The sequence below is a fragment of the Psychrobacillus sp. FSL H8-0510 genome, assembly GCF_038008345.1.
Classification (GTDB): domain Bacteria; phylum Bacillota; class Bacilli; order Bacillales_A; family Planococcaceae; genus Psychrobacillus; species Psychrobacillus psychrotolerans.
Map to the genome: position 1 here is coordinate 3,575,631 of NZ_JBBOYZ010000001.1, position 115,343 is coordinate 3,690,973.

At 38.8% G+C, this 115,343-nt stretch carries 124 protein-coding genes, 6 tRNA genes, 3 rRNA genes, 1 riboswitch and 3 other annotated features (2 of these 137 cut by a window edge); of the genes, 11 read left to right on the top strand and 122 right to left on the bottom strand.

Going from position 1 to position 115,343, the window contains the following annotated elements; translation table 11 throughout:
- Window positions 1-446: the 3' portion of a transcriptional regulator YeiL gene (yeiL, locus tag MHI40_RS18170; protein ID WP_340763965.1), read on the top strand. 220 nt of this gene lie to the left of the window's left edge; only the last 446 of its 666 coding nucleotides appear in the window; its start codon lies off the left edge, out of view; the stop codon is at window positions 444-446.
- 152 nt (window positions 447-598) lie between these two features.
- On the opposite strand, the gene MHI40_RS18175 is transcribed toward yeiL, so the two are convergent.
- Window positions 599-1,654 carry an LLM class flavin-dependent oxidoreductase gene (locus MHI40_RS18175; RefSeq protein ID WP_340763967.1) on the bottom strand — a complete coding sequence of 352 codons (1,056 nt, stop codon included), beginning with the start codon at window positions 1,652-1,654 and terminating at the stop codon, window positions 599-601.
- Window positions 1,655-1,814: 160 nt separating this feature from the next.
- Between MHI40_RS18175 and MHI40_RS18180 the strand changes: the two genes are divergently transcribed.
- Window positions 1,815-2,162, top strand: coding sequence for a winged helix-turn-helix transcriptional regulator (locus MHI40_RS18180; RefSeq protein ID WP_093537588.1), 348 nt, complete (start codon window positions 1,815-1,817; stop codon window positions 2,160-2,162).
- Window positions 2,163-2,245: 83 nt separating this feature from the next.
- Here MHI40_RS18180 and MHI40_RS18185 read toward each other — a convergent pair whose 3' ends face one another.
- From MHI40_RS18185 to MHI40_RS18205, 5 genes are all read right to left on the bottom strand, one after another.
- Window positions 2,246-2,689: a GNAT family N-acetyltransferase gene (locus MHI40_RS18185; RefSeq protein ID WP_340763969.1), complete on the bottom strand. Its 444-nt coding sequence runs from the start codon at window positions 2,687-2,689 to the stop codon at window positions 2,246-2,248.
- A 27-nt stretch (window positions 2,690-2,716) separates the two neighbouring features.
- A complete protein-coding gene (locus tag MHI40_RS18190; protein WP_340763971.1) occupies window positions 2,717-2,911 on the bottom strand; it encodes a hypothetical protein in 195 nt (64 codons plus the stop codon).
- 32 nt (window positions 2,912-2,943) lie between these two features.
- Window positions 2,944-3,399 carry a GNAT family N-acetyltransferase gene (locus MHI40_RS18195; protein ID WP_340763973.1) on the bottom strand — a complete coding sequence of 152 codons (456 nt, stop codon included), beginning with the start codon at window positions 3,397-3,399 and terminating at the stop codon, window positions 2,944-2,946.
- Between the two features lie 113 nt (window positions 3,400-3,512).
- Window positions 3,513-4,100 (bottom strand): lipoprotein BA_5634 family protein, encoded by a 588-nt coding sequence (locus MHI40_RS18200; RefSeq protein ID WP_340763976.1) that lies wholly within the window; start codon window positions 4,098-4,100, stop codon window positions 3,513-3,515.
- Window positions 4,101-4,280: 180 nt separating this feature from the next.
- Window positions 4,281-5,609 carry a TrkH family potassium uptake protein gene (locus MHI40_RS18205; protein WP_340763978.1) on the bottom strand — a complete coding sequence of 443 codons (1,329 nt, stop codon included), beginning with the start codon at window positions 5,607-5,609 and terminating at the stop codon, window positions 4,281-4,283.
- A 218-nt stretch (window positions 5,610-5,827) separates the two neighbouring features.
- On the opposite strand from MHI40_RS18205, the gene MHI40_RS18210 reads away from it, so the two are divergent.
- Together MHI40_RS18210 and MHI40_RS18215 are read left to right on the top strand one after the other, a co-directional pair.
- A complete protein-coding gene (locus MHI40_RS18210; protein ID WP_340763980.1) occupies window positions 5,828-6,340 on the top strand; it encodes a methylated-DNA--[protein]-cysteine S-methyltransferase in 513 nt (170 codons plus the stop codon).
- Window positions 6,341-6,433: 93 nt separating this feature from the next.
- Window positions 6,434-6,664 (top strand) — a binding site (T-box leader).
- 75 nt (window positions 6,665-6,739) lie between these two features.
- Window positions 6,740-8,101 carry a sodium-dependent transporter gene (locus MHI40_RS18215; protein WP_093537374.1) on the top strand — a complete coding sequence of 454 codons (1,362 nt, stop codon included), beginning with the start codon at window positions 6,740-6,742 and terminating at the stop codon, window positions 8,099-8,101.
- Window positions 8,102-8,222: 121 nt separating this feature from the next.
- Here MHI40_RS18215 and MHI40_RS18220 read toward each other — a convergent pair whose 3' ends face one another.
- From MHI40_RS18220 to MHI40_RS18235, 4 genes are all read right to left on the bottom strand, one after another.
- Complete coding sequence (locus tag MHI40_RS18220; protein ID WP_340763982.1) at window positions 8,223-8,774, bottom strand: YdhK family protein; 552 nt, start codon at window positions 8,772-8,774, stop codon at window positions 8,223-8,225.
- Window positions 8,775-8,802: 28 nt separating this feature from the next.
- Complete coding sequence (locus MHI40_RS18225) at window positions 8,803-11,235, bottom strand: heavy metal translocating P-type ATPase (RefSeq protein WP_340763983.1); 2,433 nt, start codon at window positions 11,233-11,235, stop codon at window positions 8,803-8,805.
- Between the two features lie 76 nt (window positions 11,236-11,311).
- The gene (copZ, locus tag MHI40_RS18230; RefSeq protein ID WP_093537371.1) at window positions 11,312-11,521 is read right to left on the bottom strand and encodes a copper chaperone CopZ; all 210 of its coding nucleotides are present in this window, start codon (window positions 11,519-11,521) and stop codon (window positions 11,312-11,314) included.
- A gap of 15 nt (window positions 11,522-11,536) precedes the next feature.
- Window positions 11,537-11,851 carry a metal-sensing transcriptional repressor gene (locus MHI40_RS18235; RefSeq protein WP_340764593.1) on the bottom strand — a complete coding sequence of 105 codons (315 nt, stop codon included), beginning with the start codon at window positions 11,849-11,851 and terminating at the stop codon, window positions 11,537-11,539.
- 244 nt (window positions 11,852-12,095) lie between these two features.
- Here MHI40_RS18235 and MHI40_RS18240 point away from each other — a divergent pair, with 244 nt between their 5' ends.
- Together MHI40_RS18240 and MHI40_RS18245 are read left to right on the top strand one after the other, a co-directional pair.
- Window positions 12,096-13,043, top strand: a complete 948-nt coding sequence (locus tag MHI40_RS18240; protein ID WP_093537370.1) for a cation diffusion facilitator family transporter — start codon at window positions 12,096-12,098, stop codon at window positions 13,041-13,043.
- A gap of 29 nt (window positions 13,044-13,072) precedes the next feature.
- On the top strand, window positions 13,073-13,387 hold the full coding sequence (locus tag MHI40_RS18245) for an ArsR/SmtB family transcription factor (RefSeq protein ID WP_093537369.1): 315 nt from the start codon (window positions 13,073-13,075) through the stop codon (window positions 13,385-13,387).
- Between the two features lie 55 nt (window positions 13,388-13,442).
- On the opposite strand, the gene MHI40_RS18250 is transcribed toward MHI40_RS18245, so the two are convergent.
- The 4 genes from MHI40_RS18250 to MHI40_RS18265 all read right to left on the bottom strand — a co-directional run bounded on the left by MHI40_RS18250 (window position 13,443) and on the right by MHI40_RS18265 (window position 16,406).
- The gene (locus tag MHI40_RS18250; protein ID WP_340763988.1) at window positions 13,443-14,159 is read right to left on the bottom strand and encodes a ZIP family metal transporter; all 717 of its coding nucleotides are present in this window, start codon (window positions 14,157-14,159) and stop codon (window positions 13,443-13,445) included.
- Between the two features lie 151 nt (window positions 14,160-14,310).
- Window positions 14,311-14,730 carry an arsenate reductase (thioredoxin) gene (gene arsC, locus MHI40_RS18255; RefSeq protein WP_340763990.1) on the bottom strand — a complete coding sequence of 140 codons (420 nt, stop codon included), beginning with the start codon at window positions 14,728-14,730 and terminating at the stop codon, window positions 14,311-14,313.
- A gap of 21 nt (window positions 14,731-14,751) precedes the next feature.
- The gene (locus MHI40_RS18260) at window positions 14,752-16,047 is read right to left on the bottom strand and encodes an arsenic transporter (protein ID WP_093537366.1); all 1,296 of its coding nucleotides are present in this window, start codon (window positions 16,045-16,047) and stop codon (window positions 14,752-14,754) included.
- A 14-nt stretch (window positions 16,048-16,061) separates the two neighbouring features.
- The gene (locus tag MHI40_RS18265; RefSeq protein WP_093537365.1) at window positions 16,062-16,406 is read right to left on the bottom strand and encodes an ArsR/SmtB family transcription factor; all 345 of its coding nucleotides are present in this window, start codon (window positions 16,404-16,406) and stop codon (window positions 16,062-16,064) included.
- 348 nt (window positions 16,407-16,754) lie between these two features.
- On the opposite strand from MHI40_RS18265, the gene MHI40_RS18270 reads away from it, so the two are divergent.
- Window positions 16,755-17,021 carry a hypothetical protein gene (locus MHI40_RS18270; protein WP_093537364.1) on the top strand — a complete coding sequence of 89 codons (267 nt, stop codon included), beginning with the start codon at window positions 16,755-16,757 and terminating at the stop codon, window positions 17,019-17,021.
- Window positions 17,022-17,332: 311 nt separating this feature from the next.
- Here MHI40_RS18270 and MHI40_RS18275 read toward each other — a convergent pair whose 3' ends face one another.
- The 21 genes from MHI40_RS18275 to MHI40_RS18375 form a co-directional block, all read right to left on the bottom strand.
- Window positions 17,333-18,271, bottom strand: a complete 939-nt coding sequence (locus MHI40_RS18275) for a DNA/RNA non-specific endonuclease (protein WP_340763993.1) — start codon at window positions 18,269-18,271, stop codon at window positions 17,333-17,335.
- Between the two features lie 261 nt (window positions 18,272-18,532).
- Window positions 18,533-20,335, bottom strand: coding sequence for a glutamine--fructose-6-phosphate transaminase (isomerizing) (glmS, locus tag MHI40_RS18280; RefSeq protein ID WP_093537362.1), 1,803 nt, complete (start codon window positions 20,333-20,335; stop codon window positions 18,533-18,535).
- A 420-nt stretch (window positions 20,336-20,755) separates the two neighbouring features.
- Window positions 20,756-22,360 (bottom strand): gamma-glutamyltransferase family protein, encoded by a 1,605-nt coding sequence (locus MHI40_RS18285; RefSeq protein ID WP_340763995.1) that lies wholly within the window; start codon window positions 22,358-22,360, stop codon window positions 20,756-20,758.
- 156 nt (window positions 22,361-22,516) lie between these two features.
- Window positions 22,517-23,029, bottom strand: coding sequence for a type 1 glutamine amidotransferase domain-containing protein (locus MHI40_RS18290; RefSeq protein WP_093537360.1), 513 nt, complete (start codon window positions 23,027-23,029; stop codon window positions 22,517-22,519).
- A gap of 70 nt (window positions 23,030-23,099) precedes the next feature.
- Window positions 23,100-23,711 (bottom strand): FMN-binding negative transcriptional regulator, encoded by a 612-nt coding sequence (locus MHI40_RS18295; protein ID WP_093537359.1) that lies wholly within the window; start codon window positions 23,709-23,711, stop codon window positions 23,100-23,102.
- Between the two features lie 147 nt (window positions 23,712-23,858).
- Window positions 23,859-25,211, bottom strand: a complete 1,353-nt coding sequence (glmM, locus tag MHI40_RS18300) for a phosphoglucosamine mutase (RefSeq protein WP_093537358.1) — start codon at window positions 25,209-25,211, stop codon at window positions 23,859-23,861.
- Window positions 25,212-25,244: 33 nt separating this feature from the next.
- Window positions 25,245-26,519 (bottom strand): CdaR family protein, encoded by a 1,275-nt coding sequence (locus MHI40_RS18305; protein WP_340764000.1) that lies wholly within the window; start codon window positions 26,517-26,519, stop codon window positions 25,245-25,247.
- A complete protein-coding gene (cdaA, locus tag MHI40_RS18310) occupies window positions 26,512-27,345 on the bottom strand; it encodes a diadenylate cyclase CdaA (RefSeq protein WP_093537356.1) in 834 nt (277 codons plus the stop codon). The genes MHI40_RS18305 and cdaA overlap by 8 nt, the downstream gene beginning before the upstream one ends.
- 121 nt (window positions 27,346-27,466) lie before the next feature.
- Window positions 27,467-28,093 (bottom strand): zf-HC2 domain-containing protein, encoded by a 627-nt coding sequence (locus MHI40_RS18315; RefSeq protein WP_093537355.1) that lies wholly within the window; start codon window positions 28,091-28,093, stop codon window positions 27,467-27,469.
- Window positions 28,094-28,110: 17 nt separating this feature from the next.
- On the bottom strand, window positions 28,111-28,683 hold the full coding sequence (gene sigW, locus MHI40_RS18320; protein WP_093537354.1) for an RNA polymerase sigma factor SigW: 573 nt from the start codon (window positions 28,681-28,683) through the stop codon (window positions 28,111-28,113).
- 207 nt (window positions 28,684-28,890) lie between these two features.
- Window positions 28,891-29,790 (bottom strand): arginase, encoded by a 900-nt coding sequence (rocF, locus tag MHI40_RS18325; RefSeq protein WP_093537353.1) that lies wholly within the window; start codon window positions 29,788-29,790, stop codon window positions 28,891-28,893.
- A 70-nt stretch (window positions 29,791-29,860) separates the two neighbouring features.
- On the bottom strand, window positions 29,861-30,451 hold the full coding sequence (locus tag MHI40_RS18330) for a GNAT family N-acetyltransferase (protein WP_245762702.1): 591 nt from the start codon (window positions 30,449-30,451) through the stop codon (window positions 29,861-29,863).
- A 105-nt stretch (window positions 30,452-30,556) separates the two neighbouring features.
- A tRNA-Ala gene (locus tag MHI40_RS18335) sits at window positions 30,557-30,629 on the bottom strand.
- A gap of 18 nt (window positions 30,630-30,647) precedes the next feature.
- Window positions 30,648-30,722, bottom strand: a tRNA-Gln gene (locus MHI40_RS18340).
- Window positions 30,723-30,728: 6 nt separating this feature from the next.
- Window positions 30,729-30,812, bottom strand: a tRNA-Tyr gene (locus MHI40_RS18345).
- A gap of 20 nt (window positions 30,813-30,832) precedes the next feature.
- Window positions 30,833-30,908, bottom strand: a tRNA-Val gene (locus MHI40_RS18350).
- Between the two features lie 160 nt (window positions 30,909-31,068).
- A tRNA-Thr gene (locus tag MHI40_RS18355) sits at window positions 31,069-31,141 on the bottom strand.
- A gap of 12 nt (window positions 31,142-31,153) precedes the next feature.
- Window positions 31,154-31,228: transfer RNA gene (locus MHI40_RS18360), tRNA-Asn, on the bottom strand.
- A 401-nt stretch (window positions 31,229-31,629) separates the two neighbouring features.
- Window positions 31,630-31,745 (bottom strand): 5S ribosomal RNA (rrf, locus tag MHI40_RS18365).
- Window positions 31,746-31,930: 185 nt separating this feature from the next.
- Window positions 31,931-34,859 (bottom strand): 23S ribosomal RNA (locus MHI40_RS18370).
- 195 nt (window positions 34,860-35,054) lie between these two features.
- Window positions 35,055-36,608: ribosomal RNA gene (locus tag MHI40_RS18375) — 16S ribosomal RNA — on the bottom strand.
- Together the 16S, 23S and 5S rRNA genes with 6 tRNA genes alongside form the textbook arrangement of a ribosomal RNA operon.
- Before the next feature lie 293 nt (window positions 36,609-36,901).
- On the opposite strand from MHI40_RS18375, the gene MHI40_RS18380 reads away from it, so the two are divergent.
- Complete coding sequence (locus MHI40_RS18380; RefSeq protein ID WP_340764006.1) at window positions 36,902-37,561, top strand: hypothetical protein; 660 nt, start codon at window positions 36,902-36,904, stop codon at window positions 37,559-37,561.
- A gap of 67 nt (window positions 37,562-37,628) precedes the next feature.
- Here MHI40_RS18380 and MHI40_RS18385 read toward each other — a convergent pair whose 3' ends face one another.
- Window positions 37,629-38,306: a KinB-signaling pathway activation protein gene (locus tag MHI40_RS18385; RefSeq protein ID WP_093537830.1), complete on the bottom strand. Its 678-nt coding sequence runs from the start codon at window positions 38,304-38,306 to the stop codon at window positions 37,629-37,631.
- Between the two features lie 137 nt (window positions 38,307-38,443).
- On the opposite strand from MHI40_RS18385, the gene gerD reads away from it, so the two are divergent.
- Window positions 38,444-39,046 (top strand): spore germination lipoprotein GerD, encoded by a 603-nt coding sequence (gene gerD / locus MHI40_RS18390; protein WP_093537831.1) that lies wholly within the window; start codon window positions 38,444-38,446, stop codon window positions 39,044-39,046.
- Between the two features lie 30 nt (window positions 39,047-39,076).
- Here gerD and MHI40_RS18395 read toward each other — a convergent pair whose 3' ends face one another.
- The 85 genes from MHI40_RS18395 to MHI40_RS18815 form a co-directional block, all read right to left on the bottom strand.
- Window positions 39,077-40,129 carry an Mrp/NBP35 family ATP-binding protein gene (locus MHI40_RS18395; protein WP_093537832.1) on the bottom strand — a complete coding sequence of 351 codons (1,053 nt, stop codon included), beginning with the start codon at window positions 40,127-40,129 and terminating at the stop codon, window positions 39,077-39,079.
- Between the two features lie 78 nt (window positions 40,130-40,207).
- Window positions 40,208-40,921: an N-acetylmuramoyl-L-alanine amidase gene (locus MHI40_RS18400; RefSeq protein WP_093538023.1), complete on the bottom strand. Its 714-nt coding sequence runs from the start codon at window positions 40,919-40,921 to the stop codon at window positions 40,208-40,210.
- Window positions 40,922-40,972: 51 nt separating this feature from the next.
- Window positions 40,973-42,157 (bottom strand): MFS transporter, encoded by a 1,185-nt coding sequence (locus MHI40_RS18405; RefSeq protein WP_340764012.1) that lies wholly within the window; start codon window positions 42,155-42,157, stop codon window positions 40,973-40,975.
- Window positions 42,158-42,184: 27 nt separating this feature from the next.
- Entirely contained in the window at window positions 42,185-42,694 is a 510-nt protein-coding gene (locus tag MHI40_RS18410; RefSeq protein WP_340764013.1) for a GNAT family N-acetyltransferase, read from the bottom strand.
- Window positions 42,695-42,863: 169 nt separating this feature from the next.
- On the bottom strand, window positions 42,864-43,256 hold the full coding sequence (rpsI, locus tag MHI40_RS18415; RefSeq protein ID WP_093537835.1) for a 30S ribosomal protein S9: 393 nt from the start codon (window positions 43,254-43,256) through the stop codon (window positions 42,864-42,866).
- Between the two features lie 22 nt (window positions 43,257-43,278).
- Window positions 43,279-43,716: a 50S ribosomal protein L13 gene (rplM, locus tag MHI40_RS18420; RefSeq protein WP_093537836.1), complete on the bottom strand. Its 438-nt coding sequence runs from the start codon at window positions 43,714-43,716 to the stop codon at window positions 43,279-43,281.
- Window positions 43,717-43,882: 166 nt separating this feature from the next.
- Complete coding sequence (gene truA / locus MHI40_RS18425; RefSeq protein WP_093537837.1) at window positions 43,883-44,632, bottom strand: tRNA pseudouridine(38-40) synthase TruA; 750 nt, start codon at window positions 44,630-44,632, stop codon at window positions 43,883-43,885.
- A 15-nt stretch (window positions 44,633-44,647) separates the two neighbouring features.
- On the bottom strand, window positions 44,648-45,445 hold the full coding sequence (locus MHI40_RS18430; RefSeq protein WP_340764019.1) for an energy-coupling factor transporter transmembrane component T family protein: 798 nt from the start codon (window positions 45,443-45,445) through the stop codon (window positions 44,648-44,650).
- Entirely contained in the window at window positions 45,445-46,314 is an 870-nt protein-coding gene (locus MHI40_RS18435; RefSeq protein WP_340764021.1) for an energy-coupling factor ABC transporter ATP-binding protein, read from the bottom strand. The genes MHI40_RS18430 and MHI40_RS18435 overlap by 1 nt, the downstream gene beginning before the upstream one ends.
- Window positions 46,290-47,138 carry an energy-coupling factor ABC transporter ATP-binding protein gene (locus MHI40_RS18440; RefSeq protein WP_093537840.1) on the bottom strand — a complete coding sequence of 283 codons (849 nt, stop codon included), beginning with the start codon at window positions 47,136-47,138 and terminating at the stop codon, window positions 46,290-46,292. The genes MHI40_RS18435 and MHI40_RS18440 overlap by 25 nt, the downstream gene beginning before the upstream one ends.
- Before the next feature lie 321 nt (window positions 47,139-47,459).
- Window positions 47,460-47,840, bottom strand: coding sequence for a 50S ribosomal protein L17 (rplQ, locus tag MHI40_RS18445; RefSeq protein WP_093537841.1), 381 nt, complete (start codon window positions 47,838-47,840; stop codon window positions 47,460-47,462).
- A gap of 53 nt (window positions 47,841-47,893) precedes the next feature.
- On the bottom strand, window positions 47,894-48,838 hold the full coding sequence (locus tag MHI40_RS18450) for a DNA-directed RNA polymerase subunit alpha (protein WP_093537842.1): 945 nt from the start codon (window positions 48,836-48,838) through the stop codon (window positions 47,894-47,896).
- A 134-nt stretch (window positions 48,839-48,972) separates the two neighbouring features.
- Window positions 48,973-49,362: a 30S ribosomal protein S11 gene (gene rpsK / locus MHI40_RS18455; RefSeq protein WP_093537843.1), complete on the bottom strand. Its 390-nt coding sequence runs from the start codon at window positions 49,360-49,362 to the stop codon at window positions 48,973-48,975.
- Window positions 49,363-49,387: 25 nt separating this feature from the next.
- Window positions 49,388-49,753 (bottom strand): 30S ribosomal protein S13, encoded by a 366-nt coding sequence (rpsM, locus tag MHI40_RS18460; RefSeq protein WP_093537844.1) that lies wholly within the window; start codon window positions 49,751-49,753, stop codon window positions 49,388-49,390.
- A gap of 23 nt (window positions 49,754-49,776) precedes the next feature.
- A complete protein-coding gene (gene rpmJ / locus MHI40_RS18465; RefSeq protein WP_003247619.1) occupies window positions 49,777-49,890 on the bottom strand; it encodes a 50S ribosomal protein L36 in 114 nt (37 codons plus the stop codon).
- 40 nt (window positions 49,891-49,930) lie between these two features.
- On the bottom strand, window positions 49,931-50,149 hold the full coding sequence (gene infA / locus MHI40_RS18470; protein ID WP_016429904.1) for a translation initiation factor IF-1: 219 nt from the start codon (window positions 50,147-50,149) through the stop codon (window positions 49,931-49,933).
- A gap of 440 nt (window positions 50,150-50,589) precedes the next feature.
- A complete protein-coding gene (locus MHI40_RS18475) occupies window positions 50,590-51,243 on the bottom strand; it encodes an adenylate kinase (protein WP_093537845.1) in 654 nt (217 codons plus the stop codon).
- Between the two features lie 65 nt (window positions 51,244-51,308).
- Window positions 51,309-52,601: a preprotein translocase subunit SecY gene (secY, locus tag MHI40_RS18480; protein ID WP_093537846.1), complete on the bottom strand. Its 1,293-nt coding sequence runs from the start codon at window positions 52,599-52,601 to the stop codon at window positions 51,309-51,311.
- Entirely contained in the window at window positions 52,601-53,041 is a 441-nt protein-coding gene (gene rplO, locus MHI40_RS18485) for a 50S ribosomal protein L15 (protein WP_093537847.1), read from the bottom strand. The genes secY and rplO overlap by 1 nt, the downstream gene beginning before the upstream one ends.
- 32 nt (window positions 53,042-53,073) lie before the next feature.
- Window positions 53,074-53,256, bottom strand: a complete 183-nt coding sequence (rpmD, locus tag MHI40_RS18490) for a 50S ribosomal protein L30 (protein ID WP_093537848.1) — start codon at window positions 53,254-53,256, stop codon at window positions 53,074-53,076.
- Window positions 53,257-53,271: 15 nt separating this feature from the next.
- Entirely contained in the window at window positions 53,272-53,772 is a 501-nt protein-coding gene (gene rpsE, locus MHI40_RS18495; protein WP_093537849.1) for a 30S ribosomal protein S5, read from the bottom strand.
- 21 nt (window positions 53,773-53,793) lie between these two features.
- Window positions 53,794-54,153, bottom strand: coding sequence for a 50S ribosomal protein L18 (gene rplR / locus MHI40_RS18500; RefSeq protein WP_093537850.1), 360 nt, complete (start codon window positions 54,151-54,153; stop codon window positions 53,794-53,796).
- 30 nt (window positions 54,154-54,183) lie between these two features.
- Window positions 54,184-54,723 carry a 50S ribosomal protein L6 gene (gene rplF / locus MHI40_RS18505; RefSeq protein WP_093537851.1) on the bottom strand — a complete coding sequence of 180 codons (540 nt, stop codon included), beginning with the start codon at window positions 54,721-54,723 and terminating at the stop codon, window positions 54,184-54,186.
- Window positions 54,724-54,753: 30 nt separating this feature from the next.
- Complete coding sequence (gene rpsH / locus MHI40_RS18510; protein ID WP_090567854.1) at window positions 54,754-55,152, bottom strand: 30S ribosomal protein S8; 399 nt, start codon at window positions 55,150-55,152, stop codon at window positions 54,754-54,756.
- Between the two features lie 30 nt (window positions 55,153-55,182).
- The gene (locus tag MHI40_RS18515) at window positions 55,183-55,368 is read right to left on the bottom strand and encodes a type Z 30S ribosomal protein S14 (RefSeq protein ID WP_093537852.1); all 186 of its coding nucleotides are present in this window, start codon (window positions 55,366-55,368) and stop codon (window positions 55,183-55,185) included.
- Window positions 55,369-55,386: 18 nt separating this feature from the next.
- Window positions 55,387-55,926 (bottom strand): 50S ribosomal protein L5, encoded by a 540-nt coding sequence (gene rplE, locus MHI40_RS18520; protein ID WP_093537853.1) that lies wholly within the window; start codon window positions 55,924-55,926, stop codon window positions 55,387-55,389.
- A 23-nt stretch (window positions 55,927-55,949) separates the two neighbouring features.
- Entirely contained in the window at window positions 55,950-56,258 is a 309-nt protein-coding gene (gene rplX / locus MHI40_RS18525; RefSeq protein ID WP_090567845.1) for a 50S ribosomal protein L24, read from the bottom strand.
- A 37-nt stretch (window positions 56,259-56,295) separates the two neighbouring features.
- Window positions 56,296-56,664 carry a 50S ribosomal protein L14 gene (gene rplN / locus MHI40_RS18530; protein WP_053591327.1) on the bottom strand — a complete coding sequence of 123 codons (369 nt, stop codon included), beginning with the start codon at window positions 56,662-56,664 and terminating at the stop codon, window positions 56,296-56,298.
- A 43-nt stretch (window positions 56,665-56,707) separates the two neighbouring features.
- On the bottom strand, window positions 56,708-56,971 hold the full coding sequence (rpsQ, locus tag MHI40_RS18535; protein ID WP_090567844.1) for a 30S ribosomal protein S17: 264 nt from the start codon (window positions 56,969-56,971) through the stop codon (window positions 56,708-56,710).
- Between the two features lie 18 nt (window positions 56,972-56,989).
- The gene (rpmC, locus tag MHI40_RS18540) at window positions 56,990-57,190 is read right to left on the bottom strand and encodes a 50S ribosomal protein L29 (RefSeq protein ID WP_093537854.1); all 201 of its coding nucleotides are present in this window, start codon (window positions 57,188-57,190) and stop codon (window positions 56,990-56,992) included.
- Complete coding sequence (rplP, locus tag MHI40_RS18545) at window positions 57,180-57,614, bottom strand: 50S ribosomal protein L16 (protein WP_093537855.1); 435 nt, start codon at window positions 57,612-57,614, stop codon at window positions 57,180-57,182. Before rplP ends, rpmC begins: the two co-directional genes overlap by 11 nt.
- A 1-nt stretch (window position 57,615) precedes the next feature.
- Window positions 57,616-58,272 (bottom strand): 30S ribosomal protein S3, encoded by a 657-nt coding sequence (gene rpsC, locus MHI40_RS18550; RefSeq protein WP_093537856.1) that lies wholly within the window; start codon window positions 58,270-58,272, stop codon window positions 57,616-57,618.
- Between the two features lie 3 nt (window positions 58,273-58,275).
- Window positions 58,276-58,620 carry a 50S ribosomal protein L22 gene (gene rplV, locus MHI40_RS18555; RefSeq protein WP_093537857.1) on the bottom strand — a complete coding sequence of 115 codons (345 nt, stop codon included), beginning with the start codon at window positions 58,618-58,620 and terminating at the stop codon, window positions 58,276-58,278.
- Between the two features lie 20 nt (window positions 58,621-58,640).
- Window positions 58,641-58,919, bottom strand: a complete 279-nt coding sequence (rpsS, locus tag MHI40_RS18560) for a 30S ribosomal protein S19 (protein WP_093537858.1) — start codon at window positions 58,917-58,919, stop codon at window positions 58,641-58,643.
- A 60-nt stretch (window positions 58,920-58,979) separates the two neighbouring features.
- Window positions 58,980-59,810 (bottom strand): 50S ribosomal protein L2, encoded by an 831-nt coding sequence (gene rplB / locus MHI40_RS18565; RefSeq protein WP_093537859.1) that lies wholly within the window; start codon window positions 59,808-59,810, stop codon window positions 58,980-58,982.
- 42 nt (window positions 59,811-59,852) lie between these two features.
- Complete coding sequence (gene rplW / locus MHI40_RS18570; RefSeq protein ID WP_093537860.1) at window positions 59,853-60,137, bottom strand: 50S ribosomal protein L23; 285 nt, start codon at window positions 60,135-60,137, stop codon at window positions 59,853-59,855.
- Window positions 60,137-60,760, bottom strand: a complete 624-nt coding sequence (rplD, locus tag MHI40_RS18575; protein WP_093537861.1) for a 50S ribosomal protein L4 — start codon at window positions 60,758-60,760, stop codon at window positions 60,137-60,139. The genes rplW and rplD overlap by 1 nt, the downstream gene beginning before the upstream one ends.
- Before the next feature lie 26 nt (window positions 60,761-60,786).
- Window positions 60,787-61,416: a 50S ribosomal protein L3 gene (rplC, locus tag MHI40_RS18580; RefSeq protein WP_093537862.1), complete on the bottom strand. Its 630-nt coding sequence runs from the start codon at window positions 61,414-61,416 to the stop codon at window positions 60,787-60,789.
- 44 nt (window positions 61,417-61,460) lie between these two features.
- On the bottom strand, window positions 61,461-61,769 hold the full coding sequence (gene rpsJ / locus MHI40_RS18585; RefSeq protein ID WP_042478628.1) for a 30S ribosomal protein S10: 309 nt from the start codon (window positions 61,767-61,769) through the stop codon (window positions 61,461-61,463).
- 377 nt (window positions 61,770-62,146) lie between these two features.
- Window positions 62,147-63,463: a Na+/H+ antiporter family protein gene (locus MHI40_RS18590; RefSeq protein WP_340764597.1), complete on the bottom strand. Its 1,317-nt coding sequence runs from the start codon at window positions 63,461-63,463 to the stop codon at window positions 62,147-62,149.
- 239 nt (window positions 63,464-63,702) lie between these two features.
- A complete protein-coding gene (locus MHI40_RS18595) occupies window positions 63,703-65,652 on the bottom strand; it encodes an FtsX-like permease family protein (RefSeq protein ID WP_340764080.1) in 1,950 nt (649 codons plus the stop codon).
- 19 nt (window positions 65,653-65,671) lie between these two features.
- A complete protein-coding gene (locus MHI40_RS18600; RefSeq protein ID WP_340764082.1) occupies window positions 65,672-66,433 on the bottom strand; it encodes an ABC transporter ATP-binding protein in 762 nt (253 codons plus the stop codon).
- Window positions 66,434-66,531: 98 nt separating this feature from the next.
- Window positions 66,532-67,563: a sensor histidine kinase gene (locus tag MHI40_RS18605; protein WP_340764084.1), complete on the bottom strand. Its 1,032-nt coding sequence runs from the start codon at window positions 67,561-67,563 to the stop codon at window positions 66,532-66,534.
- Window positions 67,560-68,249, bottom strand: a complete 690-nt coding sequence (locus MHI40_RS18610) for a response regulator transcription factor (protein ID WP_340764086.1) — start codon at window positions 68,247-68,249, stop codon at window positions 67,560-67,562. Before MHI40_RS18610 ends, MHI40_RS18605 begins: the two co-directional genes overlap by 4 nt.
- A 91-nt stretch (window positions 68,250-68,340) precedes the next feature.
- Complete coding sequence (tuf, locus tag MHI40_RS18615) at window positions 68,341-69,528, bottom strand: elongation factor Tu (protein WP_093537867.1); 1,188 nt, start codon at window positions 69,526-69,528, stop codon at window positions 68,341-68,343.
- Between the two features lie 116 nt (window positions 69,529-69,644).
- On the bottom strand, window positions 69,645-71,723 hold the full coding sequence (gene fusA / locus MHI40_RS18620; protein ID WP_093537868.1) for an elongation factor G: 2,079 nt from the start codon (window positions 71,721-71,723) through the stop codon (window positions 69,645-69,647).
- A gap of 62 nt (window positions 71,724-71,785) precedes the next feature.
- The gene (rpsG, locus tag MHI40_RS18625) at window positions 71,786-72,256 is read right to left on the bottom strand and encodes a 30S ribosomal protein S7 (RefSeq protein WP_093537869.1); all 471 of its coding nucleotides are present in this window, start codon (window positions 72,254-72,256) and stop codon (window positions 71,786-71,788) included.
- Window positions 72,257-72,297: 41 nt separating this feature from the next.
- Window positions 72,298-72,720: a 30S ribosomal protein S12 gene (gene rpsL / locus MHI40_RS18630; protein WP_093537870.1), complete on the bottom strand. Its 423-nt coding sequence runs from the start codon at window positions 72,718-72,720 to the stop codon at window positions 72,298-72,300.
- 98 nt (window positions 72,721-72,818) lie between these two features.
- Window positions 72,819-73,067 carry a ribosomal L7Ae/L30e/S12e/Gadd45 family protein gene (locus tag MHI40_RS18635; protein ID WP_093537871.1) on the bottom strand — a complete coding sequence of 83 codons (249 nt, stop codon included), beginning with the start codon at window positions 73,065-73,067 and terminating at the stop codon, window positions 72,819-72,821.
- 135 nt (window positions 73,068-73,202) lie between these two features.
- Window positions 73,203-76,805 (bottom strand): DNA-directed RNA polymerase subunit beta', encoded by a 3,603-nt coding sequence (gene rpoC / locus MHI40_RS18640; protein ID WP_340764091.1) that lies wholly within the window; start codon window positions 76,803-76,805, stop codon window positions 73,203-73,205.
- A 138-nt stretch (window positions 76,806-76,943) separates the two neighbouring features.
- Window positions 76,944-80,498: a DNA-directed RNA polymerase subunit beta gene (gene rpoB / locus MHI40_RS18645; RefSeq protein ID WP_093537873.1), complete on the bottom strand. Its 3,555-nt coding sequence runs from the start codon at window positions 80,496-80,498 to the stop codon at window positions 76,944-76,946.
- 219 nt (window positions 80,499-80,717) lie between these two features.
- The gene (locus MHI40_RS18650; protein ID WP_093537874.1) at window positions 80,718-81,338 is read right to left on the bottom strand and encodes a class I SAM-dependent methyltransferase; all 621 of its coding nucleotides are present in this window, start codon (window positions 81,336-81,338) and stop codon (window positions 80,718-80,720) included.
- A gap of 77 nt (window positions 81,339-81,415) precedes the next feature.
- Window positions 81,416-81,778, bottom strand: a complete 363-nt coding sequence (rplL, locus tag MHI40_RS18655) for a 50S ribosomal protein L7/L12 (protein WP_093537875.1) — start codon at window positions 81,776-81,778, stop codon at window positions 81,416-81,418.
- A gap of 70 nt (window positions 81,779-81,848) precedes the next feature.
- Window positions 81,849-82,349 (bottom strand): 50S ribosomal protein L10, encoded by a 501-nt coding sequence (gene rplJ / locus MHI40_RS18660; protein WP_093537876.1) that lies wholly within the window; start codon window positions 82,347-82,349, stop codon window positions 81,849-81,851.
- 32 nt (window positions 82,350-82,381) lie between these two features.
- Window positions 82,382-82,525: a sequence feature (ribosomal protein L10 leader region), on the bottom strand.
- A gap of 42 nt (window positions 82,526-82,567) precedes the next feature.
- On the bottom strand, window positions 82,568-83,260 hold the full coding sequence (rplA, locus tag MHI40_RS18665) for a 50S ribosomal protein L1 (RefSeq protein WP_093537877.1): 693 nt from the start codon (window positions 83,258-83,260) through the stop codon (window positions 82,568-82,570).
- A 128-nt stretch (window positions 83,261-83,388) separates the two neighbouring features.
- Window positions 83,389-83,814 carry a 50S ribosomal protein L11 gene (gene rplK, locus MHI40_RS18670; protein WP_139176005.1) on the bottom strand — a complete coding sequence of 142 codons (426 nt, stop codon included), beginning with the start codon at window positions 83,812-83,814 and terminating at the stop codon, window positions 83,389-83,391.
- Between the two features lie 171 nt (window positions 83,815-83,985).
- A complete protein-coding gene (gene nusG, locus MHI40_RS18675; protein WP_093537878.1) occupies window positions 83,986-84,519 on the bottom strand; it encodes a transcription termination/antitermination protein NusG in 534 nt (177 codons plus the stop codon).
- A gap of 101 nt (window positions 84,520-84,620) precedes the next feature.
- Window positions 84,621-84,806 (bottom strand): preprotein translocase subunit SecE, encoded by a 186-nt coding sequence (secE, locus tag MHI40_RS18680; RefSeq protein WP_093537879.1) that lies wholly within the window; start codon window positions 84,804-84,806, stop codon window positions 84,621-84,623.
- Between the two features lie 41 nt (window positions 84,807-84,847).
- Entirely contained in the window at window positions 84,848-85,048 is a 201-nt protein-coding gene (gene rpmG, locus MHI40_RS18685; RefSeq protein WP_411748183.1) for a 50S ribosomal protein L33, read from the bottom strand.
- Window positions 85,049-85,069: 21 nt separating this feature from the next.
- Window positions 85,070-85,711 (bottom strand): RNA polymerase sporulation sigma factor SigH, encoded by a 642-nt coding sequence (gene sigH, locus MHI40_RS18690; RefSeq protein WP_407691716.1) that lies wholly within the window; start codon window positions 85,709-85,711, stop codon window positions 85,070-85,072.
- A gap of 68 nt (window positions 85,712-85,779) precedes the next feature.
- Window positions 85,780-86,289 carry an NYN domain-containing protein gene (locus tag MHI40_RS18695; protein ID WP_093537880.1) on the bottom strand — a complete coding sequence of 170 codons (510 nt, stop codon included), beginning with the start codon at window positions 86,287-86,289 and terminating at the stop codon, window positions 85,780-85,782.
- Between the two features lie 4 nt (window positions 86,290-86,293).
- Window positions 86,294-87,064, bottom strand: a complete 771-nt coding sequence (rlmB, locus tag MHI40_RS18700) for a 23S rRNA (guanosine(2251)-2'-O)-methyltransferase RlmB (RefSeq protein ID WP_093537881.1) — start codon at window positions 87,062-87,064, stop codon at window positions 86,294-86,296.
- Complete coding sequence (locus MHI40_RS18705; RefSeq protein ID WP_093537882.1) at window positions 87,065-87,484, bottom strand: Mini-ribonuclease 3; 420 nt, start codon at window positions 87,482-87,484, stop codon at window positions 87,065-87,067. It lies immediately after the preceding gene.
- A gap of 4 nt (window positions 87,485-87,488) precedes the next feature.
- Complete coding sequence (gene cysS / locus MHI40_RS18710; protein ID WP_340764103.1) at window positions 87,489-88,889, bottom strand: cysteine--tRNA ligase; 1,401 nt, start codon at window positions 88,887-88,889, stop codon at window positions 87,489-87,491.
- Complete coding sequence (gene cysE, locus MHI40_RS18715) at window positions 88,870-89,541, bottom strand: serine O-acetyltransferase (protein WP_340764105.1); 672 nt, start codon at window positions 89,539-89,541, stop codon at window positions 88,870-88,872. Before cysE ends, cysS begins: the two co-directional genes overlap by 20 nt.
- Window positions 89,542-89,594: 53 nt before the next feature.
- Window positions 89,595-89,812: a binding site (T-box leader), on the bottom strand.
- Between the two features lie 59 nt (window positions 89,813-89,871).
- Window positions 89,872-91,335: a glutamate--tRNA ligase gene (gene gltX / locus MHI40_RS18720; protein ID WP_340764107.1), complete on the bottom strand. Its 1,464-nt coding sequence runs from the start codon at window positions 91,333-91,335 to the stop codon at window positions 89,872-89,874.
- A 127-nt stretch (window positions 91,336-91,462) separates the two neighbouring features.
- The gene (ispF, locus tag MHI40_RS18725) at window positions 91,463-91,942 is read right to left on the bottom strand and encodes a 2-C-methyl-D-erythritol 2,4-cyclodiphosphate synthase (RefSeq protein ID WP_093537886.1); all 480 of its coding nucleotides are present in this window, start codon (window positions 91,940-91,942) and stop codon (window positions 91,463-91,465) included.
- 1 nt (window position 91,943) lies between these two features.
- Complete coding sequence (gene ispD, locus MHI40_RS18730; RefSeq protein WP_093537887.1) at window positions 91,944-92,636, bottom strand: 2-C-methyl-D-erythritol 4-phosphate cytidylyltransferase; 693 nt, start codon at window positions 92,634-92,636, stop codon at window positions 91,944-91,946.
- Between the two features lie 66 nt (window positions 92,637-92,702).
- Window positions 92,703-93,791 carry a PIN/TRAM domain-containing protein gene (locus MHI40_RS18735; protein WP_093537888.1) on the bottom strand — a complete coding sequence of 363 codons (1,089 nt, stop codon included), beginning with the start codon at window positions 93,789-93,791 and terminating at the stop codon, window positions 92,703-92,705.
- A 192-nt stretch (window positions 93,792-93,983) separates the two neighbouring features.
- A complete protein-coding gene (gene radA / locus MHI40_RS18740; RefSeq protein WP_093537889.1) occupies window positions 93,984-95,354 on the bottom strand; it encodes a DNA repair protein RadA in 1,371 nt (456 codons plus the stop codon).
- 157 nt (window positions 95,355-95,511) lie between these two features.
- Window positions 95,512-97,962 carry an ATP-dependent Clp protease ATP-binding subunit gene (locus tag MHI40_RS18745; RefSeq protein ID WP_093537890.1) on the bottom strand — a complete coding sequence of 817 codons (2,451 nt, stop codon included), beginning with the start codon at window positions 97,960-97,962 and terminating at the stop codon, window positions 95,512-95,514.
- Complete coding sequence (locus tag MHI40_RS18750; RefSeq protein ID WP_093537891.1) at window positions 97,959-99,053, bottom strand: protein arginine kinase; 1,095 nt, start codon at window positions 99,051-99,053, stop codon at window positions 97,959-97,961. Before MHI40_RS18750 ends, MHI40_RS18745 begins: the two co-directional genes overlap by 4 nt.
- Complete coding sequence (locus tag MHI40_RS18755) at window positions 99,043-99,591, bottom strand: UvrB/UvrC motif-containing protein (RefSeq protein ID WP_340764114.1); 549 nt, start codon at window positions 99,589-99,591, stop codon at window positions 99,043-99,045. Before MHI40_RS18755 ends, MHI40_RS18750 begins: the two co-directional genes overlap by 11 nt.
- Before the next feature lie 16 nt (window positions 99,592-99,607).
- A complete protein-coding gene (locus MHI40_RS18760) occupies window positions 99,608-100,081 on the bottom strand; it encodes a CtsR family transcriptional regulator (protein WP_093537893.1) in 474 nt (157 codons plus the stop codon).
- 218 nt (window positions 100,082-100,299) lie between these two features.
- Complete coding sequence (gene rsgA, locus MHI40_RS18765; protein ID WP_340764117.1) at window positions 100,300-101,355, bottom strand: ribosome small subunit-dependent GTPase A; 1,056 nt, start codon at window positions 101,353-101,355, stop codon at window positions 100,300-100,302.
- A gap of 308 nt (window positions 101,356-101,663) precedes the next feature.
- On the bottom strand, window positions 101,664-102,623 hold the full coding sequence (locus tag MHI40_RS18770; protein ID WP_340764120.1) for an ABC transporter ATP-binding protein: 960 nt from the start codon (window positions 102,621-102,623) through the stop codon (window positions 101,664-101,666).
- Window positions 102,624-102,634: 11 nt separating this feature from the next.
- Entirely contained in the window at window positions 102,635-103,558 is a 924-nt protein-coding gene (locus MHI40_RS18775) for a C40 family peptidase (RefSeq protein ID WP_340764122.1), read from the bottom strand.
- 11 nt (window positions 103,559-103,569) lie between these two features.
- Window positions 103,570-104,652 (bottom strand): dipeptide epimerase, encoded by a 1,083-nt coding sequence (locus MHI40_RS18780; RefSeq protein WP_340764125.1) that lies wholly within the window; start codon window positions 104,650-104,652, stop codon window positions 103,570-103,572.
- 13 nt (window positions 104,653-104,665) lie between these two features.
- Window positions 104,666-105,589, bottom strand: coding sequence for a S66 peptidase family protein (locus tag MHI40_RS18785; RefSeq protein WP_340764127.1), 924 nt, complete (start codon window positions 105,587-105,589; stop codon window positions 104,666-104,668).
- A 135-nt stretch (window positions 105,590-105,724) separates the two neighbouring features.
- Window positions 105,725-107,377 (bottom strand): peptide ABC transporter substrate-binding protein, encoded by a 1,653-nt coding sequence (locus MHI40_RS18790; RefSeq protein ID WP_340764128.1) that lies wholly within the window; start codon window positions 107,375-107,377, stop codon window positions 105,725-105,727.
- A gap of 56 nt (window positions 107,378-107,433) precedes the next feature.
- A complete protein-coding gene (locus MHI40_RS18795; RefSeq protein ID WP_340764129.1) occupies window positions 107,434-108,558 on the bottom strand; it encodes an ABC transporter ATP-binding protein in 1,125 nt (374 codons plus the stop codon).
- A gap of 5 nt (window positions 108,559-108,563) precedes the next feature.
- Window positions 108,564-109,511, bottom strand: coding sequence for an ABC transporter permease (locus tag MHI40_RS18800; RefSeq protein ID WP_340764130.1), 948 nt, complete (start codon window positions 109,509-109,511; stop codon window positions 108,564-108,566).
- Window positions 109,511-110,446 carry an ABC transporter permease gene (locus MHI40_RS18805; RefSeq protein ID WP_093537902.1) on the bottom strand — a complete coding sequence of 312 codons (936 nt, stop codon included), beginning with the start codon at window positions 110,444-110,446 and terminating at the stop codon, window positions 109,511-109,513. Before MHI40_RS18805 ends, MHI40_RS18800 begins: the two co-directional genes overlap by 1 nt.
- A 12-nt stretch (window positions 110,447-110,458) precedes the next feature.
- On the bottom strand, window positions 110,459-111,283 hold the full coding sequence (locus MHI40_RS18810; protein WP_340764132.1) for a M55 family metallopeptidase: 825 nt from the start codon (window positions 111,281-111,283) through the stop codon (window positions 110,459-110,461).
- 233 nt (window positions 111,284-111,516) lie between these two features.
- Window positions 111,517-111,876, bottom strand: coding sequence for a hypothetical protein (locus MHI40_RS18815; protein ID WP_093537904.1), 360 nt, complete (start codon window positions 111,874-111,876; stop codon window positions 111,517-111,519).
- A 243-nt stretch (window positions 111,877-112,119) separates the two neighbouring features.
- Here MHI40_RS18815 and MHI40_RS18820 point away from each other — a divergent pair, with 243 nt between their 5' ends.
- On the top strand, window positions 112,120-113,595 hold the full coding sequence (locus MHI40_RS18820; protein ID WP_340764134.1) for a BCCT family transporter: 1,476 nt from the start codon (window positions 112,120-112,122) through the stop codon (window positions 113,593-113,595).
- Between the two features lie 398 nt (window positions 113,596-113,993).
- On the opposite strand, the gene MHI40_RS18825 is transcribed toward MHI40_RS18820, so the two are convergent.
- Window positions 113,994-114,731: a cyclase family protein gene (locus MHI40_RS18825; protein ID WP_340764136.1), complete on the bottom strand. Its 738-nt coding sequence runs from the start codon at window positions 114,729-114,731 to the stop codon at window positions 113,994-113,996.
- A gap of 94 nt (window positions 114,732-114,825) precedes the next feature.
- A riboswitch (SAM riboswitch) is annotated at window positions 114,826-114,928 on the bottom strand.
- Between the two features lie 202 nt (window positions 114,929-115,130).
- Between MHI40_RS18825 and corA the strand changes: the two genes are divergently transcribed.
- On the top strand, window positions 115,131-115,343 hold the beginning of the coding sequence (gene corA, locus MHI40_RS18830) for a magnesium/cobalt transporter CorA (RefSeq protein ID WP_340764138.1). The gene runs 750 nt beyond the window's last position; only the first 213 of its 963 coding nucleotides appear in the window; the start codon lies at window positions 115,131-115,133; the stop codon falls past the right edge of the window.

A 115,343-nucleotide genomic window follows, 5' to 3' on the forward strand; every position in this document is an offset into this window, starting at 1 on the left:
ACTTTTTAACCCCACCAATATTCATGGGAGAAATCGAGCTATTAAACGAAGAAAAGTATTCTAAAAGTATACAAACTAGCTCAAAATGCATTTGTTTAGGAATCGCAATTGAAAAATGCAAAGAAAAACTACTAGCGGATGCTCATTTTCTGAAATATTTATGTATATTTTTAAGTAATAAATCAACTGCTCATTCTACCAAGTATACAAAGCATCAAGCGTATCCGCTAGAAAATAAGCTAGCAGAGTTTATACTTTTATCCTCACACGAAGATATATACAGGGAAAAGCATACGGAAATCAGCGATTACTTCGGCGTATCCTACCGACATTTACTGCATACATTTGCTCAATTATCAGAAGCAGGTATGATAGAAAAAATAAAAATGACTTACAAAATATTAGATAGAGAAAAGCTTCAGGCGTTAGCCGACGAAATTAAATAAAATACGCCGTAAATGAGCCAATCCTATCGATTAGTGAAAACGTTATGATATCTTTTTAAGACAGCTTTCTAGAGGAAGCACAATTACAAAAAACACCTTGTAACGAATTTCTAATCGCCCAAGGTGTATCTATTATTACTATTGATTTAATACTACTTAGCTGTATATTTTTTAATAGCAGGCAGAATCTCAGTGCCAATAAGTTCAATATTCTTCATAAGTTTCTCGAAAGGTACGCCGCCAAAATCCATTTGTCCGATATATCTTTGATGGCCAAATACTTCATGCTGGTATAGAATTTTTTCAATGATTTGCTGTGGACTTCCGATATTCATGACATTATGCGGGTCTGCTCCTAACGCAAATGCGTCTCTTGGATAACCACTGCCATTCGATAATTTCATTCCTTCATTGATATAAGGGTAGTATTCGTTTTGTGCTTGTTGTGTCGTTTCTGCTGCATAGAAGAAGCCTGCAGTTGCTACTGGAAGTTCAGCAGGATTATAGCCACTACTTTTAGCTGCATCGCGATATGCATCAATGGAGCGTTTAAAAGAAGACGCTGGTCCTCCTAAAGTAGCTAAAAACATTGGGACACCAGCATGCCCCGCCTTTATCGCACTTGCAGGATGTCCACCGACTGCACGCCAAATAGGCAGTGAACCGTCTTGCGGGCGTGGGATAACACTTGCATCTTTCAATGGCGCTCGGAATTGTCCACTCCAATTGATGACATTCTCTTGGTTTATCTTCAATAATAGCTCAAACTTTTCTTCGTATAATTCCTCATAATATCGAACATCATACCCTAACAATTCGAATAGACCTATTCTAGATGCGCGTCCAGCTACAATTTCTGCACGTCCTTTGGATAGCAAATCTATTGTGGCAAAGTCTTCATAGACTCTTACTGGGTCTGACGTACTGATGATTGATGATGAACTTGCAATTTTTATCGTATTAGTTGCTTGTGCAATTGCCGCTAAGACAACTGTGTGAGCTTGTGTTGCAAAATATTCCTGATGACTTTCTCCAACACTGAAAAAGTCAATTCCCGCCTGCTCTGCTAACTTTGCCAACTCTATAATTTCATGTATGCGCTGCGCTGCAGAAATACGTTCTCCTGTATGTGGATTCGGCATATGATCCCCTAATGTATATAACCCAAATTCCAATCCTTTGCTTTGATCAATACGATATTTTTCCATTTACCTCACCCTTCTAATTAAATACTTTTCTCCATTTTCGGTGTTAATAACTATTACCTCTACGAGTAGTATAATATTGAAAGTCAAAATACATAAGTACGCACAAAAAAGTGGTATAGTATACTAAATGATACTAATGAGAGGAGATCGCATTATGGGGATAGAAATGCAACCAGAGCTTTGCAAAGTAGACGACGCTTTAGGTATTCTAGTGGGAAAATGGAAACCCATTATTTTATTAATCCTATTACAAGAAGGTACAAAAAGATTCAGCGATTTAAAACGTAGTGTACCTGGCATTACTCAAAAAATGCTAACAAAACAGCTTCGAGAGTTAGAAGAGGAAGATATTATTACACGCAATGTCTACGCTCAAGTCCCACCGAAAGTGGAATATTCCATGAGTGAGTATGGAAGAAGCTTAGAACCCATTTTGATGGCTATGCATGAATGGGGAACTGCACATACTCTTCATAAAACAAAAAAAGTACAACAACAAACAGGTTGACTTGCGATTGATTCTCATGATATTTCAACTAATGCCATAAAAATCGGCCCCTAAAAAAGGAGCCGATTTTTTATGTATAATAACTAGTTCATTTCTCCAGCTGGCATTACCATATCAATATGAGGAATATTATCCTCCAAATATACCTCTGACACTGTTTCAAAACCAAAGGACTTATAGAAATCCTCCAAATGAGCTTGAGCCTGAGCATAAATAGCCATTCCCGGATAAATAGTTTCGATATATTCCATCCCCCTAGCTACAAGCTCTCTACCTAAACCAGATTTTCTATGATCTTGGTCTACTAAAACTCTTCCAATATGGATCATATCTTCTTTCGGGAACACACGCATGTATGCACTTAGTTCATTATTTTCTTCTTTAAAAATATGTGTACTAATAAGATCTACATCGTCTACTTCCGGATAAGGACAATTCTGCTCCACTACAAAAACTGCCACTCTTACTTTATAAATTCGTTGTAATTCCAATGCACTCAACTCTTCAAATGCCATATAATTCCACATATCCATCACTCCTTACGATAAATCCTATTATATACCATCAATGAGATTACCGATAACTCTTCCTACGCCTCTAACTAACCAGAAACCCATTCGGAAAGGCAGGAGAAGTAACTCTGGTATCCAAAAGAAAACATCAAATACAAAGTCACCAAAAGTATAATGTTCACTATACTTTCTACGTTCCTTTCTAACTTCTTTCTTATTTTCCCATCGCTCACTCAATTATTACCACTCCCCCAGTAAATGACTTCATTTCATCTATGCCCATCTTTTCTCGCTTGTATGTACCCATAATAAGTACATGTTCCATGTTGGGTTAAATCCTTTACTTCAAAGCCACATTTCTCATAAAAACTAAAATTATTAGCAGATGTATGAGCGAACCAATCGCCGTGAGGAAGCTTTTGCACACATAATTGTACAAGCTTTTGGCCAATTCCTTTTCCTCGATATTCCGAATGCACTGCTAAATCCATAATATTTGCTGCCATTATTTGATCGGAAATAACTCTGACCATTCCAATCATTCTTTCATCCTCCCAAACGGTATATGCCCAGGTAGAATTTTCAAATATTAAGGTGAACTTCTCTTTCTGCCAGTCTGGTGTATGCTTACTCCAACCCGCATCTTTAAAGAGTTCCTCTACATATTCGGCAGGAATCCCCTTTGTTCCTTCTCTAATAACGAGCCTTTCAAAATAGTGATACATTCCATACTGCCCCCTTCATGTCATTAATATATATACTACATGTAGGTAGTTATTTCCTTTTTTACATCTATCCAAAAAAAGACTGCCCATGGATATGGACAGCCCCTACTTAACTAATCATTAAATCTCACAAGTGTTCTTTCTTCTACACCATAATCACTTAATCCGTCTGCACTAGGATCTTTGTCATACTCTAGTAAAGCCATCATTTTTTCTGTTCCTTTAATCGAAGCCCAATCAGCATCATTTACGATTAGAAACATGTCCGCATATGCTCTTCCTCTTCCAATGACATTGTTCCCCTCATATTTTACGTTTAACTCCATGCCCTCTAGGTTAAGTGCTGCTGGCTCTTTCTTAGCAAAAAGTATTCCCTCGCCTACCGCTACTTTCGGAAGAGATGAAATTACTGCTGTTTTAGCTTTTTCTTGATTTGTTATTTCTCTTATTAATTTTTTCTTTACAAGTGATTGAGCAGTTTCGTCTTTTAAGACAAGGATACGTTGCCCATCATTTTCCACGATTTTAATCTTGTATTGATCTTCCTTTACTAATTCATCCTTCTCTTGCTCTAAAGAATCGATGATTTGTTGTTCTTCCCCATATAGAATTACTCCATTTGCTTTTTCGAACATACCGCACCCTGTTAACACTGTTGATATTAAAAAGGCAGTTAGACATACAGTAAGTAATTTTTTCATTTTAATTAGCTCCTTTTCTATTTTCTTAAACCTTCCTTGCTACTGACTTTAGTATAGGAGAAATCGTTATTTCGAGCATTCGCTTTAGATGACGTTAGCATTACATTTTTGCAACATTGCATTTTTACGCAAAAAAAAGAAGAGTCGTCTATTTTAAAGTAGACGACTCATTGTTTGAAATTATCCTGTGAAAACCTGATCATACGGGTATCGATAATGAACGTTCTTTGGCTTCATAAGTATGAAAAACAAAGTTAGAGGACCAATTCTCCCGATAAACATTACCATACATAAAAGCACTTCACCTATATCACTAATTTGTGAAGTTATCCCCATTGATAGTCCAACTGTTCCAAAAGCCGATACAACTTCAAATGCTAGAGGTAAGAAGGAGATCTTTTCGGTAACAGTTAATAGAAATAAAAAGAAACAGACTATAAATAAACTTATCGTTGAAATCGCTAGAGATCTTATAACTGTCTCCAAACGAATAGACCTTCCAAATAATTCTGGCTCACTACGTTTACGTAAAAAAGAAAATGTTGCTAAAACGATTACGATAAATGTTGTTAGCTTTATACCAGACGCTGTCGATGCACTACCTGCTCCTATAAACATTAAAACCATCGTGACGAGTATAGTCGGATCTTCCATATCACCGTAATTTAATGTATTAAATCCTGCTGTACGAGGACTTACACCTTGGAAGTAGGATACCATTAGTTTATCCTGTAATGGCATAGAGCCAATTGTTGCCGGATTATTATATTCCAACAGGAAAACAAAAGCGATAGCTATAACATTGATAATGATAGTTCCTACAACCATCATTTTCGTATGAAGGGACCATTGCTTAAATGACTTTTTCTGTTGAATATCCACTACTACAGTAAACCCGATTCCGCCGATTATAAATAATAATGATAAAACGATATTCACAATAGGGTCATGCGCAAAGCCAATGAGGTTATCAGGAAATAAGGCAAACCCAGCATTATTAAATGCAGAGATTACATGAAAGACACTTAAATATAAAGCTTCCTTAAATCCGAAAGTCGGTATCCAGTGTATAGTCAAAACCAATGTGGCGAAAAGTTGAACCGATAGAACGAATGTTAAAATCAGCTTCACTAGCTTTATAATGCCGCCAACTGAGTTTTGATTGAATGATTCTTGTATATAAATACGGTTTTGGAAGCCTATTTTCTTCTTTAACAGTATTAGTATAGCTACTGCAAATGTCATTAAACCAATGCCACCACATTGAATAAGTACCATTAATACAACTTCTCCAAATATAGTCAATGTACTCCCAGGGTCAAACACACTAAGCCCTGTCACAGTAGTCGCGGACGTAACTACGAATAATGCGTCTATCCAAGATACATGGGTGGTTGTTGCAATAGGCAATTTTAACAAAAGGGTTCCAACGAATATTAAAAACAAAAAACTTCCTGCAATAATAACAGGTGGCGACATAGTCCTTCTTTTCTTTTTAAGAGTTTGCATACGAGCACTTCCTAGAACCAAATTTGAAAAACCTATTTCTTGAAGAGAATTTGAAGGTAATAATACTCCGAAGTATTGAACTTGTAAATATATTTTTTAGCTCGAAAGGTACCATCCCATAGACTAATATAAAACTAATCGCCGTTCTCCAAGATAGAAAAAACATTCTATATCATATCTATGTTATAAATAAAGAAACTATCAATGGAGGTGCAGGAATGGAGGGAAATAAGGAACAGATTGTGTACTGGACATTCTTAAATTGCGGACCATGGGAGATGTATATTGCCGCTACTACAGAAGGTCTTTGTTATGTTGGTTCACAGCATGCGCCATTTGAAGAACTTGCTAAATGGGTAAAGAAACGACTCCCTAGTTATATACTTTCGGAAAATGAGGATGTACTGAAATCCTATGAAACGGAACTGACGGATTATCTGGAGAGCCGACGTACAGAATTCACAGTGCCAATGGCTCTTTATGGTACAGCGTTTCAACAAGCTGTTTGGAAAGTGTTGCAGGAAATCCCGTATGGTCAAACAGTGTCGTACACGGATATCGCTCACCAGATACAGAAACCTAATGCAGTTCGTGCTGTTGGCACTGCTATTGGTGCAAACCCTTTATTAATCACCGTTCCTTGTCACCGGGTCATCGGAAAAAGCGGAAAATTGACCGGATACAGGGGTGGTTTAGACATGAAAGAACAGTTATTAGGGATTGAAAAGTAGCAAGACCCCTTGTGTTAAAATATTTACTTCAAAATAAAAAGGTTGACCAATAGGTGGTATCATACTATAATTTCGTTTAATATTATTTATATTAAACGAGCGACGAAAAGAACTATATTAAGCCGGTCTCCCTGTTGGTAGAGAATCAGTGGTTGGTGAAAACTGATACAAAGATTAGGTGAATTTCATTCTTGGAGCTTTTTTTATACTATATCAAAAAAACGACGTAGTATAAGAACGGATTAAACCGTTATTTTAACCAAGTGGGAAACATAGATTTGTTTCCAATTAGGGTGGTACCGCGTGAATAGCCACGTCCCTATCGTAAAAGATAGAGACGTGGCTTTTTTGTCTTTTCATATAGAATAGACATAATAAAAATAGATTGGAATGGTTCGTTTGCAAACATCAGAGCAATGGTCATCAAAGATTGGTTTTATCCTATCAGCTGCAGGATCGGCTATCGGAGTAGGGGCAATATGGAAGCTCCCTTACGTAACAGGCATTAGCGGAGGAGGGGCATTCTTCCTTCTTTTTATATTATTTACTTTGTTTATGGGATTTCCGTTATTATTAGCTGAGTTTGTCATTGGGAGAAGTACGCAAAAAGAAGCGATTAGTGCATATCGTAGTCTTGCTCCTAATACTAATTGGCATTGGATCGGAAAGTTAGGAGTATTCACCAGCTTTCTTCTATTGTCTTTTTATAGTGTAATTGGTGGTTGGATTCTAATCTATTTTGCTAAAGGGATGTTTGGTGGAGTAATTAGTGAGGGTGCAGATTATGGGTCCGTGTTTAACACGACCATTGGAGATCCTCTCATAGTTATTATTGCTCAATTTGTATTCTTGGCTATTACAGTTGTCGTGGTTGCTAATGGGATACAAAATGGTATTGAAAAAGCAAATAAAATTTTGATGCCCGCTTTGTTTGGACTATTTATCGTCCTTATCATTCGCTCCCTTACACTAGATGGCGCTATGGAAGGCGTGAAATTCTTTCTAGCCCCTGATTTCTCGAATATCACATCCCAAAGTGTGCTATTTGCGATGGGACAAGCTTTCTTCTCACTAAGTGTCGGCGTGTCAGTAATGGTTACTTATAGTTCTTATCTCTCTAAAAAAGAAAGCCTAATACAACCAGCTATTTCAATCGTTTCAATGAACTTGTTGATTGCATTATTGGCAGGGTTAGCTATTTTCCCCGCTGTTTTTTCACTAGGCTTAGAACCAGCTGAAGGTCCTGGCTTGCTATTTGTTGTATTACCTGCTGTTTTTGATCAAATTGTTTTTGGAGAAGTCTTCTTAATAGGATTTTTGGCATTATTTTTATTTGCTACATTAACCTCGGCCTTTTCTATGTTAGAAATAATAGTAGCGTCTTTAGTTAAAGGAAAACAAGAGAAGCGAACAAAGTATGCGTATATCATTGGATTATTAATATTCATAGTAGGAATCCCATCCGCATTATCTTATAGCGTTTTTGCTGATATTCTCATTTTCTCGAAAAGTCTATTTGATTCCGCCGATTATTTAGTTAGTAATATTCTAATGCCATTAGGAGTACTTTTAATCTCTATTTTCATCTCACATAAGATTGAGAAAAGTACTTTACGAGAAGAACTATTACAGCATTCTCGCTTAGGTGCTACTGCATTTAATATATGGTTTTTCATAATGAAGTTCGTCATTCCATTAGTAATTATTATTGTATTCCTTGATGTAACAGGCTTACTGGATAAATTAATTGCAATCTTTTAATATATACTATCTGGAAAAGTAGTGTTTCCAAGATATCTACTTATACAAGTAAATATGTTGAAAGAGCTTATTCTATAAAGGAATAAGCTCTTTCAATTCTTAAATCTTATCTGTTTATTGTTTATTTTGTAGATAATTCACTTTCCGTAACCCATTTGTGGTTTTTCACTATTTCTCCACCTGAAGTTGGTGTGTAATCGACCATATATACAGTTGTTAGTTCTGCTGAATCAATATCTGCAGCAGAACCTTTCATTCCAGCCATGTGGTCAGCTTCAATCGCAACCTTTGTCCCCGGCTCTAAAATTTTATCTCCAGCATCTTTCAACTCTTCTTGAATGACCCACTTATGATTTTCTACTCTTTCTCCGCCAGATATTGGTGTGTAAGAAATGATATAGGCAATCGTATCATATGCACCAACGATAGTTGCCTCTGCACCTTTCATTCCCTCCATATGATCTGTTTTAAGAATGGCTTGACTTCCAACTTCATAGGTCGGATTATCAGCTACTTTCACGTTTTCTGGGACTTCACCTGTACTAGAGTGATTCATGCCTGAATGATCCATCTCGATGTTTTCATGTTTACTTGCTTCCTTGTCATCACTGGCACACGCCGACAACGTAAATGCAGTTGCTAATGAGACAATTCCAATTACTATTTTTTTCATCATTAACCTCCTACCTTGAAATTCGTTCTTATCCGTTAGGTCTATTCTTTTCTAGTTTCACTTTTTGAAGACGCAATGCATTCAAGACAACTGATACAGAACTAAATGCCATTGCTGCTCCTGCTACCCAGGGTGCAAGTAAGCCTACCGCTGCAATTGGTATACCTAATACGTTATATCCAAACGCCCAGAATAGATTTTGTTTAATATTCCTCATTGTCTTATGACTCATGATGATAGCATCGGCTATGCTATTTAAGTCCCCCCGGATCAATGTGATATCTGCAGCCTCCATTGCAACGTCGGTTCCTGTTCCAATAGCCATACCTATATCCGCAACTGCTAACGCTGGCGCATCATTAATACCATCTCCAACCATCGCTACCTTCTTACCAGCAGCCTGAAGTTTTTTTACTTCTTCCGCTTTTCCTTCCGGAAGTACCTCGGCAATAACATGATCTATACCGACCTCTCGACCAATTGCTGTTGCTGTACGTTGATTGTCACCTGTCATCATAATTACTTCAATATTCATATCATGTAAACGCTTGATAGCTTTCTTTGAAGTCTCTTTAACGGTATCGGCAACAGCTACTAGACCTGCATACTGCCCCTCAATACTTGCAAGCATTGCTGTTTTCCCATTAGCCTCAAGCTCCTCCATCACAGGTAATACATTCAAAATATCAACATTGTAACTATTCATGAGTTTTCGAGTACCTACAAGTATTTCTTTGTTATCAACAACTGTTTTCACTCCATATCCTGGAATTGCTTCAAAGCTCTGAACTCCCTTAAGTAATATTCCTCTGTCTTGGATACCTTTTACAATTGCTTCTGCGAGTGGATGTTCCGATTGTTTTTCAGCGGCACCGATTAAAGAAAGAAACTCTTCTTCCGCTATGCCACTTGCTACAACTATATCCGTTAGTTCTGGTTTACCATTTGTAACAGTTCCTGTTTTATCTACAATGACTGTATCTATATGATGAGTAGTTTCTAAATGCTCTCCGCCTTTAAACAAAATCCCGAACTCCGCTGCACGACCTGACCCAGCCATAATAGATGTAGGGGTAGCAAGTCCTAGCGCACATGGGCATGCAATGACAAGAACAGCAATAAGAGCTTCCAGGGCAGGCGTGACTTCACCTGGATTCACCCATATTATCCATACTAAAAAAGTGAGAATCGCAATACCAATTACAATTGGCACAAACACACCAGAGATTTTGTCAGCAAGCCTTTGAATCGGAGCTTTCGATCCTTGCGCATCTTCTACTACTTTAATAATTTGAGCAAGCGCAGTATCTCTACCAATTTTTGTAGCTTTCATTTTTAGAAAGCCATTCTTATTAATAGTTGAACCAAATAATGCATCACCAATAGCTTTGTCCACTGGAATACTTTCGCCAGTTAGCATAGATTCATCGATAGCAGTATTTCCTTCTACAACTTCGCCATCAACTGGTATCTTTTCACCAGGCTTTACTAATATAGTATCTCCCGTTACAACTTCTGCTAAAGGTATTTCTATTTCAGTTTCATTTCTAATTACTAAGGCAGTCTTAGCTTGAAGTCCCATAAGTTTTTTAATAGCTTCAGAGGACCGTCCTTTTGCTTTTGCTTCAAACAATTTCCCTAATATAATAAGGGTGATTAGCACCGCACTCGTTTCAAAATATAGATTTGCTGTATGGTGTTCACCCGTAGTAATAATTGCTTGATAAACACTATAAAAATAAGCAGCGGAAGTACCCATTACTACTAAGACATCCATGTTGGCACTACCGTTTCTTAATGCTTTATATGCACTTACATAAAACTGTCTCCCAATGATAAATTGGACAGGTGTTGCCAAAGCCATCTGCACCCATGGATTCATAAGGAATTCAGGCATATATATAAATGATGTGAACGAAAAATGACCGACCATCGTCCACAATAATGGGAGAGACAAAATCGCAGAGATAATAAATTTTTTCTTTTGTTTTTGAATGGCTTGTTCTCGGTAGTCAACAGCCTGTTTTTCGTCCTCTTTATTGATGGCCCCATAACCTAATTTCTCTACTCGCCCTATAATATCTGCAACTGAAATCTGAGCAGGGTTATATTCTACCGTTGCATTTTCTAGTGCCAGATTAACGTTCGCCAAGGTTACTCCCTCTAGCTTGTTAAGCCCTTTCTCAATTCTTGTAGAACATGCAGCACAGGTCATTCCCGTAATGACAAATTCTTTGTTTTCCTTGACAACACCATACCCTAAGTCTTGTATTTTCTGTTCAAAGTCTTTATTACTCAATTTTTCAGGATTGTATTTAATCAATGACTTCTCCAGTGCCAAATTTACATTGGCTACTTCTACACCGTCCATTTTATTTAGCCCTTTTTCGATTCTAGTCGCACAGGCAGCACAGGTCATTCCAGTGATTTGTAAACTAGTTTCTTTTGTTTCACTACTCATTGTAACCTCTCCTTTATACCACCTGGGGGTATAATTATTTGAAAGAAAGAGAGTGCTATTTAGCACTCTACTGTCCTTACACTATATCGTAGCCTTGATCATCAATTGTTTCTTTAATTACCTCTAGTGACACTTTATCTTCTTCAAATGAAATGTCTACTTTTCCTGACTCTAAGTGAACTTTCACTTCATTTACTCCATCTAACTTCCCTACACTGTTTTCAACAGAACTAACACAATGACCACATGACATTCCTTGTACGTTTAATGTTACTTGGTTAACCATTTAAAATTCCTCCTCTTATTTTTTCATTAATTTTTGTATGGTAACTAATAATTCATCGAGTACTTCATCATCGCCTTCTGCTAGCCTGTCGACTACGCAGCCTTTTAAATGCCCTTGTAAAAGTACTTTTGCTACACTATTTAGCGCGGACTGAGTTGCAGAAAGTTGAGTAATAATATCATCACAATAGACGTCTTTGTCTACCATGCCTTTTATCCCTCGGATCTGACCCTCAATACGATTTAACCGATTCGTTAAATCTTTTTTTATATGTTCAGGATGATGACTTTTTCTACAAGAATTATCAGATGTGATTGTCTTTTCTTCCATTACACTATCCAACTCATCAACCTCCTATACTTCTTATTCACATTGTATAGTACCTATAGGGGGTATGTAAAGTATTACGTTTTATTAATTTAGCATAAATGTAAAAAAACTAAGTGTCAGAAGAATCCTAGCAATAACGGTGAGTATATTGATTGACAAAGTACTTAAATGAACTTAATATGTATATATGAATATATTATCATATAACGTTTAATAGAAATGTAAAAATAACGGAGGGATTAATATGGCGGATAATCATAACCATGCACATGGGGCAAATAAGAAAGTATTATTGATCTCATTTTTTATTATTACCACCTATATGGTTGTAGAAGCTATAGGCGGATATATGACAAATAGTCTAGCCCTACTATCAGATGCTGGACATATGTTAAGTGATTCTGTCTCACTAGGGATTGCCCTATTGGCATTTACATTTAGCGAAAAAGCAGCAGATGCTAACAATACTTACGGCTTTAAACGGTTTGAAATTCTAGCAGCAGTATTCAACGGTGTAACGTTGATATTAATTGCACTATTTATATTTTATGAAGCATTTGAACGCTTTACTAATCCACCAGTAGTCGCAACTACGGGAATGCTTGTTATTAGTAGCATCGGGTTAGCTGTCAATATTCTTGTTGCGTGGATTATGATGCGTGGCAGTGATACGAAAGATAATTTAAATATGCGCGGGGCATTTCTTCACGTGATTAGTGATATGTTAGGCTCTGTCGGTGCAATTATTGCAGCCTTATTAATCATGTTCCTTGGTTGGGGTTGGGCGGATCCATTAGCAAGTGTCATCGTTGCAGCACTAGTTTTACGCAGTGGTTACTATGTAACGAAAGCTTCTTTACATGTACTGATGGAGGGTACACCGAGAAATGTTAGTGTAAATGACGTCGTTAAGACAATTGAACAGACAAACGGAATCATAAGCGTTCATGATTTACACATTTGGTCTATTACAAGTGGTTTAAATGCTCTTTCCTGCCATGTCGTTGTCGAAGATCAATTGATGATTGTAGAAGGCGAAAAGATGCTACAGAAAATTGAGCATGATTTAGGACATAAAAATATACAGCATGTGACGATTCAGTTTGAAACAGCTTCTCACAACTGTGATAATTCCATTTTATGTACTGCTAAAGCAGAAGGACCTGATCCACACGCACATCACCACCACTAATTTAAGTATAAACGGAGGTATGAAAAAGTATGCGAGAAGAAGTACAAACGAACCCACATGATTTGGATGAAGAAACGCTGTTTGTCGTATCCCAGACATTTAAAGCTTTAGGTGATCCAACACGTATTCGGATATTAAATTTACTTTGCTGCAAAGAGTATTCAGTAAATGATATTGCAGAGGAACTAAACTTAGGCCAGTCTACAGTATCCCATCAACTTCGGTTTTTGAAAAATCTACGTTTAGTAAAATTTCGCCGTGAAGGCACAACCTTATATTATTCAAGTGCTGACGATCACATTATGAATCTGTTGCATCAAGCAATTGACCATGCAAAACATTAATAATGTAATCTCTCCAGCTAGATCTAACGGTATTATTTTTTACTAAAGAAGAACGTTATATAAAGTAAAAATACAATCCTATACATCCAAAGCTAATAGTAGAAATTAGTAATACATTGGAAGTATCCTTAATCGATTCCATAATTACTTCTTTCACAATAATCATATAGATTGTACCCGCAGCCAAACTAATTGAAAATGACCATAAAAAAGGATTATCGTTTCCTAATGTACTACCAAAATAAGCTCCCAATCCTACAGGAGCTGCAACAAGTAAGGAAAATATGAACCAGGACCAAATCTTCTGACCGGCAACAAACAAAAGAGTAAATACAATTATGCCTTCCGGTATATTATGGAGGAGAATGGCTTGAAGCATTGAAAATTCTACTGCTGTATCATGTGTAGAACCCAAAACAATCCCAATCGGCAAATTGTGGAATGAAATACTGAGTAATAAGAGGATTCCTGCCTTCGGAGGAAGACCCTTACGCTGATCCGCGGTTTTTCCAAGTAAGGTTGTCAAAATAATATGTGCTGCTTCAAATAATAGAATTCCCACAACAAAACCAAATATGAAAGTAATCCAATTTCCTAGCTCTATTGCTTCTGGTGCAATTTCAAAACTCAATATGCCAAGAGTTAGCCCCGCACAAACACTGTAAATAAAATCTGTTTTGTGCTGGAAACCCTTCGTGCTCCAAGCTATATACCCACCTATACTAAAGCCCATCGCAGTACACAAATAACCAATAACCCAGATGAAAGACACTTAACCATCCTTATGATTTGTTTTTACTTTATATGGGTTTTCTAAGGTATTTATGAAGATCTCTAAAATTAATATTTACTTCTGTAAGGGTAAATAAAAAGAACTTGAGGGTTCAAGTTCTTTTTAACTCTTGTACTTACCATACATTAAATCATTTCCCAGTTTCAGCAAAACGCTTAATTCTTTCACCAACTTCATCACGAACTCGTTGGAAGGTTGTCCACTTCTCTTCATCCGTTCCTTCTGCTTTTGCAGGGTCTTCAAAGCCCCAGTGATCACGTTTTACATGTGGTGGTGTCATTGGACATTTATCTGCAGCGTCGCCACAAAGGGTCACCACAAAATCTGCATTATTGAGTGTTTCCATATTTATCATATCTGAGGTCTGGGTAGTAATATCAATTCCGATCTCATTCATTGCTTTAACAGCTTTCGGGTTTAAACCATGTGCTTCAATGCCCGCACTTAGAACTTCCCACTCGTCACCTAAATATCTTTTTCCCCAGCCTTCTGCCATTTGGCTTCTGCACGAATTTCCAGTACATAAAAAGTAAATTGTTTTTTTAGACATAAATTAAGTACTCTCCTTTAGTTAGAACGATTTTAACGAAATGTAAAGACCTAATAAGGTAATGAATAAAATTGGAATCGTTAAGACAATACCTGTTTTAAAGTAAGTGCCCCATGATATCTTCACACCCTTTTGAGATAAAACATGAAGCCAGACTAAAGTTGCAAGAGAACCAATCGGTGTTATTTTAGGCCCTAAATCAGAACCAATCACGTTAGCATAAATAAGTGCTTCGCGAATGGTACCAGAAGTATTCGTTTCCGCAATCGCTAATGCATCGATCATCACGGTTGGCAAATTATTCATCAGCGATGACAGGAAGGCTGCAATGAAGCCCATTGACATCGTTGCTGCGAATAGACCTTGTTCTGCAGCTACCTCAATCACACTTGCTAACACACCAGTCAGTCCAGCATTCCCTAGACCGTAAACGACCACATACATGCCTATTGAGAAAAACACAATATTCCATGGCGCTCCTTTAATAACAGTTCTTGTATTAACCGCATTACTTCTTCTAGCCATTAAGATGAAGAAAATCGCTACTATTCCAGCAACTATGGAAACTGGAACTTGGATAAACTCACTACTAAAATAACCAATAACTAATAAAGCCAGTACAAACCATGAAAGATGGAACATTTTAATGTCTTTAATAGCCTCTTTTGGTTCTCTAAGTTTGGATAAATTATATGATCTAGGAATACTTTTTCTAAAATAAAATAGTAATACACTGATAGTAGCAATCAGTGAGAATATATTAGGAATAATCATTCTTGTTGCATATTCAACAAAACCGATATGAAAGAAATCAGCTGAAACAATATTAACAAGGTTACTAACAACAAAAGGTAATGAAGTCGTATCTGCTATAAACCCACTCGCCATAATAAATGGGAAAATCATTTTTTCGTTGAAATTTAAGTTACGAACCATTGCCAAAACAATTGGAGTTAATATTAACGCTGCTCCATCATTCGCAAAAAAGGCAGCAACTAAAGCACCCAACACACTTACATATATGAACATCTTAAACCCATTGCCTTTTGCAACCCTTGCCATATGTAATGCAGCCCATTCAAATAAGCCAATCTCATCTAATATTAAGGAAATAAGTATAATTGCAATAAACGATAGAGTAGCGTTCCAAGTAATGTCTACTACTTCAAGGACATCACTAAAACCAACAACTCCCACTAATAACGCTATAACGGCTCCTCCACAGGCTGACCATCCAATATTCAAACCTCTTGGCTGCCAGATTACGAAGATAAGCGTTATTATAAAAATTAATGATGCTAAAATAACTGGTGACAAAATACAAACCTCCCTTATTCACATGAGATGCGTAATCCCTGTTTTTCTAATTGTTGTAGTTTAAAATCTTGGTTTGGTAGGTGGTCCATCAAGCTCTGAACAAATGGAAGAATATCACTATCCCTATTTAAAGAATAAATAATCCATTGACTCCTTCTGGTTTCACACACTAATCCAGCTTCTTTTAACTTCTTTACGTGCTGGCTAATAGCGGGTTGACTCACTTTAAATATTTCAACGAACTCACAAACACAATAATCATGTGCCTCTAACATTTTGAGCATTGTTAACCTTGTTTTATCTCCTAACAATTTTAATATCATTGCAGCTTTCTCTATTTCAATTGTCCATAACTCCATGAGGTACCTCCTTAGATCAGTAAATGACTATTATATAAGCATCTCCTTATATAATAGTTTGCTTATGTATGAATTTCAACTGTTTTTATATGACATTAAAAAAGAAACACATCATTTCATTGTTCATGGCTTGTTTAACCATTAAAAATAAGGACACCAAACGCTATCTGATTGACACCCTATTTTTATGCAACATTGATAGTCTTCCACACGAACTATGGGGGAAAAAACTTCAATTAATTTAATTGCAACGTATTAGTTACTATAATTTGTGAGCAGATAGCTAGTTGGGAAAGATGTGCTGAACGTGTTAATATGGAAATATACCTAAATTATGGAGGTTATTTTATGAATATTGAATGGGTATTAATTACATCTTTCATTTTATTAATCTTGGGATTATCACTTATTATTTTTGGTCAATCTAAGAAGATCCACGTTTTGAAGGTAGAGAACCAGAAACTGCGCCCCAAAGAAAACAATGATGAATTAATCGCTTTGGTTCGCGAAAAATTAAAAACTCTTGGTGTTGTTAAAACCGTGAAGTATCTAAGGGAACATAGAGGCATGTCCATGATAGATGCTAAGCAACTTGTTGATACCTTTAAAAATTAATTTACGCTAATCAGATGCAATTGCTAATATCGCCTATGGTCTGATAAAACTTAATTGCTTCGTAAGGTTAACCAGATTTTACTGGTTAACCTTATTTTAATACGATTCAATATATTAGAAGCCGCGTTGACCTTTTAGAAGATAGGTAAAAACTTTTCTTTAGTAATGAATCTCAAAGGGTTACCTTTCTAAACACCAATAAAAAAACTGGTTAGGGTAACCTAACCAGTTTTACGTCACGACAGAGTATTTGAGAACTGCCAATTACCATTAAGTTGGTAACCTATATCTTTTCTCAAAGTTCTAGGGTCTCACTCACCAACCATACCGTCCTTATCAGCATCGTGCATATATGGATATATCCAATGATCACTCGTTATTGGCATACTAAAACCTGCTGCTTTTGCTTCTTTAATCGTCACCTGTCCATTACCGTTTGTATCAACACTAGAAATATCGCCGCTTGTAGTTGAACTAGTTGACTCAGCAGGCTCACTACCAGTTAGACCGAGTGATGAATTTACCTCATCAGGGTTTACATTGTCAAATGTATCAACGATTACGTTACCCTTTACAGTATAGGTATACTGATAACTGGAAGGAATTTGCGTTTCCGTATTCGGATATGTGATAATTGCTTCAAAATTAGTAGCTCCAGCTGCTCTACGGATCACGTCTTCCATATAAGCTTGATCACCATGTCGGTTGAGCGTACTATCTTGTGGTGTAATATTATAGGCATTCGATACCCCTCCGAGAGAATCAGCAATTATATGTCCTTCATCTAAAACGTCACTTTCGACTCCAGGAACCTTTGCCTCATCACGATAGTATCTGCCAGACGATAATACAGGTTCTTTACTGTCATCTTGTAAAATGATTTGGTCCGCAATGACACGTACTAGTTGCCCGTACTCATTAGTAAATGCCCAATATTTACGGTCCCCATAACCAATATCAACAACGACTTTAGGTTCACGATGTCCAGACAAATCACCACCATCAACTTCAATAAGTTTGTATCCTGAAAAAATATCATTATTTGATTGTGCTGGTGTCTCCTTTTCTACTGGTTCATCAATAACCGTAGCGTTAGCTTCTTCTTTTTCACTATTTATATTTGTCTCAACTGTGGTTGCTTCTTGTAGGTCTGTTTCTACATCTGTAACGGATGCATCTTCTAAGTTGGTACAACCAATCATTAAGAAGGTTGTTAAAAGTAAGATTATATAGCTCATTTTCTTTTTCATTTAGGACTCTCCTATAATTGCTTCATACTGTTCATTCTAAAAATCTGGGAATGTTGACTTATGGATAATAGAGAAAAGACCTTACAGGCATCCACTTGATTCAAGTAAAGCACCATATAGTTCAAGCGTATTTGTAAAAAGACATAAGTATTCAACAAAAAATCACCTCTCTGTTAAACTAGAGAGGTGTTTTAGCATTCTTTTATAAATTTCGGTAACCTACTATAATGTCACTGGACATCAAAATATATTACTTTAACTCTATTCAACTGTTACTGATTTAGCTAGATTTCTAGGTTTATCTACGTCGCAGTCTCTGTGCAATGCTGCATAATAGCTAATAAGTTGTAATGGAATTACGGCTACTAGTGGAGCGAAGAGCTCGTTTACTTTTGGCAGTACGTAACGATCTCCTTCTTCCTCATGGCCTTCCATTGCAATAATACATGGGTTAGCGCCACGTGCAACTACTTCTTTTACATTACCACGAATATTAAGGCTTACTGCTTTTTGTGTAGCTAGAGCGATAATTGGTGTACCGTCTTCAATAAGAGCGATAGTACCATGTTTGAGCTCTCCTCCAGCAAATCCTTCTGCTTGGATATATGAAATTTCTTTAAGTTTTAATGCACCTTCTTGGCTTACGTAGAAATCTACGTTACGACCAATGAAAAATGCATTTCTAGTAGTAGCTAAAAACTCTTTCGCGATTTCTTCCATTTCTTCTTTAGAATCTACAATTGCTTGAACAGCATTGGCTACAATTCCTAATTCTTTTACAGCATCATAGTCTAATGTTTTCCCTTGAGCAAGTGCGTATACAGAAGCCGTTACCATTAAAACAGCAACCTGTGCAACATATGCTTTAGTGGAAGCCACAGCAATCTCCGGACCAGCATGAAGTAAAAGTGTGTGATCTGCTTCACGGGAAAGAGTAGAACCTGGTACGTTAGTCATCGTGATCGTAGGGTAACCTAATTTTTTAATCTTTACAAGAACTTGTCTGCTATCCGCAGTTTCTCCTGATTGTGTTAGGAACATGAAGATTGGTTTTTCAGAAAGTAGTGGCATATTATAACCGAATTCACTAGAAATATGAACCTCTACTGGTATACCTGCAATTTTTTCAAAGTATTCTTTTCCGATTAATCCACCATGATAGCTTGTTCCTGCTGCAATAATATATAGGCGGTCAGCGTCTTGCAGTGCTTTTAAAATAGCAGGATCAATTTCAAGTTCCCCTTGCTCATTTTGATAAGCTTGAATAATTTTACGAATAACAGCTGGCTGCTCATCGATTTCTTTTAACATATAGTGAGGATATGTTCCTTTTTCAATATCGCTCATATCTAGTTCTGCTTTATATGGAGCACGTTCAACTTTTGTGCCTTCCAATGTTTGAATTTCTACAGAATCTTTGCGTACGATTACGATTTCTTGATCATGAAGTTCCACATATTGCTCAGTTACTTGAAGCATCGCCATTGCATCCGAAGCTACAACATTGAATCCTTCTCCAACACCAACTAGTAATGGTGATTTGTTTTTTGCTACATAAATAGTATCTTCGTCTTCATTATCCAGTAAAGCAAGTGCGTACGAACCATGTATTAAATGCAATGTTTTGCGAAGTGCATCAACTGTAGATAATCCGTCTTTAGAAAAACGCTCTATAAGTTGTACAATTACTTCTGTATCTGTCTCAGAAGCCATTTCCACGTCCGATAAATAAGCTTTTTTCATCAAATGATAGTTTTCAATTACTCCATTATGCACTAATGTGAAGCGTTTAGTTGTACTTTGATGAGGATGTGCATTTTCATGGTTTGGTACTCCGTGAGTTGCCCAGCGAGTATGACCAATTCCAATAGTTGCCGCTACTTCTGTATCTACTACGCCACGTAAATCCGCAATTCGACCTTTTTCTTTAAATACCATAACTCCATCTTCGTTAAGCACAGCAATACCTGCTGAATCATAACCGCGGTATTCTAACTTCTCTAACCCTTTTAATAAAATTTCTTTTGCATCTATTTCTCCAATATATCCAACAATTCCACACATAATTTAAATTCCTCCGTTTACATTCATGTCAAAATAAGCTCCCTACACAAGGCGTGTAGTAGCCAATTAAGCAAAGAATGCCTTCTATTCCACCTGTCATTCGATCACTCGAATGTTTTATGAAAAAGAATAACAACCGGGCAAATACGGTCGGGAGGCATCCGCCGAAATTTCGATAACCTCCACCTCGTCTGCTGAAGATGATTTTCCGTCCAATTTCTTCAGCTCTGGCGCTATAATTGTTTTCTATGTTTTACGCGTTACCTGTCCTCCACTTCTACGCGGTTACTAATACTAGATTAGCAACTTCTACATTATATATGTTCATAGTATGCTCGTCAATTTAATGGGTGTAGGGGACTTTAACCGACTAAAAGAGCCATTACTATGGTAATGGCTCTTTTAACACAAGATATTCTCTTACCATGCTGCAATTGAACCATCCGTACGTGACTCTGTTCCTCCTTGTAGAACCCCAGTTTCAGCATTCCGCCAAATAATCTGACCTCTGCCGAATGTCCCACCGTCCGAAGCAATCTGAACTTGATGCCCTCTTCCTATTAGACTTTGTACAAGATAGCTAGGGAATTCTGGTTCTACATGAATTACTTTCCCTTTTATCCACTGCCATCGAGGCATATCTAATGTAGCCTGTGGGTTTAGCATATAGTCTACTGTATTCGTCACAACCTGGAAATGCCCTTGTGGCTGCATATATCCACCCATTACTCCGAAAGGTCCTACCGCCTTCCCATTTTTGCTTAAGAAGCCTGGAATAATAGTATGTAATGTTCTTTTCCCGGGCTTTAATATATTTGGGTGCGCGACATCTAAAGAGAAGTCATGCCCTCTATTTTGCAAAGCGATTCCTGTATTCGGAATAACTATCCCTGATCCAAATCCCATATAGTTACTTTGGATGTAAGAAACCATATTACCTTCTTCATCTGCTGTCGCTAAATATACCGTTCCACCTTTAGGGATGTAATAAACTTCTGGATTGCCTGATTCTTCGTTTATTACGTTGGATCTTTTATTCGCGTATTCCTCTGATAATAATTGTTCTACGCTTATCGGCATTTCCGCAGACTCCGTTATAAAAGCTAACCCATCTGTGAAAGCTAACTTCATCGCTTCTATTTGATGGTGGAGAGTTTCCTTACTTTGCCATCTCGGTTCCCCTAAGTGCTTGTATATATTCAGTGCCATTAATGCAACCATTCCTTGTCCATTTGGCGGGATTTCCCAAACATCATAACCCTTATAGTTGACCGAAATAGGCTCTACCCACTCCACCTTGTATTTACTAAGATCTTCTTTCGATAAATAGCCTCCATGTTTTTTCATAAACGTATCGATTTTGTCGGCAGTTTCCCCCTCATAAAAGTCACGGGCATTCGTTTCTCCTATCGCTCGAAGTGAACGTGCGTGATTAGGAGAGCTCCACATCTCGCCTATTTCTGGAGCTCGTCCATTTGGTGCAAAGGTTTCAAACCAAGCATTAAATTCCTCTGAAGTAAATGTAGTTTTATATTTATCATAGGCTATTTTCCAGTATTTTCCTAGAATTGGAGTTAACGGGTATCCTTCTTCTGCGTATTGAATAGCAGGTTCTAAAACTTCTTGGAGCGAGAGTTTACCAAATCTTTCTGATAAGGCAGCCCAAGCAGCAGGAACTCCTGGGACGGTCACAGGAATCACACCGTGAACAGGCATTTCATCATACCCTTTTTCTCTTATCGCTTCTGGGGATATCGACTGCGGTGCAGGACCAGATGCGTTTAAACCGTAGAGCTTATCTTTTGTCCATACTAACGCAAAAGCGTCTCCGCCAATTCCGTTAGAGGTGGGTTCTACAACGGTAAGTGCTGCTGCCGTAGCAATTGCCGCATCAATTGCATTACCACCTTTTTTTAAGATATCTAATCCTGCCTGAGCAGCTAAAGGCTGTGAAGTTGCTACCATCCCCTTTTTAGCAAATACCGTATGACGCTTTCCTTGAAACGGGTGATGTAAATAATCCATATGAACTCCCCCTCATACCTTTATACCGGTATGATTTAATTCCTTAAGTATAATAAAAGAAATGCCTAAAATAAATAAGAATATTCTATCAATTAAAAGAGCATCTTCCAATAAAAGGAGATGCTCTTAATAATTTTATATAGTTTATATTACTAATTAACCTAACAGCTTAACGATTTCTCTATTAAACGCTGGAATATCGTCTGGTGTACGGCTTGTTACCAATTGATTTTGACAAACGAATACTTCTTCGTCATGGAATTTTACACCGGCATTTTCTAAGTCCACTTTGATCGACTTATATCCTGTCGCATCTCTACCATCTAACGTCTTCGCAGTGATGAGTAATTGTGGACCATGACAAATTGCAAACACTGGTTTTTTCTCATCCATAAAATACTTCGCAAATTGAACAAAACGATCATCTGCTCGTAAAATATCTGGTGAAAATCCTCCAGGTATAAATAATGCGTCAAAGTCTTCAGGTTTTACTTCGTCAATGCCATAATCGATTTTCACCGTAGCTTCGCCGTTTTTCCCTGTTACCTCTTTACCTGCTTCTTTTTCAATTGCAAATACCTCATGTCCTGCATCGTTTAGTGCTTGTGCTGGACCTGTGTATTCTACGTCCTCAAACATATTTGTGATTAATGTTGCTACTTTAGCCATTTCCTCACTCCTTAATTGTTTGTACACTCTTACTATTCCACTAAACTTTACCTGATAAACATAAAATTTTTTAGCGTAACTTTTTCATTTCCTGAGCCACTTGATGGGCTTCAGGTGAAGTTTCTTGATGAAGCTGCGTTATGATGTTGGCATAATCTCTGTCATTTCGATTCTGGCTCATTTTATAGGCTGCTTGAATGTCTGTAACGGTAAGTTTGAATCCAACTATACCTTTCAATTCCCGTTCAAGAAGCTCAGGTGATAGTGTCTCCCACAATACCGGATGTTGTCGATGATGCTCATATACGTGTAGAAGCGTCTTCAAATCGTCTATTAGTTCCTCTTGCGTTTGGAGACTAACATTCCCATACACATGAACGGACTGATAGTTCCATGTCGGGACTTGCTGCTCTTCATACCATGAAGAAGAAATGTAGGAATGAGGTCCCTGAAAAATTATCAAGGATTCCTGCTCCTCATTAAGCGTGCGCCACTGTCGGTTACCATATGCCAAATGCCCACTTACCACAATTTCTTCTCCTTCGCGTTTAACCATTACAGGAATATGCGTTGCTACTGGTCTCCCTTTATCTGTTGTAACCAATGTTGCAAACGTGTGTTGCTTAAGAAAGGACCAAATTTCTTTCTCGTCATCTACTTTAAATCGTTTAGGAATATACATAGTTACCTCCTTTATTTGTCTATGGTCTTTAGAAACTCACTCGCTTTTATTCATAATATCATAAAATCCCTAACTCTTCGAAAAGAGAAAGGGATCGATATTAGTAATTTACATAGCTCGCAGAGGTTGAAATGTGATTCTTTACACTTATTCTTCAAGTCCCATTTCAGCTTTTACAACTTCTACGATGCGGTTTACGTAGGTTTCGCATTCCTGTTCAGTTGCTGCTTCTACCATTACGCGAACCAATGGCTCAGTACCCGATGGACGTACAAGGACACGACCATTTCCAGCCATTTCACTTTCTACTTCACTAATAATAGCTGCTACTTTTTCATTTTCTGTTACCGCATGCTTATCTGTCACTCGAACATTTATAAGTTTTTGTGGATAGATTGTCATTTCAGCAGCAAGCTCGGAAAGTTTTTTCCCTGTTACCTTCATAATATTCACGAGCTGTAACCCAGTCAACAAACCGTCACCTGTAGTATTATAGTCAAGGAAAACGATATGTCCTGACTGCTCCCCACCTAGGTTATAGCCATTCTTTTTCATTTCTTCTACTACATATCTATCTCCAACCGCTGTTTTTACACTAGTCATATCATGTGTTTCTAATGCTTTATAGAAGCCCATATTACTCATCACTGTGGAAACAACTGTCCCGTTATTTAAACGTCCATTTGCATGAAGATGTTTGGCACAAATATACATAATTTGGTCACCATCTACAATTTGTCCTTTTTCATCTACTGCAATCAGACGATCTCCATCCCCATCAAAAGCAAGCCCTACATCTGCTCCTTTTTCTAGAACAAACTTCGCTAAGTTTTCTGGATGCGTAGAACCAACACCATCATTAATATTCAACCCATTTGGTGAAGAACCCATTGTAGATAGATCAGCATCTAAATCAGCAAATACATGTGTTCCAAGAGACGATGTTGAACCATTTGCACAGTCAAGAGCTACATGAATTCCTACAAATTCCTCATCTATTGATTGTTTCAAGTAATGAATATACTTTTGACCACCCTCGAAGTAATCAGATACAGAACCAACATCTGCCCCAGTTGGACGTGGTAATTCATCTATATCTTGGTCTAAGAGCTGCTCAATTTCTTCCTCTTGTCCATCAGATAATTTAAATCCATCCGACCCAAAGAATTTTATACCATTATCTGCCATAGGATTATGAGATGCAGAGATCATTACTCCGGCACTTGCACTCATAGCTCTCGTTAAATAAGCTACAGCTGGTGTACTAACAACACCTAGACGCATTACTTCAACCCCAACAGATAATAGACCAGCAACTAGTGCTCCCTCTAGCATATGACCAGATATACGAGTATCTCGACCAATTAACACTTTCGGACGATCTGTTACATCTTTCGTTAGTATATAACCACCAACTCTACCTAATTTAAATGCAAGTTCTGGTGTTAGCTCTGAGTTTGCTACTCCTCTAACTCCATCTGTACCAAAATATTTTCCCATTTATTCTCTCTCCTTAAAATCCTGTTGTACTATCTATAAAGATTCTTTAACTGTTAGGACTGCTTCTTGTTCAGAAGTTTGCCATTCTACATCAGAAGAACCCTCTACTTGTATAGGGAGAGTACTTTCTCCGACTTCGGAATTAGTTGCTTCTACATATACAGATAGATTATTTAATTGAAGCTTATTTAAGGCCTCTGTGGTCCCTTTAGCAACGACTGTCACGATGCCATCCTTAGGTTTTTCAAAAAAACTTATCAGCTGCTCAGGTAAGCCTCTTACGGTTATGGGTACTTGCTCAAATGACTTTTCTGAAATAGTAGAAACAGGTTCTTCCTGTTCCACTGTTTCTTCTGAATCAGGCTCATTCACAACTGTAACATCACCAGTAATCTCTATTACCTCTTTTGACAGTTTTGTAACCCCTTCTGGTAAAGCTAATTTCATATCAAAGCTACCAGACTTCTCTATTTTACTTAGATCTACATCAACATTTAGTTGATCTATTTTATCAAGGACTGCTTTTGGTCCATATAATCGAATTGAATCTGTCTTTGTAGTGAGCTCATTTATGGTGACCCCTTCTTTGGGATTACCTTGTTTTACTAGAGCTAACGGTACCACTTTACTATACTCTTCTATTTTCACACTTACGTGAACAGAGCTTGGTTCAACGACAACGTCTAACTTATTTAAGTCAAGATCGAGTACTTTGACTGTTGTATCCTGTTCAAAGGACTTATTCATGCCTTGATCTCCTGCGACTGTTGCTTTTACATAACCTATGCTATTGATAACACTTTTTGCTCCAGTAATGGTTACTTTTTGTGGTTTTACTTCATAGGACTTCACTACATAGTTTTCAGCCAACAATCCTTCATTCATATCTGTTTCAACATTAAACTCTCGAGAAATACGCTCTTCAATCACTACATCTACATATTGAGGATCTGTTCGCACATTAAGCTTTTCTATGAAGTTTTCAGTTGAAACCGGAACTCGATGAGTACCTATAGTTAGTTCCCGAAGATCTACAAAAACTTTAAAATCTTTCATCAACTTAGCCGATAATACTAAGTTTTTAGGACCTTCAACATTTACGTTGACGGTCTTTGGTGGACCAGTTACAACCAGGTTTTCATGGTCATAATAAACTTCTAGAGGGATATCACGAATGACATCAACGTCATTACCACTTGCATTCTTATTATCGCTTTCTAATTCACTTCTCACACTTATAAAAAGTGCGATTGCTAATATTAGTGCAGTTATCCGCAAGAACCATGGATTATTCATCATTTTATCCATTTTGTTTCCCCCTCCATAACCATTTAGAAGAAGTTACTTGCTCTTCCACTGGAAACCAAAGGCGAGTTAAATGGGTCTCAAATTCCTCTAACGATAAATCTCTTCGTAAATCTCCATTGGAGGTTAAACTAATCGCCCCAGTTTCTTCTGAAACAACAATCGTTATCGCATCTGTCACTTCACTTAAACCAATTGCAGCTCGATGCCTCGTACCTAATTCTTTCGATATGAAAGGACTTTCAGACAAAGGCAAATAGGATGCTGCTGAAGCAATTTTATCTTTTTTTATAATAACGGCCCCATCATGAAGTGGCGTATTTGGAATGAATATATTAATAAGAAGCTCTGATGTGATATAAGAGTTTAACGGAATACCCGTTTCTATATAATCGGTCAAACCGGTTTCTCTCTCTATGGAGATGAGGGCACCAATTCTTCTCTTTGCCATATAACTAATCGATTTCGTCATGGCTGTTATGAGTCGACCTTGTTCTTCTTCCAGCTGCATGGTGCTTCTAGAGAATAACTTCCCTCTACCGATTTGTTCAAGTGCTCTTCTTATTTCCGGTTGGAAAATAATAATAATAGCTAAGAACCCAAACTCAATTACTCGATCCAATAACCAGTCAAGCGTATTTAAGCCGAAAAAGTCCGTCACAACTCTTGCAATAACAATCACAAAAATTCCTTTTAACAATTGAACTGCTTTAGTTCCTTTAATCAAGGTAATAACCTTATAAATAACAAACCATACAAATAAAACATCCAAAATATTTACAATAACGTTTACTGGCATAAGGTCTGTAAATTGCTCCATAAACGACATGTGGCATCCCCCACTTTTCCTCACTAATCCATTCTAAATAAGTATAACATAATTACGATAATCCCTCGCTTTTGGAACACAAAAAGTCTATCCAATAATATTTATGGATAGACTTTCATTTCTATTTGTCCTCTTTTTCAAAGAATGACACAACATTCTTCGCACCGTCTTTAATGTGGAACCATAGCCAGTCAAATACTTCATTGATTTCTTCACTAGTTCCGGTAACATTCGCAGTAGAAGCCATATATGCAGTTCCATTGATAATCGTTAAGTTTCCATCTAATTCTCCGTCAATCTGAACATCCCCGTTTCGAACAACCAGATCTCCCTTAACGACTTGTCCTTCAGGTATAATAACTGTTTCTCCTTCTACAAGAACGTTTTCTTGCTTAGTAAAGGAGAATTGTTGCTCATCATTAAAGTTCGTAAAAAGTGCACTACTCATCAATAATAAGAACATTGCAGCAGCTGCAAGAACTGGATGACGTCGCAACCATTTACTAACCCCTGCAGAAGATTTTTCTTTCGGCAATCTAGCTATAACCGAATGATTGAAATCATTTGGTGCCTCTATGTGAGCAGCTCCTTTGACGAAAGCAACAACATCGCTTAACTCATGCATATGAGCCTGGCAAGCTTCGCATGATTGCAAATGAGATTTAAGTTCCAGCTCATGTTCACGGCTGATTTCACCATCTAAATATTCGTGCATAAAGTGAACAATTCGTTCTGGACACGCATTCATCTTGATTCCCTCCTATATTATATATGAGGCTGTCTGCTTAACTGTTTTCTAAGCGCTTCTCGTCCTCTATGAATCCTTGTTTTAACTGTTCCAAGTGGCAAATCTAATATCTCGCTTATTTCTTGCAAAGATAATTCTTCCATATACTTTAATACAATAGCCGATCTATATTTATCGGGAAGTCTACTAATTTCATACTGTATACGCTCCTGTAGTTCCAGTTTCATGAGTTCTTCTTCTGGAAGTTCATCAGAGGCTGCGATTTGAGAATACATATCAAGGCCTTCTGTACCTCTTACTTCTGCATCTAAATAGTAATCCGGCTTTTTTTTACGAATACGATCAATACATAAATTAGTAGCAATTCTATACAGCCAAGTTGAAAATTTTCTTTTTTGATCGAACGTATGAATATTGATGAAAGCACGGACAAACGCCTCTTGAGCTATATCTTCTGCTTCATGACGGTTCCCAAGCATCCTAAAGCACACTTGAAATAGTCTATGCTGATACAGGTCGACAATCTCCGCGAATGCGTCTTTATCACCCTTTAATACTTGTTTTATTCGTTTATTCACTAACGCATCCATCGTGATATCTCGCCTCCGCCCCATGCGGCTGTCTTACCTTTACGTATGAAGGTATCCACAGGTTTCATTTATTTATAATATCTTAATATTATCAAACTTTTCCAACTTTGTCTGGATTATCAAAAAGAAAAAGCAGACAACATGTCCGCTTTTTCTTTTCAGCTATTTAACTTATCTATGAATAATGTTGGTCCCTATATACCCTTCTTAAATAAGGCTTTCTCCTAATAGTGATCCCATTAGTCCTACTGCTACATCAGCTGTTTTATTTTTTTCATCCAAAATTGGGTTTACTTCTACGAATTCAGCAGAAGTGATCATATTTGAAGCATAGAGCATTTCCATTGCTAAATGACTTTCTCGATATGAGATCCCACCAGCCACGGGAGTTCCTACGCCGGGTGTATATAGTGGATCTAAACCATCTAAATCGAGTGAAAGATGCACTCCATCAACCTTACGATCCACAAAATACTGAATGGCTTGTGTCATTACTTCAGACATTCCAAGCTTGTCAATTTCATGCATAGAAAATACTTTAATACCTTTTTCTTTGATCAGTTCACGTTCTCCTGGATCTACCGAACGAGCACCTATAATAACAACATTCTCTGGTTTAATCTTCGGTGCAAAATCTCGAATATTCACTAGCTCCTCATGTCCTAATCCAATACTTACTGCAAGTGGCATCCCATGAATATTACCAGTCGGCGATGTTTCAGCAGTATTTAAATCGGCATGTGCATCATACCAAATAACTCCCAAGTTTTCATAGCGATCTGCCAATCCAGCAAGTGTTCCTATAGCAATACTATGATCCCCGCCAAGGACTATTGGAAAATTGCCTTCCCCAATAATGTCGTGAACTCGGTTAGCAAGTATTGTATTAGCTGCAACCACTTCTTCTAGATTACGTAATTTCGTATTTTGAGATGTCTCTCTTCTACCTATTGCAATATCCCCTACATCATCTACAGAGTGACCAAGCTCTTGAAGTCTCTCCACTACCCCAGCATATCGTATAGCACTCGGTCCCATATCGACACCTCGTCTATTTTGCCCTAGATCCATTGGGACCCCGATAATTGATATATTTAATTTATTCATAATTTTATGCCCCCTTTAGTTCTTACATCTATTGTAAATGCTAGAGGGTGTTTGGCTCAACCAAGCATAATTACGAATATTTATTCATTAATTGAACTAGCTTGTATTTCACTTCCGACCATTCGCTATCTATAATAGAGTAGACAACCGCATTTCGAACAAAACCATTAGATCGTATCCGTTCATTTCGCAGTATACCCTCTTTTACACCGCCAATTCGTTCAATTGCCCTTTGAGAAGATACATTTAACTCATCTGTTTTAAACTGAACACGAATTGTCCCCATTTGCTCAAAGCAATACTTTAACAATAAATATTTACACGTCGTATTTACGTGTGTACGCTGATACTGTTTCCCATAGTAAGTAGAGCCTATCTCGCAACTATAATTTGTCTGGTCTATTCCATAAATACGAGTGGTACCCATAATTTCTTTTGTTTCTGTATTTTCTACTACAAATGCAAGAGCAGTCCCCTCAACATTCATTTGGTGAATACCAACTGCCAACCACTTTTCTAGCTGTTGCTTGTTTTCTATTTTATTTAACATAAATTCAAAAATTTTGGGTTCATACAGTTCCCACAATGCTCCACTATCTGAAGTTAGTAATGGACGTAAGGTTACATCCCCATAGGTTAGTGTCTCAGTCAAATTGTACACCTCGCTTTTTATTTCATCATAAAGGAAAATGCACTATATTGAAAAGTATTTTCACCCACAAAAAAACTCTCTCAACTTTAGGTTGAAAGAGTTTTACTATATTTATGGAGCCTAGCGGGATCGAACCGCTGACCTCCTGCGTGCAAGGCAGGCGCTCTCCCAGCTGAGCTAAGGCCCCAATACTATTTGAAAAAGTTGGCTGGGGTACCTGGATTCGAACCAGGGCATGATGGAATCAAAATCCATTGCCTTACCGCTTGGCTATACCCCATTAAACTGGTGGAGGGGGACGGATTCGAACCGCCGAACCCTAAGGAGCGGATTTACAGTCCGCCGCGTTTAGCCACTTCGCTACCCCTCCAAAGCTAAATTTAAATATTATGGTGGAGGATGACGGGCTCGAACCGCCGACCCTCTGCTTGTAAGGCAGATGCTCTCCCAGCTGAGCTAATCCTCCTGGGTTTTATAAAATCTAGTACGTTATAGCATTCCATCTGGAAAAACTATTATACATTCTGTTGAAAGTATTTTCTTATTTAAATGAAAACCAGACAAGAACTATAATATCATATATCTGACATTAGGACAAGTTTTTTCCTTAAAATAAATTAATGAGAAGCTTCCAACCGGATTTGAACCGGTGACCTCTTCCTTACCATGGAAGCACTCTACCTACTGAGCTATGGAAGCAAAACAAAAAAATGGCTCCGAAGGTAGGACTCGAACCTACGACCAATCGATTAACAGTCGATTGCTCTACCACTGAGCTACTTCGGAACGTTTAATTATTTTAAAGTACAAGTATAATTATAGCAACTCTATTTAAAATTTCAAGCCTGTATTAAAAGTATATTTCAACAACTTATGTTGCTCTAAAATATATATCTTTGACTAGCATATATTTAGGTTTTTTTTACTAATAAAACAGGAATTTATAAATTTTAATCGTTTGTATTCACTAATAGCTACTTAAGAAAAACACGAAAAGTCGTTGCCGACTCTACCAATAACGTTTTTTTGCACGCATTAAAGTCTTCCTAAGCGACACTCGCTCGCTTCTCACGTATACCTACACCTCTAGCCCTCTCTATTTTCTCAGTAACTGCCTGCAGCTTATTTAATTCTGTAAACACAAAGAAATCGTTACCGATATAACTCGGTAACGACTTCTTTTTGGTGCCCAGCGACGTCCTACTCTCACAGGGGGAGACCCCCAACTACCATCGGCGCTGAAGAGCTTAACTTCCGTGTTCGGTATGGGAACGGGTGTGACCTCTTCGCCATCATCACTAGACTCTTTCGGCTTCCAATATACGGCGCATTGCGTTGTCAACTTCATTCGATCTGTCAGTCACGTACGTTAGTACGTTCCTTCCTTCTCTCACTCGTTTCCTAGCACTGCTTGTATCTTGAAACCCTCATAATAGAGTGCTTGTTCACTCAAAACTGGATAAACGACATTGTTACGTTAAACAAAATTTGGTTAAGTCCTCGATCGATTAGTATTCGTCAGCTGCACGTGTCGCCACGCTTCCACCCCGAACCTATCTACCTCATCGTCTTTGAGGGATCTTACTTACTTGCGTAATGGGAAATCTCATCTTGAGGGGGGCTTCGTGCTTAGATGCTTTCAGCACTTATCCCGTCCACACATAGCTACCCAGCGATGCTCTTGGCAGAACAACTGGTACACCAGCGGTGTGTCCATCCCGGTCCTCTCGTACTAAGGACAGCTCCTCTCAAATTTCCTACGCCCACGACGGATAGGGACCGAACTGTCTCACGACGTTCTGAACCCAGCTCGCGTACCGCTTTAATGGGCGAACAGCCCAACCCTTGGGACCGACTACAGCCCCAGGATGCGATGAGCCGACATCGAGGTGCCAAACCTCCCCGTCGATGTGGACTCTTGGGGGAGATAAGCCTGTTATCCCCGGGGTAGCTTTTATCCGTTGAGCGATGGCCCTTCCATGCGGAACCACCGGATCACTAAGCCCGTCTTTCGACCCTGCTCGACTTGTAGGTCTCGCAGTCAAGCTCCCTTCTGCCTTTACACTCTTCGAATGATTTCCAACCATTCTGAGGGAACCTTTGGGCGCCTCCGTTACACTTTAGGAGGCGACCGCCCCAGTCAAACTACCCGCCTGACACTGTCTCCTACCCGGGTTACGGGTATGGGTTAGAATTTCAATACAACCAGGGCAGTATCCCACCGACGCCTCCTCCGAAGCTGGCGCTCCGGGCTCTAAGGCTCCTGCCTATCCTGTACAAGTTGCACCAAAATTCAATATCAAGCTATAGTAAAGCTCCACGGGGTCTTTCCGTCCTGTCGCGGGTAACCTGCATCTTCACAGGTACTATAATTTCACCGAGTCTCTCGTTGAGACAGTGCCCAGATCGTTACGCCTTTCGTGCGGGTCGGAACTTACCCGACAAGGAATTTCGCTACCTTAGGACCGTTATAGTTACGGCCGCCGTTTACTGGGGCTTCAATTCGCACCTTCGCTTGCGCTAAGCACTCCTCTTAACCTTCCAGCACCGGGCAGGCGTCAGCCCATATACTTCACCTTACGGTTTTGCATAGACCTGTGTTTTTGCTAAACAGTCGCCTGGGCCTATTCACTGCGGCTCTTCTAGGCTATGAACCCAAAAGAGCACCCCTTCTCCCGAAGTTACGGGGTCATTTTGCCGAGTTCCTTAACGAGAGTTCTCTCGCTCACCTTAGGATTCTCTCCTCGACTACCTGTGTCGGTTTGCGGTACGGGCACCTTTCACCTCGCTAGAGGCTTTTCTTGGCAGTGTGAAATCAGGAACTCTAGACATACGTCCTCGCCATCACAGCTCAATGTTAAAGAATGCGGATTTGCCTACATTCACACCTTACTGCTTGGACATGCATAACCAACAGCATGCTTACCCTATCCTTCTGCGTCCCCCCATTACTCAAACGGTGGTTTGGTGGTACAGGAATATCAACCTGTTATCCATCGCCTACGCCTATCGGCCTCGGCTTAGGTCCCGACTAACCCTGAGCGGACGAGCCTTCCTCAGGAAACCTTAGTCATACGGTGGACGGGATTCTCACCCGTCTTTCGCTACTCATACCGGCATTCTCACTTCTAAGCGCTCCACCAGTCCTTCCGGTCTGACTTCAACGCCCTTAGAACGCTCTCCTACCACTGATACCAAAGGTATCAATCCACAGCTTCGGTGATTTGTTTAGCCCCGATACATTTTCGGCGCAGCGTCACTCGACCAGTGAGCTATTACGCACTCTTTAAATGATGGCTGCTTCTAAGCCAACATCCTGGTTGTCTAAGCAACGCCACATCCTTTTCCACTTAACAAATACTTTGGGACCTTAGCTGGTGGTCTGGGCTGTTTCCCTCTTGACTACGGATCTTATCACTCGCAGTCTGACTCCCAAACATAAATCATTGGCATTCGGAGTTTGTCTGAATTCGGTAACCCGGGATGGGCCCCTAGTCCAAACAGTGCTCTACCTCCAAGATTCTAACGTTTGAGGCTAGCCCTAAAGCTATTTCGGAGAGAACCAGCTATCTCCAGGTTCGATTGGAATTTCTCCGCTACCCACACCTCATCCCCGCACTTTTCAACGTGCGTGGGTTCGGACCTCCAGTAAGTGTTACCTTACCTTCATCCTGGACATGGGTAGATCACCTGGTTTCGGGTCTACGACCACATACTCATTCGCCCTATTCAGACTCGCTTTCGCTGCGGCTCCGTCTTCTCGACTTAACCTTGCATGGGATCGTAACTCGCCGGTTCATTCTACAAAAGGCACGCTATCACCCATTAACGGGCTCTAACTACTTGTAGGCACACGGTTTCAGGATCTATTTCACTCCCCTTCCGGGGTGCTTTTCACCTTTCCCTCACGGTACTGGTTCACTATCGGTCACTAGGTAGTATTTAGCCTTGGGAGATGGTCCTCCCAGATTCCGACGGAATTTCACGTGTTCCGCCGTACTCAGGATACACTCAAGAGAGAATGAATTTTAGACTACGGGGCTTTTACCCTATCCTGCGGACCTTTCCAGATCGCTTCGTCTAACTCATTCCTTTGTAACTCTATGTAGAGTGTCCTACAACCCCAAAAGGCAAGCCTTTTGGTTTGGGCTATTCCCGTTTCGCTCGCCGCTACTCAGGGAATCGAATTTTCTTTCTCTTCCTCCAGGTACTTAGATGTTTCAGTTCCCTGGGTGTGTCTCAGATGCGCTATGTATTCACGCAAATGTACTGCTCCATTACGAACAGTGGGTTTCCCCATTCGGAAATCTCCGGATCAAAGCTCACTTACAGCTCCCCGAAGCATATCGGTGTTAGTGCCGTCCTTCGTCGACTCCTAGTGCCAAGGCATTCACCGTGCGCCCTTATTAACTTAACCTAAAAGTTAAAAAGTCTTACACGTCGTGATTACGTAAATAATCACAACAGAATTTCTTGTTGTTTATTGTTTCAATGTCGTTTTATCCAGTTTTCAAAGAACAAGCGTTGAATCTTCATATAAAATGAACATTCAAAACTGAACTGCAAAACGTTAAGATACGAATAAAGATTCGTATTCCGATATTATCCTTAGAAAGGAGGTGATCCAGCCGCACCTTCCGATACGGCTACCTTGTTACGACTTCACCCCAATCATCTGTCCCACCTTCGGCGGCTGGCTCCCGTAAGGGTTACCCCACCGACTTCGGGTGTTACAAACTCTCGTGGTGTGACGGGCGGTGTGTACAAGGCCCGGGAACGTATTCACCGTGGCATGCTGATCCACGATTACTAGCGATTCCGGCTTCATGTAGGCGAGTTGCAGCCTACAATCCGAACTGAGAACGGTTTTATGGGATTTGCTCACCCTCGCGGGGTTGCGACCCTCTGTACCGTCCATTGTAGCACGTGTGTAGCCCAGGTCATAAGGGGCATGATGATTTGACGTCATCCCCACCTTCCTCCGGTTTATCACCGGCAGTCACCTTAGAGTGCCCAACTAAATGCTGGCAACTAAGATCAAGGGTTGCGCTCGTTGCGGGACTTAACCCAACATCTCACGACACGAGCTGACGACAACCATGCACCACCTGTCACCGCTGTCCCCGAAGGGAAAAGCCTATCTCTAGGCCGGTCAGCGGGATGTCAAGACCTGGTAAGGTTCTTCGCGTTGCTTCGAATTAAACCACATGCTCCACCGCTTGTGCGGGCCCCCGTCAATTCCTTTGAGTTTCAGTCTTGCGACCGTACTCCCCAGGCGGAGTGCTTAATGCGTTAGCTGCAGCACTAAGGGGCGGAAACCCCCTAACACTTAGCACTCATCGTTTACGGCGTGGACTACCAGGGTATCTAATCCTGTTTGCTCCCCACGCTTTCGCGCCTCAGCGTCAGTTACAGACCAGAAAGCCGCCTTCGCCACTGGTGTTCCTCCAAATCTCTACGCATTTCACCGCTACACTTGGAATTCCGCTTTCCTCTTCTGTACTCAAGTCCCCCAGTTTCCAATGACCTTCCACGGTTGAGCCGTGGGATTTCACATCAGACTTAAAGGACCGCCTGCGCGCGCTTTACGCCCAATAATTCCGGACAACGCTTGCCACCTACGTATTACCGCGGCTGCTGGCACGTAGTTAGCCGTGGCTTTCTAATGAGGTACCGTCAAGGTACGAGCAGTTACTCTCATACTTGTTCTTCCCTCACAACAGAGTTTTACGATCCGAAAACCTTCTTCACTCACGCGGCATTGCTCCATCAGACTTTCGTCCATTGTGGAAGATTCCCTACTGCTGCCTCCCGTAGGAGTCTGGGCCGTGTCTCAGTCCCAGTGTGGCCGATCACCCTCTCAGGTCGGCTACGCATCGTCGCCTTGGTGAGCCGTTACCTCACCAACTAGCTAATGCGCCGCGGGCCCATCCTGTAGTGACAGCCGAAACCGTCTTTTAACATCTCCCCATGTGAGGAAATGGATTATTCGGTATTAGCCCCGGTTTCCCGGAGTTATCCCAATCTACAGGGCAGGTTGCCCACGTGTTACTCACCCGTCCGCCGCTAAATCAGAAGAAGCAAGCTTCTTCGTCATTCGCTCGACTTGCATGTATTAGGCATGCCGCCAGCGTTCGTCCTGAGCCAGGATCAAACTCTCCATAATAGTTCACTTCCAGTATGCAGAGCACATTGAAAGCGAACAAATTAGAACTAGTTTAAAAGCTCATTTTGTTTTGCTGGCATCATCATTAAATGATGTCCAAAATTGTTTTGCTATCATACTAACAAGTAGTTGAAAGCTATGTTTCTTAACGTTTTGCATGTTCAGTTTTCAATGTTCATGTTGTTTAAGTGTCGTCTTGTTTCAGCGACCTTTGTATCTTAACATCTTTTTAACATTAATGTCAACACTAAATCATAAAATTAATTAAAACGATTTGAAAAGGTGTGTGTCCCTTGAAAAAATTAGCTGTATTAGTTGGTTTAGTAATAGTTTTAGGATTGGTTTTATTTAATGTACCAAAACAAATGCCATCGCTGCTCCCTGTTTTTCAGCTCACAGAAAAACCTGCTGTTATTTCAAAAGGTTCGTACGGCAATACAATTACAATAGATTTAACTTTTGGAAGGGATGACGTAGAAAAGTTTGTAACCGAATTACAAGCTCCTTATCCACATTTTTTTATAAGTATCGAATGGATTGAGCGATCTGAGGAAATTATAGAAGTAATGAAAGATAAAAATATACCTATCAGCCTCTTAGGTAGAAATGGATCAACTTATATAGAAAATCCCACTTTGTTTAAAAAAGAGGTTAAACAATTCGAACAAGTAATTGGGGAAAAACCACTGTGGTTTAGAACAATCGATTATGAGTTTCCTATTGAATTACAAAAGGACGCATGGGGACAGGAAGTAAATTTGCTTAGTTCTAGTAAGTACTGGTCCAACAAAGTTCCAAGTTTTGAAAAGGGAGACATTCTATCTATTCCTCTACACCAAAACGAACGTATCGATATTCAACAATTAACAAAGATCGTTCAATCTACAGAAATGATTACCATTGAACAAAATATATTTGGCTTAAAAGTAAAAACTAAAACCTTCCCAAATTAAAAATTAATTAGCACAAAGAAAAAAGTAATATAAAAGTTGCTCCGACAATCAGTCGGAGCAACTTTTATTAGTTCTTAGCAGATGCCGCTTCTCTTCTTTTCTTTCTTCGTTCTTCTAATTTCAATCGATCCACTTCTGACTGCGCATTATATTTTGGCAAAGCCAGTAATTGGTATGCATTCACAGCAAGAATTGGGAATAATAAAAGTGTAACCCAACTATCGACATTATCTGCTCGTACCATTAGTACCGGTAGCCACTCCAAAGTAGAAATGACAATCATAAAAAACAAAGCAGAGATAAGTGCATGCTTTTTGGTTAGATTTGCTTTAACGACTGCTACTACTACTGATGTAATGATTAAGACCGCAAGTAAGATAACGTATAGCCATATTTGAGCAGTAGTTTCTGCATTAGGTCTAAAACGGAACATGATCAAATCAAAAATAACGAATGCAATAATTAATAACTGTACCCAATTCCACAAAGTAAGAGTTCTAAAAATATTTACTCCCATTTGGTGAACGGTTAGATAGGCAAAGAAACCCATTTGAGCAATTACACTTATTGTAAAGCCCATTACTACCATAAAAGCAAAGGCAGCAAAGAATTCACTCCATTGTCCCGCTTCAAAATATACGGAAAAAGCATCATCCCAACGTATAAATAAACCAAAAATACCTGTGATTAAACCACCAATTAACAAGGCATTTAGAAAGAATTTGAACCAATTTCTAATAGTCACTGCAATATTTCCTCCATCTTTTCTATTTCCTTTATAAAGTGTAACAAGCCTTTTAGGAAAAATCTATTTCTTCCTACTGACTATACATATTTCCAAACCAAATGTGAACAATAATCGAAAGGATGGTGAACGGATATATGAAATACTTCGCACTATTATTAATGAGTATTGGATTTCTTGCTAGTTGTAGTTCTCCCGCTGCTCAGCCTTCTTATGAAGAAAACAAAAAAATGTTCATCGATGCTCTACAGACAGAGGATGGTAAAAAAGCGATTCGCACATTATTATCAGATCCTCAATTTAAGGAACTACTTGTATTGGACAGCGAACAAGTGAAAACTTCGGTGGAAGAAACGATGCTTTCAAAAGAAGCAGAGGACTTTTGGAAGGAAGTTTATTCGGACCCCAAATTTTCAGAAACAATGGCTAAGAGTATGGTTAAGCAGCAAGAGGAATTGATGAAAGCCTTAATGAAGGACCCTACTTATTTAAAGGACTTAGAAAGCTTTTTTGGTTCAGCAGAGATGAAAAAAGAATTAGGAAAAGTATTGGAATCCAGCGATATGAGAAAAGAAATACAAAAAGTAGTGGAAGAGACTATTCAAAGCCCATTGCTACAAGCTAAATGGCAAAAACTAGTCGAGGAAGCTGGAGGTAAATCTGAAAAAGGTGGAGCTGAAGGAGGAGGAGGAGAATCAGGGTCCTCTGAAGAAGATAAGAAAAAAGAAGAAGAAAAATAAGGCCGCTCCACTAAGGAAACGGCCTCTTTTTTATGCTTTTTCAATAACTTTTTGTGCAATTTCCAGATAGATTTTCCCTGTATTATGTGTTTCATCATAAACGGATGGAGCAAAATCAATGTCGTTCCAGTCCGGTTGCCCTAAAGGTAGTTGCCCAAGTAATTCAGTACGAAGCTCATCCGCAAGCTTTGGACCTCCACCTTTACCAAACACAAATTCTTTTTCCCCTGTAGATTTAGACTCATACCATGACATATTCTCTATTACACCGAGGATTTCATGGTCTGTTTGAAGAGCCATTGCCCCTGCTCTAGCAGCAACGAATGCAGCTGTCGGATGTGGTGTAGTTACGACGATCTCTTTTGATGTAGGTAGCATTTGGTGAATATCTAAAGCCACATCTCCAGTACCTGGTGGTAAGTCTAGTAGAAGAAAGTCTAACTCTCCCCATTCAACATCTTTGAAGAACTGGTCCAGTACTTTTCCAAGCATTGGCCCTCTCCATACTACTGGTGTATTATTCTCTACAAAGAAGCCCATAGAGATTACTTTAACGCCTTTGCGTTCTACCGGAATGATCCGATCTTCAATGATTTGCGGGATATCTTTTACGCCCATCATATCTGGTACACTGAATCCATAAATATCCGCGTCTACAAGCCCTACTTTTTTACCTAATCGAGCAAGTGCCACAGCTAAGTTAACGGATACGGTAGATTTACCTACGCCACCTTTACCAGAAGCTATAGAAATAATTTTAACTTTGCTGTTTGGAGAAAGAATGTTTTCATTATCACTTTCTTTTGTTTTCCCTCGGAATTGTTCCAGTACCTCTTTAGGTAATTCCTCAAAACGAATACCTACTGTTGCTGCTCCAGCTTCTTTTAAAACTTCCACAACTTTTCCTTGTAGTTGCATTTGTTCAGCAGAATTTATTTTAGCTATAGCTAACTTTACACTTACATGATTTTTTTCTTCTTTAATTGACACTTCGGATATCCCGTTTGTTTCTTCTAATGTTCTATGTAAAAACGGGTCGTTTAATGCTCCTAGCAATGTACGAACTTGTTGCTCATTAATCATCTGTAGACACTCCCCTTAAGTTTAACTATTCGCCTCATAGTATACCATAATAGAGTGTCTACAATACGCTACTTTGTCTTAGTAAATATTATCCTCAACAAATTGAACTACACCTTCAGATATAGCTTCCACCATTTGCTTTTGATACTTTTCAGACTTTAGTAATTCCCGCTCTTCGTTATTACTTAAAAAACCAGTCTCTACTAATACTGCTGGTGCATTTGCTTTCTTCAAAATATATACCTGCTTAATCGCTAGTGCTTCTCGTTCTGTGTTTCCAATCTTTTCTCTAATAGAACCTTGGATAGATTTAGCTAATAATTCTCCACCCGCGTGCCCTTCCGCATGATAAAAGACTTGAGCACCTCTCCATCTTTCCTCTGGAACTGCGTTCACGTGCAAACTTATGACTATGTCCGCCTCTGAGTTATTCATAATTTCTTCACGTAACAATAGGTCGGCAACCTTTCTAGCTCTCGTAGTCGGAAAATCTTCATCCGGCTTGTGCTCAGCTATAGCATCACCTTCTTTGCTGCGCGTCATAATTACTGTTGCACCCTGTGACTTTAACTTTTTCTCTAGCTTCAATGACATAGCGAGTGTTATATCTCGCTCAACTGTATCCCCGTTACTAGCCCCACCATCAATTCCCCCATGCCCTGGATCAATGACAATTCTTACTCCACTCATAGGTTCAGGCAAGAAGAAACCAATATCACTCGCTTTTGTTCCATACACAACTGCAAGAAGGGATATCAAAAACAAAACCAAGATAATTAGCCATTTTTTCAGGTTCATCGCTCCTTTTTCACTCATTATACGTACAAAGGACAAATAGTATGATTAGAATTGTCCACGTATTTTTGAACTATAATAGAACGATGGGATTGCCAGTAAAGTAACTACCGAAATGATGAAAAAGACTAAAGCACCGCTGCTCATCGTATCTAACAGTACTCCACCTAGGCTCGGACCCACTATTCGACCGACAGACTTTACACCGGAAAGAGCGAAGTAAGTACCCTTCTCCTGATCCTCACACATTCCATCCAAATGGATATCGACCATGGTAAATACTAATACTTCGCCAGCAGTAAAAATAACCATCGCGGCTATCAACCATATAATTGAATCACTTTGCCCAAAGAAAAATAATCCCATAGACAATAACCCACTTCCAATCATTAAGGAAGTAGTGGTGCTTATCAATTCTCCAAGCTTGTAAACGAAGTACTGAATGACTAATACAGTAATAGCATTTGTAGTTATGAGCCAAGCAAAATATTGTATCGCTAGTTCATGGTGAAAGGACTTCCCTAAGTATTGACTAAAAGTGGAGTCAAACTGACTATATCCAAAGCTAATAAATATCAATGCCAACACAAAAATTAAAAAACTAGTATCCTTTTTAAAGACATGAAACGAATGAAATATTGACGGGTTCGTTGTGCTGATCGGATTCAGTTTCAACGGGTACCTTTTAAATATAATGATGAAGATCAATATATTAAGTAAGAAAATAAAACCTACAATAAAAAATAAGTTCGCCATTCCATACTGTTGAAAGTATACAGAAGTAAGCGGTGCAATTGCCGCAGATATATTAATCAAAAAGTAACGGATATTAAATATTAACCGTCGATTTTCCGGCTCTGTATATAAACTCAGTAATACTCGATAAGTAGGCTCCACCACTGCTTGACTTACTCCAAGCAAAGCAGCAAATGCGATAAACCCTGAATAATGCTCGATAAAAGGGAAATAAAAATAACAGATTAAATATCCAATGAGCCCAATAATAATGACTTTGTTTTTCGGATACTTATCAATATATGGTCCTACAAAAAAACTCATTACCAAATTGGATAGAGCCAAAGTTGATATAATCGTTCCAATTTGCATGCCCGAGTAGTGGAATTCGTCGAGCAGAAAAAGCGTTAAATAAGGCAACACTAAAAACGTTCCAAAACGAGCAATAAAAATACTAACAAGAATTGTGCTCGTGACAATATTAAATTTGCTTCTCATACATTTCCTCTTTTTCTTTCTATATCATTACTTTTTTTGATATGTATACACACTAACTTCTTTACCCTTTAAGATTACTTCTTTCTCTAAATGCATTCCATTTTTGTTGGCTATACGGATAGACCTGGTGTTTTCCTTCTGAATAAGAGAGATTAGACGCGTTAAACTTAACTGTTCAACTCCTCTGTTAAGTAGGGCACTTGCTGCTTCTATTGCGTAACCATTTCCCCAAAATTCTTTAGCGATCCAATAGCCAATTTCTAGTTCATCTTCTCCATCAATTTGTTGTGGTATTATTCCCGCATGTCCCACTGGAACTCCATCTTTTTTACGAATTAGTAGCTTTAAGCCATACTCTCCATTCTTCTTGTAGTGACTTTGAATTCTTTCTAAAAAGGCATGTGATTCTTCTCTATTCCGCGTATTGCCATTCCCTATATACTTCATCATCTGGGAATCGCTTAACATCGAATATAAAAAGTCCATGTCCCCTTGCTCATATAGACGAAAAATTAATCTTTGTGAGGTAAACTCCATATACTCCTCTCCTTCATAGGTATTATTGTTTTTAAATATACACCTCTCAAAATATACACACAATCACTTTTTAAACAATTAGACAATCGTCTATTTTCCCTAAAGACTAATAAAAAAAGCACTCCCCGAGAAATAATCTCGAGAAGTGCTTTGAACTGATAATATAATATTAACGTTTTGAGAACTGAGGTGCACGACGAGCGCCTTTAAGTCCTGGTTTTTTACGTTCTTTCATACGTGGATCACGTGTTAAGAATCCTGCTGATTTCAATGCTGGACGGAAATCAGGATCTACTGTAAGTAGTGCACGTGCAATACCATGACGGATTGCTCCTGCTTGTCCTGTGAATCCACCACCGTTAACGTTTACGTGTACATCGTAGCTACCTAAAGTTTGAGTAGTTACTAATGGTTGTTTAATAATTTCACGTAAAGTTTCGTATGGTACGTAGTCTTCTACGTCACGTTTGTTGATAACGATATTTCCTTCGCCCGGTACTAAACGTACACGTGCTACTGAACTTTTACGGCGACCAGTGCCGATATATTGAACTTGTGCCAAGTGAATGTCCTCCTCTTAATTATTATCCGCGAAGCTCATATGCTTCTGGTTTTTGTGCTGCATGTGGGTGTTCTGCTCCAGTGTATACATGAAGCTTGCTGAACGTTTGACGACCTAAAGAGTTTTTAGGAAGCATTCCTTTAATAGCTAGCTCAAGCATTTTTGTTGGGTACTTAGTACGCATTTCTAAAGCTGTACGTTGTTTAAGTCCACCAGAGAATTGAGTGTGACGGTAGTAAATTTTGTCATTTAGCTTGTTCCCAGTTAAATGAATTTTTTCTGCATTAAGAATGATCACATGATCACCTGTGTCAACATTCGGTGTGAATGTTGGTTTGTTTTTTCCACGTAAAATAGCTGCAACTTCTGAAGCTAGACGACCAAGTGTTTGGCCTTCAGCGTCTACTACTAACCATTTACGTTCTACTTCGTGACCCTTAGCCATGAATGTTGTACGCATGTATTTTGTCCTCCTAATTCAATCATAATCGATCTAAAATTTTCTATATCCTCATACCAATAAGTTTCGGGGCTTATATTGTGGGGTTAAGAAATACCATACATCATCATACCCCGGAAACAACAATTAGTCAAGCGTTTTTCGTAAAACACCTGGTGATGTTGTTTCATCCACCATACGCTACTTTTTCAAGGTATAAACCGTGTGCTGGCGCGGTTTTCCCTGCTTCCTTTCTGTCACACGATGAGAGGATCTTGGAAATACTCTCCACACTTTTTTTTTGAATGCCAACTTCCCATAATGTACCCGCAATTATACGAACCATATTATATAAAAACCCACTTCCACTAATGACCATTTGAAGTTGTTGAGTTTCTTTTTTCACTTCAAAGTTAATAGAGTAAATAGTTCTCACAAAGTCATTTACATTCGTCTTCGCTGCACAAAAACTTGAAAAATCATGGGTTCCCAGTAAATGTTGAGCTGCTTCCTGCATCAATGCAATATCTGGTTTATAACGATCTGCATGGACGGAAAAATCACGCTCAAAAGGACTATGTATTTCACTAAGTGACCAAATATAACGATACGTTTTTCCAACAGCATGGTATCTGGCATGAAAATCATCCGATACTTGCTCAATCGACAAAATACGAATATCTCTAGGAAGTTGAACATTCAAAGCAGTGCTCCAACGATCTACCGGAAATGTTAGTGGACTATCAAAGTGAATAACTTGTCCTGTTGCATGAACACCAGCATCTGTTCTTCCACTCGCAACTATTTTCACAACTGTGCCTTTATGAATCGTTTCTAAGACACGCTCTATTTCTAATTGAACAGTCCGTTTCCCTGGTTGAATTTGATAACCAGAAAACTGACTTCCATCATAACTAATAATTGCTCGAAGTCTCATCCTACCCCCTCCTCATCAGTTTCTAAAGTAAACCAGTATTACAGCTAGTACGACGAGCGTAAGGAGGGTTAGCGTGTCTCTGAGTGCCCATTCTAGCTTCCGGTATCTCGTGCGACCTTCGCCCCCTCTATACCCTCTTACTTCCATCGCTGTTGCTAAGTCTTCTGCTCGCTTAAAAGCACTAACAAACAACGGGATAAGAAGTGGTACAATTGCATTCATTCTTTCCTTCATATTCCCCGTTGTCATATCAGATCCTCTAGCCATTTGTGCTTTCATAATCTTATCCGTCTCATCCATTAAAGTTGGGATAAATCTTAACGAAATAGACATCATAAGTGCCAATTCATGTACAGGTAATTTCCATTTTTTTAATGGATTCAACAAGATTTCTAATGCATCTGTTATCGAAATAGGTGTAGTAGTTAATGTGAGAATTGATGTTAAAATAACGAGTACGGTAAAGCGAATTGAGATGAATATCCCTTGCTTCAAGCCTTCCTCATAAATTTTGATAAACTTCCAATCCAATATAATTGGACCTTCTCGAGTGAAAAACAAATGCAATAAAAACGTAAATATAATTAAAAAAACAACCGGTTTTAACCCATTAATCAAAAAATATAGTCTAATTTTCGATAGTTTAATGATAAGAAAAGTAAACACCAATAAGATCCCGTAGGTAATCCAGTTATTTGCAATGAAGACAACCATAATAAAGAAAAATACAAATATTAACTTTGCACGAGCGTCTAAACGGTGTATAAAAGAATCTCCCGGAATATAGCGACCAAATATCATTTTCTCTAGCATTAGATTTCACGCTCCTTTTTCAACAGGCGTGCAAGTTCCTCTGCTAAGGCCTCTTCCGTTAAACAAAGACTTGGCAGTTTTTTGTTCATCATCTCTTCTAGTTTCTTTTGAAACTTAATAGATTGAGGTAATTCTAAACGATAATCCATTAAACGATCCTCATCAGAGAATATCTCTTTTGGTATTCCTTGCAGCACACATCGACCATTATGCATAATTGCAATTCGATCTGCATATCTTGCCGCATCTTCCATGCTATGCGTTACAAGAATAGTCGTTAAGCCTTTTTCTATATGGAGTTTATAAAACAGGTCCATAATTTCTTTCCGACCTCTTGGATCAAGCCCAGCTGTCGGTTCATCTAATACTAATACTTCCGGATTCATCGCAAGGACTCCCGCAATAGCAACTCTTCGCATTTGCCCACCAGAGAGGTCAAAGGGTGACTTTTCCATTACCTCTTCAGGCAACCCAAGTAACCTCACTAATTCAATAGCTCGTTGTCTTGCTTCCTCTTCTGGCACCCCAAAGTTCATAGGTCCAAACATAATATCCTTTAAAACTGTTTCATCAAATAATTGATGCTCGGGAAATTGAAAGACTATCCCTACCTTTTGTCTAATTTCTCTTAGTTTTTTGTTCTTTTTACCTGCCACAACTTCCGTGCCACCTATACGAATAACACCTTCTGTAGGCTTCAGCAAAGCATTTAAATGCTGTAGCACTGTAGACTTCCCTGAGCCTGTATGACCAATGATAGCTTGATAAGAACCTGAGGGAATTAGTAAATCTACATCGTATAAAGCTCTTTTTTCAAATGGTGTATCTTTGGCATACGCATAACTTACTTGTTGAAGTGAGATGTCCATAAATCATTCACCAACTCTTCTTCTGACATATGGTCTGCTACAAGTTGCACACCTTGCGCTCGCAGTAGCCTAGACATATTCATTGCAAAAGGAAGATCCAATCCTAAATCGATTAGCTCCTGCCCTCTTTCAAATACCTCATGTGGTGACCCTGTTGCATATTTCTCTCCCTGGTTCATAACAATTACACGATCAGCGAGAAGTGCTTCTTCTAAATCATGTGTGATAGAGATTACTGTTAGATCAGTTTCTTTCCTTAACTCATGCACTGTTTGAAGTACCTCTTCTCTCCCCTGAGGATCTAACATAGAAGTTGCCTCATCTAACAGCAAAATACTTGGTTGAAGCGCGATAGCTCCCGCAATGGCAACTCTTTGCTTCTGTCCACCAGAGAGATGGTGCGGCTCACTATTCATAAAGTCACTCATTTTCACTTTTGCTAATGAAGCATGTACTCGTTCCACCATTTCCTCAAAGGGGATGCCGTTATTTTCTAACGCAAATGCAACATCATCTTGAACTGTTGCTCCTACAAACTGGTTATCTGGATTTTGAAATACCATTCCCATTTTAGAGCGTGTGTCCCATAAATTATGTTCGTTTAATGGTTCTCCAAATATCCGTACTGTTCCCGTCTGAGGAAATAGAAGACCATTCATTAATCGTGCTAATGTCGATTTGCCAGACCCATTATGGCCAACAATCGCCACCCATTCACCTTCATTAATAGTATAAGAGACATTCTGTATAGCTGGGCGTATACCGATATCTTCCTCTGCATATGTAAAAGTAACTTCCTGTAAAGAAATAATTTCGCGTTTCATCCTTTACCTCCTCTGCTCAACTCAGCTGTGCTAATAGTTTACAACATTTTACGATAAATTAAAAAAGCGCGCACCTCATTTTGAGAAATGCGCTCTTCTATAACTTATTTCTTGATTGGTTGCTCAAGACCAACCAGAAAATGAGGTGCGTAGAGCTAGACGAGACGCCACTTCTTAAAATTCAAAGAATTTCATAAGCCCGCTCATCGTAACACTCTGCTTTTATATTGTCGTATAAATCTGTTTGAAAAAAAGAGGGCGGTAGAAACCCACCAAATACCCTCTTCAATTTGGCAGACGAATAAACGTCTGAAAATTAAATTAAACTAACTCAATTACTACTACTGGTGCTCCGTCTCCGCGACGAGGTCCAGCTTTCATAATACGAGTGTAACCGCCTTGACGATCAGCATAGCGTGGTGCTACATCATCAAACAATTTTTGTAAAGCATAGATTGTTGATTCGTTTCCTTCTTCATCAGTAGAAGTAACGACCTCACGACGAATGTAAGCCGCAGCTTGACGACGAGCGTGTAAATCTCCGCGTTTACCTAAAGTGATCATTTTTTCAACAACAGAACGTAATTCTTTTGCACGTGCTTCAGTAGTTTGAATACGCTCATTAATAATTAGGTCCGTTGTTAAGTCACGTAACATCGCTTTACGTTGAGAACTTGTACGTCCAAGTTTTCTGTAACCCATGGATGTTTCCCTCCTTTGGTGAATAATTCAAGTCTTGCTATATCAAAACCCGTTTAGTCTTCTTTACGTAATCCTAAACCAAGCTCATCTAACTTCGCTCTTACTTCTTCTAAAGATTTACGTCCAAGGTTTCTTACTTTCATCATATCGTCTTCTGACTTGCTTGCAAGCTCAAGTACTGTATTAATACCAGCGCGTTTTAAGCAATTATAAGAACGAACAGAAAGATCAAGTTCTTCAATAGTCATCTCTAAAACTTTTTCTTTTTGATCTTCTTCTTTTTCGACCATGATTTCAGCAGTTTGTGCCTCGTCTGTCATCCCTACAAAAATATTTAAGTGCTCTGTTAAAATTTTCGCTCCAAGAGAAATCGCCTCTTTAGGACCTGTGCTGCCATCTGTCCACACATCAAGTGTAAGCTTATCGAAGTTGGACATTTGCCCAACACGAGTATTTTCCACTTGGAAATTCACGCGTGAAACTGGAGTATAAATAGAGTCGATCGGGATTACGCCGATAGGAAGATCCTCACGTTTGTTTTGAACAGCAGGAGTGTAGCCACGGCCTCGACCTGCGTACATACGCATACGGAAATGACCATTTTTGCTGATTGTAGCAATATAGAGTTCCGGGTTTAAAATTTCTACGTCACTGTCATGTGTAATGTCAGCGGCAGTAATCATTCCCTCACCTTTAACATCAATCTCAATGACTTTTTCCTCGTCAGAGTAGATTTTTAAAGCTAGCTTTTTCACATTCATAATAATAGATGCTACATCTTCCACTACGCCTTCAATAGTTGAAAACTCGTGTAAAACGCCATCAATTTGAATAGAAGTAACTGCAGCTCCTGGTAAAGACGACAGAAGGATGCGTCGTAAAGAATTTCCCAAAGTATTTCCATAGCCACGTTCAAGCGGTTCTACAACAAATTTACCAAACTTGGTATTTTCGCTGATTTCTACACTTTCAATCTTTGGTTTTTCGATTTCGATCATTCCAATTTACCCTCCCTCAAAACATCGAATGTATAGGTTCTTTCCATCATGAATTCGATCGTTAACTGATTGCTGTTAATACAACCTCAGTCTGTACAATAAATGATGTTCTCAAACAAGTTGAGTATCACCTATTAAACGCGACGACGTTTTGGTGGACGGCAACCATTATGTGGTACTGGTGTTACGTCTTTAATTGCTGTAACTTCTAGACCTGCAGCTTGAAGTGCGCGAATTGCCGCTTCACGACCAGCTCCTGGTCCTTTAACTGTTACTTCTAAAGTTTTAATACCATGTTCCATTGAAGTCTTTGCAGCAGCTTCTGCAGCCATTTGTGCAGCGAATGGAGTAGATTTACGAGAACCTCTAAATCCAAGAGCTCCAGCACTTGACCAAGAAAGTGCATTTCCTTGCATGTCTGTGATAGTCACAATTGTGTTGTTAAATGTTGAGCGAATGTGAGCAATACCGGATTCGATATTCTTTTTCACACGACGCTTACGTGTTTGTTGTTTACGTGCCATGTTAAGAAGAAACCTCCTTTACCGATTATTTTTTCTTGTTAGCTACTGTTTTACGTGGACCTTTACGAGTACGTGCATTGTTCTTCGTATTTTGTCCGCGTACTGGTAAGCCTCTACGATGACGGATACCACGGAATGATCCGATTTCCATCAATCGTTTAATGTTTAGTGATACTTCGCGACGAAGGTCACCTTCTACTTTATATACACCGATTTGTTCACGGATTTTGTTTAGTTCGTCTTCTGTAAGATCACGTACACGTGTTTCTTCAGAAATACCAGCTCCCGCTAATACTTTTTGAGAAGTCGTTTTACCAATACCGAAAATGTATGTTAATGCAATAACAACGCGTTTGTCGCGTGGAATGTCAACACCAGCAATACGTGCCATATGTGTCGTGCACCTCCTTCTTATTATCCTTGTCTTTGTTTGTGTTTAGGATTTTCACAGATTACCATTACTTTACCGCGTCGGCGAATTACCTTACATTTTTCGCAGATCGGTTTCACAGATGGTCTCACTTTCATCTAACCTAACCTCCTTAGTAGTCCGGAGTGCAAAAGATTATTATTTAAAACGGTACGTAATACGACCGCGAGTTAAATCGTAAGGAGAAAGTTCAATTGTGACTTTATCTCCAGGTAAAATACGGATGAAATGCATACGAATTTTACCCGATACATGCGCAAGAATCGTATGACCGTTTTCTAATTCTACCTTAAACATCGCGTTTGGCAAAGTCTCAACAACTGTTCCTTCGACTTCAATTACATCATCTTTCGCCATCAACCCTGTCTCCCTTCTATATACAAATCAGGTTCTCATCAATACTCAAACGTAATTTGCTGTTAGTATAGCCTCAATAGGAACGAAACTATTCGTTCAAGCATATGTTTGGAAATCATGAGAGATGTTCGAAAGACACTCGTAAGGTTTCGCTTATAGCAATCCACGGAGTAGACCGTCTCCCTCATGTCAACATGTTCGTACGAATGTGTTGGATGAGTTCCATAGTACCCGTTCGTTACACAGATGCTTCCACGAAACCCATTATACATCGTAAGTATTTTAAATGCACGTGGACAAGGGAGTCCGCGCTTTTGATGCATTCCTTTTCCTCCGAACGTATACCGGGCGCAATATGCTTTTGCAGCTCTCGAAAAAAACATTTTCGTTCTATTGCATACTACCCGGGTATTCAGTCGTCTGCGACAGGCACCGGGCAATTATATGCGGTTGCCCTGTAACAGAGCATCAAGATCAGCGAATACTAGTTTAATATCCTGCTGTCCATCTATATTAGATAAAACACCTTTGTCTTCATAAAAATCAAGCAAAGGTTGTGTTTGCTTCATATTTACTTCCAGACGGTTAGTTACCGTTTCCGGATTATCATCAGCACGTTGATAAAGCTCTCCACCATCTTTGTCACATACCCCATCTTTAGCAGGTGGATTAAAGACTAAATGATAAGCAGTTCCACATTCTTTACAAATGCGGCGACCTGTTAGACGTTTGATTAATTCTTCTTGTTCTACTTGAATATTAAGCACATGCTCAATAGATTTGTCGATATCCGAAAGCAAAGCATCTAGTGCATCTGCTTGTGGAACTGTACGAGGAAATCCATCAAGTAGGAATCCTTTTTCACAGTCTGGTTTACTTAATCTTTCGCGGACAATACCAATCGTTACTTCATCAGGTACCAAGGCACCTTGATCCATAAACGATTTTGCTTTTAAACCTAGTTCCGTACCATCTTTAATAGCTGCACGAAACATATCGCCTGTAGAAATATGAGGGATTGCGTACTTCTCAACAATTTTATCTGCCTGAGTACCTTTTCCGGCACCAGGTAAACCCATTAAAACGATATTCATACGAAAATGCCCCCCAGGACTATATAGTTGATTTTTAGGAACATTAACGTCCCTAAAAATCCACCTTATTTCATAAAGCCTTTATAATGACGTTTAACTAGTTGGGATTCTAGCTGTTTCATCGTTTCGAGTGCAACCCCAACTACGATTAACAAACTTGTTCCGCCAATTTGTGCTGATTGCGGTAAATCCGCATACTTCACAAATAGCATCGGCATGATTGAAATAATAGCTAAGAATATAGCTCCAACAAATGTTAAACGATACAAGACGCTAGTTAAATAGTTTTGTGTATTGATCCCTGGACGAATCCCAGGAATATACGCACCTTGCTTTTTCAAATTGTCTGCTACATTTTCTGGGTTCACCTGAATGAACGCATAGAAGTATGTAAAAGCAATGATCAAAGCAATATAAATTGTCATACCAATAGGTTGTGTATAATCTAATGCTCTCGTAATAGCATCGGTAGTGTTATTCTGACCGAAGAATAAAACGATTGACTGAGGCGCCATAAGAAACGCTGATGCAAAGATTACCGGGATTACTCCCGCAGCATTAACTTTTAAAGGTAAGTGAGTCTGTTGACCGCCTGTTTGAGCAGCACCAGAAACACGTTTCGCATATTGAATTGGAATTTTACGCAACGCTTGTTGAACGTAAATTACTCCAACTGTTACTGCGATAATCGCCAATAAAAGTAAAATGATGATTACTATATTGATAAACAGTGCATCTCCTGCACCTTCAATTTGTTGCGCATACACTTGGTTAACTGCGTTTGGAATGGCAGCAGCAATACCAGCGAAGATAATAATAGATATACCATTACCAACACCTTTAGCGGTAATTTGCTCTCCTAACCACATTAAAAATGCAGTTCCGGCTGTCAAAACAAGTGCAATAACTAAGTATGTCAATATACCGTCATCTTTTATTAAAGAACCACTATACATACGGTTAAAACCGTAAGACATAGCAATTGCTTGAACAAAAGCTAACACAATTGTGAAGTATCGAGTGAATTGTGCAAGTTTCCGTCTTCCGACTTCCCCTTGTTTTGCCCACTCAGTAAACTTCGGAACAACATCCATTTGTAGTAATTGTACTATGATGGATGCAGTGATGTAAGGCATGATACCCATTGCTAAAATAGAAAAGTTAGCAAGGGCTCCGCCACCGAATGTATTAAGGAAACCAATCAAACCCATTTGGTCTGTTTGTTTTAATACATCAGCATCAACGTAAGGTACTGGAACAAATGTCCCAATACGGAAGACGATTAACATCAATAAAGTAAAAATGATTTTATTTCTTATATCTCTAACACGCATAAAGTTGGAGATTGTCTGAAACATTAAACCACCTCTGTTGATCCGCCAGCGTTCTCAATTGCTTCTTTTGCTGATGCAGAGAATTTATGAGCTCTTACAGTTAACTTTTTACCAAGAGTTCCATTACCTAGAATCTTGATACCAGATTTCTCACTGCTCACAACACCTGTTTCTATTAATAGAGCAGGTGTAACTTCTGTGCCGTCTTCGAAACGATTTAATGTGTCAAGGTTCACAATTGCGAATTCTTTACGATTAATGTTCGTAAATCCACGTTTTGGTAAACGACGGAATAACGGGTTTTGACCGCCCTCAAATCCTGGACGAACGCCTCCGCCTGAACGAGCGTTTTGACCTTTATGACCTTTACCTGATGTTTTACCAGTTCCAGACCCGATTCCACGTCCGATACGCTTGCGCGAAGAACGAGAACCTTCTGATGGCTTTAACTCATGAAGTTTCATATGGTGGCACCTCCTTATTCTTAAAATAAAACTTATATTTCTTTAGTTGTTACTAGATGAGCTACTTTTTTAACCATGCCACGAATAGCGACATTGTCTTGATGCTCAACTGTTTGATGCATTTTACGTAATCCAAGAGCTTCTACTGTTTTGCGTTGAGTTGGTTTAGTACCAATCAAGCTTCTAGTCAGGGTAATTTCTAGTTTAGTTGCCATTGTAATTTCCCCCCCTTATCCTAACAGTTCTTCTACTGATTTACCACGCAATTTAGCAACGTCTTCAGCACGTTTTAACTGAGTTAAACCTTGTACTGTAGCACGTACCATGTTAATTGGTGTATTAGAACCAAGTGATTTAGAAAGAATATCTGTAATACCAGCTAATTCAAGTACTGCACGAACTGGTCCACCAGCAATAACTCCTGTACCAGGCGCTGCAGGTTTAACTAGAATAGAACCGGCACCAAAATGTCCTACAACTAAATGAGGAGTAGTCCCTTTAACTCTTGGTACTTCTATTAAGTTTTTCTTCGCGTCTTCAACAGCTTTACGGATAGCATCTGGAACTTCTTGTGCTTTACCAGTACCAAATCCTACATGTCCATCTTTGTCACCGACAACTACTAATGCAGTAAAACGGAAACGACGTCCACCTTTTACAACTTTAGCAACACGGTTGATCGTTACTACGCGTTCTTCAAGTTCAAGTTTGTTTGGGTCAATACCACGCATGAAATATGTCCCTCCTTCTTCTTAAAATTCTAAGCCGTTTTCACGTGCAGCTTCAGCTAACGCTTTAACACGTCCATGATATAAGTAACCGCCACGGTCAAATACAACAGATTTGATGTTTTTTTCTGTAGCGCGTTTTGCGATTGTTTCACCGATCAATTTAGCAGCTTCTACATTTCCAGCTGTTCCATTGAAATCTTTATCCATAGTGGATGCACTTGCGATTGTAACACCTTGAGTATCATCAATCAGTTGTGCGTATAAATGTTTATTAGAACGGAATACATTTAAACGAGGACGTTCAGTAGTACCCGTGATTTTTGTACGAACACGTACATGACGTCTCTTACGAACTTGATTTTTGTCTTGTTTCGTAATCACAGTGGTCACTCCTTTCTAATGCGAAAAGCATTATTTACCTGTTTTACCTTCTTTACGGCGTACAACTTCGCCTTCATAACGAATACCTTTACCTTTATACGGCTCTGGTGGACGAACTTGACGAATGTTAGATGCTAAAGCACCAACACGTTCTTTATCAATACCGCGAATGATAATTTTTGTATTTGCAGGAACTTCAACTACTAGTCCGTCTTCAGGAGTGAACTCAACTGGATGTGAGTACCCTACATTAAGTACAAGTTTAGTTCCTTGTAATTGTGCACGGTAACCTACCCCAACTAATTCAAGTGCACGTTCAAATCCTTGAGAAACACCCGTGATCATGTTAGCTAGCAAAGCGCGAGTTGTACCATGAATCGTACGGTGCTCTTTTGAATCCGAAGGGCGTACTAAAGTTATTACAGTACCTTCTTGCTCAATTTTAATATCTTGGTTAAAAGATTTTGTTAATTCACCTTTTGGTCCTTTTACAACTACTGTGTTTTCAGCGCTAACTGTTACAGTAACTTCTGCAGGAACCTCTATTGGTTTTTTACCTACTCGAGACATTTTGTTGCACCTCCATTCGTTTGTTGATTATTACCAAACGTAAGCTACGATTTCTCCGCCAACTTGTTTAGCGCGAGCTTCTTTATCTGTTAATAAACCATTTGAAGTAGAAACTAAAGCGATTCCTAAACCGTTCAATACTTTAGGTACTTCGTTTGTTTTAGCGTAAACGCGTAGACCAGGTTTTGAAATACGTTTCAAACCAGTAATAACGCGCTCGTCATTTTGACCATATTTTAAGAAGATACGGATGATACCTTGTTTGCTATCTTCTACATATTCAACATCACGGATGAAACCTTCGCGTTTTAAAATCTCCGCGATTTCCTTTTTCAGGTTTGAAGCAGGAACTTCTAATTTCTCGTGACGAACCATGTTAGCATTACGAATGCGTGTAAGCATATCTGCAATTGGATCTGACATTGTCATTACATTTACCTCCTTCCCAGTTATAGGGGATTACCAGCTTGCTTTTTTAACGCCAGGAATTTGTCCCTTGTATGCAAGTTCACGGAAACAAATACGGCAAAGCTTGAATTTACGATATACAGAGTGCGGACGTCCACAACGCTCACAGCGTGTGTATGCTTGCACTTGGAACTTTGGCGTACGTTGTTGTTTAACGATCATTGATTTTTTAGCCACGTTTTCGCCTCCCTTATTTTACTTTTGGAATGGCATACCGAATTGTGTTAATAACTCGCGAGCTTCTTCGTCAGAATTCGCAGTTGTTACAATTACGATGTCCATACCGCGTACTTTCGAAACTTTATCATAATCGATTTCAGGGAAGATCAATTGCTCTTTGATTCCTAGAGTGTAGTTACCGCGACCGTCGAATGCTTTTTTAGAAACACCACGGAAGTCACGTACACGCGGAAGAGAAATAGCGATTAATTTATCCAAGAAGTCATACATACGTTCTCCACGTAGAGTGACTTTTGTACCGATTGGCATACCTTCACGTAGACGGAATGTAGCGATCGATTTTTTAGCTTTCGTAACTACAGGTTTTTGTCCTGAAATAATTTGTAATTCCTCAACAGCAGCGTCAAGCGCTTTTGTATTAGAAACAGCATCACCAACACCCATGTTGATAACAATTTTATCAACTTTAGGTACTTGCATTACTGATTTATATTCAAATTTGCTCATTAGAGCAGGAGAAACTTCCTTAAGATACTTTTCTTTTAGGCGGTTCATGTGTGTACCTCCCTTCTCTTTACTTATTTAATAATTTCACCGGATTTTTTCGCAACACGAACTTTTTTGCCATCTTCCACTTTAGAACCTACGCGAGTCGGCTCGCCGGTTTTAGGGTCAATTAACATAACATTCGATACGTGGATTGCAGCCTCGTGGCTTACAATTCCTCCTTGCGGATTAGCTTGGTTTGGCTTCATATGTTTTTTGATGATGTTTACACCTTCAACTAACACACGGTCTTTCTTAGGAAAAGCAGTAAGAACAACACCTGTTTTACCTTTGTCTTTACCTGAGATTACCATTACTTTGTCGCCTTTTTTAACATGCATTCTTGTCGCACCTCCTTGATTGGCACTTTCATGTAAATTAAAGAACTTCTGGAGCTAATGAAACGATTTTCATAAAGTTGCTGTCGCGTAATTCACGAGCAACTGGTCCGAAGATACGAGTTCCACGCGGGCCTTTATCATCTTTGATAATAACGCAAGCATTTTCATCAAATTTGATATAAGTTCCGTCTTTACGGCGTACGCCGCTTTTAGTGCGAACGATTACAGCTTTAACGACGTCACCCTTCTTGACAACGCCACCTGGTGTTGCTTTCTTAACTGTACATACGACGATATCGCCGATATTAGCAGTCTTACGTCCAGTACCACCAAGTACTTTAATAGTTAAAACTTCGCGTGCACCTGAGTTGTCAGCAACTTTCATACGAGTTTCTTGTTGGATCACTTAGGTAACCTCCCTTCGGAATATATTAGTTCCGAACTTATTATTAGATAATAACCGCTTTTTCTACAACTTCCAATAGGCGGAAACGTTTAGTAGCTGATAGCGGACGAGTTTCCATGATACGGACGATATCTCCGATTTGGGCTTCGTTCTGCTCATCATGAGCTTTAAATTTCTTAGAATACTTAACACGTTTACCGTATAACTTGTGTTTTTTATGAGTTTCAATTAAAACAGAAATTGTTTTATCCATTTTATCTGATACCACACGGCCAGTGTATACTTTGCGTTGATTACGCTCAGTCATGCCAGAAAACCTCCTTTATCAGTTGTTTGCACTGATTTCTCTTTCACGAACCACAGTTTTCATACGCGCGATCGCTTTACGAACTTCGCGAATGCGAGCTGTGTTTTCTAATTGACCAGTCGCCAATTGGAAGCGTAGGTTGAAAAGCTCTTCTTTCAGTGATTTTACCTTTTGTTCTATTTCTGCAGTAGTAAGGTCACGGATGTCATTAGCTTTCATTAGATTCACCACCAATTTCTTGACGTTTGATTATTTTACATTTAATCGGAAGCTTATGTGATGCTAATCTCAATGCTTCACGAGCAACTTCTTCAGAAACGCCAGCTATTTCAAACATAATTTTTCCAGGTTTTACAACTGCTACCCATCCTTCAGGAGCACCTTTACCTGAACCCATACGTACCTCAAGAGGCTTTTTCGTATAAGGTTTGTGAGGGAATATTTTAATCCATACTTTACCGCCACGTTTCATGTAACGTGTCATTGCAATACGGGCTGCTTCAATTTGACGACTTGTGATCCAGCTTGCTTCAGTTGCTTGTAAACCAAACTCACCGAATGCTATTTCTTTGCCGCCTTTTGCTTCACCACGCATTTTCCCACGGTGTTCACGACGATATTTAACGCGTTTAGGCATTAACATATTATTTGCCTCCTTCCTCAGAGTTCTTCTTAACTGGAAGGACTTCACCACGATAGATCCATACTTTAACGCCAAGCTTACCATAAGTTGTGTCAGCTTCAGCATGTGCATAATCAATGTCAGCACGTAATGTATGAAGTGGTACAGTTCCTTCGCTGTAATGTTCAGCACGAGCAATGTCAGCGCCGCCTAAGCGTCCAGATACTTGAGTTTTAATACCTTTAGCGCCAGAACGCATTGTGCGTTGAATTGCTTGTTTTTGAGCACGACGGAAAGATACGCGCCCTTCTAGTTGGCGTGCAATACTTTCTGCTACTAATTTAGCATCTAAGTCAGCTCGTTTTATTTCAACAATATTTATGTGTACACGTTTACCAGTTAAATCGTTCAAGTGCTTGCGAAGTGCTTCCACTTCCGTACCACCTTTACCGATTACCATACCTGGTTTAGCTGTGTGAATTGAAACATTAACACGTTTTGCAGCGCGTTCGATTTCTACAGTAGAAACAGAAGCTTCTTTCAAACGAGTTTCGATGTACTTACGGATTTTCAAGTCTTCGTGTAGTAGAGTTGCATAGTCTTTACCAGCGTACCATTTTGACTCCCAGTCACGAATGATGCCTACTCGTAATCCTATAGGATGTACTTTTTGACCCACGAATTATCCCTCCTTCTTCTCTGATACCACGATTGTGATGTGGCTAGTACGTTTGTTAATAGCACTTGCACGTCCCATAGCACGTGGGCGGAAACGTTTTAATGTTGGACCTTCATCAACAAAGACTTCAGAAACAACTAGGTTATTTACATCTAAATCATAATTGTGCTCAGCGTTGGCAACTGCGGATTTTAATACCTTTTCAACTACAGGCGATGCTGCTTTTGGAGTAAGTTTTAAAATTGCAACTGCTTCACCGATTTGCTTACCTCTGATTAAATCAACGACTAATCTTACTTTACGAGGGGCAATGCGCACTGTTTTAGCAATAGCTTTTGCTTGTGACATTTTAATGACCTCCTCTCAAATTAGCGTCTTGTTTTCTTATCATCAGAACCATGACTACCTATAGCGCGTGTTGGTGCAAACTCGCCAAGTTTATGACCTACCATATCTTCAGTTACGTATACAGGAACATGTTTGCGTCCGTCATATACAGCGATTGTTAACCCGATAAAAGTAGGGAAAATTGTAGAACGGCGAGACCAAGTCTTAATCACTTGTTTTTTCTCAGAGTCCTTTTGTGCATCGACCTTCTTAATTAGATGATCGTCTGCGAAAGGTCCTTTTTTCAAGCTACGACCCATGCTGAAACCTCCCTCCGTGATGACACCACGGTTCTATCTGCGAACCGTAGTAAGACCACTTTATTTTTTACGACGACGAATGATAAGTTTGTCGGATTTGTTTTTCTTGTTACGAGTTTTGTATCCAAGAGTTGGTTTACCCCATGGAGACATTGGTGACTTACGACCGATTGGAGTTTTACCTTCACCACCACCATGTGGGTGATCGTTCGGGTTCATTACTGATCCACGTACAGTTGGGCGTTTACCTAACCAACGATTACGACCAGCTTTACCAATGTTCACAAGTTCGTGTTGTTCGTTTCCTACTTCACCGATAGTTGCACGGCAAACACCTAGGATTAAACGAACTTCACCAGATTGTAAACGTACGATTACGTACTTACCTTCTTTACCAAGTAATTGAGCAGATGTACCAGCAGAACGAACTAACTGACCACCTTTACCAGGTTTCATTTCAATGTTATGGATAGTAGTACCCATTGGGATGTTTTGTAATGGAAGAGCGTTTCCTGCTTTGATATCAGCTTCTGGTCCTGACACGATTGTCATTCCCACTTCTAAGCCTTTAGGAGCTAGGATGTAACGTTTTTCCCCATCCGCATAATTAATTAATGCGATATTCGCAGTACGGTTTGGATCATACTCAATAGTAGCAACGCGTCCTGGTATACCATCTTTATTTCGTTTGAAATCGATGATACGGTATTGACGCTTATGTCCACCACCATGATGACGAACAGTAATTTTACCTTGATTGTTACGGCCGCCTTTACGTTTCACAGGAGCAAGTAGAGATTTCTCTGGCTTGTCAGTTGTGATTTCAGCGTAATCTAATGAAGTCATGTTACGACGTCCGTTTGTCGTTGGTTTATACTTTCTAATCGCCATGTTATTCCCTCCTTCTTGATTATTAATTCCTTTTTATAAGGATTAGATTTCGAATAACTCGATTTCTTTGCTTTCTAGAGTTAACGTAACAATAGCTTTACGACGCTTGTTCGTATACCCACCAAATTTACCTACGCGTTTGTATTTTCCTTTGTAGTTCATGATGTTAACTTTCTCAACATCTACTCCGAAAATTTCTTCAATTGCGTATTTAACTTGAGTTTTATTGGCACGAGTGTCCACTTCGAAAGTGTACTTTTTATCTGCCATTACTTCAGAAGAACGCTCGGTAATGACCGGACGTTTAATAATATCACGTGCTTCCATTATCCAAGCACCTCCTCTACTTTTTCTACTGCTGCTTTAGTCATTACAACTTTGTTATGACCGATTAAATCTAAAACGTTAATGCCTGTTGCAGACACTACTGTGATTCCAGGGATGTTACGAGCAGCTAATGCTACTGTTTCATCTAAATCAGCAGTTACGAATAACGCTTTTTTATCGATTGAAAGGTTAGATAACACTTTCACGAAGTCTTTTGTTTTTGGTGCATCAAATGCTAAACCTTCAAGTACTACGATACTTTCTTCACGAGCTTTTGTTGAAAGCGCTGAAAGAAGTGCTAAACGACGTACTTTTCTAGGTAATTTGAAGCTGTAACTACGTGGAGTTGGTCCGAAAACAACACCACCACCACGCCATTGTGGAGAGCGGATAGAACCTTGACGAGCACGTCCAGTTCCTTTTTGTTTCCATGGTTTACGTCCACCACCAGCAACTTCAGAACGGTTTTTCACTTTGTGATTACCTTGACGAAGTGAAGCGCGTTGAGAAATGATAGCGTCAAATAAGACAGATTCATTTGGTTCGATACCGAAAATTTTATCGTTCAATTCGATTTCGCCAACTGAAGTTCCTGCTTGATTGAATAATGATACTTTTGCCATTCCTGTTTCCTCCTTTCTTTAGAGAATTATTTCGATTTAATAGCAGCTTTAACTACTACTAATGATTTACGAGAACCAGGAACATTACCTTTTACTAATAATAGGTTACGTTCAGCATCCACTCTTACGATTTCTAAGTTTTGGATTGTTACTGTATGTCCACCCATTTGACCAGGTAATTTCTTTTGTTTGAATACACGGTTCGGAGCAACTGGCCCCATTGAACCTGGACGACGGTGGTAACGAGATCCATGGGCCATTGGTCCACGAGATTGTCCGTGGCGTTTAATAACACCTTGGAAACCTTTACCTTTAGTAGTACCTGTTACATCAATTACATCGCCTTCTGTAAAACTTTCTACCTTGACTTCTTGACCAACTTCGTAATTAGCTGTATCCAAGCCGCTGAATTCGCGGATGAAGCGCTTAGGAGCAGTGCTTGCTTTAGCTACGTGCCCTTTCGCAGGTTTGTTAGAAAGCTTTTCGCGCTTGTCTTCAAAACCTAACTGAATAGCTTCGTAACCGTCTGTTTCAACTGTTTTCTTTTGAAGTACTACGTTTGGAGTAGCTTCAATAACAGTTACAGGGATTAAGTCACCGTTCTCAGCAAATACTTGCGTCATACCGATTTTTCTACCTAAGATTCCTTTGGTCATCCGTCACACCTCCTATAATAATTTGTGTTTTTTATTTTTTACCATTAAAGTTTGATTTCAATATCAACGCCAGATGGTAAATCAAGCTTCATTAACGCATCAACAGTTTGTGGTGTTGGGTTAACGATATCGATAAGACGTTTATGCGTACGCATTTCGAATTGCTCACGAGAATCTTTATACTTATGAACAGCACGAAGAATCGTATAAACAGATCTTTCAGTCGGAAGTGGAATCGGACCCGATACACTTGCACCTGAACGTTTAGCAGTTTCCACAATTTTCTCAGCAGATTGATCCAGAATTCTATGATCATACGCTTTTAAACGGATACGAATTTTTTGTTTTGCCATTACTTTCCCTCCTTTTCGCCTATTTTCTAGACATTCTCCACGAAAATTTTCCGTACACTCGCCATGGCAAAGCGGCCGGGTGTGTCGGTAACCTCTCGCTTCATCGCAGTCAAAGACCAACATTCAACATTATACACATTAAAAAAATATTTCGCAAGTGTTTTTTACGAAATTATTTTTAAAGTTATAACCGCATTACTTTTCTATAATACTTATGTTTTTCTAAGCCGTTTTCTAGTATATAAAATTCTAGTGAAAATAGCAACTGATAACAATAATAATATATACGCAACACGCATACTCTTCTGCAAGCTCTTTAAAGTTACTATAACAAAAAGGGATATCTCTTCTATAGAGATATCCCTTTCTAGTTATTACTATAGAACAAACACAACTGCAATCCATCCGAAAAGCACGAGCGGAATATTATATGCAACAAACGTGGGAACACAAGTATCCCATATATGGTTATGCTGTCCATCTACATTCAATCCTGCAGTTGGGCCAAGCGTTGAGTCAGAAGCAGGTGACCCGGCATCACCTAAAGCACCTGCTGTGCCTATTAATGCAATTGTTGCTAATGGACTTAATCCAAGTTCCATTGCAAGCGGTACAAAGATGGCAGCTATTATAGGGATAGTAGCAAATGATGAACCGATCCCCATCGTTACAATCAAACCTACTATTAACATAATCAGCACTGCTATACTCACATTACCCTGTAGTAATCCCGAAGATGCTTCTACAAGACTTTCTACATGCCCCGTAGCATTAATAACCGCTGCAAATCCATTTGCTGTGATCATAACGAATCCTACAAATGCCATCATACGCATGCCTTCAGTGAGAAGTACATCCGCTTCTTTCCTTTTTAATGCACCACTGACATAAAGGACAACGATACCAGCAAGCGCTCCGGCAATCATAGAATCGGTTTCAACTTGAACTGTCAAAGCCGCAACCAAAGAAATAATAGTAAAAACTATACTACTTTTCTTTACATCTACTTCTAGATCATTCACTTCTACTTCTTGCTGCTTATAACTTCTGGGTTTCCGAAACAAAACAAATGCCATTACAAGTCCAAATACCATTCCTAGAGCTGGAACTGCCATCGCCTTAGGAATATCGCTTAAAGCTATTTCTAATCCTGATAACCCCATCTGTGTAGCAACGATGTCTTGATAAATTGCACCAAACCCGTATGGCAAAAACATATACGGGGTAATTAAACCGAAAGCTAAAATACAAGCTATCAATCTTCGATCCACTTGCAACATATTTAACACTTTTAAGATGGGTGGTACCAGTAATGGGATGAAGGCAATATGAATCGGAATTAAGTTCTGCGAGAATACAGCCATCATAAGTAACAACAAGAATACTAAAGCTTTCACTAGCCCTACTTTATTGGAGTCTCCTTTACTCTTTACTAACTTCAAGATGGCTAACACTAATAACTCAGGTATACCAGTCTTGGAGATAGCGATGGCAAAGCCTCCTAGTAACGCATAGCTAAGTGCTATGGTCGCCCCAGCTCCTAACCCCCCTGTAAATGCATCAATGGTTTCCGCAACGGATAAACCGGCTGTAAGGCCTCCTACAAGGGCCCCTATAATTAAGGAGAATACTACGTTGATACGAAGTAAACTCAATACTAACATGACTATTACCGCTATTAAGACAGCATTCAACTTTACCACTCACTTTCACGCACTAGATTACTAATAGGTAGAAGTTTATATTTTTTTAATGAAAATGTCAATAGATTATATAATAATCTAAATCACTTTTAAAACTAACCTTGTCGGAATGAACAAGTCTATCTCCTGAGCACAAGCCTGTACTAATAAAATATTACTCATTCAATATCTATGAAAAACTCTATGCAAAAACAAAAGCCTGACCTCCAAATGGAAATCAAGCTTTTGTATTATAAGGCTGCTTCTACTACCTTTCGATAATAACCTGCTGAAAGAATTGCAAAGATGGAGTAAAGAACAATATATATACCCATTGTGATCAATAAGGGAGCAACCAACTCGGTGCCAAATAAAATCCAACCCGATTTTACTGCAAAATAACTATGTGCTAAGCCTATTATTAATGGAAAACCGAAGTTAAACAACTGCTTACGTCGGATCCCACTCATAATCTCATTAGTAGTAAAGCCCATTTTGCGTAAAATTTTATAGGTTCCTTTTTCTTCATCCGCCTCAGACATTTGTTTAAAGTACAGAATACTACCTGTAGCTATTAAAAACGCTAAGCCTAAAAATCCACTTATAAAAATGGTCATTCCAAGTGAATCTAACATATTTATGCGATAATCTTCCTGTGATTCTACACTGACTGTGTTTGTTGCTCGATCATTACCTGGAATTGGCATTTCCACTGACACTTTATTTGCTTCAAATACTTCTTGCGCCTTTATTAATTGATTTTCTTCCTTCAAATCCATACCAACTATTTTTTGGTTCTTAGTAAGAGGGTCATTAAGTAGCTTTTGAAAATAGGTGTCTGACACTACGACTGTAAAAAAACCAAAATAGTGATAATCAGGTATTAGTCGATCCTCTATAACTTCCTTAATAAATATTTCATCTTTACCTGTAGAAGTATTAAACTGTATAGGTTTTTGTCCTTCTATTCTTATGTTTTCTGCGCTCAAACTATCGTAACCTATTATATAACCTTCCTCTTCTTGTAATTGAAGATTAGGAAGCTTTTTTTGAATTGCCTTTAAGCTAATAACTTGTACACCTAACTCGGTGGATAAAGTTTTATCTAACGCAGCTTTCTTGATCAATAAAGTACGGACATCTGATGGAACCGCTAGTATGTCAATATCATACCTAGTATATTGAATTCCTTCTTTATCAAATTCTCCAACCATTTCAAAACCAGTATCCTCATACATTATAAAATCATAAGGTACTGCTTGATTCGCCACTGAGTCCGTTGAATAGTAGGAGATGTAGGTTAATGTTAATATTGCTAGCGTAGTCGCGGACAATACTGTAATAGTAGTCAGAGACATCGCATTGGCTTTCATTCGATGCATGATCGTTGATAACGATAATACATCTTGAATAGATAGCAAACCTTTTTTACTTTTTCTTATAAGGTTTAGGATTAACGCTACCGAAAATCGAAATACAAAATAGGTTCCACCAACCGTTAAAGCAAGTATAGAAACCATTTTGAATAACAGTATATTGGCAGAAGGTAAGTTATCCAAGTCTAATAGTGTCGTCGATAAATAGTAGCCATACCCTATAGAAATCAACCCTACAAATCCTAAAAACATCTGAAAGGCATTAAACTTTTTGACCCTTTCATCTGCGACTGCGGTTGTTGTAATTAGAGCTAGTAGAGTTACTCTTTTAATTCTTATTGCGGTTTGCAAAATTACTATCAATAAAAGTACCGAGAAAACAACTACAGTAACCATTAACGCTTCCATAGAAAATGAGAGCTCTACAAATACATCCTTTTCTACTATTTTTAAGAGTATCATTACAAATATTCTTGAGGTAAGTAAACCTACTAATACACCAATGACAATAGCACTGAACCAAAGAATAATATTCTCAATTGCTATTAGTCTAGCCACTAGGCTCTTGGACATGCCGACTAGCTGGTATAAACCAATTTCCTTGCTCCGTCTATTCATGAAGAGCTTATTAGCATAGAGTACAAAGAAAGTTACGATAAATAATAATAAATAGGAAGCTGCTTTTAATGCAGCTGAAGATCTACCAGTACCGATTTCATTAACGATTGCTGGATTGTACTGTAAAGTGACAAAAGAATAATATAATGAAACACTGAATACTAAAGCAAAAACATAGAGATAATAACTCTTTATATTTTTCCTCATACTTCTTAAAACCAATTGATTAAGCGTCATAGCCATCACCACTCAATACACCTTGGGTATTCATGATCTCTTGGAAAAATTGTTTGCGATCCTTGTCACCCTTATACAACTCAGAATATATCTGTCCGTCCTTTAAAAATAGAACACGTGAGCAAAAGCTTGCCGCTACAGAGTCGTGTGTTACCATCATAATCGTGACTTTCTTTTCTTTGTTTATTTTTTCCAAATTACTTAACAATGCAGTAGCAGATTTGGAATCTAGAGCTCCAGTTGGCTCATCTGCAAATACAATAGAAGGATTACCGACTAGTGCCCTTGCCGCTGATGTTCTTTGCTTTTGTCCACCAGATATCTCATTAGGATATTTGTTTAATATATCTTCAATTCCTAAAAGAGCTGTAATCTCATTTATCTTGTCCTCCCCCTCGCTCTTAGAGGTCTTCCCAACAGATAATGGAAGATAAATATTTTCTTTAACTGTTAGCGTATCCAACAAATTATAATCCTGAAAGATAAAACCAAGCTGTTCTCTTCTAAATTTGGAAAGCTTCTGTTCTTTCATTTTTTGAAGATTATTATTGTTAATCTCAATTATTCCAGATGTAACTTTATCAATTGAAGCTAAGACATTTAATAGGGTTGTTTTCCCTGAGCCCGAAGGTCCCATAATCCCAACAAATTCCCCTTCTCGCACTTCTATGTCAATATCCTTTAACACTTCCTGAGTATTGGATTTTTTACCAAATACTTTTTTAATCTTTCGACCTCGTAAAATAACCATGGTCTACCTCCTACCTTTTATTAACTTCATTTTACCCATTATTTCAAGATTAATCGTTCGTTTTAGGTGACAAACAAAGAAAGTAGATGACATTTTCGTCACCTACCTAGTATTTCTTGCATCTCATTTTGTATGGGGAATTGTAAGGAAAAGGTAGAACCAACACCTATCTCTGAAGTAACGTTTATATTAATCCCAAGTTTTTCCGCGGAATTCTTAGCTAAGTATAGCCCCATTCCAGTTGAGGCAGCACTTTCTCTTCCAACCCTACCGGTAAAGGACTTTTCAAAAATTCTAGGCAAGTCCGCTTGCGATATTCCTACCCCTTCGTCTTTTATAGAAAGGACTAGATGACCCAAATTGTCTATTGTTGTACTTATATGAATTTCTTTGTGCTCTTTGCTATATTTCACAGCATTGGATACGATTTGCCTTACAATAAATGCTAGCCACTTGTGGTCAGTAAGTGTTGTTTTATCTAACGCTTCTGTTTCAAATCCAATATTCCGTTGCATACACCACGGCTTCAATTCTTTAATTTCCCGGAATATAACTTTTTGCAGATTTACTTTTTCTATAACGTTATCTTTCTCAATAAATGGTAGTCGTGTTTTATGAAGTTGTTGGTCTAATAGCATATGCATTCTAAGCCATTCTACTTCTAGTTGTTTCTTAAGGATCGAATCTTCTACATTATCTATCATTAGCTTCATACTCGTAAGCGGTGTTTTCATCTCATGTATCCAAGAAAGGGTCTGGTCCTTTTCTTCTAGAAAAAGTATATGGGAACCATTGAGCTCATGTTTTCCTGATTGAATAATTTCTTGTATCTCATCCATCATCATCTTATCAAAAAGGGATTGTCCGTCAGGTAGTCTAGCTATAAGCTGATCGAACGTCGAATCTCCACGATTGACCTTTAATACATTTTTAATAAACTTTGTTTCCCTAAAATACCTCCATAAAAAGAATACTAAAAATAAAAGTAGATTAGTACTATTCATATATAGAATAGAAGTATTAGTAAAGTTCACGTCTAATGTAAGGAGAATATTTAGCCATAGCTGTAGAAAACTAAAAAATAAAATCCAAGCTGATCGTTCTTTTATATATAATAGAAACAGCCTCATAGCCCCTCCTTTGTTATTGCTATATAACCTAATCCCTTTTTGGTCACGATGACTTCTTCCAACCCAATTTGCTCTAGTTTTAAGCGCAATCTATTAACGTTTACAGAAAGTGTATTGTCATTCACAAACTTTTCGTCATCCCATAATCTTCTCATAAGCTCATCTCTAGAAACAATTTTATCTAAAGACTGAACTAACACTCTTAGGATAAACAACTCATTTTTAGTAAGTTCAACCTCTTGATCTTCTCTGGAAATAGCGCTTCTAGAATAATCAATGATAGCATCATTCCAATGCACAATATCTAATTGCTCATCCCCATAATCATAAGTTCTTCGAAGTATTGCTTGGATTTTCGCCAATAACACTTCCATATTAAAAGGTTTTTGTACAAAATCATCTGCACCCATTTGCATTGCCATAATCATGTCCATTGGATGATCTCTAGATGAAAGAAAAATAATAGGAACTTTCGAGTGTCGACGAATTTCTCGGCACCAATGAAAACCATCATATGCTGGAAGTTGAATATCTATAATAACCAACTGTGGTTTCTCTTCTAAAAAAGTAGGAAGTATTTGCTGGAAATTAATTGGGCCAATTACTTCAAATGACCAATGAAGAAAATGATCCTTTATCAAATTGAATATAGAAATATCATCTTCTATTAACAAAATTTTTTGCATTTTATACACCCCTTTACTCAGTGTACACAATTTTAGGCATAAAAAAAACCATCTCGTCGTCACGAGATGGTTTTTATATAAGAATTATAGATTACTTAGTGATAGTAGCAACTACACCAGCGCCTACAGTACGTCCACCCTCACGGATAGAGAATTTAGTACCTTCTTCGATAGCGATTGGTGAAATTAGAGATACTGTCATTTCGATGTTGTCTCCAGGCATAACCATTTCTACGCCTTCAGGTAAGTTACAAACACCAGTTACATCAGTTGTACGGAAGTAGAACTGAGGACGGTAGTTTGAGAAGAATGGAGTATGACGTCCACCCTCTTCTTTAGAAAGAACATAAACTTCAGCTTTGAAGTCTGTGTGTGGAGTAATTGTACCTGGTTTAGCTAAAACTTGACCACGTTGGATATCTTCACGAGCTACCCCACGAAGAAGAGCTCCGATGTTGTCTCCAGCTTCTGCATAGTCAAGAAGTTTACGGAACATTTCAACACCAGTTACAGTAGTTGATTTAGCTTCTTCTGTAATACCGATAATGTCTACAACGTCACCGATTTTAACTTGGCCACGTTCAACACGTCCTGTTGCAACTGTACCACGACCAGTGATTGAGAATACATCCTCAACTGGCATCATGAATGGTTTGTCAGTTTGACGTTCTGGTGTTGGGATATAGCTATCTACAGCGTCCATTAATTCAACGATTTTTTCTTCCCATTCTGCTTCGCCTTCAAGAGCTTTAAGAGCAGAACCTTTGATTACTGGAATGTCGTCGCCTGGGAAATCGTATTCAGAAAGAAGATCACGAACTTCCATTTCAACTAATTCTAGTAATTCTTCGTCGTCTACCATATCACATTTGTTCATGAATACAACTAGGTATGGAACACCTACTTGTTTAGATAAAAGAATGTGCTCACGAGTTTGTGGCATTGGGCCATCAGCAGCAGATACTACTAAGATCCCACCATCCATTTGTGCTGCACCTGTGATCATGTTTTTAACATAGTCAGCATGTCCTGGGCAGTCAACGTGTGCGTAGTGACGAGTTTCAGTTTCATACTCAACATGTGAAGTATTGATAGTGATACCGCGTTCTTTTTCTTCAGGTGCATTATCGATATCAGCGTAAGACTTAGCTGTTCCACCCATTTTTTTAGAAAGAACTGTTGCGATAGCAGCAGTTAGAGTTGTTTTACCATGGTCAACGTGTCCGATAGTACCAACGTTAGCATGTGTTTTGGAGCGGTCAAATTTTTCTTTAGCCATTAGAGAAGTCCTCCTCAGTAATTGTATGATTTTTTATTATAAAAGTAAGGGACTAAACGCCCCTTAACTTTCATAGACTACAAATTAGTTATACTTTAAATTTGGTGATAATTCAATTATTCACCTTTATTTTTTTTGATAATTTCTTCAGAAATTGATTTCGGAACATCTTCATAGTGATCGAATGTCATTGAGAAGACTCCGCGTCCTTGCGTATTAGAACGTAAAGACGTTGCATATCCGAACATTTCAGCAAGCGGAACCATTGAACGCACTACTTGTGCATTTCCGCGAGCGTCCATACCTTCAACGCGACCACGACGAGAAGTGATATCACCCATGATGTCTCCTAAATATTCTTCAGGAATAACAACTTCAACTTTCATGATAGGCTCAAGAATTACTGGGTTTACTTTAGATACAGCATTTTTCAATGCCATAGAAGCAGCAACTTTGAAGGCCATCTCATTGGAGTCAACGTCATGATATGATCCGTCGTATAATTTTGCTTTAATATCGATTAATGGATATCCAGCAAGTACACCATTGTTAAGTGAGTCACGAAGACCTGCCTCAACAGCTGGAATGTATTCACGTGGAACTACCCCACCGACAACAGCATTTTCAAACTCAAAGCCTTTTCCTTCTTCGTTTGGAGAGAATTCGATCCAAACGTGTCCGAATTGACCACGTCCACCTGATTGACGTACGAATTTACCTTCAACTTTAGCTGAAGAGCGGAAAGTTTCACGGTAAGATACTTGAGGAGCACCTACGTTAGCTTCTACTTTAAATTCGCGACGCATACGGTCAACTAAGATATCAAGGTGAAGTTCACCCATACCAGCGATAATAACTTGACCAGTTTCTTGGTCTGTATGAACGCGGAATGTAGGATCTTCTTCTGCTAATTTAACAAGAGCAGCACCCATTTTATCTTGGTCAGCTTTAGATTTTGGCTCAACTGATAACGAAATAACTGGCTCTGGGAATACCATAGACTCTAGAATTACTAAAGCTTTTTCATCACAAAGTGTATCACCAGTAGTAGTATCTTTTAGACCTACTGCTGCAGCGATATCTCCAGCATGTACTTCTGAAATCTCTGAACGAGAGTTCGCATGCATTTGTAGAATACGTCCTACACGCTCACGCTTACCTTTTGTTGAGTTTTGAACATATGATCCGGCTTGTAAAGTACCAGAATATACACGGAAGAATGTTAGTTTACCAACATAAGGATCCGTCATAACTTTAAATGCTAATGCAGAGAAAGGTTCTGAGTCATCCGAATGACGTAAAATTTCATCTTCGCTATCTGGGTCAGTACCAACCATAGCAGCAATATCAAGTGGTGATGGAAGGTATGCAACAACTGCGTCTAGAACTTTACGAACACCTTTGTTTTTGAATGCAGTACCACACACTACTGGATAGAACTCTACGTTTAGGGTACCTTTACGAATACCATTAACTAATTCTTCGTTCGTGATTTCTTCACCATTTAAATATTTATCCATTAAGTCTTCGTCAAGTTCAGAAACCGCTTCAACTAGTTTTTCACGGTATTCTTGTGCTTGAGCTTTGTACTCTTCTGGAATTTCTATTTCTTCCATATCAGTTCCTAAGTCATTAGGATACATAGTTGCTGTCATCGTAATTAAGTCAATAATTCCGTTGAATTCATCTTCTGCACCGATAGGTAATTGAATTGGATGAGCGTTAGCTTGTAAACGATCATGAAGCGTTCCTACAGAATAAAGGAAGTCCGCACCCATTTTATCCATTTTGTTAATGAAAACAATACGTGGTACGCCATAAGTTGTAGCTTGACGCCATACTGTTTCAGTTTGTGGTTCAACACCAGATTGAGCATCTAGTACTGTAACCGCACCATCAAGTACACGAAGTGAACGTTCAACTTCAACAGTGAAGTCTACGTGTCCAGGTGTATCGATGATATTTACACGGTGATTATCCCAAGCAGCTGTTGTTGCAGCAGAAGTAATCGTAATTCCACGTTCTTGTTCTTGCTCCATCCAGTCCATCTGTGATGCACCTTCATGAGTTTCCCCGATTTTGTGGATTTTACCAGTGTAGTATAGAATACGCTCCGTAGTAGTAGTTTTACCAGCATCGATGTGAGCCATGATACCGATATTACGTGTTTTTTCTAAGGAGAACTCTCTAGCCATATTGTATTTCTCCTTCCATAGTCGGATTAGAGTATAGTTTTATAATAATATTAAAAAAGATTCTACCAACGGTAGTGAGCGAATGCTTTGTTAGCTTCAGCCATTTTGTGTATATCTTCACGTTTTTTAACTGATGAACCAGTATTGTTAGATGCATCAAGAATTTCGTTAGCTAAACGTTCTTCCATCGTTTTTTCTCCACGAAGACGTGAATAGTTTACTAAGTAACGAAGACCTAGTGTTGAACGACGATCAGGACGTACTTCAACTGGTACTTGATAGTTAGCACCACCAACACGGCGAGCACGAACTTCTAGAACTGGCATTACATTGTTTAGGGCAGCTTCAAATACTTCTAATGGATCTTTACCAGAACGTTCTTTTACAAGTTCAAACGCTCCGTATAGAATTTTTTGAGAAGTACCTCTTTTACCATCAACCATCAATTTATTGATTAAACGAGTTACTAGTTTTGAATTGTAAATTGGATCTGGTAACACGTCACGTTTGGAAACAGGACCTTTACGAGGCATGTGTTTTCCTCCTTTCGACGAATGTCAAATTATTAATTATATTATTTTTTTGCTGCTTTAGGGCGTTTAGCGCCATAAAGTGAACGACTTTGCATACGACCAGTAACACCAGCTGTATCAAGAGCACCACGTACGATATGGTAACGTACTCCTGGTAAATCTTTTACTTTTCCTCCGCGGATAAGTACAACACTATGTTCTTGTAGGTTGTGTCCTTCTCCTGGAATATAAGCAGTAACCTCTAACGTATTAGTTAAACGTACACGCGCATATTTACGAAGTGCTGAGTTAGGTTTTTTCGGCGTCATAGTACCAACACGAGTACAAACCCCACGTTTTTGTGGAGAGTTTAAGTTAGTACCAGCCTTTTTGAAGCTGTTATAACCTTTCCCTAGTGCAGGAGACTTTGATTTCGTGATTTTGGATTGACGAGGCTTACGTACTAATTGGTTAATTGTAGGCATCGATTATTCCTCCCTTCATTTGTTCTTGTTAATACCACACATCCAGGTGGTTCATTTTTTGGGTAAAAACAAAGTCTTTGTGATTTACACAAAAACTGTTACACAGTAATAGCTACTACTGACGCCGCTAAGCGCAGTCCACAAGCCTTACCAAGATCTACTTTAGACTCAACATAGTTAATTGAAACATTGTTTTCTTGTGCTGTTGTTCGTGCTAGTTCAATGATTCTCTCTTCTATATCTAGTGCAATATAAACTTCTTTGACAAGCCCTTTTTTCATTGCTTTTACTGCTTGCTTTGTACCTATGATTGTTTCTTTCGCTTGTTTCACTTTTTCATAAGACATTTGCATATCCTCCAAAGGGTACAAGTCAAATAACTATCAACCTTAAATATATTATCACTCATTGAAAAATGTGTCAACAGTAATTATAAAATACTAGGGAGAAATAAAACTTCTTCTCCCTAATATTCAATTGTTTTACTCTGCGTTAACTAACTCTTTTCCAGAATCTGCTTCGTTGTCCGTGATTTTAATTTGGCGATAACGTTGCATACCTGTACCAGCTGGAACTAGTTTACCGATAATTACGTTTTCTTTCAAGCCTAATAATTCATCACGTTTCCCTTTAATCGCTGCGTCTGTTAAGACACGAGTCGTTTCTTGGAACGATGCTGCAGATAAGAATGATTCTGTTTCAAGTGAAGCTTTAGTAATACCAAGGATAACTGGACGACAAGTTGCAGGGATTTTACCTTGTAAAACTGCTTCTTTGTTCGCTTCAGCAAATTGATGGATATCTAGTAGTGATCCTGGAAGTAGGTCTGTTTCCCCAGCTTCAATCACACGTACTTTACGAAGCATTTGGCGTACCATAACTTCGATGTGTTTATCCCCGATTTCTACCCCTTGCATACGGTAAACTTTTTGTACTTCTTTTAATAAGTACTCTTGAACAGTTGAAACATCTTTAACTCTCAACAATTCTTTAGGATCTATAGAACCTTCTGTTAAAACTTGACCACGATGCATTGTATCGTTTAGTTGTACTTTTAAACGAGCATTGTATGGTGCCAAATATTTACGAGTTTCTACATTCCCTTGAATTGTAATTTCTTTTTGGCCTTCTCTAATTTCATCAATTTCAGTAACAGTTCCTGAGATTTCAGATATAACAGCTTGCCCTTTAGGATTACGTGCTTCAAAAATTTCTTGGATACGCGGAAGACCTTGAGTAATATCGTCTCCTGCAACCCCACCTGTATGGAATGTACGCATTGTTAACTGAGTACCTGGTTCACCAATTGATTGAGCTGCTATAATACCGACTGCTTCTCCTACTTCAACTGTGTCACCTGTAGCTAAGTTTAAGCCGTAACATTTTTTACAAACACCATGTTTTGTATTACAAGTAAATGCTGAGCGAATTGTTAACTCATTAATACCTGCTTCTTCAATAACACGAGCGACGTCTTGTGTGATTAACCCGTCTTTTTCTAGAATCAGTTCATTTGTAGTTGGATGGAAAATTGTTTTCTTCGTATGACGACCGACAATACGTTCGCCAAACTCTTCAATAACTTCCGTACCTTCCATAAGTGAACCAATTAATAATCCGCGGTCCGTTCCACAATCTTCTTCACGTACAATAACATCTTGTGCAACGTCTACTAGACGACGAGTTAAGTAACCTGAATCGGCAGTTTTAAGAGCTGTATCGGCAAGACCTTTACGAGCACCATGTGTAGAGATGAAGTATTCAAGTACTGTTAAACCTTCACGGAATGATGACTTGATCGGAAGTTCAATAATACGACCGGCCGGATTGGCCATAAGTCCACGCATACCTGCAAGTTGAGTAAAGTTAGATGCATTACCACGGGCACCTGAGTCACTCATCATGTAGATTGGGTTCATATGATCCAGTGTTTTCATCAGTCTATCTTGAATAACTTCTTTTGCTTTACTCCAATGTCCAATAACACTTGCATAACGCTCTTCTTCCGTGATTAGACCACGACGGAATTGCTTGATAACTTTATCTACTTTACTTTGTGCTTCTTCAAGAATTTCACCTTTGTCTGGAAGTACTACGATATCAGAAATACCAATTGTAATACCAGCTTTAGTAGAGTATTTAAATCCTAGGGCTTTCATGCGATCAAGCATTTTCGACGTTTCTGTAATATGGAAACGTTTAAATACTTCTGCGATGATATTTCCAAGAATTTTCTTCTTGAATGGCTCTACAAGTTCCATAGACTCGATATGCTTTTTAACATCTGTAATTGTTGGAACAAAATATTTCTCCGGAGTTTCAATTTGTAGATTGAAATCTGTCGGTTCATTAATGTATGGGAACGTTGCTGGAAGTATTTCATTGAAAATTACTTTACCTACAGTCGTTAACAATAGCATCTTGTTTTGTTCTTCTGTAAATGTTTGATTTTTTACAGATGCTGCTGATATTGCAATACGTGTATGCAAATGTACATGACCAGTATTATAAGCAATAAGCACTTCTTCTGGCCCGTAGAACGTTGTACCTTGGCCCATTGCACCTTTACGCTCAAGTGTTAAGTAATAGTTTCCTAAAACCATATCTTGAGATGGTGTAACAACTGGTTTACCATCTTTCGGGTTCAAAATGTTTTGTGCTGCTAGCATTAGTAAACGAGCTTCAGCTTGCGCTTCAGCAGATAAAGGTACGTGAACAGCCATTTGGTCACCATCAAAGTCAGCATTATATGCTGTACATACTAGAGGATGAAGGCGAATTGCGCGTCCTTCTACTAATGTTGGTTCAAAAGCTTGAATACCAAGACGGTGAAGAGTAGGGGCACGGTTAAGTAGCACCGGATGCTCTCTAATAACATCTTCTAATACATCCCATACTTCAGCATGCATACGTTCAATTTTACGTTTTGCACTCTTAATGTTGTGGGCTAAACCACGTTCAACAAGTTCTTTCATCACAAATGGTTTGAATAATTCAATCGCCATTTCTTTTGGAAGTCCACATTGATACATTTTCAAGTTTGGTCCTACTACGATAACCGAACGACCAGAGTAGTCAACACGTTTACCTAGTAGATTTTGACGGAAACGACCTTGCTTCCCTTTTAACATATGTGAAAGTGATTTTAATGGACGGTTACCTGGCCCAGTTACCGGACGGCCACGACGACCATTATCAATCAATGCATCTACAGCTTCTTGTAACATACGCTTCTCATTTTGAACAATAATATTAGGAGCGCCAAGATCTAATAGACGTTTTAAACGGTTATTACGGTTAATAACACGACGATATAAATCATTTAAATCTGATGTAGCAAAGCGTCCACCATCTAATTGAACCATCGGACGTAATTCTGGAGGAATTACTGGTAGAACATCTAAAATCATCCAGTCAGGTTTGTTTCCTGAGTTACGGAAAGATTCTACAACTTCTAAACGTTTAATCGCACGTGTACGACGTTGACCTTGAGCTGTTTTCAACTCTTCTTTTAAATGCTCTGTTTCACTTTCTAAATCAATTTCAGTAAGTAAACGCTTGATAGCTTCAGCACCCATTGCAGCTTGGAATTTAGTACCAAACTTATCGCGATATGCACGGTACTCTTTTTCTGAAAGCAATTGTTTCTTTTCAAGAGGCGTGTCTGCTGGTTCTATTACTACGTAAGAAGCAAAGTAAATTACTTCTTCTAGTGATCTTGGAGACATATCCAAAAGTAGACCCATACGACTTGGAATCCCTTTGAAATACCAAATATGTGACACAGGAGCAGCTAGTTCGATGTGACCCATACGCTCACGACGTACTTTTGAACGTGTTACTTCTACTCCACAACGATCACATACAACACCTTTATAACGAACGCGTTTATATTTTCCGCAATGACATTCCCAGTCTTTTGTAGGACCAAAAATACGTTCACAGAACAAACCGTCTTTTTCAGGTTTTAATGTACGATAGTTAATTGTTTCAGGTTTTTTTACTTCTCCATAAGACCATGAACGGATTTTATCAGGTGAAGCTAAACCAATTTTCATATACTCAAAATTATTAACGTCTATCAAGGAGCCTACCTCCCTTTAGTCTTGTGTCTTTTAAAAGACTTTTCCAAGTAGCTCTGCATTATGCAATTTTATACGGAAACACGGACAGGCATCACCTGTCCGGTTTTTATTATGCTATCTATGCGCAATTACGCTTTTTTATTCTACTGTACTAACTGGTTCCTCTTCTGTTGCAATCGGTAGTATACCAAGTGCATCAGCTGCTGGAATGTCATCATCTTCATCTAAATCGCGAAGCTCAATTTCTTCTTCGTCAATTGTAAGCATTTTAACATCCATACCTAGACTTTGTAGCTCTTTTATCAATACTTTGAATGATTCAGGAACTCCTGGTTCTGGTACACTCTCCCCTTTAACGATTGCTTCATATGTTTTCACACGTCCAACAACGTCATCGGATTTAACTGTTAAAATTTCTTGTAACGTATAAGCGGCACCATAAGCTTCTAGTGCCCATACTTCCATTTCACCGAAACGTTGTCCACCAAATTGCGCTTTTCCTCCTAGAGGTTGTTGCGTAACAAGTGAATAAGGTCCAGTAGAACGTGCATGTAACTTATCATCTACCATGTGGGCAAGTTTAATCATATACATAACCCCAACAGATACGCGGTTATCAAATGGTTCACCTGAGCGCCCGTCATACAGGATAGTTTTACCGTCACGATTAAGTCCAGCTTCTTCCATTGTGTTCCAAACGTCTTCTTCGTTAGCACCATCAAATACTGGTGATGCCATATGAACGCCAAGTAATTTAGAAGCCATACCTAAATGGAGTTCTAGTACTTGCCCGATGTTCATACGAGAAGGTACCCCAAGTGGATTTAACATGATATCTACTGGTGTGCCGTCTGGAAGGAATGGCATATCTTCTTCAGGAAGAATACGCGAGATAACACCTTTGTTACCATGACGTCCGGCCATTTTATCCCCAACGGAGATTTTACGTTTTTGAACGATATAAGCACGAACTAATTGGTTAACACCTGGAGATAACTCATCGCCATCTTCACGATTAAATACTTTTACATCTAATACAATCCCGCCAGCACCATGTGGAACACGTAGGGATGTATCTCTAACTTCACGAGCCTTTTCACCGAAAATTGCGTGTAGTAAACGTTCTTCAGCTGTTAGTTCTGTAACACCTTTAGGCGTTACTTTCCCAACAAGAATGTCTCCGTCACGAACTTCTGCACCAATACGGATAATTCCACGGTCGTCCAAGTTACGCAATGCGTCTTCACCGACATTTGGAATATCTCTCGTAATTTCTTCTGGCCCAAGCTTTGTATCACGTGATTCTGATTCATACTCTTCAATATGCACTGAAGTATATACATCATCTTTCACTAGACGTTCACTCATAATTACGGCATCTTCATAGTTGTACCCATCCCATGTCATGAAAGCTACTAGAACATTACGTCCTAAAGCAAGCTCTCCTTGTTCCATAGAAGGACCATCTGCAAGAATATCCAGAGGTTTAACACGATCACCAATTTTTACAATTGGACGTTGGTTTATAGATGTCCCGTGATTTGAACGCTCAAATTTATGAACTTTATAAGATGTTAAATCACCTTTAACTTCTTTGCCATCCACTTCTTCGATACGTCTAACACGAATTTCTTTTGCTTCTACGTGTTCAACAATACCATCGAATTTTGCAATAACTGCAGCACCTGAGTCACGAGCGTTTACATGTTCCATACCAGTTCCAACAAATGGAGCTTCTGGGTTTAATAATGGAACAGCTTGACGCTGCATGTTCGCTCCCATAAGAGCACGGTTGGAGTCATCGTTTTCCAAGAACGGAATACATGCTGTCGCAGCAGAAACAACTTGTTTCGGCGAAACGTCCATGTAGTCAATTTGTTCTTTTCTAAATACGGTGTTATCTCCACGGAAACGACCTACTACTTCTTCTTTAAGGAATGCTCCTTCTTCAGATAATGGAGAGTTTGCTTGTGCTACCACATAGTTATCCTCTTCATCCGCAGTTAAATAGTCGATTCGTGATGTAACTAAGCCGGTCTCAGGATCAACACGGCGATATGGTGTTTCTATAAATCCAAATTTATTTACTTTCGCAAAACTGGAAAGTGAGTTTATAAGTCCAATGTTTGGTCCCTCAGGCGTTTCAATTGGACACATACGACCATAGTGAGAGTAATGTACGTCACGTACTTCAAATCCTGCACGCTCACGTGTTAAACCACCGGGTCCAAGCGCCGATAGACGCCGTTTATGCGTCAACTCAGCTAGCGGGTTTGTTTGATCCATAAACTGAGATAATTGCGAGCTACCAAAGAATTCTTTAATAGATGCAATAACTGGACGTATATTGATTAGTTGTTGTGGGACGATAGATTGTGTGTCGTTAATAGACATACGCTCACGTACTACACGTTCCATACGTGAAAGACCAATACGGAACTGATTTTGTAGTAACTCGCCTACAGAACGTAAACGACGGTTACCTAGATGATCAATATCATCCGTGTTCCCAACGTTAAATAACAGGTTAAAGAAGTAACCAATTGATGAAACAATGTCAGCTGGCGTAATATTTTTCACTTCTGTTTCTACATAAGCGTTACTTATTACGTTAACTTCTTTTTGTTCTTCATCATTCGGCGCATAAATTTTAATCGATTGGATTGTAATATCATCCTCTAAGACACCACCTACTTGAGATAATGTTTTAAAGCCAATACCATTTTCAAGATGAGGAATTAGGCGATCTAGTACACGACGATCAATTAATGTACCCGCTTCTACTAAAATCTCTCCTGTTTCCGGATCCACTAGCGTTTCCGCTATTGTTTGGTTAAACAAGCGATTTTTAATATGCAATTTTTTATTCATTTTGTAACGACCAACGTTCGCTAAATCATAGCGTTTTGGGTCAAAGAAGCGAGAGTATAGTAAGCTCTTTGCACTTTCCACAGTTGGTGGTTCACCAGGACGTAGACGCTCATAGATTTCCAATAACGCTTTTTCAGGCGTTTCTGTATTATCTTTTTCTAGCGTGTTACGTAAATATTCGTTGTCACCAATTAAATCGATAATCTCTTGATCTGTTCCAAAGCCTAAAGCGCGAAGTAAAACAGTAACTGGTAATTTACGTGTACGATCAATACGAACGTATACTACATCTTTTGCATCAATTTCGTATTCTAACCAAGCACCACGGTTAGGTATTACTGTTGATCCAAAACCTTTTTTACCATTTTTGTCTGTTTTATCATGGAAGTAAACACTTGGTGAGCGGACTAACTGAGATACGATTACGCGCTCAGCTCCGTTAATAACGAAAGTTCCAGTTTCAGTCATTAGTGGGAAATCACCCATAAAGACATCTTGTTCTTTCACTTCGTCCGTTTCTTTGTTGTGGAGACGTACTTTTACGCGAAGTGGTGCTGCGTATGTTGCGTCACGTTCTTTGGATTCGTCGACCGAATACTTCGGTTCATTTAAACTATAGTCGACAAATTCAAGTGATAGATTGCCTGTAAAGTCCTCGATTGGTGAAATATCCTTAAACATTTCACGTAAACCTTCCTCAAGGAACCATTCATAAGATGCCGTCTGAATTTCAATTAGATTCGGAAGTTCTAGCACCTCACTAATACGCGCAAAACTTCTGCGCTGGCGGTGTTGTCCGTATTGAACTAGTTGACCTGTCAACTCATTCACCCCTCAATTAAAGCGATATTAGGTCTTTTCGATATGAACATTTTGGTGTATGATATCGAAAGACAAAAAGAAAACGAGTTCTTAACAAGAGCTCATTTTCGATTAACCAAACTTTTTCTCGGCCAGTATACCCATTTGTATGACTTCTCATTCAAAAGGGCCAAAAGGGCATACGTCCTCAAAATAATAATTTTGCATTTTCTTATAATATCATAGCGATTTTGTCAAGTCAATCTTTGTAGCTTTGATAATCCAATAACCTCTAGCCTTATCAACAAGGTCTACTTGACCAAAAATCTCTTCTAAATAACTAAAAGTTGATGGTGCCCCTTGTTTCTTTTGAATCACAATCCACAATTCTCCCTTTGAAACTAACTTTTCATAAGATTCATTATAGAAACGAAAAATAGTTTCTTTCCCAGCGCGAATCGGTGGATTAGTTATAATAGCCGCAAAGTTCGCAGTGTCAACCGCTGACAATCCATCACTTTCATAGATTCGTACATTTTGTATCCCGTTAGCAGCAGCATTTTTTTCTGCAAGTTGGATTGCACGTGTGTTAACATCTACCAAATGAACTGTTCTTCTCTCATTTGCTTTTGCAATAGAAAGACCTATCGGGCCATATCCACAACCTATATCTAAAATTGGACCTTCTAGATCTGGAGCTTCAAAAGCATCGATTAATACACGGGAGCCAAAATCTACTTCGCTCTTACTAAATACACCTGCATCTGTTTCAAATCGAAAATTATGCCCAAGCAATGTGAAATTCCAATGGCGTGGTTTGCTTTCCGTTTGAGGTTTCCTAGAGTAATAATGATCAGACACCAAATCACCCTCCATAATACATACGAAGAAAAGCCCGTCGTTTGCAGACGAGCTTTTTTCTTCGAACTGTACAAAAATTACTTAACTTCTACGCCTGCGCCAACTTCTTCAAGTTGTGTTTTGAAAGCTTCTGCTTCGTCTTTAGAAATGCCTTCTTTAAGTGCTTTAGGAGCATTGTCAACTAATTCTTTAGCTTCTTTTAATCCTAAACCAGTGATTTCACGAACCACTTTGATTACTTTAATTTTTTGATCTCCAGCAGATGTAAGAAGTACATCAAACTCAGTTTTTTCTTCAGCAGCAGCAGCTCCGCCACCAGCAGCCATTGCCATTGGAGCAGCAGCAGTAACACCGAATTCTTCTTCAATTGCTTTTACTAAGTCGTTTAATTCAAGAACTGTCATTGATTTGATAGCTTCTAAGATTTGTTCGTTATTCATTTTATTTTCCTCCTATTATAGGTAATTTTAGGCTGTAAGCCCTTTTGTAGTTATTAAGCCGCGTAATAAATTATGCGCCTTGTTCTTCTTTTTGTTCTGCAACAGCTTTTGTTGCAAGCGCAAAGTTGCGCATTGGAGCTTGAAGTACTGAAAGAAGCATAGAAAGTAGTCCTTCGCGTGATGGAAGTTCCGCTAATGCTTTCACATCTTCAGCAGATGCTACAGTTCCTTCGATAATCCCAACTTTAATTTCAAGTTGTTCATTCTTTTTAGCAAAATCATTAATGATTTTAGCTGGTGCAATTACGTCATCGTTAGAAAATGCTACTGCGTTTGGACCAACAAGACTTTCGTTAATCCCATCAACTCCAGCAATTTCAGTTGCACGGCGTGTAAGTGAGTTTTTGTAAACTTTGAATTCCACACCTGCTTCACGAAGTTGTTTACGTAATTCTGTTACTTGTGACACGTTCAAACCGCGGTAGTCAACAACTACTACGGAAGCAGCAGCTTTAAACTTCTCTGCAATTTCTTGAACTTTTACTTTTTTCGTTTCGATTGCTTTGTTCATCTTGGCACCTCCTATAAGAATTGGCCATTTATACCGACAAAAGAAAAGCCTCTGTTCTACGAATAGACACAGAGGCAGAAAGTCATCATCTAAAAAGAATCTGAATTTACTTGTCCTCGGTAGGAAATTAAGCGATCTATCGCCCCTACTGTCTTCGGTACAAACGTATATTTAACAACAAAAGTCATCTTAACAGATAATCTTTTGAACGTCAACTATTATTTGATTGATTGAGCGTCAACTTTTACAGCTGGTCCCATAGTAGTCGTGATATTCACAGACTTCATATAAACACCTTTAGATGCTGCTGGCTTAGCTTTTTGAACTACTTCAAATACAGCTAAGAAGTTTTCTACTAATTTATCGTCTTCAAAAGAAACTTTACCGATAGGAGCGTGAATAATCCCTGCTTTGTCAGCACGGTATTCTACTTTACCAGCTTTAATCTCTTCGATAGCTTTAGTTACATCAAATGTAACTGTACCAGTTTTAGGGTTTGGCATTAAACCTTTTGGTCCAAGTACACGACCGATTTTACCAACTTCACCCATCATGTCAGGTGTAGCAACGATTACATCGAAGTCAAACCATCCTTGTTGGATTTTGTTAATATACTCAGTATCGCCTACATAGTCTGCTCCAGCAGCTTCTGCTTCTTTAAGCTTTTCGCCTTTAGCGAATACTAATACACGTTGAGTTTTACCAGTTCCGTTTGGAAGTACTACTGCTCCACGGATTTGTTGGTCATTTTTACGAGTATCGATTCCTAAACGAAAAGCAACTTCTACAGTTGCATCAAAGTTAACTGTGCTTGTTTTTTTCGCAAGCTCAACAGCTTCTTTAGCTGAATATAATTTTGAAGCTTCTACTAATTTAACTGCTTCTTGTAATTTTTTACCTTTGTTAGCCATTATAAATGTCCTCCTTGATAGTGGTTTTAGCGGAATAAACCTCCCACGTGTAAAGGTTGTAGTTATCCTTTATGAACAACTACAACCTCCCAAAAAACAATGCGTCATATCAAAATGCACATCAAGTATTAGTCTTCGATCGTAATACCCATGCTACGTGCAGTACCTTCAACCATTAACATAGCTGCTTCAACAGATGCTGCGTTTAAATCTGGCATTTTTTGTTCTGCAATTTCGCGAACTTTTTCACGTTTCACTGTCGCCACTTTTACGCGGTTTGGTTCACCTGATCCAGATTGAATACCTGCTGCTACTTTAAGTAACACTGCTGCCGGCGGAGTTTTTGTAATGAAAGTAAATGAACGATCTTCAAATACAGAAATTTCAACCGGAATGATTAGACCTGCTTGATCAGCAGTACGTGCGTTGAACTCCTTACAGAATCCCATGATGTTAACACCTGCTTGACCCAATGCTGGACCAACCGGCGGTGCTGGATTTGCTTTACCAGCAGGAATTTGTAATTTAACAACTTTAATCACTTTTTTAGCCACGAGACACACCTCCTTAAGTCCGTGATGTGGTAATTGGGTTGCCCCTCCCACTCAAATATCTGTCTCTCAGCTCTGCGCTGATAACATTAGAAAAATTAATACAGACTTATTTTCAGTCTGACCTTTGAAATGATATCATTCTTTTCCACCTTTAGCAAGTGGAAACGGAAATTATATTTTAATAACTTGTTCGAAGTCTAGTTCCATATTAGTTTCGCGACCAAACATGTCTACAGACACAGTTACTTTGCCTTTATCTAGATCAATCACTTCTACCTTGCCTTGGAAGTGCGCAAACGGTCCTTCTAATACTTCTACCAATTCTCCAACCGTGAAGTCTACTTCTACTACGCGATCAGCGTCACCCATTTGTTTCAACATAGATTGAACTTCTTCAGGAGCTAAAGGTGTTGGTTTTGTTCCGCCACCTGATGAACCAAGGAACCCAGTTACACCCGGCGTATTTCTAACTACATACCAAGCATCATCTGTCATTATAAGTTCTACAAAAACATATCCAGGAAACGTTTTTCTTACAACTACACGCTTTTTGCCATCTTTAAAGTCTGTTTCTTCTTGTTCAGGGATATATACTCGGAATATCTTATCCGACATACCCATTGTTTCTACTCGTTTTTCTAAGTTCGCTTTTACTTTGTTTTCATAACCAGAGTACGTATGAACCACATACCAATTTTTTTCCATAGTGTCAGGACTGATCGTCCGTCCCCTCCTTTTCTCAAGACAAATGAAAAAACCCGTTCGTTTAGTAGACGGGCTATTTTCAAATATTTACATACTAGTTATTATAACGCTAAATACCAACGGAACAATTCAGAGATACCTAAGTCTACCACAGCAAAAAATACAGCCGCCGCTACTACAGTAGCAAGCACAATAACAGTGTATTTAGAAAGCTCTTTACGTTTAGGCCAACTTACTTTTCTCATTTCACTCATTACATTTTTGAAAAACCCACCAACATTAGCCATTTAGCTAAACCCCCACACAAAAAATCTATCTTATTTTCTATTCATAACGTTTGTTTGTGAAGCGTATGCGCATTGCAATGTGCACAATACTTTTTCCGTTCAACTCGGATTACATTTTCTTTAGATAAAGGAATCGTATAATTACGATTGCCACATTGGATACAGCTTAAGACAGTCTTTTTTGCCATATTATCACCTTTTTTAAGCATATAAGTCTTTTTCAAGATTATCATCTTACACATACCATGTCAACAAAATACCAATTAAGCGTAATTACTATCAATCTCCATATAACGTTCTAGTTTACGCTTCACTCGTTGTAATGCATTGTCAATCGACTTAACATGACGATTCAATTCTTCAGAAATTTCTTGATAAGATTGACCGTCCAAGTATAAAGTAAGTACTTGTTGTTCTAATTCACTAAGTATTTCTGCCATCTTGCCTTCCATATAATCGAAGTCTTCTCGATTAATGATTAATTCCTCCGGATCATCTACAACTGAACCAGCAATCATATCCATCAATGTTCGATCAGATTCCTCATCATAAATAGGCTTATCCAATGATACATAAGAATTTAGCGGAATATGTTTTTGTCGAGTGGCTGTCTTAATAGCAGTTATTATTTGTCGGGTGATACATAGTTCGGCAAATGCCCGAAAAGAAGCAAGTTTCTCCTCTTTAAAATCTCGGATTGCCTTATACAACCCAATCATACCTTCCTGGAGGATATCTTCTTTATCGGCCCCTATTAAAAAGTATGACCTTCCCTTCATGCGGACGAAGGAACGATATTTTGTTATTAAAAAGTCTAGCGCTTCAGTGTTTCCTTGATGTACCATCTCTACAAGCTCTTCATCTAGTAAACTATCTAATTGTAGATTCTGCTCTGTCTTTTCCAATGAAGTCACCTCAGCTAACAAGAATATTATTCCAAGTATACAGGAAGGAAATTTATAGCGTCAATGAATCATTTCATTCCTCTTCGCCATTTTTCGAAAATTTCCGCAACTTCTGCTGTTAATGGGATATTAGAAGCGGGTTTGTCATCCTGAATAGTTTTCACTTTTTTTGTTATTTTGGAGGAAATCGACAACATCTCAATTTCTAATTCTCTAGCTGACTTTCTAAGGGCCCCTTGGCCAAATATGACCCTTTGCTCAGTCAGATCAGATGTAGCTACGTAAATCTGGACTCTTCTACCACTCAATTCTTTCGTTAACTTTTCAATACGCTCATCTGCAATTTCGTTTTTTCTCGTATAAATAACTTCTACGTTATATTGCTTCTTTTTATTTTCAATACCAGGCACCAAGTGTGCGTCGAAAACTACAATGACTCGGGTACCTGTATATGCTTTGTATTCTGCCATTAGCTCGATCAAGCGGTCTCTAGCTTCTAGTAATTTCACTTCTTTTAACTTTCTTAACTCGCTCCATGCGCCGATGATATTATATCCATCGACAAGTAAAATTTGCATCTTGTTAGCCTTTTAAGGGATTTCTGACGCGCCATATTTCGTATAACAACACAGAGGTCGCTACCGAAGCATTAAGACTCGTCACATGACCGACCATTGGCAAATAGTAAAGAAAATCGCACTTTTCTTTTAACAGTCGACTCATACCTTTACCTTCACTACCAATAATGAGTGCCAAGGGTAGGGTCGCATCCATATTTCGATAATCAGTAGACTTTGCCGCATCAGTGCCCGCAATCCAAACCCCACGCTCTTTTAGTTCATCTACCGTTTGTGCCAAATTAACCGCTCGGTAAACTGGAATATGCTCTATAGCTCCTGTAGACGCTTTTGCAACTACCGCTGTAAGTCCAACCGCTCTTCTTTTCGGAATAATAATTCCGTGGGCTCCAACAGCATCTGCCGTCCGCATGATAGAACCAAGATTATGAGGATCTTCAATTTCATCTAAAATAATAAAAAGTGGATCCTCTTGTTTGCTAGCTGCTAGGTCAAACAAATCATCTAATTCCGCATAACGGTATGCGGCAACTGAAGCAACTATTCCCTGGTGATTTGCATCTGTTAAGTTATCCAGCTTTTTTTTAGGAACAAACTGTACAATTATTCCAGCATCTCTTGCTAATTGAATAATTTCTGTTACCCCACTTTTTTGAATGCCTTCTGCAAGCCAAACTTTGTTCATATCTCTACCTGCTCGTAGTGCTTCTACTACAGGATTTTTCCCTGCAATAAGTTCTCCAGTTTGTTCACTTTGATCGTTTATCTCTGTCATTTATTTTTTCGCCCCTTTCTGTTCATCTATAAAGTTAATAGAGAAATCCAGTACTTCTTGCAAACGTTCTGTTTGTCCACTCAAGTATAGACTACCGATTACTGCTTCAAACGCTGTACTGTGATGATAAGTAATAACATCTGTATTTTTAGGAACTGAACCAGACTTTGCATTACGACCTCTTCGTAGGACAGCTTGTTCATCTTCCGATAAAAAGTCCTTTTCCATCATTTCTCTTACTAACGTTGCTTGCGCTTTAGCTGACACATATCTAGTAGCTTCTTTGTGCAAGATATTCGGTCTGACTCGTCCAGAAAGGATGAGGTGTTCTCGAACGACTTGTTCGAAAACAGCATCACCCATATAGGCAAGTGCTAAGGAATTTAGTTGTTTTACATCGGATGGTTTTAAATTTTCCACCAGTTTATCCTCTTTTCCATCGGATACCCTGTGCAGTATCTTCCAAAATAATATTTAACTCTTTTAATTGATCTCTAATTTCATCGGCACGAGCAAAGTTACGGTCTTTCCTAGCTTGATTGCGTTCTTCAATCAATGCATCAATTTCTTCATCCAGTACTTCCTTTTCTTTCGCAAACGTTAATCCCAGTACAGCATTCAAATCATCCATAACTAAGATAAATTGTTTTAATACAATTTCAGATGTTTGTTTTTCTAGTAAATACGTATTCGCAAGTTTCGACAATTCGAAAATAGCCGCAATACCATTCGCTGTATTAAAGTCATCATCCATAGCTGTTTCAAACTGTACTTTTACATCTGCAATTTTTTGTAACCAAATGTCATCATGATCCCCTAAATTTGCAGTGGTACTTAATCTGTGAACTAAGTTATCATAAGCAGTCCGTATACGATCCAAACCTGCCTCCGCTTGCTCCACTAATTCTTTTGAATAATTAATGGGATTTCGATAGTGAACACTCAGCATGAAAAGACGTAATACTTGTGGATCTATTTGCTGACGAATATCATTTACCAATACAAAGTTGCCGAGTGATTTCGACATTTTTTCATTGTCTATATTTATATACCCATTATGCATCCAATATCTCGCAAATGTCTTACCGGTTCTCGCCTCGGACTGTGCAATTTCATTTTCATGATGTGGAAAAGTTAAGTCTTGCCCGCCCGCATGAATATCAATCGTGTCTCCTAGTATTTCTCGGGCCATGACAGAGCATTCTATATGCCATCCTGGACGACCTTTCCCCCAAGGACTTTCCCAATAGATTTCTCCTGGTTTTGCTGCTTTCCAAAGTGCGAAATCTAGTGCATCCTCTTTTTTGACACCCGTTTCAATTCTAGCTCCGACTTTTAAATCGTCTACCGATTGATGAGAAAGTTTACCGTATCCATCAAATTTTCTCGTACGATAATAGACATCTCCATGCGATTCATATGCATAGTCTTTTTCCTCTAATACTTTAATAAATTCAATAATTTGATCCATATGATCTGTAACTCGTGGATGTGAATCTGCTCGATTACAGCCCAGTGCCTCAACATCCGCAAAATAAGCGTCGATAAAACGTTCCGTGAGCTCTGAGACTTCTTCTCCCAGTTCATTGGCCGCTTTAATAATTTTATCATCTACATCTGTGAAGTTTGAAACATATGTCACTTCATATCCGCGGTATTGTAAATACTTCCTTACCGTATCATAGACGATTACAGGTCGTGCATTCCCAATATGAATATAATTGTAAACAGTTGGTCCACATACATACATCTTAACTTTGCCTTCTTCAAGCGGTATAAACGGTTCTTTTTCACGTTTTAGCGTATTAAAAATTTGGATTGTCATGACTATTTTCCCTCTTCTCTTTCGTCAATTGGTCTATTTCTTTTTGGAGCTTCTCTATTTTGTTTTCCATTTGTTTGCAATGGTCGGTAAATGGATCTGGTAGGTCCTGATGATCTAAATTTCGCTTCACTTTTATACCATCTTGAATTACGACTACACCTGGGATCCCAACAACAGTAGAGTTAGTAGGTACATCTTTTAATACAACAGAACCTGCCCCGACTTTACTATTTTCACCAATGATAATAGATCCTAATACTTTTGCTCCAGTAGCGACTAGCACATTATTATGAAGAGTAGGATGTCTCTTTCCCTTTTCTTTTCCGGTACCACCTAGTGTGACACCTTGGTAGATCGTGCAATCATCTCCAATTTCACAGGTTTCTCCAATGACCACTCCCGAGCCGTGATCTATAAAAAAGCGTCGCCCAATTGTCGCCCCTGGGTGAATTTCGATTCCTGTAAAAAATCTACTAATTTGTGATATGGCGCGTGCTAAGAAAAAGAATTTCTTTTTAAATAAGGCATGTGCAACTCGGTGACTCCAAATTGCATGTAGACCTGCATAAGTTAAAATAACTTCTAACTTGCTATGTGCTGCTGGGTCCTGTTCAAATACTACCGCAATATCTTCTTTCATTCGTTTGAACACATGATTACCTCCTTTCATTTACTCCATAAAAAAAGTCCCTGTCTATAAATATAGACAGAGACGCAATAGCGTGGTTCCACTCTGATTGGAAAACAGAAAAAATTTTCCCACTTAGCATCTTTAACGCAGATGATACGTTCAGCCTACTTAAAAGTTCGGCATGACGCTCTAAGGTGCATTTCAGTAACTCATAAGCTCAGACCACTTTCAGCCGGTGATGGTCCTCTCTAAAGAACGTGCGTTACTTACTTCTCCTCGTCTTCGCTTGCTATTCATTTTGCTTTCGAATTTGTAACACCATTTTCACACCTTGGTAGAGGAAAGTCAATCTTATTGTTTTGCAAATTTGGCAACACGAGCGATTACTATTTCTTTACCAATTAGACTGATTGCATCAGCTAGTTCAGGACCGTGCATTTGACCAGTTGTTACTACACGAATTGGCATGAAAAGATTTTTCCCTTTATGTCCAGTTTCCTTTTGTACCACTTTAATAGCAGCTTTAATCTCCGCTGGTTCAAATGTCTCTAAGCCCTCTAGCTGTACTTTAAATGCAGCCATTACTTCAGGAACCTGTTCTCCGGCCAATACTTCTGTCGCTTCTTCAGTATATGCAATGTCGTGATCAAAGAATAGTGATGATAATTCAACAATCTCCGCTCCAAAACTCATTTGATCATGGTAAAGTGCAATAAGTTTTGTTGCCCACGTAAGTTCTTCTTCTGATAGTTCAGTTGGTAGCAATTCTGCTTTTTGTAAATGTGGCAATGCTAACTCAACTACTTTTTCTAATGGCAACTGTTTAATATATTGGTTGTTCATCCAAGTAAGTTTTTGTTTGTCGAACATTGATGGTGATTTAGAAAGACGTGATACATCAAAGTTTTTAATGAATTCTTCTTTAGTGAAGATTTCATCCTCCCCTTCAGGAGACCATCCTAATAGGGCAAAGAAGTTAAACATTGCTTCTGGTAAATACCCTAGATCTTTGTACTGTGTAACAAATTGGATGATTGACTCGTCACGTTTTGAAAGCTTTTTACGGTTTTCGTTGATGATTAACGTCATATGACCATACTTAGGATATTCCCATCCGAACGCATCAAAAACCATCAATTGTTTTGGTGTGTTCGATAAATGTTCTTCCCCGCGGAATACATGAGAGATTTCCATAAAGTGATCATCTAATACTACAGCATAGTTATAAGTTGGAATTCCGTTCGCTTTCACTAATACCCAGTCACCAACATCTTTAGATTCAAAAGTAACCTCTCCACGAACTAAATCTTCAAAGGTATAAGTTACATTTCCCGGTACACGCATACGAATCGTGTACGCTTGTCCTGCTTCTTCTTTTGCTTGCACTTCTTCTGCTGATAAATGACGGCATTTACCATTGTACATTGGAGCTGCAATACCTTTTTCTTTTTGCATTTCACGTTCTGCTTCTAGTTCCTCTGATGAACAGAAACATTTATACGCATGGCCTTTTTCTAACATTTCTTCTGCATGCTTTTTATATATATCTAAACGCTCCATTTGACGGTAAGGTGCATAAGGTCCACCAATATCTATGGATTCGTCATATTCGATTCCTAACCATTTTAAGTTTTCAAGTTGAGATAACTCGCCACCCTCTACATTACGCTCAATATCCGTATCTTCTATACGAACGATGAATTTCCCGTTATGGTGACGTGCATATAAATAGTTAAATAATGCTGTACGCGCTCCTCCTATATGTAAAAATCCTGTTGGACTGGGTGCGTAACGTACGCGAACTTCTTGTGTCATAAGTGTATCCTCCTAGTTTTCTTTCCATCAAATTAGCCTTGGTGCAGTTGCACTTATTTAAAGTATAAGGCAACTAACAATGACTTTAACTTAATCCATTCTACCACTGGTTATACGTTTATTAAAGTTAGTCCTTTTTCAGAAGTAATATTGTTGCCATCGATGCTATTCCTTCTTCACGTCCTGTAAATCCAAGTTTCTCGGTTGTTGTAGCTTTCACATTTACCTGAGAAACATCTGCTTGAAGCAACTCCGCTACACGCGCACGAATTGTTTCGATATGTGGTGCCATTTTTGGCTTTTGTGCAATTATTGTACAATCGATATTTCCTAACTTATACCCACGAGCGTCTACTAGTTTCCAAATATGTTCTAGTAGCTTGGCTGAATCTGCGTCTTTAAAGTCTGGATCTGTATCCGGAAAATGTTTGCCGATATCTCCTTCTCCTATTGCACCTAAAGCAGCATCAGTAATTGTATGTAGTAATACGTCTGCATCTGAATGACCAATTAGTCCTCGTTCATAAGGAATATCAATTCCTCCTATTATTAACGGACGATTATCCGCAAATTCATGTACATCGAATCCTTGTCCAATTCTCATCATATTAATATTCCTCCTGCTCTCGCTTATTTAATATTGCTTCTCCGTATAGAAGATCTTCACTCGTTGTCATCTTGACATTATCATAGGTACTTTCAACAATATGAACTCGCTCTCCTAATCTTTCTACGAGCATTGCTTCATCCGTCCCAAGAAAATTATCCTTCTCAGCTAATCTTTCCGCTTTTTCTAATATTGTATACCGAAAAGCTTGAGGCGTTTGAATAATCCATAAGCTCTCTCGATCGACCGTTTCTTGAATTATACCATTTTCTACTTTTTTCATCGTATCTTTTGCCCGAACAGCTGCAACTGCTGCTCCAGACGTGTTTGCCTTTTCCACTAATTGTTGTATCACTTGCTGATGAATAAATGGTCTTGCCGCATCATGAACAAGGATGATTCCTTTAGATGAGCTAACTTTTAATGCAGCGTATACACTATGCTGGCGCTCTTCTCCACCTTCTGCGATGTCGGAAACCTTTGTAATACAATGCTCTTTTAGAAGCTGTTCAATAAAAGCCTTTTCCTCTTTCTTTACGGCTAATACTATTCGCTCACAATTAGGATCTCTTTCAAAAACGCGTAAAGTGTGTATCAAAATAGGAATATTGCGTAGCTCTAAAAACAATTTATTTTGACCAGCACCCATTCGCTTCCCACTACCCGCAGCTGGCAATAAAACAGTATATTTCATATTATTGGACCTCCGTTACATAGAAAAAGGGCGTATTCCTTTTGCAAAGGAAACAACCCTTCTTCGTTATTTCGAGTCTTGTGGTTTTGCAAATATCATTCGACCAGCCGACGTTTGAAGCACACTTGTCACTTCTACATTTATAGCCTGTCCAATGTATGCTTTACCGCCTTCTACAACAATCATCGTTCCATCATCTAGGTATGCGACGCCCTGATTGTGTTCTTTTCCATCTTTAATAACGACAACATGCATTATTTCCCCGGGAATAACAACAGGTTTCACTGCATTTGCCAAGTCATTAATATTTAAAACTCTTACTTGATGCAGGTCACAAACCTTATTTAAATTGAAATCATTCGTTACAACAATTCCATTCATCTTTTTAGCTAGACGAACTAATTTCAAATCTACCTCTTGTATATCTTCAAAATCCTCTTCCACGATTAATACAGCAGAAGATCGTTCTGTTTGAAGTTTTTTTAATACATCTAAACCACGACGACCTCTAGTTCGTTTAAGCGTATCTGAAGAATCCGCAATATGCTGTAACTCCGTCAAAACAAATTGAGGAACGACTAGAACACCTTCGATAAATCCAGTTACCGATATATCTGCAATGCGACCGTCAATAATAACACTAGTATCTAGCAACTTATAAGTTCCTAAACTCAATTCTTGGGTATCGTCGTCCATAGTTTTCTTCTTGCTAGTACTTTGCTTAGAAGGAGTGAAAACTTGAAGAAGTTCATCGCGCTTTTTAAAACCGACTTGGAAACCTAAGTAACCTAACACAATCGATAACAGCACGGGTACTACTGATCCAATTCCTGGTATAGCAATATTATTAAGTGCAGAACCTAGGAAAAAGGCAACAATTAAACCAATAACTAGTCCGAGCGTTCCGAATAACAAATCTCCAATTGGCGCTTTTAATAACCGTTCTTCCATCCATTTGATAAAATTAATCAAGTAGTCGGTCATAAACAATGCAGCCACATACAACAAAATTGCTCCTACTAAAACAGATACATACGGATTGTGAATCCAAGGGTTGTTAGATAAATTAAAAAGCTCATATAAGTGCGGTAAGAATAGTAACCCCAATGTTCCACCAATTAAAACAAAAGCAATTTGGATAATCCATTTTAACAAGCATGCCACCTCCATTAATTTCATTATACTTGCATCTTTCCCAATAAGTCTAATCAGACAAGCGCAGTTGCCCACTCTATTCCCAAAAATAATGGAAGAATGCTGGATAAAGGCTTCCTTTGCCTTTATCCGGCATTTTGAAACTACTTGATCGGTTGGACACCAGAGCTAGACATATAGAATGCCTTATTATTATGAAAATGCTTCTTTCATCGCTTCGTTAACTGTTTCGATTCCTATAATTTGAATGCCTGGAGGGTAATCCCATCCTCCGAGGTTTGAGGCCGGTACAATCGCTCTTTTAAAGCCAAGCTTTGCAGCCTCTTGAACACGCTGTTCAATTCTAGACACCCTTCTCACTTCTCCAGTTAAACCAATTTCTCCAATAAAGCAGTCAGTTGGTGTAACCCCTGTATCTCGGAAACTTGAGACGATACTTACTAGGACGGCTAAATCGATCGCAGGTTCATCTAATTTTACTCCTCCCGCCACTTTTATATAAGCATCTTGCGTTTGGAGTAGTAATCCCATTCGTTTTTCCAGTACTGCCATTAGTAAGGAAACACGGTTTTGATCAATACCAGTAGCCATACGTTTCGGATAATTAAAACTAGATTGAGTCACTAACGCTTGAATTTCTACTAAAATAGGTCTGGTACCTTCCATCGAGGCAACAATTGCAGATCCAGCTGCTCCATGAGACCGCTCCTGAAGAAATAATTCAGAAGGATTAAGTACTTCTTTTAATCCGGATTGGACCATTTCAAAAATGGCGATTTCATTCGTAGAGCCAAATCTGTTCTTCTGAGATCTTAAAATACGGTACGTATGGTGACGTTCTCCTTCAAAGTACAAAACAGTATCTACCATATGTTCCAATATACGAGGTCCTGCAATTTGTCCCTCTTTTGTTACATGTCCCACTAAAAAGATTGCTACATTTTTAGTTTTGGCAATTCGCATAAGCTCTGCTGTACACTCTCGAACTTGTGATACACTTCCCGGTGCACTTGTTACATCGGGATGATGAACAGTTTGAATAGAATCGACAATAACAAATTTCGGCTCTACACTCTCAATAGTTTCATTGATTAACTCCAAGTTGGTTTCAGCATAGATATAAAGCTCTGCTGATGTTACCCCTAAACGTTCTGCCCGAAGCTTCGTCTGACGGATGGATTCCTCTCCCGAAATATACAGTACTCTTTCTCCTTTATTCGCAAGTAAAGCAGAAACCTGCAAAAGAAGGGTCGACTTACCAATACCCGGATCTCCACCTATTAATATTAACGACCCAGGGACAATACCACCGCCAAGCACACGATTCAGTTCAGCAAAGTCAGTTGTCACTCGTGGTTCATCAGCTGTTACTACTGAAATTATTGGGGTCGCCTTCTGTGCTGTGCCATCTGAATGCTGAAACGAGCGTTTCGGGCCTTTGGATACTATTTCCGTTTCTTCTACCATTGTGTTCCATTCACCGCATCCAGGACATCTTCCCATCCATTTCGCGGACTCATATCCACATGAATTACACATAAACTTCGTTTTCTTTTTAGCCATAATACCTCCTACTATGAAAAGCACAAGCGCCTCTGAAAGAATTGCAATAATGACGACCTCTGTCTTTATTGACTAGTCTGCAGCAATCGAACTGCTGCTTCCAGGGCTAACAGTTAAAAAGGGCATTCCGGAAATATTTTTCGGAATGCCCGCTATATTAACCTTCTGTAACTAACGATTTAGTGCTACGAACCACAAATTCATTGTCTTCTACATCAAATATTACATGTTGCCCGTCTAATACTTCTCCTTTAAGAAGTTCTTCGGATAGACGATCTTCTACATGTTTTTGAATTGCACGGCGTAGAGGACGTGCACCGTATTCTGGTTCATATCCTTCAGTTGTAATTTTGTCTTGTGCTGCTTCTGTAATCTCTAATTCAATACCTTGTTCTTTCAAACGTTTAGATAATTGCTCTGTCATAAGTGAAACAATTTGTTTTAAATGCTCTTTTTCAAGCGAATGGAACACAATCATTTCATCTAAACGGTTTAAGAATTCTGGACGGAATGCTTTTTTCAATTCTTCTAGCATTTTGCCTTTCATATCTTTATAATCCGTTTTGCCACCTTCTGTTAAGTTAAATCCAACGTATTTATTGAATCTAAGTGCATCCGCACCAACGTTTGATGTCATAATTACTACTGTATTACGGAAATCTACTGTGCGACCTTTAGAGTCTGTTAATCGTCCATCCTCTAACACTTGAAGAAGAATATTAAAGACATCTGGATGTGCTTTTTCAATTTCATCTAACAGGATAACAGAGTATGGTTTACGACGTACTTTTTCTGTCAATTGCCCACCATCGTCAAAACCTACATATCCTGGAGGAGATCCAACTAGACGAGAAGTTGAATGTTTTTCCATGTACTCAGACATATCTACTCGAATCATTGCATCTTCGTCTCCGAACATCACTTCTGCTAAAGCGCGAGCAAGCTCCGTTTTACCTACACCAGTAGGTCCCAAGAAGATAAACGAACCAATAGGACGTTTCGGATCCTTCAATCCCGCGCGAGCACGACGAATAGCTCTTGAAATTGCATCCACTGCTTCACTTTGACCAATTACTCTTTCATGCAATTTATCTTCTAGTTTTAATAACTTTTCAGATTCCGTTTGTGCTAATCTAGACACTGGTACCCCAGTCCACATAGAAACGACTGCTGCGATATCTTCTACTGTTACTTCAGATTCTTCTTTTCCTTGTTTTTCTTTCCAATTGTTTTTCATTTTCTCTAGTTCATCTTTGAGCTTCTGCTCTTTATCACGGAATGATGCAGCTTTTTCGAATTCCTGACTTTGAACTGATGCATTTTTTTCAGATCGGATTGCTTCTAGTTTAGCTTCTAATTCTTTTAGATTAGGAGGTGTTGTATATGAACGTAAGCGTACCTTAGAACCCGCTTCATCTATTAAGTCAATTGCTTTATCTGGCAAGAAACGATCAGAAATATAACGATCAGACATTTTCACGGCTGCTTCAACTGCTGCATCCGTAATCTTCACACGATGATGAGCTTCATAACGATCACGTAAACCGTAAATAATTTGAATCGCTTCATCTACTGAAGGCTCATCTACTTGAATTGGTTGGAAACGACGTTCAAGCGCGGCATCTTTTTCGATATATTTTCTATACTCATCCAATGTTGTTGCACCAATACATTGAATTTCTCCACGAGCAAGAGCAGGCTTCAAAATATTCGAAGCATCAATAGCACCCTCTGCTCCTCCAGCACCAATTAACGTATGAAGTTCATCAATGAATAGGATAACATTACCTGCTTGGCGAATTTCATCCATCACTTTTTTCAAACGATCTTCAAATTCCCCACGATATTTTGTGCCAGCAACAACTGTACCCATATCTAGTGTCATTACACGTTTATCGCGTAGGATTTCTGGCACTTCATTTTGGACGATTTGCTGTGCAAGCCCTTCAGCAATAGCCGTTTTACCAACACCTGGCTCTCCAATTAGAACTGGATTGTTTTTTGTACGACGAGCCAAGATTTCAATTACTCTTGTAATTTCTTTACTACGACCAATTACAGGATCTAATGTGCCTTCTCTTGCAATTTGCGTTAAGTCACGAGCTAGGCCATCTAGTGTCGGTGTACTAGCTGGAGCTGTTCCATTGTTACCATTGCCGTGTGCTTGCTCTGTACTACCTAATAATTGAAGTACTTGTTGACGAGCTTTGTTTAAACTTACTCCGGCATTATTTAGTACACGAGCAGCTACGCCTTCTCCTTCACGGATTAATGCAAGCAATAGATGCTCCGTTCCAATGTATGAATGCCCAAGTTTTCGAGATTCATCTACTGAAAGTTCAATCACTTTTTTGGCGCGAGGAGTGTAGTTAACAATTGGGCCAACTTCTTCTTTGCCTGCTCCTACTAGTTCCTCAATCCCTGCTTCAATTACTTTTAAATCTACTTCTATTGCCTCTAATGCTTTTGCAGCAATTCCACTACCTTCTCGGATAAGACCAAGTAATATATGTTCTGTTCCAATAGATTCATGCTTCAAGCGTATAGCCTCTTCTTGTGCTAGTTGTAATACTTTTTGAGATCTTTGTGTAAAACGATTAAACATCATTCAGATTCCTCTCCCTTTGTTTTCTGTTTTTCTTCTTTTTGCAATCTTTCCCTTAACAGCTTCGCGCGAAACATATCCCGCTCAGAAGTATTCAATGAAGTTCCTGCATATTTTTGTAGAAATCCTGGTTGCATAAACACCATACATTCATTCAAGATAGATACATCAACATCTTCTATGAGTCCCATATCTATTCCTAATCGTACATCCGATAGGCATCTCGCTGCTTCATCCGTTGCCATGATACGGGCAAATGATAAAGTTCCTAGAGATCGATATAGTCGGTCTTCTAGTGTATTGGCCGAATGCTTTAGAAGTGCATCTCGTGCTTCTCTTTCTTTTTGAATAATTTGTTCGGTAATACTCTGAAGATCAGCAAGTATGTCTTCTTCTGACTTACCAAGTGTGGTTTGGTTGGACACTTGATATACATTACCGAGCGCTTCACTACCTTCTCCGTAAATTCCTCTAACAACCATTCCAAGTCTTGAAATGATCGTAACAATTCTGTTCATTTGTTTGGTCATCGTTAATGCCGGTAAATGCATCATGACAGATGCACGCAAGCCAGTACCTGTATTTGTAGGACAACTTGTCAAATAACCAAACTGCTCGTCAAACGCATATGGTAATTCTTTATCTAGTACACGATCTAACACATCTGCTTGTGCATAGGCTTCTTGAATTTGAAGCCCTGGAAAAAGACATTGTATACGAATATGATCCTCTTCATTGACCATTACACTAACCGATTCATCATTTGATAATAAAACCGATCCAGTCATAGGCGAGTTAGCGAGCTTTGGACTGATTAAATGTTTCTCTACTAACACTTGGCGACTTAGTTCCGATACATCTTTTATATGAATGGAAGAAAATTGCATATCTAATTCGTCACTTGCATCTAACAAAGTGGCAGATACAGATTGGTCAATTTTATGCGCCTCGTCTTCTGTAAATGCCAAAGGAAAACGGTAACCATTCAGATTTCTAGCTAACCGTATTCTTGTACTCATCACGATATCTGAATGCTGTCCAACACCAGCCATCCAACTGGAAATGGAGTTATCTAAAAAGTGTTCAATTGACATTCGTTTGGTCACCTCCTCCTGTTGAAAGTTGACTTTCCAAATCTCTGGCTTCATCTCTCAACTTTGCGGCTTCCTCAAAACTTTCCGTGGCAATAGCATCTTTCATTTGAGAGCGAATGGCTTCTATACGTTTCTTTAAAGCAATCTTCTCTCCTAGTGCACCTGGAGCCTTCCCGGTATGCTTCGTGTTTCCATTATGAAGTCGCTTAAATACATTCGGTAACTGAGGGCGAAAACTGTTATAACAATTCGCACAACCAAATTTTCCTTCATCTAAAAAACGCTGGATCGACCAACCACATTCATCGCATACAATTATATTTTTTTGTTGTTTTTGTTGCATTGGTTGTTGTTCTGTTTGACTAAACCAGTTCGATAGTAGTTGATGTAAAGATAGTGGATCTTGTTTGTACTCAACGTAAAACGGGTGGAGGCTATTTGCACAGACTTCACAATAATGTCTTTCAAGATGTTCACCATTATGCACTTGGGTAACCGTTACTTTCGCCGGTCTTTGTTTACAATTTTCACAAATCACCTTTAACACACCCCGTTCATTTTTCACTTTTTTCATATTTTAACGTTAATAACATGGCGCATAAAATACGAGACCTTAGTTCATCTCTGGCAGGTAACGGAATCACCAGAGTCGTTCTATTTAAAGCTGCTAAAATGAGTTTTGCTTCACGTTTAGTAATAACATCTTCATCGATCAATCGAAAAACGATATCTTCCGTGACCGATTCTGAAGCCCCATTTTCTAGTGTTTGTATAATATGCTCTATTAGATCAGCTTTTGTATGAGCTCGAACGCGGAGGATTCGAATATATCCCCCTCCACCTCGTTTACTTTCTACTAAGTATCCGCGATCTTGGGTAAATCGTGTATTGATTACATAATTTATTTGAGATGGAACACACTGAAACTTCTCCGCGATTTCACTTCGCTTAATTTCGATTTGTTCCTTACTTCCTTCTTCTATAATAGCCTTCAAATACCCTTCAATTATGTCAGATATATTTTTCATCTTCTCACCTCTTCTCACAAACTGACTTTGACTAACTTTGACTATATTATAACGAGAATTTTTTGTATGTGCAATTGATACGATTTGCACTTAAAAACAAGAAAAAACTACAAACCATTGTTTGTAGTTTAGGATATATTATTATGACTATTCCTATTCAATAAATCTTTTTTATCTTTCTTGAATAACTAATTGAACCTTCTATAGCTACAGCTAAATTAAATTTTCTTTTTATAATTATTTCGTTGAGACTTCGTAACTTGCTTCCAGTTATTCGTTTCTGCTTGTTTGGCTGCAGCATCGCTTTTGCGGTCGATATGCGCAAGCTCTCGCATCAGTTTTACATAACTCTTGTATCGTTCTTGTTTAAGAGTACCATTGTCAATAGCCTCCCGAATTGCACAACCAGGCTCTTTTACATGCTGACAATCACGGAAACGGCAATCTAATGCTAGGTCTTCGATATCCTGAAAACTAGCACTCACCCCATCACTTGTATCCCAAAGTTGAAACTCTCTCATCCCAGGTGTATCAATTAGTAAGCCACCTTCAGGTAACAGCGTCAACTCTCTATGAGTGGTTGTATGGCGCCCTTTACTATCATCTTCTCTTATATGATTGACAGTCATTACTTCTACACCTGACAAGGCGTTTATCAAGGATGATTTCCCAACTCCGGAAGAACCTAAAAGTGCACCTGTTTTATGAGAGGCTAATAGACTTCCTAATCGATCGATACCTTCGCCGGTCACACTACTCACTGCAAATATATCCACACCAAATGCAATAGCCTCTACTTCTTTCATATAATATTCTAGGTCTTCACAAGCATCTTTTTTCGTTAATACCACGATGGGGGTCGCCCCTGAATCCCATGCTGCCAATAGATATCTCTCTAATCTACGAACATTGAAGTCATGATTAAGCGACATCACTAGAAATACAAAATCAACGTTTACCGCAATTAGTTGAATTTCTGTCGTCAATCCAGCCATTTTCCTAGAGAACTGTGAACTGCGAGGAAGTACTTCATGGATTATCCCCTTTTCCTCACCAGGCATCCGATCGAGCACTACCCAGTCTCCAACTGCCGGAAATGCTTCTCTATCATTCCCAAATTTAAATTTCCCAGAAAGTGAGCATAGTAGCTCTCCTTCATTGGTCATAACTCTATATAAATTTTTATGTTCCAGTAGTACGCGACCTGCAGTTCCACTACCTGTCATTTTTTCTTCCCAATTATTATTCCAACCATATTGTTCGATTAAATTCAATTCAATTTCCCCCTAATTTCCGTATGAATAATGCCCAAGCCACATTAATAGAGCTATAAGCTAAACAATAAAAAAACCATGACTGCACGAATCTGCAGCCATGGTTCCCCGGTCATTAGTAAAGAAGCATATATCTGGTTAGAGACATACGGAGTGGGACATCATAAACTTACAGATTCGTGGATACGTATATTCATTTGCCATGATGCCTCACTCCTTTCTTTTCGTTATTTTCAGAATACTACAAGTATTAGCATTTTGTCAATATAAATTATGCAAGATACGTATTTGTAATATGGGTATCATTATTAATTATAAAGATGACATCCTACAAAATGACCTGGTTCCTGTTCCTTCCAGGCTGGCTTTTTTTCCGTACAAATGGACATAGCATGTGCACATCTCGTACGGAATACACAACCTGAAGGTGGATTAATCGGGCTCGGAAGCTCTCCATGCAAAAGAATACGTTCTCGTGACTCCTCTATGTCAGGATCTGGAATGGGAATCGCAGATAACAAAGCCTGTGTGTACGGGTGTAGTGGATTTTCATACAACTGACTACTAGTGGTCATTTCTACCATATGCCCTAGGTACATGACCCCTATTCGGTCAGAGATGTACTTGACCATCGATAAATCATGTGCGATAAACAAATAGGTTAGATTTTTTTCCTTTTGTAGTCGTTGGAGCAGCTTCACTACTTGAGCTTGAACTGACACATCCAAAGCTGAAATAGGCTCATCCGCAATGATAAACTCAGGATCTAATGCAAGCGCTCGAGCTATGCCAATACGTTGACGCTGACCTCCTGAAAATTCATGAGGATATCGATTAGCATGGTCTCTGTTCAAGCCCACATCCTCTAGTAATTCATACACTCTAGACTTTAACTCTTCCTTTTTGTATAGTTTATGTATTTCCATCGGTTCAGCAATAATTTCAAACACAGTGGAACGTGGATTTAAAGATGCATACGGATCCTGAAAGATCATTTGCATCTTTTTCAAGTAACCTCTTCTTTCTTTGTCAGTCATCTCATGCACATTTTCATTTTCAAACAGAACTTTTCCCTCTGTTCTATTGTACAATCCTAAAATAGTTCGGCCTGCTGTGGATTTACCACAACCAGATTCACCCACTAGACCAAATGTCTCCCCTTTGAAGATATCAAAACTTATCCCATCAACAGCCTTCAACGTCTCCCCATGTCCAATGTCAAAATGGCGCTTCAAATCTTGAACAGACAATAGAACTTTTTCCGTCATTTAAATCCCCCCTAAACGGCATATCTTCTAACTGCACAAATCTCCTTTTCTAACAGAGATCCTGCTAGCCTTAAAATTTCTACTGTTTTCCCCGTTGAATGCGAATGCAATAGTTGGCCATCCCCATAATAGAACCCAACATGCCTTACCGTTCCCGTCCCTTCATCATTCGCAAAAAATAGTAAATCCCCTTTTTTCCAAAGCGAAGGGTCTTGTATAGAAATTTCTTCTCCCGTTTTAGCCTGGTCACTTGCATCTCGAGGAATTATATAACCACAAGCCTTCAACATATTGTACGAAAAACCCGAACAATCATAGCCATATGGAGACATGCCGCCCCATAGATATGGTAAATCTAAATAATTTTCCCCTAAAGCCACCGCTTCCTCTGCAGACCTCTTCGGAATCTGATCCACAGAAGATGCAAATTGGGCATGTACTTTCGATAATAACGCTTTGCCGTGTGGCGTAAGAACAGTATAAAATACTTCATCCTCTGAGATTATCGGTAGAATAGTATTAAAGGCTAAAACGAGTAGCGGATTATGTTGTAAATCCCAGAGCTGTACTTTTGCAGAAGAAACTCTGGCGGAACCCTTGACATCCACTCGCTTTGTAGGTTGTATTTGCGAAAGCGGGATCCAACCTGGATAACCACGACTATCTTTTTTAGAGGGCTGCCAAATGGCAACAACTTTTGCCCATTCCCCTACTATCTCCTCCACAAGCACTGGTTCTCCGTAAAGTAGCTGCGTTTGCACACGATTTTCATCACATAAAGCTAACCTTTGTTTATACGGTAGTGCCTCAAGCCATTCCACCAATAACACAGGATTTGAGATTGCCGGAATATCTATCTCCCTGGCAGAGTTTGGTTCAGTCCAAATAGTTCCCACCTTTACAGCACAAACCCATTCTTTCTTTTCCACTGGCATCTTTTTGCCTCCTAATCCAAATTCACATGAACAATCCCTAATCCTGGTTCGTTGGAGAAGGTCATATCACTCTTATCATAGATAACGCCACCGACTATTAAATCATTTTTTAGCATTAACGGTGCGTCAAAGTCAAAATATCGAATATTCGGCTGGCTAGCTGCAAAATGAGCAGCCGCTGTGATTCCCAATTTCGTTTCAATCATGCTGCCTACCATACATTTCACCCCACTTGCCTCTGCAAGTGTATTTATTTTTTGGGCGTGATAAATGCCACCCGATTTCATCAGCTTTATATTTATCAAATCAGCAGCTCGCATTTTTAGAACTTGTTTAGCATCCTGCACAGAAAAAACACTTTCATCCGCCATAATTGGAGTATATGTATGATCGGTAACATACTTTAGCCCTTCGAGATCCCAAGCAGGAACTGGCTGTTCTACAAATTCAATTGATAGTCCTGTATCCTCCATTAAGCTAATTGCTTTTACGGCCTCTTTAGCATTCCATCCCTGGTTAGCATCGAGCCTTAACTTTGGCGTCATTCCCACACGATCTCGAATAGCACGAATGCGTTGGATATCATCTTTTATCTCACCAATACCTACCTTGACCTTTAGAACTTTAAATCCATCCTTTATATACTGTTCTGCATCATCCGCCATCTCGCTAGGGTCATTCACACTAACTGTAAAATCGGTTTCTAGCTTTTTCCGATAACCTCCAAGAAATTGATATAAAGGAAGACCTGCATGCTTAGCCAGTATGTCATATATGGCCATGTCTAATGCCGCTTTAGCACTTGTATTTCTGACTAAGGCTGTGTTTAGTTTCTGGAATATCTGCTCACTTTGTAAAATGTTCATACCAATCAATTGAGGTGCAATTATCTCGTTAATAGCGTATCGAATACTGTCCATCGACTCGCCTGTAATTACATGTGTCGGTGGAGCCTCTCCATGACCTACTATGCCATCACTCGTCGTAATAGTTACATACACTGAGTAAGCCGTCGTCACAGTTCGTAGAGCAGTTTTAAATGGTTTAGTTAGAGGGACTGCCACATCAAAGGTTTCAATTGATTTTATATACAATCTCGTCTCCTCCTTATTCAACTCCAGGTAATATAGTTAGAGATAAGTTATTCGCATCCAATTCTGCTTCCATTCCAAGTGGGACGGCAAAATGAGGCTCGCAATGTCCTATTTTAAATCCTTTCACTGCAGGCTTACCTAATTTTCCAATGTAGTGATCAAACACTTCGTCTAAAGACAAAGTAACCGGCCTTTTTTTAGGTTCTGCACCACTAAAATCCCCAATGACAAACCCAGCTGCCGCATCTAAAATACCAGCTTGGCGTAGTTGGTTTAGCATACCATCTACTTTGTAAGGCTCTTCCCCTACATCTTCTATCAGGAGAAGTTTTCCTTTTGTATCTACCTCATATTTTGTACCTACACCATTAGCAAGTAATGATAAATTTCCTCCTGTAAGTTCCCCTCTTACGATACCTGGAGAAACTTGTGCCAATGGAGAGATTGCTTCAGTATAAAATAGCTCCATTGGATTAAACAACTGTTGAAACATTTTTTTGGATAGCTCGGAGAACGTATCTTTTCCCACATCTGAAGCTAACATTGGTCCATGGAAGGTGACGATATCCGAATATAGATTCATACCTGTATGTAGAAAAGTTATATCAGAGTAACCCCAAAAAACCTTTGGATTCTCATGCATCAATTGAAAATCGATTTGATCTGTGTAACGTGCAGAACCATAGCCTCCACCCGCACAAATAATGCCTGCAATATTTGGGTTAGCGAACATCTCATGTAAATCTTCTAAACGTTCCTCATCAGTGCCAGCTAAGTAGCCATGTACATTTTCTAGACTTTTTCCTAATTGATAAGATAAGCCAAGCTCCTCTAAAAAAGCAAAAGAGCCCTTTAAGTTCTCTAGATTCGGTGGACTTGAAGGAGCAATAATACCGATAGTATCTCCTTTTTGCAATCGTTTTGGACGGATTTTCATATGTAATTTCTCCTTTATAATGAAGCCTTAATAAACCAACTCACTGCAAATTTTAACATATCTAATAGGAAAGAAAAGGGCGGTACCAAATGAGGCACCGCAGCTTTCGCATAGTTGCTAGGGCTTTTCTGGCAACTATTCTTTGTCAGCCCACTTTAAGTCCATATATCCAACTGGATGTCTTACGATTCCTGAAATTGTTGGTTTTTCAAGTGTTACTTGGTTGTAATAATGTACTGGGAAAATTGGCATTTCGTCCATTAATAACGTGTCTGCTTGAATAAGCATTTCCCAACGTTTTGCTTCGTCTGTTTCATTTTTTATATCAGCGATTAGTTTATCAAATTTTGCATCTGACCAAGTAGTACGGTTCATAGAGGAACCTGTGATGAAGCTTTCTAAAGCATTCACTGGATCTGCATAGTCAAATAAGAAGGAAGAGCGAGACAATTGGTATTTAAACTCTTTTTGCTCAGTCGCAAACACACTTGCTTCTACATTTTGTAATACTACATCTACTCCTAAAACTTCTTTAAATTTACTTTGCAGTGCTTCCGCTATTTTCTTATGAGTATCACTTGTAGAATAAGTTAACGTTACTTCAGGTAACTCTGTGTACCCCTCTTCTTTCATACCTTCAGCTAAAAGTGATTTTGCTTTTTCTGCATCAAAGCCTACCAGTTTACCAGCTGTTTCTCTGAACTCCTTACCATCAGGCCCTACAAATCCATAAGGAACAAAGCCCTCTGCTGGTTTTTCGCCATTTTTCGTTACAAACTCTACGATTTCTTGTTGATCAACCGCTAAACCAAAAGCTTGACGGATTTTTTTATTTGTAAAAGGCTCTTGTGATACGTTGAAACGGTAGAAATATAACCCTGCTTGATCTTCATTTTTCAATTCAGGAGAATCCAATAACTGATCTGCCAATTCCGCCGGTACACCAGATACATCTAATTCCCCTGTTTCGTACATTTGGTATTCGGTATTGGAATCATCAACCATAGCCCATTCCACTTTATCCAGCTTTACAGTATCGGCATCCCAATAATTTTCATTTTTTGCAAATGTAAAGCTTACATCATGCTCCCATGCCGTTAACTTGAACGGGCCATTTCCTACGAATGTATCTGCTTCTGTATACCAGGTTGCATTCTCAGTAGCCACTTTTTCATTAACTGGGAAAAAACTTGGGTTAGTAATGATGTTTAAGAATGCTTCTGTTGGAGCATTTAATTTCACTTCAAATACTTTTTCCTCTACCGCTTTAATAGCAACGTCCTTAGCTGCGCCTTCCCCACTATTATAGGCTTCTGCTCCATCAATGAAATACGCTAAAAATGCTGCTGGGGAAGCTGTTTCCGGATTTAACATATGCAACCAACCATAAACGAAATCACTTGCTAATACAGGCTCACCATTAGACCATTTCGCATCGTCGCGAATTGTAAATGTATACGTTAGACCATCTTCTGTAACATCAATTTTTTCAGCTGTTGCAGGTTCTGCTACATGGTCCTTTGACAGCCGTACAAGTCCTTCCATTAGATTATTCAATGCATTCCAAGAAACCGCATCAAATCCTACAGATGGATCAAATGATGTTGGTTCATTTCCATTATTTAATTTGAGTATTTTTTCTGTTTCAGTTTCTACTGCTGTTTCCTTCTCTTCTCCTTCGTTTCCTGTATTAGTTTCCTTTTTTTCACCCGCATCTTTCGTGGCTGTACAAGCACTTAACACAAGGACAAATAATGCTACTACAAATAACATTAACCATTTCTTCATCTTAGTTCCCCCTTTGTAATATATATGTGAATGCACTAAAGCGCGCTCATCCTATTTTAAGATAACTCTTGTAATACTTTTGCACGTTCGTCCTGAAGCCAACAGTCAACCGCATGTGATTCAGATATCGTTGTCGTAAAAGGATAAACATGATCACATACTTCCATTGCATACGGACATCTTGCCGTGAAAGGACATCCTTTAGGTGGTGAAAATAAATCTGGTGGCGTCCCTTCAATTGGTTGTAATTCTTCCTCAACCAAGTCCAGACGAGGAACTGAATTTAAAAGCCCTTTTGTATATGGATGCTCCGGTGTGTAAAATATTGCACGTTTATCCCCAATTTCTACTACTTTTCCGGCATACATTACGGCAATTCGATCAGCTATTTTCGCAACGACTCCTAAGTCATGAGTGATTAATATAATGGAAATATTCGATTTCTGTTGAATCTCTTCAAAGAGTTCTAATATTTGTGCTTGGATCGTTACATCTAGTGCGGTAGTTGGTTCATCCGCAATTAGGAGCTCCGGCTCACATATGAGCGCAATAGCAATCACAATTCTTTGTCGCATTCCTCCTGAAAATTGATGAGGAAATTGCTTTAAGCGCTCTTTAGGATTGGGAATTCCCACCAGTTCCAACATTTCTATCGCTTTTTGTTTCGCCTCTTGTTTACTTACTTTTTTATGCGTTCGAAGCCCTTCTGTTAATTGCTCCCCAACCGTGAGCGTTGGGTTTAGTGCTGTCATAGGATCTTGGAAAATCATCGATATGTCTACCCCTTGAATTTTCCGCAGTTGCGGTTTCGACATCCCCGTCAACTCTTTCCCTTTAAAAAGAACACTACCATTCTTAATAACCCCGGCAGGCTCCGGTATTAACCCCATAATGGCATTAGAAGTAACACTTTTTCCACATCCTGATTCCCCTACTATAGCCAGTGTTTCCCCTTGATGAAGATCGAAACTAACCCCCCTAACAGCTTCTACCTCTCCACCATACGTTCGAAAAGAAACTTGGAGATTATTTACCTGAAGTACTTTTACATCTGACCTTACCTTCTTTGCTTTCTTTCTATTCCTTTGCGTTTCAGAGGTACCTACTGGAAGTGATTTATCTACTTCATTAACTCGCTGTTTTACGTGTTCCTTCGCAATATCTAACTGTTGTTCATTCATCCAATCTACCTCCTAAGCTTCGGATCTAGCGCATCCTGAAGTCCGTCCCCTAGTACATTAAAGGCGAACATCGTTAAAGAAATAAACAATGCTGGGAAGAATAAGCGCCACCAATGACCAGATAATATAACAGGAAGTGCATCATTTGCCATAACACCCCAACTTGCAAATGGAGCTGCTATCCCTAAGCCTAAAAAACTTAGAAAAGCTTCCGCAAAGATTGCACTTGGAACTGTAAGAGTCATTTGAACTATAATAGGACCCATTGTATTCGGTAATAAATTTTTCCGGATAATTCTAGAGCTCTTAGCACCAAACGATTTGGAGGCTGTTACAAACTCATAGTTTTTTATTTGTAGTACCTGTCCTCGAACAATACGCGCCATTCCTACCCATCCTGTAACAGTAAGAGCTACTATGATTGTCGTTAAACTTGCCCCCATGATAACCATTAACAAAATAACAACTAACAAATGGGGTAATCCATAAAGTACTTCTACTATTCGCATCATAATGGAATCCGTACGTCCACCTTTATAACCACTAATACCACCGTAAATAATGCCAATAAAGAAATCGATAAGCGCAGCCATTACTCCTACAAATATAGAAATACGGGCGCCATACCAGGTTCTTGTAAACACATCTCTTCCTGCTTCGTCGGTACCAAACCAATGAGCAGCGGATGGAGGTTGGTTTTGGTTAGGGTAATCAGTAGCGGTAACCGAATATGGAGAAAAGATAGGACCAAATATAGCGAAAAGCATCAATAAAATGAGAAAAATTAATCCACCCATTGCCAATTTATTTTTTCGTAATCGACGCCAAGCATCTTTCCAGTAGGATAATGAGGGTCTTACAACCGTTTCTGCTCCTCCATGCTTCTTTGGTAGAGGTTGAAACCACTCATCTTTTACATGCTGTGGGGACACTACTTCTTGTGAATTTGTCATTAGGCATCCCCTTCTTTTCGGTGTAATTTTATACGTGGGTCCAGTAATCCGTAGACAATATCTACAATGAATAGCATGAACACTAGAAATGCGCTATAAAACACAGTTGTACCCATGATTACGGGGTAATCTCGATTATTAATACTCTCCACGAAATATTTCCCCATACCTGGAATGGCAAAAATACGCTCGATTACAAAAGTACCTGTTAGTATTCCAGCAAGCATCGTCCCTAAAATTGTCACAACTGGCATAAGTGCATTTCTTAATGCATGGCGAACAATTATCCGTACGGGAGATAATCCTTTAGCACGGGCCATTTTAATATAATCTTGTGTAAGCACCTCTAACATACTAGATCTAGTTAAGCGAGCAATAATAGCGGTGGGTCCCGTTGCAAGGGCTATTATAGGCAATATCATATGTAACGGACTAGACCAGGTTGCTGCCGGTAGCAAGTCCCAGGTCACAGCAAGTTGTTGAATAAGTAATGTTGCAAGTACGAAGTTAGGTACAGATATACCAACTACTGCAAATGTCATGGCAAAGTAGTCTACCAGACCATTATGTCGAAGTGCAGCAATCGTACCCAGTATGATCCCTGAAAGCAAAGCTACTAAAATAGTAGCCATCCCAAGTTCAAAGGAAATCGGGAATCCCCGCGCTAACAATTCATTTACGGATTCATTCGGCTTCTTAATAGATGGCCCAAAGTCAAATGTGACAATGGATTTTAAATAACTTAAATATTGAATATGAAGGGGTTCGTCTAGTTTATAAAATTTTTCTAAGTTTGCTTGAATGGTAGGATTAGTCGTCCGCTCTCCCTCAAATGGAGAACCGGGTATTAAGTGCATCAATACGAAGGTTAATGTAGCAATGATGAGAATTGTCGCAATCATCATGATAAAACGCTTAACAATATATTTTCCCATTCAAAAGCCCCCTTAACAGAATTTAGCTTGTAACGCTAATTCCACCATAACAAGCATTGCTCGATATGCTTCTAAAATATCTTTCGCTTTAAACTCCACCACTGTAGTATCTTTTATAATTTCACAACCCGGCATTAAAGCCGCCCACTCCGCTTGACCATAGTTTACAAATTCAATTCTTAGTACTGGTTTTTCAGGAGGAGTTAGAGGCTTTATTTGATCTCGTTTTTCTATAGCCTCCACTATTTTCTTTCTAAGCAAGGCCTGTGATTTTAAAGGATGTAACGTCTTAACAGCTGAACGAGAAATAGACTCCTTCACCACTGCAGTCACGACTCCAGGTAGAAGGTCCTCCGCTTCCCTACACGCACCGTCATCTCCTGCCACCATAATAACTGGCACACCATAATATCCTGCTACAAATGCATTTAATCCAAGTTCTCCAACTACTACTTCATTTATGTACATATTACGAACCCCAAATATCATCGAGTGACTCATTACACCGGGTTGTCCAGCCCGTGAATGATAACCTGCAAAAACAGCTCCTAAATACGTTTCATCTAGTGCGTGCACCATTGAATAAGGCTTAAAATCCCCTGTGATTAAGGAAGCATCTGGATGTAATTCTTCTACCAGGAGATTATTCATTTTAGAGTGACTGTCATTGACTAGTACTTCTTTTATACCTTTTGATAAAGCACCTTCCACAATGGCATTTGCTTCTTGAGTCATTATACGTCTCGCCCGTTCGTAATTATGCTTGTTGGACTCTACAAACGTGTAATCTGGCAAACCTGTTATTCCTTCCATATCGACCGATAAAAATAGCTTCATATTATTCCCCCATATCTTTCTACTTTTCTCTTTCTTTTAGAAACCGAAATAATTATAAACTTTATCAAAATATACTGAATATTACAATACATCTAAATACATAGATACATTGTATCGAATGATTAGAAAGAAAAGCTTTACATTAAAATCATAATAAAAAAGCAAATGCACTTTGATATAAAGGCATTTGCTGTTGTTTTCTTCATAACGAAGAAAACTAGAATACAGATGAATTATCTATTCTGACCTGGGAAGAACTGTTGCTGTCCGAATTGTTGTTGCCCAAACTGTTGTCCGTATGGTTGACCAAATGATTGTTGTGGAAACTGTCCTTGTTGCATAGGAAATGCCTGTTGACTGCCGGGTACCATTACATTTTGATTTGTAACTGTGTAAAAGTGCTGAGGAACGTTTACGATATGCTCTCTATTCACATTTACAATTGGATGGATAACAGGCTGCATTCTAGGTAAGAACGAATCACGCACTCGGTATTGCGGAGGACAAACAACTGGTTGAGCAGCTGGTTGTTGCCACTGCTTTTGTTGACAAGGATTACAGGAACAGGGTTGTTGATGTTGATGTTGATTCATTGTTAATTCACCTCCTTCTTGCACTACTATTAGTAAATGCAAGAGGAGAAGAAACTAACTAGACAAACATCCCCATTAAGTAAAAATAAAAACAGCTTGATAGGCTTTATTGTGAAAGAAGAAGTTTCAATCTAAGCTAAAATGGTAATACTATAAGGAATAAATATAAGTATTTTGGTTGATTCTATAATATTTTATTAGTATAGTTAAGCGTTTAGGATAAAAACGCGAGAGAGGGAAAACATGAAAAAATTATCAAAGGTATTTTATATAACGATTGGTTTAATAGTTTTAGCTGTTGGATACGGTGCTTTAGCCCCGGAAAGTTTTGAAGCTATTACTAGTACTATTAAAACTTTCGTTGCTTCATCATTTGGTTGGTACTATATGTTACTTATGACGCTAATGTTAGTATTAAGCATCTTCTTCATCTTTAGTCCCTATGGAAAAATCCGACTGGGAAAAGATTCAGATCGTCCGCAATTTTCAACTATTACTTGGATTTCTATGTTGTTTTCTGCTGGTATGGGAATTGGGCTTGTCTTTTATGGGGCAGCTGAACCCTTGTCACATTTTGCCATTGATCCTGCCACAGCTGAACCAGGTACGAATGCAGCTTTTAAAGAATCCCTTCGTCAAACTTACTTCCACTGGGGATTCCATGTTTGGGCTATGTATGGGGTTGTTGCATTATCTCTTGCATTCTTCCAATTCCGTAAGGGGGAACCAGGCTTAATCTCCTCCACTTTGAAACCAATTTTTGGCAAACGAATGGAAGGCCCATGGGGTACTCTCGTAGATGTGCTCGCTGTCTTTGCCACAGCATTTGGCGTTGCTACTTCTCTTGGATTCGGTGCTGTTCAAATTAATGCCGGCTTAAATTACTTATTTGGCTTCAAAATTGGCATTACGTCTCAGATTATCATTATAGCGGTTGTCACCGTCCTCTTTGTAGCATCTGCTTGGTCTGGATTAAGTAAAGGGATAAAATATTTGTCCAATATAAATTTACTATTAGCTCTTGCTTTACTTGGTTTTGTCGTTATTATGGGACCTACCTTACTGATTCTAGATATGTTTACAGATTCTTTCGGAGGTTATTTAGGGAATATTGTACAAATGAGTTTTCGTACATCCCCATTGAATGGTCATAATCGAGAGTGGCTAGACAATTGGACTATCTTCTATTGGGCTTGGTGGATCTCATGGGCACCATTCGTTAGTATGTTCATTGCTCGAGTATCTAAAGGTCGTACAATACGTGAGTTTGTTACAGGTGTTCTTGTAGCACCTACTTTACTGGGAACATTTTGGTTTTCAGCTTTTGGTACAACAGCCATTGACTTTCAGAAAAGAGGCATTGCTGATTTAGCACAAGCATCTACTGAATTGACTATTTTTGAAATGTTCCATGTGATGCCTTTCTCTACAGGTATTTCTGTTTTTGCTGTGTTATTAATTGCTTCCTTTTTCATTACTTCGGCAGATTCTGCCACTTTCGTTCTTGGTATGCAGTCGACCAACGGGTCACTGACTCCACCGAACAGAGTGAAGCTCGCTTGGGGAATCACATTATCCGTAATCGCTATTATTTTGTTATCCGTTAATGGATTAGCAGCATTACAAAATACAATTATTATTGCCGCCTTACCATTTTCATTCGTAATGTTACTTATGATTATTTCACTGTTTAAGGCTTTAAAAGCAGAAAGAAAATAATGAAAACAAATGAAATGCCAAGGGTTTATTCCCTTGGCATTTCATTTATGTTTAAAACTTTACTTTCTTTCTCATTATCAAATGAGACCCGAGAAAGAAAGTTATATTTTTACTCAGCTACAGTATTCTACAAATGAGTATGGAAAGTAGTCGAGATCTTACACGGATTAACTCCAAACTATGCTGTTCTTCTGTAAGCTTATTACCATGATGTCTAGAAGCAAATCTGCATTGCGGACTAATACTCAACTGCTCCAGCGGAACATATTGAGTTACTTCTGTGTTCAAAGAAGTCTAAAGCCCGCCAGTAAACTTTCTGGTCTTAACAAACTTCCTACATGGTCCGCTCGAAATGGAGCTTGAATAGCTGTTTGAACTGTCCATTTATCTCACTCCTTCTATGGTAAGATGGCAAATGATCGAACTGGGAATCCAGAGGCTTTTTCTGGCTTCGGGACGATATTGAAAATAATGGCTCCTGTTGCAGGGAGCTTATCTAAGTTCGTCAATAATTCTATTTGGTAAGTATCTTGTTCAAGCACATAATATTCTCCGTGTAATGCGCCGTTTTTTAGATAGTCAGCACTTGAATCAGTGTCGAATGTTTCATGTCCTATAGCTTTAATCTTTCGTTCTTGAAATAAAAACTTCAAAGCTTCTAATCCCCAACCCGGCGCGTGATTATTACCCGCTGCATCCTTATTGTTAAATTCCTTTTCGTCTGGCCAACGTTTACTCCAATCGGTTCTAAGAGCGACAAATGAGCCTTCTTCGATTTTTCCGTGGGCTTTTTCAAATGTGAAAATGTCATCCACCGATAAAGTAAAATCATTATCTTCAGCCGCTTCCTTTGACCGATCAATGACGACTAATGGTAATACCAATTCTTTCAATTCGAGTTCTTCTAAGTAACGCGTATCCCTTACAAAATGTATAGGTGCATCTATATGCGTGCCGTACTGTCCTGCAAATTGAAAGCTTTGTGCAAAGAATCCATCGTCATGATTAAACAATGTGTCGATTTCAGCTGCTTTAAAAGCAGCGAAATGTGGTGAATTAGCTCCAAATGTGTGTGTTAAATCTACCCACTGCTTTTCCTTCAATGTGTTGAATGCTTTTAGTAATTCCGATGACATATTGATTTCTCCCCCTATTTTTTATAGTTAAAATCAAATAAAACCCCTTCTTAGAAACAAGAAGAGGTTTACACGTCATCGGTGAATTAGTCTCTTCTTATCTTCAAGCATAACGCTTCTGGAATTAGCACAGTACAAATTTTTGCCTGTTGCTGAGGTATCATAGGGCCAAGTCCCTCCACCTCTCTTGATAAGAAAGTTGTTTTATTTGATTAATACCTAGTATACAAATAGAAATTACCTAAGTCAACCACTATTTTCATTTTATTTAGAATATACCATCTTTATTGGTGGAAGCATCATAATTTTCTTTTCATTTCCTCAGTTTTTTAGGTACATTAATAATATGAAGACTATGAGATAATATGAAAAGAGATAGTGATGAAAAGAGGGATATGTATGATCCATACGATTGGCATAACGACCGATCATGAAATAGTAAATGACTTTCCTATAGAAGATATAAAACGGAGAAAGTTTGAATGGTACTGGATTGACATTGCTGAGCCAACTAAAGAAGAAGAACTTTTACTTAGTTCTTTCTTTCATTTTCATCCACTGGCTATTGAGGATTGCTTACAAAGGCTACAGCGTCCTAAAGTGGACTATTAT

Coding starts and splice junctions, on each gene's coding strand:
- MHI40_RS18175 (WP_340763967.1), bottom strand. CDS start 1,654: ATGGAAAAATATCGTATTGATCAAAGCAAAGGATTGGAATTTGGGTTA.
- MHI40_RS18185 (WP_340763969.1), bottom strand. CDS start 2,689: ATGTGGAATTATATGGCATTTGAAGAGTTGAGTGCATTGGAATTACAA.
- MHI40_RS18195 (WP_340763973.1), bottom strand. CDS start 3,399: ATGTATCACTATTTTGAAAGGCTCGTTATTAGAGAAGGAACAAAGGGG.
- MHI40_RS18200 (WP_340763976.1), bottom strand. CDS start 4,100: ATGAAAAAATTACTTACTGTATGTCTAACTGCCTTTTTAATATCAACA.
- MHI40_RS18205 (WP_340763978.1), bottom strand. CDS start 5,609: ATGCAAACTCTTAAAAAGAAAAGAAGGACTATGTCGCCACCTGTTATT.
- MHI40_RS18210 (WP_340763980.1), top strand. CDS start 5,828: ATGGAGGGAAATAAGGAACAGATTGTGTACTGGACATTCTTAAATTGC.
- MHI40_RS18220 (WP_340763982.1), bottom strand. CDS start 8,774: ATGAAAAAAATAGTAATTGGAATTGTCTCATTAGCAACTGCATTTACG.
- MHI40_RS18225 (WP_340763983.1), bottom strand. CDS start 11,235: ATGAGTAGTGAAACAAAAGAAACTAGTTTACAAATCACTGGAATGACC.
- copZ (WP_093537371.1), bottom strand. CDS start 11,521: ATGGTTAACCAAGTAACATTAAACGTACAAGGAATGTCATGTGGTCAT.
- MHI40_RS18235 (WP_340764593.1), bottom strand. CDS start 11,851: ATGGAAGAAAAGACAATCACATCTGATAATTCTTGTAGAAAAAGTCAT.
- MHI40_RS18240 (WP_093537370.1), top strand. CDS start 12,096: ATGGCGGATAATCATAACCATGCACATGGGGCAAATAAGAAAGTATTA.
- MHI40_RS18245 (WP_093537369.1), top strand. CDS start 13,073: ATGCGAGAAGAAGTACAAACGAACCCACATGATTTGGATGAAGAAACG.
- arsC (WP_340763990.1), bottom strand. CDS start 14,730: ATGTCTAAAAAAACAATTTACTTTTTATGTACTGGAAATTCGTGCAGA.
- MHI40_RS18265 (WP_093537365.1), bottom strand. CDS start 16,406: ATGGAGTTATGGACAATTGAAATAGAGAAAGCTGCAATGATATTAAAA.
- MHI40_RS18270 (WP_093537364.1), top strand. CDS start 16,755: ATGAATATTGAATGGGTATTAATTACATCTTTCATTTTATTAATCTTG.
- MHI40_RS18275 (WP_340763993.1), bottom strand. CDS start 18,271: ATGAAAAAGAAAATGAGCTATATAATCTTACTTTTAACAACCTTCTTA.
- glmS (WP_093537362.1), bottom strand. CDS start 20,335: ATGTGTGGAATTGTTGGATATATTGGAGAAATAGATGCAAAAGAAATT.
- MHI40_RS18285 (WP_340763995.1), bottom strand. CDS start 22,360: ATGGATTATTTACATCACCCGTTTCAAGGAAAGCGTCATACGGTATTT.
- MHI40_RS18290 (WP_093537360.1), bottom strand. CDS start 23,029: ATGGCTAAAGTAGCAACATTAATCACAAATATGTTTGAGGACGTAGAA.
- MHI40_RS18295 (WP_093537359.1), bottom strand. CDS start 23,711: ATGTATATTCCTAAACGATTTAAAGTAGATGACGAGAAAGAAATTTGG.
- glmM (WP_093537358.1), bottom strand. CDS start 25,211: ATGGGAAAATATTTTGGTACAGATGGAGTTAGAGGAGTAGCAAACTCA.
- MHI40_RS18305 (WP_340764000.1), bottom strand. CDS start 26,519: ATGGATAAAATGATGAATAATCCATGGTTCTTGCGGATAACTGCACTA.
- cdaA (WP_093537356.1), bottom strand. CDS start 27,345: ATGTCGTTTATGGAGCAATTTACAGACCTTATGCCAGTAAACGTTATT.
- MHI40_RS18315 (WP_093537355.1), bottom strand. CDS start 28,093: ATGAATGCGTGTCCAGAACGAATTGTTCACTTTATGCACGAATATTTA.
- sigW (WP_093537354.1), bottom strand. CDS start 28,683: ATGGATGCGTTAGTGAATAAACGAATAAAACAAGTATTAAAGGGTGAT.
- rocF (WP_093537353.1), bottom strand. CDS start 29,790: ATGAATAAATTAAATATATCAATTATCGGGGTCCCAATGGATCTAGGG.
- gerD (WP_093537831.1), top strand. CDS start 38,444: ATGAAATACTTCGCACTATTATTAATGAGTATTGGATTTCTTGCTAGT.
- MHI40_RS18395 (WP_093537832.1), bottom strand. CDS start 40,129: ATGATTAATGAGCAACAAGTTCGTACATTGCTAGGAGCATTAAACGAC.
- MHI40_RS18405 (WP_340764012.1), bottom strand. CDS start 42,157: ATGAGAAGCAAATTTAATATTGTCACGAGCACAATTCTTGTTAGTATT.
- MHI40_RS18410 (WP_340764013.1), bottom strand. CDS start 42,694: ATGGAGTTTACCTCACAAAGATTAATTTTTCGTCTATATGAGCAAGGG.
- rplM (WP_093537836.1), bottom strand. CDS start 43,716: ATGCGTACAACATTCATGGCTAAGGGTCACGAAGTAGAACGTAAATGG.
- truA (WP_093537837.1), bottom strand. CDS start 44,632: ATGAGACTTCGAGCAATTATTAGTTATGATGGAAGTCAGTTTTCTGGT.
- MHI40_RS18430 (WP_340764019.1), bottom strand. CDS start 45,445: ATGCTAGAGAAAATGATATTTGGTCGCTATATTCCGGGAGATTCTTTT.
- MHI40_RS18435 (WP_340764021.1), bottom strand. CDS start 46,314: ATGGACATCTCACTTCAACAAGTAAGTTATGCGTATGCCAAAGATACA.
- MHI40_RS18440 (WP_093537840.1), bottom strand. CDS start 47,138: ATGAAACGCGAAATTATTTCTTTACAGGAAGTTACTTTTACATATGCA.
- rplQ (WP_093537841.1), bottom strand. CDS start 47,840: ATGGGTTACAGAAAACTTGGACGTACAAGTTCTCAACGTAAAGCGATG.
- MHI40_RS18450 (WP_093537842.1), bottom strand. CDS start 48,838: ATGATCGAAATCGAAAAACCAAAGATTGAAAGTGTAGAAATCAGCGAA.
- rpsK (WP_093537843.1), bottom strand. CDS start 49,362: ATGGCACGTAAACAACAAACACGTAAGCGTCGTGTGAAAAAGAATATC.
- rpsM (WP_093537844.1), bottom strand. CDS start 49,753: ATGGCACGTATTGCTGGTGTTGACATTCCACGCGACAAACGCGTTGTT.
- rpmJ (WP_003247619.1), bottom strand. CDS start 49,890: ATGAAAGTGAGACCATCTGTGAAACCGATCTGCGAAAAATGTAAGGTA.
- infA (WP_016429904.1), bottom strand. CDS start 50,149: ATGGCGAAAGATGATGTAATTGAAGTCGAAGGAACAGTTGTTGAGACT.
- MHI40_RS18475 (WP_093537845.1), bottom strand. CDS start 51,243: ATGAATATCGTTTTAATGGGTTTACCTGGTGCCGGAAAAGGTACTCAG.
- secY (WP_093537846.1), bottom strand. CDS start 52,601: ATGTTTCAGACAATCTCCAACTTTATGCGTGTTAGAGATATAAGAAAT.
- rplO (WP_093537847.1), bottom strand. CDS start 53,041: ATGAAACTTCATGAGTTAAAGCCATCAGAAGGTTCTCGTTCTTCGCGC.
- rpmD (WP_093537848.1), bottom strand. CDS start 53,256: ATGGCAACTAAACTAGAAATTACCCTGACTAGAAGCTTGATTGGTACT.
- rpsE (WP_093537849.1), bottom strand. CDS start 53,772: ATGCGTGGTATTGACCCAAACAAACTTGAACTTGAAGAACGCGTAGTA.
- rplF (WP_093537851.1), bottom strand. CDS start 54,723: ATGTCTCGAGTAGGTAAAAAACCAATAGAGGTTCCTGCAGAAGTTACT.
- rpsH (WP_090567854.1), bottom strand. CDS start 55,152: ATGACAATGTCAGATCCAATTGCAGATATGCTTACACGCATTCGTAAT.
- rplE (WP_093537853.1), bottom strand. CDS start 55,926: ATGAACCGCCTAAAAGAAAAGTATCTTAAGGAAGTTTCTCCTGCTCTA.
- rplX (WP_090567845.1), bottom strand. CDS start 56,258: ATGCATGTTAAAAAAGGCGACAAAGTAATGGTAATCTCAGGTAAAGAC.
- rpsQ (WP_090567844.1), bottom strand. CDS start 56,971: ATGACTGAGCGTAATCAACGCAAAGTATACACTGGCCGTGTGGTATCA.
- rpmC (WP_093537854.1), bottom strand. CDS start 57,190: ATGAAAGCTAATGACATCCGTGACCTTACTACTGCAGAAATAGAACAA.
- rplP (WP_093537855.1), bottom strand. CDS start 57,614: ATGTTAATGCCTAAACGCGTTAAATATCGTCGTGAACACCGTGGGAAA.
- rplV (WP_093537857.1), bottom strand. CDS start 58,620: ATGTCACAAGCAAAAGCTATTGCTAAAACAGTGCGCATTGCCCCTCGT.
- rpsS (WP_093537858.1), bottom strand. CDS start 58,919: ATGGGTCGTAGCTTGAAAAAAGGACCTTTCGCAGACGATCATCTAATT.
- rplB (WP_093537859.1), bottom strand. CDS start 59,810: ATGGCGATTAGAAAGTATAAACCAACGACAAACGGACGTCGTAACATG.
- rplW (WP_093537860.1), bottom strand. CDS start 60,137: ATGGAAGCACGTGATATTATTAAACGTCCGGTCATTACCGAGCGTTCT.
- rplD (WP_093537861.1), bottom strand. CDS start 60,760: ATGGCAAAAGTATCATTATTCAATCAAGCAGGAACTTCAGTTGGCGAA.
- rplC (WP_093537862.1), bottom strand. CDS start 61,416: ATGACCAAAGGAATCTTAGGTAGAAAAATCGGTATGACGCAAGTATTT.
- rpsJ (WP_042478628.1), bottom strand. CDS start 61,769: ATGGCAAAACAAAAAATTCGTATCCGTTTAAAAGCGTATGATCATAGA.
- MHI40_RS18595 (WP_340764080.1), bottom strand. CDS start 65,652: ATGAGGAAAAATATAAAGAGTTATTATCTCTATGTTTTTGCTTTAGTA.
- MHI40_RS18600 (WP_340764082.1), bottom strand. CDS start 66,433: ATGGTTATTTTACGAGGTCGAAAGATTAAAAAAGTATTTGGTAAAAAA.
- MHI40_RS18605 (WP_340764084.1), bottom strand. CDS start 67,563: ATGAGGCTGTTTCTATTATATATAAAAGAACGATCAGCTTGGATTTTA.
- MHI40_RS18610 (WP_340764086.1), bottom strand. CDS start 68,249: ATGCAAAAAATTTTGTTAATAGAAGATGATATTTCTATATTCAATTTG.
- tuf (WP_093537867.1), bottom strand. CDS start 69,528: ATGGCTAAAGAAAAATTTGACCGCTCCAAAACACATGCTAACGTTGGT.
- fusA (WP_093537868.1), bottom strand. CDS start 71,723: ATGGCTAGAGAGTTCTCCTTAGAAAAAACACGTAATATCGGTATCATG.
- rpsG (WP_093537869.1), bottom strand. CDS start 72,256: ATGCCTCGTAAAGGTCCTGTTTCCAAACGTGACGTGTTACCAGATCCA.
- rpsL (WP_093537870.1), bottom strand. CDS start 72,720: ATGCCTACAATTAACCAATTAGTACGTAAGCCTCGTCAATCCAAAATC.
- MHI40_RS18635 (WP_093537871.1), bottom strand. CDS start 73,067: ATGTCTTATGAAAAAGTGAAACAAGCGAAAGAAACAATCATAGGTACA.
- rplL (WP_093537875.1), bottom strand. CDS start 81,778: ATGAATAACGAACAAATCTTAGAAGCTATCAAATCAATGACAGTTCTT.
- rplJ (WP_093537876.1), bottom strand. CDS start 82,349: ATGAACAAAGCAATCGAAACGAAAAAAGTAAAAGTTCAAGAAATTGCA.
- rplA (WP_093537877.1), bottom strand. CDS start 83,260: ATGGCTAACAAAGGTAAAAAATTACAAGAAGCAGTTAAATTAGTAGAA.
- nusG (WP_093537878.1), bottom strand. CDS start 84,519: ATGGAAAAAAATTGGTATGTGGTTCATACGTACTCTGGTTATGAAAAC.
- secE (WP_093537879.1), bottom strand. CDS start 84,806: ATGGCTAATGTTGGTGGGTTTTTCAAAAATGTAATGAGTGAAATGAGA.
- rpmG (WP_411748183.1), bottom strand. CDS start 85,048: ATGTGTAAGATGATAATCTTGAAAAAGACTTATATGCTTAAAAAAGGT.
- MHI40_RS18695 (WP_093537880.1), bottom strand. CDS start 86,289: ATGCAAATTTTACTTGTCGATGGATATAATATCATCGGCGCATGGAGC.
- rlmB (WP_093537881.1), bottom strand. CDS start 87,064: ATGACAGAGATAAACGATCAAAGTGAACAAACTGGAGAACTTATTGCA.
- cysS (WP_340764103.1), bottom strand. CDS start 88,889: ATGACAATCCAAATTTTTAATACGCTAAAACGTGAAAAAGAACCGTTT.
- gltX (WP_340764107.1), bottom strand. CDS start 91,335: ATGACACAAGAAGTTCGCGTACGTTACGCACCCAGTCCAACAGGATTT.
- ispF (WP_093537886.1), bottom strand. CDS start 91,942: ATGATGAGAATTGGACAAGGATTCGATGTACATGAATTTGCGGATAAT.
- ispD (WP_093537887.1), bottom strand. CDS start 92,636: ATGAAATATACTGTTTTATTGCCAGCTGCGGGTAGTGGGAAGCGAATG.
- radA (WP_093537889.1), bottom strand. CDS start 95,354: ATGGCTAAAAAGAAAACGAAGTTTATGTGTAATTCATGTGGATATGAG.
- MHI40_RS18745 (WP_093537890.1), bottom strand. CDS start 97,962: ATGATGTTTAATCGTTTTACACAAAGATCTCAAAAAGTATTACAACTA.
- MHI40_RS18750 (WP_093537891.1), bottom strand. CDS start 99,053: ATGTCAATTGAACACTTTTTAGATAACTCCATTTCCAGTTGGATGGCT.
- MHI40_RS18760 (WP_093537893.1), bottom strand. CDS start 100,081: ATGAAAAATATATCTGACATAATTGAAGGGTATTTGAAGGCTATTATA.
- MHI40_RS18770 (WP_340764120.1), bottom strand. CDS start 102,623: ATGACGGAAAAAGTTCTATTGTCTGTTCAAGATTTGAAGCGCCATTTT.
- MHI40_RS18775 (WP_340764122.1), bottom strand. CDS start 103,558: ATGCCAGTGGAAAAGAAAGAATGGGTTTGTGCTGTAAAGGTGGGAACT.
- MHI40_RS18785 (WP_340764127.1), bottom strand. CDS start 105,589: ATGAAAATCCGTCCAAAACGATTGCAAAAAGGAGATACTATCGGTATT.
- MHI40_RS18790 (WP_340764128.1), bottom strand. CDS start 107,377: ATGAAGAAATGGTTAATGTTATTTGTAGTAGCATTATTTGTCCTTGTG.
- MHI40_RS18795 (WP_340764129.1), bottom strand. CDS start 108,558: ATGAATGAACAACAGTTAGATATTGCGAAGGAACACGTAAAACAGCGA.
- MHI40_RS18800 (WP_340764130.1), bottom strand. CDS start 109,511: ATGACAAATTCACAAGAAGTAGTGTCCCCACAGCATGTAAAAGATGAG.
- MHI40_RS18805 (WP_093537902.1), bottom strand. CDS start 110,446: ATGGGAAAATATATTGTTAAGCGTTTTATCATGATGATTGCGACAATT.
- MHI40_RS18810 (WP_340764132.1), bottom strand. CDS start 111,283: ATGAAGCTATTTTTATCGGTCGATATGGAAGGAATAACAGGTTTGCCA.
- MHI40_RS18815 (WP_093537904.1), bottom strand. CDS start 111,876: ATGAATCAACATCAACATCAACAACCCTGTTCCTGTAATCCTTGTCAA.
- MHI40_RS18820 (WP_340764134.1), top strand. CDS start 112,120: ATGAAAAAATTATCAAAGGTATTTTATATAACGATTGGTTTAATAGTT.
- MHI40_RS18825 (WP_340764136.1), bottom strand. CDS start 114,731: ATGTCATCGGAATTACTAAAAGCATTCAACACATTGAAGGAAAAGCAG.